Consider the following 115,343-nt stretch of genomic DNA (forward strand, 5'->3'; position numbering starts at 1 on the left):
ACATCGGCGCGAGAAGCAAAACATCGGCGCGAGAAGCAAAACATCGGCGCGAGAAGCAAAAACTGCCATCAACACACCTTAATATTGAAATCCTCCCCCATTTATCGCTATAATAAGTAAATATCCGATTTTTAAAGCAGGAGCGATTTGATGGATGCACAACAAACCCGAGTGTCGATTAAACTCCAGATGACCATTGAGGATAATGGGCAGATCGAACAGACAACAACGAACGCGACCGGATTTTTATATAACCGCAACAATATGAATGTATTAACATATGATGAACACCATGAAAATAGCGACCCAATCAAAAATTTAGTGACCATACAACCGGAAAAGGTGAGCATTAAACGGACGGGGCCGGTTCAGATGCATCAGCAATTTCACTTGAATCAAACCACTGAGAATGTTTTCCAACACCCGCATGGAAATTTACATATGGAAACTGAAACAGAGAAAATAGATTACCAGCCGATAACCGCTACCAAACAAGGGCACTTAGCGATAAGTTATACGGTAAGTCTAAATGGACAAGACGCGCGCAAGCATCAATTAACAATGGTTATGAAAGAGGAGGAATCCAAATGAACGTATTAGCACAAACCGAAGAAACGTTAAGACAGGAAATTGCAGAAGCAGTCATAAAGGCGGAACTAGCAGCTAAAGAAGAACTGCCACAAATAATTTTGGAGAAACCGAAAGACAAGGCACATGGCGATTTTGCCTCAAATATTGCGATGCAGCTTGCACGAATTGCGAAAAAGGCACCACGGCAAATAGCACAAGATATCGTGGAAAATTTAGATCAGACAAAAGCATCGATTGAAAAAGTTGAAATTGCTGGACCTGGATTCATCAACTTTTTTACGAAAAACGATTTTTTAAGTGAACTTATTCCTACCATATTGGAAGCTGAAAAAAATTACGGGAAAACGAATGCTGGGCAAGGTGAGAAAATCCAAGTTGAATTTGTATCGGTGAATCCAACGGGTGATTTACATCTGGGCCATGCGCGTGGAGCAGCATTTGGTGATGTGCTTTGCAATGTGTTGGATACAGCAGGCTACAGTGTTGAGCGGGAATACTACATGAATGATGCTGGTAAACAAATTGACAATCTAGCATTGTCTGTTGAAGCGCGTTATTTGCAAGCTTTGAATATGGATGCTGAGATGCCGGAGGATGGTTATCGAGGAAAAGATATAATTGAAATCGGTGAAAAGCTTGCTGAAGAATATGGCGACAAATGGGTAAACACAGATAAAGCAGAACGTCTGGCCTTTTTTAAGGAATATGGTTTGGAATATGAAATGGGCAAAATAAAAAGAGACTTAGCTGAGTTTCATGTTCATTTTGACAGCTGGTTTTCTGAACGATCTTTATATAAAGAAGACAAAATCACGGATGCCTTAAATACGTTAAAGCAAGGCAATTATATTTATGAAAAAGATGGGGCAACATGGTTCCGTTCAACAGACTTTGGTGATGATAAAGATCGTGTGTTGATTAAGCAGGATGGAAATTACACTTATCTGACTCCAGACATCGCTTACCATCAAAATAAGTTGGAACGTGGCTTTGATAAAATTGTGAATGTGTGGGGCGCCGACCATCACGGCTATATTCCGCGGATGCGTGCAGCAATTCAGGCACTTGGCTATGATAAAGATAAGTTGGATGTCAAGATTATTCAAATGGTTAACCTATTTGAAAACGGTGAAAAACTGCGCATGAGTAAACGAACAGGTAATGCTGTTGGACTGCGTGAGTTAATGGACGAGGTGGGTGTTGATGCCGTACGTTATTTCTTTGTCACCCGTTCGAACGATTCACAGCTTGACTTTGATTTAAATCTGGCGCGTTCACAGTCCAATGATAACCCTGTTTATTATGTTCAATATGCACACGCAAGAATCTGTACCATGCTGAAACAAGCTGAAGAAAAAGGTTTGGCTGCTGAGGGCTATGACGCGAGTTTGTTAACGGCTGAAAAGGAAATGGACCTGCTGAAAAAATTAGGTGGGTTTCCACAAACGATTGCTGATGCTGCAGCAAAGGCAACACCACATAAGGTGACACAATATATCTTTGACCTGGCATCATTATTGCATAGCTTTTACAATGCCGAAAAAGTGTTAGATCCGGAAAACCCAGAACGCACAAAGGCACGTATCGCACTGATGAAAGCCGTACGCATTACTATTGCCAACGGTCTACAAATAATTGGTGTATCCGCACCGGAAAAAATGTAAACATGTCTCCCTATCTTTTGTTAGGTAGGGGGGGCATTTCTTTTTGAATACGCACTTTAAAATAATGACAATTATAAAAAAATATGTTGACTGAATGATCATTCACATTTAAAGTAGTAGTATAATCTTTTTAAGGGAGATACAGTGAGTTTAATTTTCCGAAAAATGCAATCGCTGTCATTTTCGGTTATAATAAACAAAGGGGGAGCGGGAATGGATACGTTTTTGCTGATAAATGCAATTGTGTTCACAGTTGTCGTTATCTATGGATTATATTTATTCGGTAGAGTAATAGCAACGCGGACAGCATATATCAAACTGGGTAAAAAATCAGTATTTGATGGGGAAATTAAAGAGCGTTTGCGGAGAATTGGTAAAATTGTGTTTGGCCAATCAAAGCTGTTAAAGGATAAAAAGTCCGGAATCATGCATGTCATGATGTTCTACGGGTTTTTACTCGTTCAATTTGGTGCCATTGATATGTTTGTCAAAGGACTGGCGCCAGGTAAGCATTTACCGTTTGGACTGTTCTATCCTGGTTTTACATTTTTCCAAGAACTTGTTACGTTAATGATCTTGGTGGCTGTAGCAATTGGCTTTCACCGCCGTTATGTTGAAAAAATTGTCCGCCTTAAACGCGGGTTTAAAGCTGGCCTTGTTCTCATTTTTATTGGAACGTTAATGTTATCTGTTCTAGTTGGTAACGGGATGGCACAAATCTGGCATGGTCATGAAGCGACATGGTCAGAACCGGTTGCTAGTTTGATAGGTATGGGATTCGGCTGGATGTCACCGGCTGCAGCTGCTGTTGTATTCTATTTAGCTTGGTGGATTCATGCGATTACGATCCTAACGTTTTTAGTTTATGTACCGCAATCGAAACACGCACACTTAATTGCAGCACCGATCAATGTGTTCTTAAGTAAACGTGTTCCGGGAAAATTAAAGAAACTAGATTTTGATATTGATGAAGATGCTGAAGAAAATGAAGATGAAATTTCCTTTGGTGTCGGAAAAGTAGAAGATTTCGAGCAATACCAGATGATTGATTTTTATGCATGTGTGGAATGTGGCCGTTGTACAGATGTATGTCCAGCAGCGGGCACTGGAAAAATGCTTTCGCCGATGGATTTAATGGTCAAAATTCGTGACCATCTAACTGAAAAAGGTGCTGCAGTAACGGGTAAGTCGCCATGGGTACCATCCTATGCCTTTTCGAACACAAAAGGAAACCAAATTGCGAATTCAGAAGCGGCAGCAAGCATTCAAAACGTTAGCTTAATTGGTGATGTTATTACAGAAGAAGAACTTTCTGCTTGTACGACGTGCCGTAACTGTGAAGATGCTTGCCCAGTGATGAACGAGCATGTTGACAAAATTATTGACTTACGCCGTTATCTCGTAATGACGGAAGGAAAAATGGACCCGGATGCACAGCGCGCTGTGATGAATATTGAACGTCAAGGAAATCCATGGGGTCTATCGAAAAAAGACCGTATCAAATGGCGTGAATTAGATGAATCTGTTTACATTCCAACAATGAAAGAATTGAAAAAAGAAGATAAAGACTTTGAATACCTATTCTGGGTAAGTTCTATGGGTGCATATGACAACCGCAGTCAAAAAATCGCGCTTGCGTTTGCAAAACTAATGAACAAAGCAGGAATAAGCTTTGCAATATTAGGTAACAAAGAAGCAAACTCGGGCGATACTGCTCGTCGTATCGGAAATGAATTTTTATTCCAGGAAATTGCTGAGAAGAATATCAAGGAATTTGAAAAGCATGACGTGAAAAAGATTGTTACAATCGATCCGCATGCCTACAATATTTTCAAAAATGAGTACCCTGATTTTGGCTTTGAGGCTGAGGTTTACCATCATACACAAATGCTCTTTGATCTTGTAATGAATGGAAAACTTGCACCCAAAAAGGAAATTAGGGAAAGGCTCACATATCATGATTCCTGCTACTTAGGAAGGTATAATGGTGTTTATGATCCACCAAGAGAAATTCTGAAGTCTATCCCGGGCCTTGAGCTTGTTGAGATGGATCGTAGCCGCGAAAACGCGATGTGTTGTGGTGCTGGCGGTGGATTAATGTGGAGTGAGGAAACAACGGGTAACCGGATTAACGTTTCCCGAACAGAACAAGCAATGGCGGTTCAACCATCAATGATTTCGAGTGCGTGTCCATATTGCCTGACAATGTTGAGTGACGGTACGAAAGCGAAAGAGGTTGAAGAAGATATTAGCACAATGGATGTTGCAGAAATTCTTGCACTGTCCGTACTTGTTGAAGAAGAAGTGAAGACAGCTTAAGTAAATGCTTGCTGGGCCTTTTCGAAGTTCCACGATGAATCGCTAAAGTAAAAAGAATTGGAGGGGCGTCATAACAGGACCCCTCTCCTTTTCAGAATCTATAGTGAGCGAGCGTTCAATCAATAATAGTAAGCGTTATCAAAGTCTTTTAGAATAGAAGGACATTACATTTTGAAAGGAATGGTTTAATAATGAGAAAAACTGTTATCGTCTCAGGGGCACGAACGCCATTTGGTAAATTTGGTGGAGCATTGAAGTCATTTACTGCTTCTCAATTAGGTGGCAAGACAATTCGTGAGGCATTAGATCGCGCTGGTCTATCAGAATCAGAAATTGATGAAGTCATTATGGGCACTGTATTGCAAGGCGGTCAAGGGCAAATTCCTTCACGTCAGGCAGCTCGTGAAGCAGGCATCCCATGGGAGGTAAAAACAGAAACGATTAATAAAGTGTGTGCGTCAGGCCTTCGCAGTGTAACATTGGCAGATCAATTGATTCGTCTAGGTGATGAAGAAGTGATTGTTGCTGGTGGGATGGAAAGCATGAGCAATGCACCATACTACTTACCAGATGCACGCTGGGGAAATCGCATGGGTGATAAGAAAGTAATCGATATGATGGTACACGATGGATTAACATGTTCATTTGAAGGGATACACATGGGAAATTATGGAAACTCAACAGCTGAGGAATTTGATGTAACAAGAGAGCAGCAGGATGAGTGGTCGCTTCGCAGTCATCAACGGGCAGTTGAAGCAATCGAAACTGGTAAATTTGCCGAGGAAATAGTTGCATTAGAGGTTCCGCAACGTAAAGGGGATCCGGTTGTTGTTGATACAGATGAGGCGCCGCGTAAAGATACTAGTATAGACAAACTAGCAAAATTGCGTCCGGCATTTGACCCAGATGGTACGGTCACTGCTGGGAATGCACCTGGGGTTAATGATGGTGCATGTGCATTTGTTGTCATGTCTGACGAAAAAGCAAAAGCATTAGGCAAAGAAACAATGGCAACCGTCCTTGGTCATGCAGAAGTAGCGGTTGAAGCGAAAAACTTCCCGCAAACACCAGGACTTGTAATTAATAAATTACTAGAAAAAACAGGGTACACGAAAGATGATATCGATCTGTTTGAAATCAATGAGGCTTTCGCAGTCGTATCCTTGGCAAGTGGCCAAATAGCTGGTATTGATCCAGAGAAAGTGAACGTCAATGGAGGTGCAGTTGCCCTAGGTCATCCAATCGGGGCTAGTGGTGCGCGCATAATTTTAACCTTGATCCATGAACTAAAGCGCCGTGGTGGCGGATTGGGAATCGCAGCAATTTGCAGTGGCGGCGGTCAAGGCGACGCAATATTAATCGACGTACCGAAACAATAATCGGGACATGGGGACAGGTCCCTTGTCCCAGTGAAGGCGGGACAACTAACCTGTCCCCATGTCCCAAAATGGGAGGAAATGGATAATGGAAATTCAAAAGGTGATGGTCATTGGTGCTGGACAAATGGGTGCGGGGATTGCTCAGGTCTGTGCACAGTCTGGTTTTGATGTTTTTTTAAATGATATGAACGAGCAAGCCCTTGATAAAGGGATGAAAAATATTGAAAAATTATTAACACGTGCGGTGGAAAAAGAACGCTTGACAGAGTCACAAAAGGTAGATACGTTGAACCGACTTCACCCGTCGACAAAATTAGCCGATGCAGCAGATCGTGATGTCGTCATTGAGGCTGTTGTCGAAAATATGGATGTGAAGGCAAGCGTCTTTTCAGAACTCGACAAAATCACACCAAAACATGCCATTCTTGCATCGAATACATCTTCGTTACCAATCACAGAAATTGCCGCAACAACCAATCGGCCGCAGCAGGTAATTGGCATGCATTTTATGAATCCGGTTCCCGTGATGAAACTTGTCGAAGTTATTCGCGGACTGCAAACGAGTGATGAAACCTATCAAACAATCGAAGACATGTCTGAAAAATTATCGAAAACATCTGTTGAGGTAAGCGACCTACCCGGATTTGCTGCGAATCGCATTTTAATGCCGATGATTAATGAGGCTGTGTTTGCGCTACATGAAGGTGTTGCATCAGTAGAAGATATTGACACAGTGATGAAGCTTGGCATGAATCATCCAATGGGACCATTAACATTAGCTGATTTCATTGGCTTGGACACGTGCTTGTATATTATGGAAGTGCTTCATGAAGGATTTGGTGATAGCAAATACCGTCCATGTCCGTTACTTAGAAAATATGTAAACGCCGGTTGGCTTGGTAAAAAGTCTGGCCGCGGATTTTATCAATATAATTAATACTACTAGCATGACACACAGAAGAGGGGGCGAATGTATGAATTTACATTTTTCCGAAGAACAGGAAATGATGCGAAAAATGGTGCGTGATTTTGCCCAAAAAGAAGTCGCACAAGAAGTAGATCGGATGGAGCGAGAGGATCGCTTCCCACGGGAACTTATTAAGAAGATGGGCGAACTCGGGTTAATGGGTATCCCGATCCCTGAAGAATACGGTGGAAGCGGCATGGATTTCACGTCGTATATCATAGCCATTAATGAGCTGTCAAAGGTTAGTGCCACAATTGGTGTTATTTTATCTGTACATACATCTGTTGGGACAAATCCAATCCGTTATTTTGGCAATGAGGAACAAAAGAAACAATATTTACCAAAACTTGCATCCGGCGAATACCTTGGCGCATTTGCCTTAACCGAGCCTGGCGCTGGGTCTGATGCTGCTAGTCTAAAAACGAAGGCAAAAAAAGACGGTGACAATTATATTTTAAACGGCTCGAAAGTGTTTATTACAAATGGTGGTGAAGCGGATACGTACATTACATTCGCCCGCACAGAAGACGAACAAGGAAACAGCAGTGTCAGCGCATTTATCGTAGAAAAGGATACACCAGGTCTCGTGGTCGGTAAGAAAGAAAAGAAAATGGGATTACATGGTTCAAATACTGTACAGCTCAATTTTGATCAGTGTGTTGTACCGAAACAGCAGCTGCTTGGCAAAGAAGGAGAAGGCTTTAAAATTGCTATGTCGAACTTAAATGTCGGACGCATCGGTATCGCTGCCCAAAGCCTAGGTGTTGGCGAGGCAGCACTTGAATATGCTGTGAATTATGCAAAAGAGCGGGAGCAATTCGGTAAACCAATTGCTCATAATCAAGGAATTTCCTTTAAATTGGCTGATATGGCAACAGAAGTCGAGGCTGCAAAGCTATTAACCTACCATGCAGCATCACTCGTCCAGCAAAATATTCCATGCAGCAAGGAAGCATCGATGGCGAAAATGTATGCATCAAAAACGGCACGCCAAACAGCAATTGAAGCGGTTCAAGTTTACGGTGGTTATGGGTATACAGAGGATTATCCGATTGAACGCCTTTTCCGTGATGCAAAAATAACCGAAATCTATGAAGGAACAAACGAAATTCAACACATTGTTATTTCAAGACATCTTTTACTCGATTAAGGGGGACAAAAAATGAATTTTCAACTAACCGACGAACAAGAAATGCTACGTAAAATGGTCCGTGATTTTGCCAAAAAGGATGTTGAACCAACAGCGGCAGAACGGGACGAGGAAGAGCGCTTTGACCGCGAACTTTTTGATAAAATGGCGGAACTTGGCCTAACAGGAATTCCGTGGCCGGAAGAATATGGTGGAATTGGTGCAGATTTTGTCAGTTACGTTATTGCAGTAGAGGAATTGTCGCGTGTATGTGCATCAACTGGGGTAACACTTTCTGCCCACCTTTCCCTTTGTAGCTGGCCGATTTATAAATATGGAAATGAGGACCAGAAGAAAACATTTTTACATCGTTTAGCAACAGGTGAAGCATTAGGAGCTTATGCACTATCTGAGCCTGGTGCAGGCAGTGATGCGGCATCAATGAAAACGGTTGCGAAAAAAGATGGCGACCATTACGTACTAAATGGTAATAAAGTATGGATTACCAATGGTGGTGTTGCGGACATTTATATCGTCTTTGCAAAAACAGATCCAGATGCGAAACATAAAGGGGTTAGCGCATTTATTGTTGAAAAAGGTACAGAAGGATTTATGTTTGGTAAAAAAGAAAAGAAATTAGGCATTCGATCATCACCAACAACTGAATTGATTTTCGAAAACTGCCGTGTACCAAAGGAAAACATGCTCGGTGCAGAAGGAGAAGGCTTTAAAATTGCCATGACAACGCTTGATGGCGGACGGAATGGAATTGCTGCACAAGCATTAGGAATTGCTCAAGGCGCACTTGATGCAGCAGTTGATTATGCAAAAGAGCGTGAACAATTCGGTAAACCAATCGCCCGTAACCAGGGAATTTCATTCAAACTAGCTGACATGGCAACAGAAGTCGAAGCTGCTCGTCTATTAACCTATCAAGCGGCATGGCTAGAATCAGAAGGCTTGCCATACGGAAAAGCATCCGCAATGTCAAAATTGTATGCTGGTGATGCAGCAATGCGCACAACAGTCGAAGCAGTGCAAGTCTTCGGTGGCTACGGCTACACGAAAGATTATCCAGTTGAACGCTACATGCGCGATGCAAAAATCACCCAAATCTATGAAGGAACAAACGAAGTACAACGGCTCGTTATCGGTAGAATGCTAACCAAATAACATTTTGATCAAGAATACAGCACTACGGAAGGTTGTTTTTGACACAATAGATATAAAATGCGACGTAACCAGGAAGTTGCTCTCCCGCCGTTCCGGAAATACACTTCGCTTTCCGCGGGCGGCTGCTGAGCCTCCTCGAGCTGAGCACTAAGGGGTCTCACCTAGGCCTTCCCTCCCGCTGGAGTCTACGTGTATTTCCTCCACTGGTATATAATACGTTTGCAATTTCCAACATCTATTGCTGGATCAAATAACAATAATTATTATCCATTTTTTTAATATAGTTGATTGGAGTGAAGGGCAGTCGACTCCTGCGGGAACAGCACGAGTCTGAAGACCCCGCAGGAAGTGGTTTTCTTCCGAGGAGGCTGAAGCCGTGCCCGCGGAAAGCGACTGCCCGGAACGGAAATCAACGGAGCACTTACTTCGACTCAAATTTCGGAGTGCTAGGTGAAGCGCCAATTAATAAAACACTATGAAGCAGTTTCTCTCGACTACGAAATGGAAAAGCAACAAACAATTGCGAAAACAGCACTACGAAAAAAAGAAAGGATGAATCCCATGCATGCACTAGTTGAACGGATGAGACAACAGGATATGAGGGCGCTGGCAAAAGCAATCACGATGGTTGAAAATGATCATCCGGATAAGCTGACACTTTTAAGTGATGTTTTTTCTCAAAAGAAGCACGCCCGCTATGTTGGGATAACCGGCTCACCTGGTGCAGGGAAGAGTTCTTTAGTAAATCGGTTAATTACCCATATCCGTAGCGAAGGCAAAACCGTTGCGATCATTGCAGTCGACCCTACCAGCCCTTTTAGCGGAGGCGCATTACTCGGTGATCGGGTCCGCATGAACCAGCATTTCACGGATGATGGGGTCTATATTCGTAGTATGGCGACCCGCGGTAGTTTAGGTGGCTTAGCACGTGCCACGAAGGATGCAGTTCGAACTTGTGATGCATACGGATTTGATGTTGTCATCGTGGAAACGGTAGGGGTCGGTCAATCCGAACTGGACATTATGAAAATAGTTGATACGACAGCACTCGTGTTAACGCCAAATAGTGGGGATGTTCTGCAGATTTTCAAGGCAGGAATTATGGAAATAGCTGATCTATTCGTCATTAATAAAGCAGATCTCCCCGGTTACGGCAAGTTAAAAGCGCTATTAAAAGAGCTGATCATGATGACGAAAAATGATGAACATGAGAAAGCAATCGTCAAAACAATTACAACGGAAAATAAAGGCATTGATAAATTGTGGGAAAAAATCAATGCACATCACGATTTCCTATACCAAACAAAAGTGGGTACAAAACGTCGGATTATGCAACAAGAGCTTGAGGTGTACGAATTGATTCGCGAAGAAATATGGCGGGATGTCGAGAAATTTGTCAAAACCGATGATACATTGCAAGTTGATGAAACCAGTGATCCATACAAATTAGCACGTGATTGGTATCAAAAATGGAAAAAAGAAGGGAGAAGTGTGACATGACAAATAAACACGTTCTTTCTTCTGTTAAAGATCAAGTTTTAATTGAAAAACGTCGTAACCAAATGATTCAAGGTGCGATCACCCTTTTTAAAGAAAAAGGTTTTCACCGGACAACAACAAGGGAAATTGCGAAAGAATCCGGGTTTAGTATCGGTACATTGTATGAATATATCCGAACGAAGGAAGATATTTTATTTTTGGTTGTTGATTCCATTCACCATCAGGTTCGGGAACGGTTAGAAGCAAAAATCGACTTGAAATCCCCCTCTATGGAAAATTTTATTTCGATGATTCGATCATTTTTCTACCTTATGGATGAGATGCAGGAGGAAGTATTGATCCTTTATCAGGAAGTAAAGTCATTGAAAAAGGAGTCAAGGGATTACGTTCTCCAGAAAGAGCGGGATATGGTTGGTATGCTTGAGCGTGCTCTTGTAGCCTGCTTGCCTGGCCAATTATCCAAGCAGGATGCGGAACTTTTGTCCAACAACATTTTTGTTCAGGGGCAAATGTGGGGGTTCAGAAGATGGATACTCCAAAAGCAATTTACACTTGATGAATACATCGACGGTCAAATCGATTATTTATTAAAAAGTTTAACGATTGATCAAGAACAATTAGGGGAGAAAAACGCTTAAAAGGAGGCACTTGATAATGGAACAAGTAGAGGTCTATTATCCGAAAAATCCTGTCCGTATTGTAACCGCTTCAAGTTTATTTGACGGACACGATGCATCAATTAATATTATGCGCAGAATTATGCAGGCTAGTGGTGCTGAGGTTATTCATTTAGGACATAATCGTTCAGTTGAAGAGGTTGTTCATGCTGCTGTTCAAGAGGATGTTCAAGGGATTGCAATCTCCTCTTATCAGGGTGGTCATGTGGAGTATTTTAAATACATGGTCGATCTCTTGAAAGAACTTGGCGCAGATCATATTAAAGTCGTTGGCGGTGGTGGAGGAACTATTCTGCCCCGTGAGATTAAAGAACTTCATGACTATGGCGTAACATGGATCTTTTCACCAGAAGACGGGCGAAAATATGGTCTGCAAGGAATGATTAATCGTGTGCTGGAGAAGTGTGATTTTATTCCGCCAGTTGACGTAAAGAAAGATCAACAAAAGCTGACCAAAGGGGATCGCGGAACAATAGCCCGATTTATTACTTATATGGAAAATGAAGCAGTGGATAATGAGGAAAAGCAAACTATACTTGAAGACATCCGGAAACAATCAAATACAAATACACCTGTCCTTGGTATTACCGGAACTGGTGGTGCTGGAAAAAGTTCATTGACCGATGAATTAATCCGCCGCTTCATTCATGAAATTCCGGATAAAAAAATCGCCATTATTTCGATCGATCCAACCAAACGGAAAACAGGCGGAGCACTACTTGGCGACCGGATTCGCATGAACGCTATTTTTACCGACCGTGTCTATATGCGCTCATTGGCAACACGTGATTCCAGGGATGAGCTTTCCAAGGCAATCCAAGATGTGATTGATGTTGTCAGAGCATCAGGTTATGACTTTATCATTGTGGAAACAAGTGGTATTGGGCAAGGGAACGCTGCGATCACGGATATTACTGATCTGTCCATGTATGTTATGACAGCGGAATTTGGTGCGCCATCACAACTGGAGAAAATCGACATGATCGACTTTGCTGATTTTATCGTTATCAATAAATTTGAACAAAAAGGGTCAGAAGATGCATTAAATCAAGTAAGGAAGCAATATGAACGAAGCCATATGCTATTTCATCAGGACCAAGAAAAGTTCCCTGTCTTTGGCACGATTGCCAGTCAGTTTAATGATGAAGGTACAAATGCATTATTCGCATCGATTATTGATACGTTAAATGAAAAATATGATTGGAACAGTGAAACAGACTTCAATCGTAATACCATTGCGGAAAAGCAAAACATGATTATTACCAATGAACGCCGTCATTACTTACGTGAAATTGCCACACACGTACGTAATTATCATAGCAATACAGAAAAGCAAAGTGACATTGCGCGCAAGCTTTTCCAATTGGAAGGTGTTAAAGAAACGATCGATGATGACAATGTGGTCAAAACAATCGATCAAACTATCGAAGCTTATGAGGAAAAACTAGACCCGAGAGCGAAAAAATTGCTCGATTCCTGGGATGAAACGAAAGAAAGATACAGCCAGGAAAAAATGACGTTTTCTGTACGTGATAAAGAGATTGACATGGATATCGTCACAGAATCATTGTCCGGATTAAAGATTCCGAAAGTCGCATTTCCAAAGTATACCGATTGGGGAGAGCGTTTAACCTGGCTACTGAAAGAAAACGTTCCAGGAGCATTTCCATTTACTGCAGGGGTTTTCCCATTTAAGCGCAAGGGGGAAGATCCAACACGCCAGTTCGCTGGAGAAGGTACACCAGAACGCACGAACCGCCGCTTCCATTACCTCTCCAAGAATGATGATGCAAAACGGCTCTCTACAGCATTTGATTCTGTGACATTGTATGGGGAAGACCCGGCGCCACGTCCAGATATTTATGGTAAAGTTGGCGAAAGTGGCGTTAATATTTGTACGCTTGATGATATGAAAAAACTTTATGATGGTTTTGATTTAACAAACCCATTAACATCCGTTTCGATGACCATCAATGGACCTGCACCAATTATTTTGGCGATGTTTTTCAATACGGCAATTGATCAGCAAATTACCAAATTCAAGGAAGAGAATGGTCGCGAGCCTAACAAGCAAGAGTATGAAAAGCTAAAAGATGATACCTTAGCAGTTGTTCGTGGAACGGTGCAAGCGGATATTTTGAAGGAAGATCAGGGGCAAAACACGTGCATTTTCTCAACAGAATTTGCCTTACGGATGATGGGCGACATCCAGCAGTATTTCATTGATAAAAAGGTACGAAACTATTATTCTGTTTCAATTTCTGGCTATCATATCGCAGAAGCAGGAGCGAACCCAATTACTCAGCTTGCCTTCACATTAGCGAATGGGTTCACCTATGTCGAATACTACTTGAGCAGAGGCATGGATGTTAATAAATTTGCAAAAAATCTATCATTCTTCTTCTCAAATGGACTTGACCCGGAATATACAGTGATTGGTCGTGTGGCGCGTCGGATTTGGGCGGTAACAATGCGTGATAAATATGGTGCCAACGAGCGAAGCCAGAAATTGAAATACCATGTACAAACGTCTGGAAGGTCGCTGCATGCTCAGGAAATTCAGTTTAATGATATTCGCACAACACTACAAGCACTATTAGCAATTCAAGATAACTGTAATTCCTTGCATACAAACTCTTATGATGAAGCAATTACAACACCAACCGAAGAATCGGTACGACGTGCAATGGCAATTCAAATGATTATCAATAAAGAGTTTGGTTTAACGAAAAACGAAAACTCGTTGCAGGGTTCGTTTATTGTAGAAGAATTAACAGATCTTGTCGAAGAAGCAGTATTGCAGGAATTTGAAAAGATGAATGACCGTGGTGGTGTTTTAGGAGCAATGGAACGCCAATACCAACGTGGTAAAATTCAGGCGGAATCACTTTATTACGAAGGTAAAAAACATTCCGGTGATCTACCGATTGTTGGGGTGAACACGTACTTAAGTCCAAATCCACCTTCAGAGGAAGACATTGACTCCATGGAACTTGCTCGTGCATCGACTGAAGAGAAAGAACATCAAATTAGTGAATTGCACAAGTTCCAGAATGCAAATAAAGAGCATGTTGATGCCGCATTAAAACAACTAAAACAAGTTGCAGCATCAGGCGGAAATATTTTTGCAGAATTAATGGAAACAGTTAAAGTAGCAAGCCTTGGCCAAATTACCAATGCACTGTATGAAGTAGGCGGACAGTATAGAAGAAATATGTAATATGAGGCTGACAAGAGGCAATGATAAAAGTTGAGAAAAGCAATCTTGCTTTTCTCAACTTTTTTAGGTCTATCACTAGCATAATCAGCTTTGATTTGTTTATAATGTATGGTATGGATTATAATCAAAAGCGGGAGCACAGGTAGATACGAACGCTTTGTTAACTGGTAAGTGGAAATTCAGTAATCATGTAGATTATTAATAAATAGTATTATTACAAAAAAATGGGCATTGCAAAGCCTTCATTACACAAGAAAAGGGAGTGCGGTAGCGTGAGCTTGAAAAACTATGGCCACGAAGAATTAGCAAATATGTCAATGGTTGATTTGGCAGATTTAATTTTAACAGATGAAAAAAAGGCACTTGATTTTAGAGATATTTTCAAAAAGGTAGCTGAATTAAAAGGATTCTCAGAGGATGAACAGCGGGAATTTATTGCTCAGTTTTATACTGATTTAAACATTAATGGGCATTTTATGACGCTTGGTTCAAACATGTGGGGATTGAAACGTTGGTATCCCGTTGAACAAATTGATGAAGAAATAACAGCAGAACCGAAGAAAAAGAAGAAAGCAAAAAAGCCGAAGAAGAAAAAAGTAGAAGAAGAAGAGGAAACGTTTGAATCTGTCGAAAAGGAGCTTAATATCGTTGACGAAGATATTGAGAAACTGACTGGCAAAGTGACGGATGATGACGATGACGAAAGCTTCGATAATGATTTCGACGATGAAGATGACTATGATGAGTTTGATGAAGATGATGAAGAACTAGATGTTGAAGAAGATGAAGAGGAAGAAGAGGATGATAAAAAGTAATTAGTAGCTTGACTTTTTCTAAGCATATGAGTACAATGCTTATTGGGCTCTTTAAATCAGAATTCAAAGCGTTCCCCCTAATTGGGGGAACGCTTTTCGTGTTTTACTGGGATGTTCAAAAATGCTAAATAATAAGTATGCATGCTTATTTCTTTGCCAGTTTTTGAACACGCACATTTAAGAGAACCCAAACATTTTACACGTTTAAATAATGTACCTTTACACACATTAATGGTAATTATATTTTTTAGAACGAAGGAATAACGCGTACATGATAACAGAAGGCTCATTTCGTAATGTTTGTTGCTTAGTTGATATAAAATGCGAAGTGTATTTTCGTAGCGGTAATTACTGCGCATTTTATAACTATTGTGTCAAAAACAACAAATGATTTCGATGGGGCGAGTAATCGCAGTCCTAATTTTTTAGAAAACAGCCTAACAGAAAGAGGGAAAAGTAGTGACAAAGTATATTTTTGTAACTGGCGGTGTTGTTTCATCGCTTGGAAAGGGAATTACAGCAGCATCATTAGGAAGATTGTTAAAAAATAGAGGGCTAAAAGTAACGATTCAAAAATTCGATCCGTACATTAATGTGGATCCTGGAACAATGAGTCCATATCAGCATGGTGAAGTTTTTGTTACGGAAGATGGCGCAGAAACAGACTTGGATCTAGGACACTATGAACGTTTTACCGATATCAATTTAAATAAATACTCTAACATTACAACGGGGAAAGTTTATTCAAGTGTTATTAAGAAAGAACGTCGTGGTGATTATTTAGGCGGTACAGTTCAGGTTATTCCGCATATCACGAACGAAATTAAAGAGCAAGTATTCCGCGCTGGACAGGCAACAAAGGCGGATGTCGTGATCACGGAAATCGGCGGTACAGTAGGTGATATTGAATCATTACCGTTCCTAGAAGCTATCCGTCAGATTAAAAGTGATATTGGCCGTGATCATGTGATGTATATTCATTGTACACTTGTTCCATATATTAAGGCAGCTGGAGAAATGAAAACAAAACCAACCCAGCACAGTGTAAAGGAATTGCGCTCATTGGGCATTCAGCCAGATGCGATTGTTTTACGAACGGAATTGCCGATCAGTAAAGATATGAAGGAAAAAATCGCCTTGTTTTGTGATATAAACGAACAAGCAGTTATTGAAATGCGTGATGCCGATACACTCTATCAAGTACCAATCGCCCTTCAAGAACAGCATTTAGACCAATTAACATGTGACCATTTTGGACTAGATTGTCAGCCAGCCGAAATGGACGAATGGAAAGCACTTGTGAAAAAGGTTCGAAATCTGTCAAAAACGGTAAACATCGGGCTTGTCGGGAAGTATGTTGAATTGCCAGACGCCTATATTTCGGTTGTGGAATCGCTAAAACATGCAGGATTTCTTTATGATACAGATATTAACATTCATTGGATTAATGCAGAAAAATTGGATAAAGAGTCGATCAAACATGAATTGGATCAGGTTGACGGAATTTTAGTACCTGGTGGATTTGGTGATCGAGGTATCGAAGGAAAAATTGAAGCAATTCGGTATGCACGGGAAAATAATATTCCGTTTTTCGGCATTTGCCTTGGAATGCAATTAGCAACAGTTGAATATGCTCGTAATGTACTAGGATTAAACGGTGCGCATTCAGCAGAAATTGATCCGGAAACACCATATCCAATCATTGATTTACTTCCGGAACAGAAAAACATTTCCGATTTAGGTGGTACATTAAGATTAGGAATTTATCCATGTAAACTACAGGATGGAACGAAAACAAAAGCTGCATATGATGGAGAGGATCTCGTTTATGAACGCCATCGTCATCGGTATGAATTCAATAATGACTACCGTGAACAGATGGAGGAAAGCGGATTTATTTTCTCAGGGACAAGTCCTGATGGAAGGTTAGTGGAAACAATTGAGTTAAACAACCATCCTTGGTTTGTTGCTTGTCAATTTCATCCGGAGTTTAAATCACGTCCAACAAGACCACAAAGTTTATTTGCTGGATTTATCGGAGCTGCAGTAAACTTTCAACAATAATATTTCTCAAACACTAAACCCGCTATTGTGGCGGGTTTTTGTGTGGAATTGAATAGGTGCCCATCTCATAAATATGACTTGTTTTTGAGATTTGTTCGCTAAAAAAAAGGAGATAGGCTGTTTTATAGCGAAATAACTATAGCAGAGAGATATTGTTACGAATAAGGATGGGTTGAATTCTATGAGAAGAGAAATATTAATTGTTGATGATCAACCTGGTATACGATTGTTGCTTCAGGAAGTTTTTACAAATGAAGGCTACCAAGTTGAGACAGCAAATACAGGGAAAGAAGCATTGGAAAAATTACATAGTAACACATTTGATTTAATTATGCTGGACTATAAACTACCAATTGTTGATGGGGCAGAGGTTTTACAACGCTTGGATAAACAAGGGGTAACAACACCTGCCATTTTGATGAGTGGTTTGGCAGAGGAAGTAGTTAAGGAATCGCAAAATTTTAGCATGGTGCGAGAGGTTATTGCGAAACCATTTAATATTCAAGATATATGTTCAACGGTTAAAATTTTATTGGACGGGAAAGTACAAGCACAAGGGGAGGGTAAATAAATAATACGTTTTTTAGATTTCTGAAGCGACACGGCAGCGTTTGCTTCTTATTTCTTCTTCATTTTCTTGCTACATTGGTAACGAATTGGTATTCTTAAATGGTAGCTAAAATTAATTTAAGTAGATGAACGGGTGTCTATGAAGGAGGATATATAGTATGCCATTAGTATCAATGAAGGAAATGCTTGAAAAAGGGAAAGCAAATGGTTATGCTGTTGGACAATTTAATTTAAATAATTTGGAATATGCCCAAGCAATACTGGAAGCAGCTGAAGCGGAAAAATCACCCGTTATTTTAGGTGTGTCTGAAGGTGCTGGAAAATATATGGGTGGCTTTAAAGTTGTTGTGGCAATGGTTAAAGCGTTAATGGAAGCAAAAAGCATAACAGTTCCAGTTGCTATTCATTTAGATCATGGCTCAAGCTTTAAGAAAGCCGCTGAAGCAATTCAAGCAGGATTTACTTCTGTTATGATTGATGCTTCACACGACCCATTAGAAGAAAATATTGCGGTGACGAAAAAAGTGGTTGAACTAGCACATATCCATGGTGTTTCCGTTGAAGCAGAACTTGGTACAGTTGGCGGACAAGAAGACGACGTTGTTGCTGATGGTGTCATTTATGCTGATCCTAAGGAATGTTTAGAGCTAGTTAATAAGACAGGCATTGATTGTTTAGCGCCGGCACTTGGCTCTGTTCATGGACCATACAAGGGCGAACCTAATCTAGGGTTTAAGGAAATGGAGGAAATCTCCAAAACAATCGAGCTTCCTTTAGTATTACATGGTGGTACTGGTATCCCAACAAAAGATATTCAACATTCTATTTCATTAGGCACGGCAAAAATTAATGTCAACACAGAAAATCAAATTGCTCAAGCAAAAAAGGTTCGTGAAGTATTAAATGATAAACCTGATTTATACGATCCTCGTAAATACTTGGGACCTGGACGTGACGCAATTAAAGAAACAGTAATTGGTAAAATGCGCGAATTTGGTTCATCAAACCAAGCGTAAGCCACTGAATAAACGAACAAAATGAAGGATGACAAAGAAAGTTGGAAGGATTATCCGCCAGTTTCCTTTGTCAACTTTTGTTTAAAATAAAATGTAAAGATATGGAGGAGCTTTTTAATATGAAATTTTTTATTGATACGGCAAATATTGATGAAATTCGTGAAGCAAATGCCCTTGGAATCTTGGCAGGTGTAACAACGAATCCAAGTCTCGTTGCAAAAGAGGGTGTATCCTTTCATGACCGTCTTCGTGAAATAACTAAAGAAGTTTCAGGGTCTGTAAGTGCTGAAGTTATCTCTGAAGATGCAGAAGGTATGATTAAAGAGGGGAAAGAACTAGCAGCTATTGCACCGAATATCACGGTTAAAGTTCCGATGACTCTTGAAGGATTAAAGGCGGTAAAAGCATTTAGCGATGCCAACATTAAAACAAATGTAACATTAATCTTTAATGCAAACCAAGCATTACTTGCGGCACGAGCCGGAGCGACGTACGTCTCACCATTTTTAGGACGTTTAGATGATATTGGTCAAGAAGGAATGAATTTGGTTGCTACCATTGCTGAAATTTTTGACTGTCACGGAATTGAAACAGAAATAATTGCGGCATCCATACGCCATCCATTGCATGTCACAGACGCAGCATTAAATGGCGCACACATTGCCACTATTCCATATAAAGTGTTAGGACAACTTGTAAAGCATCCATTAACAGATCAAGGAATTGAAAAGTTTCTTGCTGACTGGAATAATCAAAAATAACGCGCATGAAACTGGAAAAAATGTGCAAGCTAAAACAAAAGCGGAAGCGTCCGTTTAATCGTCATATAGTGCAAGAATAAATTATTTCGTGTGTGTTCAAATGTATTTTTGAACTACCTCAAAAGGCGGGGTTTTCCAATTGCAAAAAATGTTAGTAGAAGGTGGCCATGTATTGAATGGCAAAGTGCGAATTAGTGGCGCCAAAAATAGTGCAGTTGCACTTTTACCAGCCGCAATATTGGCCGATTCTGATGTAACAATTGAAGGACTACCAGAAATATCAGATGTTTACACACTAGGAGGTCTACTTGAGGAAATTGGCGGCAAAGTTGCATGGGATGGTCAAACAGTTCATATTGATCCAGCACAGATGATTTCCATGCCATTGCCCAACGGAAAAGTGAAGAAGCTTAGGGCATCCTATTATTTTATGGGTGCTATGCTTGGGAAATTTAAACAAGCGGTCATTGGACTTCCAGGTGGTTGCCATTTAGGGCCGCGACCAATTGATCAGCATATCAAAGGCTTTGAAGCTTTAGGTGCCAAAGTTACCAATGAACAAGGTGCTATTTATATTCGAGCTGAGGAACTTACAGGGGCACGAATTTATTTGGATGTTGTTAGTGTAGGAGCGACCATTAATATTATGCTCGCAGCCGTTAAAGCTAAAGGGAAAACGATTATTGAAAATGCGGCAAAAGAGCCAGAAATTATTGATGTTGCTACACTACTTACCAATATGGGAGCAAAAATTAAAGGGGTTGGAACGGATGTCATTCGTATTGAAGGTGTTCCACATCTACATGGCTGCAGACATACCATTATCCCCGATAGGATTGAGGCAGGCACATATGCGATTGCTTCCGCAGCTGCCGGGAATGAAGTTGTCATCGACAATGTTATTTCACAGCATTTAGAATCATTGCTTGCCAAATTGCGTGAAATGGGTGTAACCGTTGAAGAAGGTGAGGAACAGCTATTGATCGCTTCCAAGCAACCATTGAAAAGTGTGGATATAAAAACACTCGTATACCCTGGCTTCCCAACTGATCTTCAGCAACCATTTACAACATTATTAACAAAAGCGGTTAATACCGGTGTTGTGACAGATACAATTTATGCGGCTCGTTTAAAACATATTGACGAATTAAGGCGAATGAATGCTATAATAAAGGTGGAAGGTGGATCAGCAATTGTTTCTGGTCCAGTCCAACTTGAAGGAGCAAGAGTGAAGGCAACTGATTTACGTGCTGGTGCCGCGCTTGTTATAGCCGGCTTGATGGCAAATGGAGTTACTGAAATAACCGGACTTGAGCATATTGACCGAGGATACCAAAATATAACAGAAAAACTAACCAGCCTCGGGGCGAATGTCTGGCGCGAAGAAATGGATGAACAAGAAATCGAGCAATTTCAGAACTCTTAAAACAAAAGCGTAAGCGCCCGATTAGCGACGTATGGACTGCGCCCGTGCAACACGGGTGGTTCGATGTTGCCGCGCATAGCGGCGTTCTTAATCGAACATTCCTACCGCAGGAGATAAAGGAAACATGCCCCTGCAACAGGGGTATGCCGACGTTGGACGCAAAGTCCGGTTTTAGTCGGCCCTCCTTCAATACCTGAACCGATGTTGACTTATCGTACGGAGGCGGGTGTTGGCCACTAGTCGCTGGGCGCTGGAGCTGGACGTGGCTCACCTTGTTGCGAACAATACAGAGCCTAAACTTAAAAAACATAAATAGATAATAGCGGGTGACAAAACCCGCTTCGCTTTTCAATATCCATGGGATGAGAAATTCTACATTAAGGGGAGAAAAACCATGGAAAGAAGTTTAACAATGGAAATCGTACGTGTAACAGAGGCAGCAGCGTTAAAATCAGCTCGTTGGATGGGACGAGGTAAGAAAGATGAAGCAGATGACGCAGCAACGTCAGCTATGCGTGATGTTTTTGACACGATCCCAATGCAAGGTACTGTTGTTATTGGAGAAGGCGAAATGGATGAGGCGCCAATGCTTTATATCGGGGAAAAGCTTGGTACTGGTTCCGGTCCAAAGGTTGATGTAGCTGTTGACCCATTAGAGGGAACAAACATTGTTGCTCAAGGTACATGGAACGCCTTAGCTGTAATTGCGATAGCAGACCACGAGAAATTACTGCACGCACCAGATATGTACATGCAAAAGCTTGCAGTAGGTCCTGAAGCTGTTGGTAAAGTAGATATAAATGCATCGACACGTGAAAATTTACAAGCTGTAGCAGAGGCAAAAGGCAAAAATATTGAAGATATAGTAGCTATTGTGCTGGATCGACCTCGACATGCTAAATTGATCGAGGAAATCCGTGAAGCAGGGGCAAGAATTAAATTAATCCCTGACGGTGATGTAGCTGGTGCAATGAATACAGCATTTGATGATACAGGTGTTGACATTCTATTTGGAGTAGGTGGTGCTCCAGAAGGCGTATTATCTGCTGTAGCATTGAAATGTCTTGGTGGTGAGATTCAAGGGAAGCTTATTCCATCAAACGATGAAGAACGTTCTCGCTGTGAAAAAATGGGGATCACAGATTTCGATAAAGTATTAACAATGGAAGATTTCTGTGGTGGAGATGATGCGATTTTTGCCGCAACCGGTGTAACGGATGGGGAACTATTAAAAGGCGTTCAGTTCAAAGGCGCTAAAGCAACAACACAAACGGTTGTAATGCGTGCTAAAAGTGGAACTGTTCGTTTTATCGATGGCGATCATAGCTTAATGAAAAAACCGAACCTCGTAATAAAACCTTAACCCATATTACAAACAAGAACAAAAGTGCAAGCGCCCGTTTAGCGACGTATTGACTGGACCGGGTCGTGACTGATTCTGCTATTACGTCACATGCCTAATTTAAGTTATATTTCTTTATTTTCAAGTAAAAAAAGGAAGCCATTTTACTTTGGCTTCCTTCTCTATTAAATTCTTAATGTATTTTATAAAAATAGAGTTGAATATTACGATCGAAAAAGGTAATATTGTAGATGTTTAATAATAGTAAAGAATGGCTAATATAATTGATATACAACAAACTTCTATTCTAGCTTCCGACAATTCTTCATTTCAAAGGCATAACTTCAAAAAAAGAAGAAGAAATCTCAAGGAAAACAATAATCAAGTCAGTCGGTCAATAGTGTTAATCACTGTTTATAAATTAAGAAATAAAAGTAAAGAAATCGTTGTAAACGTTTGAGTGAAAGCTACATTTTACTTATCTATTGTTTTAGTGAAATTATTTCAGATTTATTGTTAACAAATTGCAAGATGAAAAATGAATAGGCGTGGTGATGGAATGGCTACATTAACAATTTCTCATTTAGAGACACTTACATTAAAAGAAATTTATGCACTAGCAAAGGAATATAAAGTATCCTACTATGCAAAACTAACAAAACGTGAACTTATTTTTGCCATCTTAAAGGCTCAAGCAGAAAAAGACGGATATTTGTTTATGGACGGTATTTTAGAAATTATTCCATCTGAAGGTTTTGGCTTCTTAAGACCAATTAATTATTCTCCTAGTGCAGAGGATATCTACATTTCGGCTTCACAAATTCGGCGTTTTGACTTACGTAATGGGGATAAGGTTTCTGGAAAGGTCCGTCCTCCAAAAGAAAACGAGCGCTACTACGGATTATTACATGTAGATGCTGTCAATGGGGAAGACCCTGATTCTGCAAAGGAACGTGTTCATTTCCCGGCGTTAACGGCATTGTATCCAGATCGGTTAATGAATTTAGAAACAGGTGCAAGAAAGTTATCTACTAGAATTATTGATTTAATGACCCCAGTCGGTTTTGGTCAACGTGGATTAATTGTTGCACCGCCAAAAGCGGGGAAAACGATGCTGTTAAAGGAAATTGCCAACAGTATTTCGGAAAACCACCCCGAAGCAAAATTAATTATTTTATTAGTGGACGAGCGACCAGAAGAAGTAACGGATATTGAACGATCCGTACATGCAGATGTTGATGTTGTCAGTTCGACATTTGATGAGGTTCCAGAAAGTCATATTAAGGTTTCGGAACTCGTATTGGAACGTGCAATGCGTCTTGTTGAGCATAAACGTGATGTGATCGTCTTAATGGATAGTATTACAAGGCTGGCGCGTGCGTATAATCTGGTTATTCCTCCAAGTGGTAGAACACTTTCCGGCGGGATTGACCCAGCAGCATTTCACAGACCGAAACGTTTCTTCGGTGCAGCACGAAATATTGAAGAAGGCGGTAGTTTCACCGTTTTAGCAACTGCCTTAGTTGATACAGGATCACGTATGGATGATGTTATTTATGAAGAATTTAAGGGTACAGGTAATATGGAACTGCACCTGGATCGTAATTTGGCAGAAAGAAGAATTTTCCCAGCGATCGATATTTTGCGATCTGGTACACGAAAAGAGGAGTTACTTGTTCCGAAAACCCATCTTGATAAAATATGGGCGATTCGTAAAACGATGCAAGATTCCAATGACTTTCTTGATCGCTTCTTGAAACGCTTGAAAGCATCGAAAACCAATGATGAGTTTTTTCAACAATTAGAAGAGGATATGAAGCGGCGAGGAACGAAACGATAAGTAAATATAACCAGTGAGTGCTTATCCTATTGCAATCAAAAGCACACACTGGTATAATCTTTTTATGTGAGTTTAGATAAGGTTTTTATACCTATGACGGCTCTTACAATAACTCTGTTTCTAATGGACTCAGGGCAAAAAGGAGTGGAAAGACATGAAAAAGGATATCCATCCAGAGTACAGAAAAGTTGTATTTCTTGATACAAGCTCAGACTTTAAATTCTTGAGCGGCTCAACACAAAGCTCAGAAGAAACAATCGAATGGGAAGATGGTAACACATACCCATTAATCAAAGTTGAGATCAGCTCAGATTCACACCCATTCTACACAGGTAAACAAAAAGCTGACAAAGTCGGTGGCCGCGTAGACCGATTCAAGAAAAAATATAATATGAAATAAAAAGTGGAGTGGGCTTGCTTAGCGGTGAAAAGCATAAGCAGGAGACCGGAGAGCGCATGGTTTTAGCGCTCGGAGTGTCTACTGCTTATGCCTCGAACCGCTAGCCCACGGAACTGGATTGAGTAAAAAGTGGAGCCGACCGGTTAGGGGCGGACTCATAAGCAAGGGGCTGGAAAACGCCTGATCTTTGGCGTTTGGAATGCCCATTGCTTATGACGGCAGCCCCTGGGAGGCGGAACTGGATTGAATAAAAGGCTGAGGCGACTGTTTAGAGGCGGACGCATAAGCAAGGGACCGGAAAACGCCTGATCTTTGGCGTTTGGAATGCCCATTGACTATGACTCGAGCCGCTAGCCCTTGAAGCTGGATTGATTAAAAAAAGAACGTTCGACTAACAGCGCCATCTCATATGGCAACATCGAACAAACCTACATCCGTAGGCATAAAAACAGGCAAATTGTCTAAACGTTGCCTGTTTTTTTACTTTTATAATACAAAAGATAAGTGATATATTCTGCTAAATTAGTGGTAAAACTACTACATATGTAACCACTAAGAAGGGAGAGACCCGCTCGTGTATGTAATGAAACAAAGTGGTTGGGTAGAAGTAATTTGTGGCAGTATGTTTTCTGGTAAATCAGAGGAATTAATTCGTCGGGTCCGTAGAGCAACATATGGCAATCTATCTGTACGCGTATTTAAACCGGCAATTGATAACCGTTATGATGATGAATCCGTTGTTTCCCATAATGGTACATCAACAATAGCCCGTCCTATTAAAAACTCTGCTGAAATCTTGGAACACATTAATGGAAATATTGATGTCATCGGAATTGATGAAGTTCAATTTTTTGATGAGGAAATTGTCGCGGTAGCTGAGGAGCTAGCGAACAAAGGAATTCGTGTCATCATTGCTGGATTAGACACTGACTTTCGCGGAGAGCCATTTGGACCAATGCCGAAATTAATGGCATTAAGTGAATCTGTTTCAAAATTAAATGCTATTTGCCCAATTTGCGGCTCTCCTGCAAGCCGAACACAGCGTTTAATTAACGGAAAGCCAGCATCCTATGATGATCCAATTATTTTAGTTGGGGCATCCGAATCCTATGAACCAAGATGCCGTCATCATCATGAAGTTCCGAATAAACCCAGTAACAAAATACTAAAAAGCTTAGCTAAATTATCGAAGTGAAAAGAACGCCTATGAAGCGTTCTTTTTTTGTGAGAGTAGAATTTGAATGCCTCCGTGATCTTATGGTTGTCAAGATTGGAACAATTCCCCCCCTCAAGCATTATCCTTCACTATTTACCTATTTTCAAAATCTATAGTCACAAAGTCATAGAAAAGTTGCTGAGGAAATAATAGGCATTATTAATCATATTTTCGTTAAGACGATTTATTCTCAACATTTCATAGGTATTATTTACTAATTATCAAAAAAGTCAATAAAGTCAATGTTGACAGGGTAAAATTTGATCATTAGGATTAAATAAGAAGAGGGTTAAAAACAGTTTAAACAGTACGTTTTTACCTCAGCGTGTAATCATTTTTATAAGGGAGATGAAGCATATGGCAGGACAAATTCGTATGACGCCAGAGGAACTACAGGCGAAAGCGAAACGTTATGGTCAAAGTTCACAACAAATCGAACAAATCCTTCGAGACCTATCTGGCTTACAAGAAGAATTAAGAGGGGAATGGGAAGGACGTGCTTTTGAACGATTCGATGACCAGTTCAGAGAATTGAAACCAAGGGTACAGGACTTCTCACAGTTAATGCAGGATATTGAAATGCAATTAACTAAAACAGCTGAAGCAGTGGCTCAACAAGATGAAGCTTTATCACAAAATTTTGGTCTTAGATAAAAGGCTTATATTTGGGTTGAATAAGTGAATTCGTGTCATTTGTCATTCTTCACTACATGAGCTACACGACAATTGTTGTGTAGCTCATGTTTATTAAGTATCTCTCTCCTTATGTTTTTACTCAATATTTAGTATGGACTTATTCATTATTATATAAAGGATTAGCAGGAGTTGTGGTAAATGAAAAAAGGGTATAAAGGAATAATACTGTTTCTGATTTTAATGATCGCACTTGCTTCGGGATTATCTTATTTATCATTAAATCATGTTACAAAGACAAAGAATAGTAAAGATGTTCAGACGATGTCGATTGCCTTGGTGAATGAAGACGAAGGGGCAACATTTAATAGAAATGATTTATCGTTTGGTAAGGCATTTGTCAAGAGTTTAGATAAGAATAATGAACATGACTGGTATGTTGTCAGTCGTGGCGTTGCAGAGAATGGTCTTGAACAAAATACATACGATATGATGATCATTATTCCGAATGACTTCTCGGAAAAGGCGTTGTCGATAAGTTCAGAATCTCCGGAGCATGTTGTGCTAAATTATAAAATAAACGCATCTGGCAATGAGGATTTTCAGGCAGAAGCAGAGAAGACGGCCAGTTCGGTACTAAATGACTTTAACCGTCGAATTATTGATGTATATTTTGCAAGTGTCATTGGCAATTTACAGGAAGCTCAAGATAACATTAGTGAGGTTGTGGAGGAAGAAGCATTATACACCAATACATATAACAACTCCATACACAGCCCGCTTGCAAATTATACGGATCGGTTTCGTAATGTAAAAAATAGTACCGAGGTATCAAAAGATAGTTTCAGCGGTTTTGAAGAAACATTGGATACGTTTGATGACCAGTTAAATCAAGATGCAGAAATGAGTCAAGACTATTTATCTAGCATGGATGAAACGTCAAATTTGCTAGAATCGAATAGTGTTTTGTCGATGAATTTTCTTGATCAATTGAATCAGTTAGAAGGCGGATTAACTAGTGACGATGTTGATAAACAGCTTGAACAGCTATTGTTTGCTAACAACATGATTAATCAACAATTTCAGCGAAGTGAGGATGATGCAGCTACGATTGTGTCGAATACTGTAGCTTTAAAAACGTACTTGGAATCCTCACTTGAAGATGTTGAAAAAGCACATGAAAATGTGAATAAAAAATTAAACTCGGATTTACGGTCAAAAGTTGAGGATCGGTTAACGACGGTGTTTGACGATGCGTTTAATGGCAAGTTGATCAACTTGGATGCACTGTTTGAGGAATCAGATGAAAATTCCAGACTACGTATTAATGAACAAATTGATAACCTGCCAACATTGAGCGAGGAAGATATTGTTGATTTAGGTTTATCCTATGAGACAACGACAGAGCTGAAAAATGTGCTTGCGGTAACAGATAAGTATACGAAAGAGTTTGGTTACATACCAGATCAAACTGGTGAAGCAACCCAATTAACACACGAGATTAATCAACTAAGGGAGCATTTGACTAGAAAAGGTGTAACAGCAACCGATTCCGTGATGCTGCCAAAAACAAACAATGAAGGAAATGGGCAGCTTTTCAAATTGAATATCCCTGCTGAATACGAGTTGCAATACGTATCGCTGAAATTGCCAAATGAGGAAGAGGCAAAAAATTATACAAATTTAATAGATAATAATAATCAGGTAGTGTTACCGGCATTTGGGGAAGGAAAATTCACTGTTAAAGTTACACTTAAACTCAAGAGCGATAAAAGTCTCATTAACATACTACAACCTGTAACGTGGAGTTGGGACTTGGAACCCACGGATAGCGAAGAAGTTGATAACTCGGGGTATGCCGCTGTGGAGTTACCAAACACACCGTTAACTGCCAGTATGAGTACGGATAAATCGGTTGATACAAATGATGACAGTAAACGTGAAACGGACACGGAAGAGCAAACAGAAGAACAGACAAAAGAACAAACAAAAGACCAAGTAGAAGATAGAAAAACAGAAGAACAAACAAATAAAGGATCAGATGAAGCCAATTCTAAGAAACAGAAAAATACGGACCAAAAGAATGAAACAGAGAAGCCTGAAAATACCCAAGATGTTAAACAAGATGATAAACCAGAACAAGTCGAAATAGTCGACCATCATATTCATCATGAAGTAATGTCCCCAGAAATAGATGAAGGAACAGAGAACTTAGTCAATGCAGTGTTCAACACCATAAGTCCGTATCAAAAATTGTTGTCATTGTATGAGATGTATTTTGGGTTTGATTTAAAATGTAGTAGAGATAACTGCTCGAATATACACGAAACACTAAGTGATGACACATCATTAAAAGAAATGGCAACTGATTCGTCACTTTACACATTATTTAATGAAAACAATATCGGCAAATTATTGGCAAAACAAGTGGCAGACGATGTCACAGATGAAATCCGCCAACCATTAGAACGCCTGCAACAACAAATTGGTACATTCCAGCAGCATGCTAATCGGGCAAATCAAGATGCTGATCAGCTTGTAGAACAGGTTGTTGAGACGAAAGAACAAGCGGCTGTCTTAAATGAAAGCTTGGCTAGAACGCTTGCGAATGTTGCCAAGTGGCGCGAGAAGAGTTTGAATCTAGTCGACCAACAAACTGAAATTCAAGCGAATAATGCGGAAGAACAAACTGCTATTATGACATTGGGAAATGCATTTCAGCCGCTATTAATGTCGAGTCAATCACTTGCAGACCAAGCACAATCGAATCTTAACGCTGCTGAACATGTTTATAAAACGTTTGATCGAATTGACGATCAGGCAGGTGCAATTCAGGATAGTGGAACAACTTTGGTTAGTAAAGCAGAAGAACTATCAACCAACATGACGAATAATTTGCTGGAAGATCAGGAGTTTGCGAAAAATTTTGCTGAAGTTCTAGCAAATAGCCGAATTGGCGATCGACAGAATGAGGATCTATATGATTTCTTATCCAATCCGGTACAAACCAAAAACAATGGAACAATTGTTGCTGGAGATAAATTCACACCATACTTTGTAGTGTTAGTTTGCTTTATTATTGCTTTATTTACAGCTTATGTGATTTCGATGAGCAATCAAAGACAACTAGCTGGTGATCAATTTGAAACAGAAAAATCCTTAATGGGTAAAAACACCCTGATAACGTCAATTATAGGTGGGATAGGTGTTGCTGAAGGAATTATAATTGGTTTGCTTTCGGGTTATTTCCTTGAAGTTAGTGGAGGAGAACTCGGTAAGTGGATCGGGCTAATTACCTTGGTTATGACTGTCATGCTTTTAGTGGCAACTTATTTATTGCGACAATTGAAAATGATTGGCATGTTTATCCTGCTTGCTGTATTGAGTTTATATTTGTTTTTAACAAGGGCACTTGGATCCGGCTTTGTTGGGTTAGAAACAATACGCATGTATTCCCCGTTGCAATATGTCGAAACATTGGTGTCCAAAACAGTTCAAGGTCAGGAAGGCTATGGAACAGCTATGTTTATTCTTGCCGGTCTCACATTAATTGGTGTTATTGCTAATTTACTTGTCCTAAATCGTAGCGCACGAAAAGGGGAAGAGGATGATGAAAGTATTGCTGAAGCGAACTAATTTAGTACCGATTTGTCTTCTCTGTTTACTGCTGATGCTGCCATATCAGGCATCAGCAGAAGACAGTTCTGACAATAAGGGTGAACTGGAATGGAAAATAGACCGAATTATTCAAGATGAAACTGGAGATGACCGGAAGAATACGGAAACGGAATTAGAGAAGACATTTCCTGATTTGTTTAAGGAAGAGACAACATCGGTCATCCAAGCGGAGCAGGTTGAAAACGAAGAAACAATGGATCAATTGGAAACCGCCCTATTTACGATGGACTCAAACGGGAATTCAACCATTAATAATTTGGAACAATCTTTATTTACATCAGAATATACTGCCCCAAAAACATCATCTGAAGTTCAGGAGGAAAAGCAAGACGGTTCATGGTTTACAAATGCTTTTGTGATTGGTTTGATCGGATTAGTCTGTGCTGTGTTTGGCGGTATTTATATCATGATGAGAAAATTGTCAGATTAGGAGAGTGGAGGATGCCATACAAAACACATATTGATGTGACAATAGATTTTACTAGCCGTGGAGACGCTGGTTTATATGATTTGCGAATTCCAGTACAGCTATCGGTTAAACAATTGTTGTTAAATGTAATCGAAACATTGAAGCTTGACCTAACTGATAACTCACCATATGCAATTAAAATCATCACGAAAAATTTACTTCTAGCAGATGATGATATGTTGATTGACTATCCGGTCACAGACGGTGATATTTTAACAGTTTTGTAGAGAAAAGAATGTTTTGGCGTACGGGGGCAGATGTTTTGTCTTTGGCGCCGATGTTTCTGTTCTCGGGCGGATGTTCTCGCTCACGCGCCGATGATTTCGATAATGGGCGGATGTTTGGTCCCACGCGCCGATAATTCTGATGACGGGCGGAAGTTTATTCTCACGCGCCGATGATTCCGAAAACGGGCGGATGTTTTAGCCCACGCGCCGATGATTTCGATAATGGGCGGAAGTTTGGTCCCACGCGCCGATGATTCCGAAAACGGGCGGATGTTTTAGCCCACGCGCCGATAATTCTGATGACGGGCGGAAGTTTATTCTCACGCGCCGATGATTCCGAAAACGGGCGGAAGTTTGGTCACACGCGCCGATGATTCAGATGACGGGCGGAAGTTTATTCTCACGCGCCGATGATTCCGAAAACGGGCGGATGTTTTAGCCCACGCGCCGATGATTTCGATAATGGGCGGAAGTTTGGTCACACGCGCCGATGATTCAGATGACGGGCGGAAGTTTATTCTCACGCGCCGATAATTCCGAAAACGGGCGGATGTTTGGTCCCGCGCGCCGATAATTTCGAAAACGGGCAGATGCCCCTGCCCCCGCGCCGATAAAATAACATGAAAAGTCCCTATAGAACAGTAAATGCATGTTTCTAAGCCAAATGCCATGTTTACATGGTTGTTTATTATACAAAGGAGTCAAAGGATATGAAGGAAAAGACGATTGAGTTTGGTGCACATACATATCAATTTGCGATTGAAGAAGATATTTGGCAATTAAAACTACCCAAATCGCAGACACGAATAAAAGATATCCAGCAGATGGGTATTATGACAGAGACCTCTGATTTATTTGTGCCGGTGGAAGTTAGTGAAGAAGAGGATTTGTTTACCTTTTCCTTTTTTGTTAATCAGAAAAGAAAGCTCTGGGAAGATGTGCGAAAACTAAACCGAAATGAAAAATTACGGTTATTATGCAATGTAACAAGGTTTGAGACTTGTTTGTCGACAAGGGTATCGTTCTTTCTTCATCCGGATAACTTGGTGTTTGATGATAACTTAATGCCAGCTTGTGTATATCGCGGGATCCGTGACTTGGTTCCGCCGTTTGAAGTGAATGAAAGTGACCTTCTAAAGCAACTAAAATGCCTGACCATCGCTCTTTTTTCAACCAAATTCAGTTTTGATGAACTTTATTATGGCTCATTGCAAAATGCGAAAGATACAGAGTTTGAGCAGCAGGTAAGCGAGATGAATGATCTGACACATTTGATCGCATTTTTAGAGGAAAGTTATCAAGTCGAGCAAAAGAAAACAGAGAAAAGCATGAAAATCGTTCCAATTAAACGTTTTCGTCTGTTTAAGCAATTGGCGATTATCATGATCGCAGTTGCCATTTTGCTCGCTGCGCCACTTGTTTACTATGGATTTGTCAAAGTTCCGTACCAGGATAAACTATTGGCTGCACATGATGCGTATCTAGCAGATGACTATGGGGAAGTCATTCATACACTCGAGGAAGAAGATCCGGAAAAGCTGCCGAATGCGACCAAATATATCCTTGCTTATTCATACATAAGTGTCGAGGAATTATCTGATAACGAAAAAGAAGTCATTATGAAAAATGTTAGTTTAAAAAGTGATAAAAATTATTTGTTGTATTGGATTTATAATGGCCTTGGTGATTTCGATGCGGCCGTTGAAAAGGCTAAATTTATCGATGATCCCCAACTTATTATGTACGGTTTGATTAAACAGATCGAGCAGGCCAAAAACAATCCAGACCTAACCGGCACAGAGCGAGATGAAAAAGTTAATGATTTACAAGCTGAGCTTAAAAAATACAGAGAAGAATATAACCTAATTCCTGAAGAAGAGGAAGAAGCTACAACCGGTGATACAGCAAATGAAATGGAAAATACTGTAAAAGATATGCCGGAAGAGAACAAGGAAACAGAAGATGCAGAGAAGAAAACTACGGAAAAAGAAAAGCAACAGGAGAACGAAAAAGATAAGGAAAAAGCGAAGAAGGAGTAGCAATCAATTAAAATCGATTGTAAAAAACAACGAGCAGCTTGAAACTCAAGATGGATTGGTTTAGAGAGGAAGAGAAAGATGGCACAAAAAACACTAATGATAAGTTATGGTGATCAATTGCATAAATGCCATTTACCGGATGATGAGCAAAAAGAAATAACAATAGGAAATGATTGGTCTAATACCGTGACATTTGCTGCACTTGATCAATCATTTTCTGTAAAGTGGGATGGAAAGGTATGTCATGTTAAGGGTAAAGCATTACATTTGAATGAACAATTGACATTGGGGGAAGTACTTTTTCACCTTATCGACCTAAGCGAACGAAATATATACGATGTAGCCGGTAAACAAGGTATTACATTCGGAATCAATGAATATGATGATGTTCAGCTCAAGGATATTACGGTTGATTTCGCACTCACTCGGGAGCAGTCACACCAATTATTCAATCTTGAACTGCATAAAGGGGTTATGTACCACAACTATTCCCGGATAACTGGAAATGTACTGCTCCATCCTGGTGATGAGCTCTTTTTTGATGGAGTTACCGTTCTAATAAATGAGAGAAGTATTCAGATTATCACATCCGATAAGCGTTTAGCATCCAAATTAACTCCGCTGATAGAGGCGGATATTCAGTATGATGCGGAATATCCCGATTATCATCGGTCGCCACGCATTATCTATCGAGAGCCGGAAGATAAGCGAACGATTGCCAAACCATCTAATAAACCATCCAAGCCAAGCGAACAGTTGGCACGGACGATTGTGCCACCACTTGTTATGATTGCAGCACTTGTCCTTATCACCCTCGTTCAGCCTAGAGGGATATATATCATCGTCATGCTCGCTATGACTGTTACGACAATCATCTTTTCGATCACTTCTTATGTAAAAAGTGTGAAAAAGTACAAAGCGGATATGAAAGATCGGGATAAAACGTATAAAGAATACTTACAGCGCAAGACGAAAGAATTGTACTTGGCCAGCGAGGAACAGCGTCATGCACTAGAATACCATTATCCTAATGTAATAGAGATTAGGGAAATGGCCATAAATGTGGATGCACGCACATACGAGAAAACAATGTTTCATCATGATTTTCTGCATTTTCGTACGGGGTTGGGGAAAATTGATTCCAGTTTCGACATTGAATTCAACGAGGAAGAATTTACACAGGAGAAGGATGAACTTGTTGATATGGCACGTGTCTTGCTTTCGCAGTATCAAGGGATCACTAATGTACCTGTTGTAACGTCACTCATGAATGGTCCTGTAGGCTTCATTGGGCAGCGGGAACTTGTTTTAGAGCAATTGCAATTATTCGTTATGCAGACGGCACTATTTCACAGCTATCACGATGTGCAATTCATTACTATTTTCCCAGAAGAAGAGAAGGCAGACTGGGACTGGATGCGCTGGTTACCACATGCTAGTTTGCAAGATTTGAATGTTAGAGGATTCGTCTATCACGAACGATCAAGAGACCAAGTTTTACATTCCCTATACCAAGTACTGAAGGAACGTAGACTTGTTTTGGATGAAAAGGAGAACAAGAATGAAAAAACCTACTTTTCACCGCATTTTGTCATACTCATTACCGATGAAAAGCTAATTTTGGATCATACCATAATGGAATTTTTCAGCGAGGATCCTAGTGAACTTGGAGTATCACTCGTATTTGTGCAAGATGTGTTGCAGTCGTTACCAGAGCATGTCAAAACGGTTATCGATATTAGGGATGCAAAGACCGGGAATATCCTGCTTGAAGAAGGCGAACTTGTAAACCGAGGCTTTGTACCGGATCATTTCCCAGCCGGATTTAATAAAGAGGATGTATCACGCGCACTCGCTCCTTTAAATCATTTACAAAGCCTGAAAAACTCCATACCAGAGAGTGTTACTTTTCTTGAAATGTATGGTGTGGAGAAAGTAGAACAACTAGGTATTTCCCAACGGTGGGAGCGTAATGAGACATATAAAAGTTTGGCCGTTCCACTGGGATTGCGCGGGAAAGATGATATTGTTCAATTGAATTTACACGAAAAAGCACATGGTCCACACGGTTTAGTAGCTGGTACAACTGGTTCCGGTAAATCAGAAATCATTCAATCCTATATTATTTCGCTCGCAGTAAATTTTCACCCCTATGAAGTTGCCTTTTTACTAATCGACTATAAAGGTGGCGGGATGGCGAATTTATTTAAGAACATGCCACATTTACTTGGGACGATTACAAACTTGGACCGTGCTCAATCAATGCGTGCGCTTGCTTCCATTAAAGCGGAACTGCAAAAACGGCAGCGTCTATTTGGAGAACACGATGTAAACCATATTAATCAATATCAAAAACTCTATAAACAAGGCGAAGCAAGTGAAGCCATGCCACATCTATTCCTAATTTCCGATGAGTTTGCGGAGTTGAAATCCGAGCAGCCAGATTTCATGAAAGAACTCGTTTCAACAGCAAGAATTGGTCGTTCATTAGGTATTCACTTGATCCTGGCGACACAAAAGCCAAGTGGTGTTGTCGATGATCAGATCTGGTCGAACTCAAAATTTAAGTTGGCGCTTAAGGTGCAAAATGCAAGTGATTCCAATGAAGTGTTAAAAACACCTGATGCTGCCGAAATCACCTTGCCAGGCCGTTCTTATTTACAGGTCGGCAATAATGAGATTTATGAATTGTTCCAAAGTGCCTGGAGCGGAGCGGATTATGTACCGGATAAAGATGGTCATGAGCGAATTGACACAACGATTTATGCGATCAATGATTTGGGACAGTATGCTATTTTGACCGAGGATTTAAGCGGATTAGGTAAGAAAGATGAAATCGAAAAAGTACCAACCGAATTGGATGCGGTCATTGATTATATTCATGATTATACGGAAGAACAACAGATTGAGCCGTTACCGCGACCATGGCTGCCGCCGTTACCGGAGCGGATAATTGCAGAAGATCTACATCCAGTGGCATTTGAAGAAGCATGGCAAGAACCAAAAAAGCCATTGCACGCAACAATTGGCCTGCTGGATCAGCCAGAATTGCAAGCACAAAAGCCATTGACGCTAGATTTAACCAAAGATGGGCATATTGCAGTATTCTCAAGCCCTGGTTACGGGAAGTCAACATTCCTGCAAACATTAGTGATGGATTTGTTAAAACAGCATAACCCGGAACACTTACATGCTTATTTACTGGACTTTGGAACAAACGGATTATTGCCATTGAAAAACTTACCACATGTTGCGGACACTATTTTACTTGATGAAGTAGAAAAGATGGAAAAATTAATTCGTTTGCTATCCACTAATTTAAAAGAACGTAAACGTAAATTAAGTCAATATGGTGTTGCCAACATAGAAATGTATGAAAAAGCAAGCGGGGAAACGGTTCCGAATATCTTTGTTGTCATTGATAACTATGATTCCGTTCGCGATGCAGACTTTGGAGATGAATTTGACCGGTTAATCACGCAAGTTGCTCGTGAAGGTGCAAGCATCGGGATTCATTTAGCCATTAGCGCTGGACGACAAAGCGCAATGCGAATGCCATTGTTATCCAATCTGAAACTGCAAATTGCCCTTTACTTAATTGATCCGACAGAGGCACGGGCAATTGTTGGAAGGACAGATTTAGAGATTGAGGAAATTGCAGGCCGCGGTCTTGTTAAACTGGAAGATCCCGCGTTGTTCCAAGCAATGCTTCCGACAGAAGGAGAAGAAGCACTGGATATTATTGATGCTATTCAAGAAACGGCGAGAAGGATGGATGCCTCATGGGAAGGCGAACGCCCAGATGCGATTCCGATGATGCCTGAAGGGGCTATTGACTTTGAACAATTCAAGAAAAACAGGAAGACGAAAGAACGGATGAAGGATCAAATGCTTCCATTGGGACTTGAATTTGAAAATGTTTCACCATTAGCCTTTAACCCAGAAGAACATGATTATTTAACTGTTGTGAGCGACAGAAAAGATGGCCTAGAGAAATTGCAGCACGCCATGGCTAAAAATATTTCACTGCTTTCGGATTCTTATCAAACGATGGTAATTGATACAAACAACCAGAAACTAGCGGAGGTTGGAAATAGTGTCAATGCCTATATTTCTGAATCGGACGGAATCACGACCGTAAAAAATGATTTGATCGATGAAATTAACAATCACACAGAAAATCTTGCAAAAGGAAGTAAGTGGATCATTTTAATTGCTGATTTAAAAGACTTTACCGAACGCAGCAACTTGGATGAGCAGGAAGTAGCCGTGTTATTTGAAAATGGACCACAATCCGGAATCCATTTCGTGATATGTGGAGACTACAGCTATATCGGATTAAGTTTTGAACAGGTACCAAAATATGTTCGAAACAAATCTACTGCTGGTTTAATCAGCATGCGCCTTGGCGATCAAGATATATTCAAGCAACCATTTATTAGACAGGAAAAGTATCCAAATCCGTATGAATGCTATTATGCAATGGATCATCAGCATGTGAAAATTAAAATTCCAAAGTGAGGAGGATGGGTAGATGGGCAGTTCGGCACTAAGTAGTTTATATGCGCAACGATCGACTGTTTTGGCAGGGATTGCTAATTCAAGGAATCAAATTGCTATTCTAGAGGAGAAAATCAGGCGATTACAGGAAGCATCAGGTAAACTATCCACAAGTATTTCAGAACTGGAGACAACCAAAAGCTCCATCGATGGTTTAACGATTGATGAAAGCAGATGGAAAGGGGAAAAGGAAGATAAGTTCGAGGATTATTACGACGCGTACAAAAGCAGTGTAAAAAGTTTTATTTCCAAGACAGAAGATGCGAAGCAAACAATGGAAGAGGATATTGCCAGATATGAAAGCAAAAAAGCTGCTTACGAAACAGGACTGGCAAATCTGCAAAATACACTTGCATCTATTGATAGTCAAATAAGTGCTGCGCAAAAGGAGTGAATGTAAATGGGAGAAGAAGTAGGTATTAATATAGGGGTTTTTCGTTCGAATGTTAAAAATCTAAGGTCGTCACTTTCAGATTTAGAAAGTGGCATTAAAACAAGCCGAACGTTTGATAAGACAAATATTACACCATTTATGGACGACTTGGAAAATACGATTAAAGCAATTGAGCTACTAAAAAAGTATAAGACGCTGCTGGATACGGATATCACGACGTTGGGAGAAGTGGGAGAGAGGATGCGGGAGAATGATGAAAGACTAGCCAGTTATGCAAGTAATAACATTCCTGTATCTGGGCCACAGCCAATACGTTAATTAAAGGAGGGATAAGATGGGAAATAAAGTGGATATATCTGAGGTTAATGAACTGTCGGATGACCTAAAGTCGACTTCTGAAAAAATTAAATCGGACTTAGATCATATTAAAGCAGATATTGATCAAATTATTGCAATGGAGACATTTTCAGGAAAAACAGCAAAACAGGCAAAAGGTTATTTTGGCGATCTGCATAAGACAATTCTTGACGCTTTTAATGGGTTGTTTACAGACCTGAATGATAATTTGAAACAACACTTGGATTTGTTTGAGTCTGATGTAGATTCAAGTAAAACAGCGATTATAGAGAGTGACTATTTGACTGATACTGAAATGGATGTAGATGAGGATTACGAGCAATTAGATAGTGAACACCAATCAGTGAACGAAACCATTAATAGTGTTGCGGATATTAGTAGTGCAACTGCACCGTCTTTTTCGACCGTAACTAGTGACGAAAATGAAGTAATTGAAACTATAACAGATTTAAATGAGAAGTTATCCTTATTTACTAGTGAAGGTAAGCAACATGATTCCCAAATAAAAAGTTTATTACAACAAATTGAAGTTGCTATGGAAGGAGCAGTAACGAAGAGGGGCGAGGCAAGATTTACCGATTATAAGGGAGGAATGATACTCGGTGGATTACCAGCTTTAAAAGGTTATGTTCAAACATATCGTCGCAAAGAAGCCTTTGCCGAACTAGGATTACCTTATATGAATAATGTGATTAGTCCATCGGGAGCGGCAGGTAGTGGATTGAATTTTTATGGTAACTATTTTGATACCCAAATGAATGGATTACAGCCAATGAATAATATAGAAGGCAACAAAGATGAAGCCATAAGCATTCAGACAATTCTTCACGAGCAGAAAAGTATTGAATGGAATGGTGAAAAGGGAGGATACGAAACACAGGAAATTTGGAAGATAAACTCGGAAATTAACGAGTATAAAAGTATTCAAAAATTTGCTGATAGCAGAGGGGATATAGAAGCCAAAGAAGAAGCCGAGCAGCAAGAAAATAGATTAAGGGAAGAGTACGCAGATTTGTCTGAATACTTAATTGGTAAAGATGCACCTCCACATGATGTACCAAATGAGCCATTAAAGTTGAAAAATGGTGAAACTTTTAATTATAGGGTAGATAGTGAAGGTTATTTACATTATGAAGTGGAGTCAGGATACGAATATTATGAAGAGACCCATAAGCAAACAACCGGTGAAAAAGTTCAAGGGGTGATAGCTAAAACTGCCTTTACAACATTAGTAGGATGGGGCACTACAAGTCTGACCGCCAGCGCATCAATAAGAGCGCAGCTCACTTTGTCCGGGGCTGGCGCGGCTGGCGGCGCTAGTTCAGAACTTTTAGGTGCATCTAAATATAATGTTTTGTATGTTCCCAGTACAGATGAAGTAAAAACTATGATTTATAGAACAAACAAAGATACTGGTAAAACGGATCATTTTGTAATTGATTCGAAAGGACAAAAAATATTGAAAAACACCGGTTGGAAAGAGTACAAATAACTTCTTAATTCTACCTTCTTGTGTGTCAGTTATTTCACTAATTAATAAATGGTTAAAGCCCAAGTTATATAACTTTAGAAAGTTCTACTTCTATAGCGGTTTTGCTAAATGTAACAAATAAATTTTTTGTAATGTTAAAGGAAACCTTTCCAAAAGCAAACAAAATATCTTTAGTCTATAGAAGGGACATTGCAAATTGCTAAGAAATCGAATATTCCGTGTCTCTGAATTCATGATGAATTACAAGGGTTTGTCTCTTAATTCGTGAACATACACCTTTTAAAAGGATTGGTATTAATCCTACAGCTTTCAAATATGTGCAAATACAACGAACTTGGTTAGACTTGAACTGCTGTATATATAACCTTAACTACGAATGGTATGGGGAGGACGGAGGCGCGATTATATTTTAATTGTTAGAATGGTTTGCTACTCATTAAAACTTTTCATGAAAAGTTTTAATGAGTACATTATTCAAGAAGACAGGAGAACATTCCGTTCACAACTATTCAAAGGTCGGATTAGTTTCAGTAAAGCTGTTATATCGAGTCACATGTATGTTATCAGAATAAAATGTTAAATCTTTAGATAAAAAGGATGATTTTCAGTGAAAGAAAAAATACCGTTGGTTGGGACAATAATAGGTTTGATTGTTTTTATATTAGTTATGATTGGAATTAATAGCGGAGTCACTATACTTTTTTATGTTGTCTTGGTACCTGCTGTTTTTATACTTATCATCCGCCTCTCTTCTAAATTTTTGCCGGATTTATGGGCTTCTATTGTATTGGTAGGTTTGACTGTAATTTGTATTCATTATTTTTTTCGATTATGGAGTGTCACCATTATACTGTTGTGTTACTCGGGGTTTTTAATTTTCGCAGAGAATATGATCAAAAACAAAAAGTGGTCGAAAGTAGCAATGATTGTTGCAACAATAGTATTTTTCGCGATCTTATTTTTTCTAGTGATAAAGAAAAATATTTCATAGTGTTAGAATTGAAATAAGTGATACATCGGCAAAATTCAGTAAAGCTAATTGCAGAGACAGTTACATAATTTTATAAGCCCTTTTGAGGGGATAGATAAATATTAAAGATATAAAAAGCTAGTGTTACGGTTGAAAACAACGAAATCTGTAAAAGGTATCCTGAACTCAGTTTCAAAAGAGGTAACGGACGGAGTTGCCTCAGCTTTGGTTGATTGGGCGCACAAAAACATAGGTCAATTTTATATAGACCCCGGATCCCGGTCAACACTGGTAAGTGGGGGAAATATGACTATTCCTGCTGATGCAGATGCGTGGAATAAAATAATATGAACGGGTGCAAGAAATAGTGTGCCAAAGATGTTGGAAAATGAGAGTCACTATCTGGGCCACAGCCAATACGTTAATTAAAGGAGGGATAAGATGGGAAATAAAGTGGATATATCTGAGGTTAATGAACTGTCGGATGACCTAAAGACGACTTCTGAAAAAATTAAATTGGACTTGGATCATATTAAAGCAGATATTGATCAAATTATTGCAATGGAGACTTTCTCAGGTAAAACGGCAAAACAGGCAAAAGGTTATTTTGGCGATCTGCATAAGACAATTCTTGACGCTTTTAATGGGTTGTTCACAGACCTGAATGATAATTTGAAACAACACTTGGATTTGTTTGAATCTGATGTAGATTCAAGTAAAACAGCGATTATAGAAAGTGACTACTTGACTGATACTGAAATGGATGTAGATGAGAAGTATGAGGAGTTAAACTTTGAACATCAGGTTATAAACAGAACAATTAGTAGTGTAGCAGATATTACTAGTGCGACTACACCCAATTTCTCCCCGGTAACGAACGATGAAAATGAAGTGATTGAAGAGATAACAGATTTGGAAGATAAGTTTACTTCGTTTACTAATGAAGGGAAAGAGCATGATTCTGAGACAAAGGAATTGTTGCATCATATTGAGGTTGCGATGAATCGAGCAGGTAGGAGCATGGGTGAGGCTCGGTTTGCTGATTATAAAAGCAAATCTACGGAAGTCGGTTTAGGTGCGTTAAAGGATTATAATGAAGGGAAACGGAAAGAGGAGATCCAAAAGGCCCGGAAAGCTAAGAATGATGTGATAAAAGATCTTAATGAACCTTCGCAGGCAATATTAAATAATGCCTACACAGATTTGAAGAACGGTGAAATCGATAGTGATAGGTACTACCAGATTATATCTGTTCTTAATAAAACAAAAGGAGATCTAAGTGAAGAAGAACTAAACGAGGAAGTACCCGAGGGTTTTGTTGAATATCTGAATGAGAATCGTGCGCAGATTGCTCGGGATTTAAGTGTTCCAATTGGTGCCAGTATACTGGAATACAAAGGGACAGTAAAATTAGGTGCTTTGATTCAAAGGTTTAAAGCAATACCAGGACCGGCTGGACCTAATTCCTTTAGTATAGTTAATGCAAAATCAGCTAGTGCAGCCAGACCCTTTTTTAAAGCCGATAGTTATGTCCGTACAGCGGGAAGGGCGATAGGCAAAGGGTTTATAGGATTAGGTTTTGGTGTTGGAATGTATAATGATATAGCAAATAATGATAAGACATGGGGAGAAGCTACCACACATAATGTGGTCGCCACGGGAATAGGTATCGGAGCTACCGTGGTGGCAAAGGGTATCATAACCGCGGGGGCAGTCGCGCTTGGTGCTACTCCTGTAGGATGGGCAGCGGTAGGTATTGCTGCAGGTGCCACAGCTGTAGGTGTTGTTGCGACTTCAGTTTTCAATTTTGCTTATGAGCATAACTTTTTAGGACTCCAAGACGGATTAGATTGGGCCGGCCAACAAATAGAGGATGGCTGGAACACTGTTACAGAAACCGCAACAAATTTAGTGGAAGACGCTGGTGAAGCAATTCAAAGCGGACTTGATGCCATTAATCCATTCAGCTAATGGATTATGGTGTTAAAGCGCATAAAAAACCATAAAGAACCTTCGATGCAGGCAATTAAACAAGAGAAAAGGGTGAAAGTTAATGAACTGTAAGGTGCATGGCGTATATAAAAATCTAAGATATCGAATATTGGTTATCGAAGGTCAAACCTATATCTTGGACTTAGGGAAATCCATTTGGAAAGTTCTCTTTCCATTTTTGTTTTGGATGTCTCCTAACACTGTTTTTAAGGTGGAAAATAACGAAGTCGTGGAAAAATTAAAGGCACCGAGAGTGAAACAAGTGAATACAGGAGGACATGGGTGGATTGGTGGTGGTATTGCCGTATTGATAGCGAATCTTTTAAGCCCATTGATGGATTACTTTGATATTCAAAGTTCCCCATCCGTTAATTCAATTATTGTTATGATCACAGTCATACTCTTAGTATCCCTGCGTCTGTATATTAGATATATAAATAAAAGGAATCTCTATCAAGTTGTCAATCTTGGACAGCTATCGACAGAGCGATTATGGATCAGGCCAAAACCAATCAAACACTTTTCCCTAGTCTTGGGTACGTACTTATTTTTTCTGGCACTTGCTGTGTTAGGTTTTGGCACATTTATTAATTTCCCGAATGTGATGATATTATTCTTTACAATGATATTGATGCTCTTTGTATTGTTTGCCAGCTGTATTACGGTAGTAGTAGGAAGTACTACAGTGAAATTTAAAGATGACAAGGAAACAGCAGTCTAACAGTTATAACGTTTTAATAGTGAATTCAGATAAAGTGTTAGAAAATTAGGAGGAGAGAATCATTTTGTTACCCATTGGATCAATTGTGTATTTAAAAGAAGGAACTAGTAAGCTTATGATTTTGAACAGAGGACCAATTCTGCCGTCAGAGGAAGGAGAGGAAAGAAGCATATGGTATGATTATTCAGGATGTTTTTACCCGCAAGGATTGGATCCCAATAATGTTTTCTATTTTAATGAAGAAAATATAGATGAAGTGGTATTTGAGGGTTTTAAGGATTCCGATGAAGAACGTTTTCAGAAGATCTTTTATGACTGGAAGGAAGAGAATAAGGCGGATGTAAAAAAGGGAACTGTTACTGGGCCGTTAAAATAAAATTGGATTGAAGCATATGTAATATATGCTTCTTTTGTTCGTGGACGGAAGTATCATTATTAAAAGAGAACAAGTAAACATGAATAGAATTTTACATCTGCAAACAGATGGGGAGATCTAATGAATTGTGTTATACAACGTGTGGTAAGAAATTCAAGATATAGAATCCTGACAATCAACGGAGAAAAATTCATCCTTGATATTTGGGGATCCTTTTGGAAAATTGTATTTCCTTTTTTCTTCTGGATGCTGCCAAATTCCGTTTATAAAGTTGATGATCCGGATTTAGTTGAAAAATTAACCACATTGGAAGTGAAACAGAATAAGATAGGGATGGCGCTTGCGGTGTTAGTTGGAGGTGTTTCTGTTTTTTTGGGGAACCTTTTAACACCTTTAATGGATTACTTTAATTTTCAAAGTACGAAATTGGTCAGACTAATGATTATAACAATTACTATCATTATTGTCTTGTCACTATTTTTTTATATGGCTAAGAGATGTAAAATACGCCTATATAGTATGGTTAATCTTGATCGGCTGCCAACGGAACGATTATGGATTAGGCCAATGTCCTTCAAGCATTTTTTTCAAGTTTTATTTAGTTATGTCATTTTTCTCTTATTCGCTCTATTTGCATTTGTGGCATTCCTTAATATGCCAAATGTAATAGCATTACTTGTTGCGGTGGCCTTCTCATTTCTTTTATTGATTGTCAACGCTATGACTGTAATGGGAGAAAGTATAACAGTGAAATTTAGGGAATAAAGACATGGCAGCTTAGATGTCCATCGGAGTGAAACATAAAATCAAGGAATTGCGACACGTTAGGTGCGGGTAATGAGGACATTATAATAATGTTTTTAAAAGCCTCTAGTTTTTGTATTGTTTACCATTGTCTTAGTGATAATAGTAGGCCACATTTGTCAATTTTTAGGTGTAGAAAAAACAGCGGTCTTCACTGAATACAATAAACTGAAAAAGCATCAAAAAACCGAGAGAGGAGAATTTACATGTTACCAATTGGATCGATTGTATATCTGAAAGAGGGCACAAGTAAACTAATGATCTTGAACAGAGGACCGCTTCTTCAGGCAGGTGAAAATGAAGGTGAAAGAGTAATGTATGATTATTCCGGCTGTTTTTACCCACAGGGACTAGATCCCAATAACGTCTTCTATTTTAATGAAGAAAATATAGATGAAGTGGTATTTGAAGGATTTAAAGATTCCGAAGAAGAACGTTTTCAGAAGATTTACTATGACTGGAAGGAAGAAAATAAAGAAAGTGTTAAAAAGGGAGCTGTTACCGGGCCATTAGAATAAAATTGGATTGAAGCATATGTAATATATGTTTCTTTTTGTGCGTGATCAGAAATAACAACTCGGAACAATTAAACAAATGAACTAGAATAGAAGAATATATTTTTTACTCTATTACTAATGATGGGAGTGCAGTATTGGAACAAGAGAAAGAGGTGAAAATTCAATGAACTGCAAGGTGCATGGTGTATATAAAAATCTAAGATATCGAATATTGGTTATCGAAGGTCAAACCTATATCTTGGACTTAGGGAAATCCATTTGGAAAGTTCTCTTTCCATTTTTGTTTTGGATGTCTCCTAACACTGTTTTTAGAGTGGAAAATAACGAGATCGTGGAAAAGTTAAAGGTGCCGAGTGTGAAACAAGTAAATACAGGAGGACATGGGTGGATTGGTGGTGGTATTGCCGTATTGATAGCGAATCTTTTAAGCCCATTGATGGATTACTTTGATATTCAAAGTTCCCCATCCGTTAATTCGATTATTGTTATGATCACAGTCATACTCTTAATATCCCTGCGTTTGTATATTAGACATATAAATAAAAGGAATCTCTTTCAAGTTGTCAATCTTGAAAAACTATCGACAGAGCGATTGTGGATCAGGCCAAAGCCAGTCAAACATTTTTCCCTGGTCTTGGGTATGTACTTATTTTTTTTGGCATTTGTTGTATTGCTTTTTGTAGCTTTTATTGAATACCCAAATGTCCTAATATTACTCATTACGATGATGTTATTGCTATTTGTATTGTTTGCCAGCTGTATTACGGTAGCAGTAGGAAGTACTACAGTAAAATTTAGGGATGATAAGAGGAGAGCAATCTAACGTTAAGATGATGTAAACCTGACTGATAAAGGAGGGATAGAAATCGCCTAAACGATCCGGATAAAGAGATTGCGATGAATAGGGCATGCAGGGTCAGCTGATTTGGATTGGGTTTATCAAAATGGCGGAGAAGTAATTGAAGGATTGCAACATATTGGAGAAAACGCAGTCGAAACTGTAAAAGGATTAGGTCCCATATTGGTTTGGAGGACAAATGTGAGCAAAACAATAGTTCCAATTTTAATAAAGATAAAGGTAGACCTGGATATACCATATTACTAGATATACAAATAAGAAGGGCATATAAAGCCTATTATAAGGAAATAAGCCAAACAGTGTATTGGATCGGTTTTATAGCCGCCTTAATTTTAATGAGAAGTCTAACGGGTGTCACCATAGATAGCCCTTTTTATATGATAATATTTATTTTAGATGGAGTAACCTTAATGTATGGTATTGGTCTTTTTGATGTTTGTTATCCTTTTTATGTTAATCCCTTTATATGATATGACGGATTTAGAAGAAGATACTACTGTGAAGTTTAAAGGTGATGATGCAACGGTTAACACTGGCGGGAGAGAAGGTTCAGTGTACGGTACCGTCAATTTAATGAAGTGGGGAATTGTCAAAAATGAACTGCAAAGTACAAGGTGTGTTTAAAAACCTTAGATATAGAATTCTGACCATTGATGGGGAACAGTATATTATGGATATGGGAAGCTCTATATGGAAAATTATATTCCCGTTTTTCTTCTGGATGCTCCCGAATCGCGTTTACAGAGTGGATGATCCGAATATCGTGATAGGATTGAAATCACCGGAAGTAAACCAAATAAAAACAGGGCATTCCAGTGTACTAGGAGCAGGTATAGGCCTTATTTTGACTACCCTTTTAGAGCCTTTGTCGGAGTACCTTGCTATCCCAGGCACCCGATTAATCAATTCTATAATACTACTGATTATTGTGGTATTCGTGTTTGCGCTGTGTGTATCTGTAAACAATAAGCTTAAAAAGAAACTGTGTAATGTTGTCAACCTTGAGGAGTTATCTATGGATAAATTATGGATCAGACCCAGGTCTATTAAACATTTTTCCCAAGCTTTAGTTACCTATCTTTTTTTTCTGGCACTTACCCTAGTATTTTTTTGGTTTGCTATTACCGATCCGGATGTCATAACGCTAATCTCCACAGCGGTTGGTTTGCTTTTTGTATTGTTTACCCATGTTTTGATGGCAACAGCTGGTTATACTACCGTGAAATTTAAATGTAGAAAAAAACAGCGGTTTAACGACGAATACGATAGAAACGAGTCATGAATTGCAAAGAGGAAAATTTCCAAAGGTGAGGGTAGAGAATATTTTTGCTGCAAATGGGGTCGATGGTATATCTATTTTTTATTTTTAGCCAATTTGAACTTCTGGTTATCGGTTGTTTAGGCAGCGTAGCTATATTTGTCTTTCTTTTAATGAAGCCATACACATGAATTAAAATATTGCGCAGGTTTCAAAAAAGAGAAATAAAGCTATAAATAATGACGGAAGACCTGTTTTTTTAATGGGGTCAATTCGTAAGTTGGGAAGGAAGATTATTTCATGAATTGCGAGGTACAACATTTAGCCAAAAACATACTGATTATTGACGCTGAACATACATCCTAGATATGGTGCGCTGCTAGTCATTTTATCGAGTTTATTGTTTGTTTTTTGTTAACCAGTCGTATTGCGGTAGAAGAAGGACGTACTACCGTGAGATTTAGAGGTTATAAAAAGGCAGTTTAACTCCGTGTATGTAAGTAGCGAAATTGGAATTGGAATGGATGAGGCGAATTATTACCTTACGTTTGACCAAACCTACTTTCCAATTTTCATATCGTGTAAACTTAAAGGCGCAGTTTGCATTGCCCCAATTAACACTTTGTTTTAAATGCATTTCTGACGTGAGCATCTGATTTATTCCGTAAAGCAACGGCAAATGATAAAAGGCCAGCTGTTGGAGTAGTCGCTAGAATTGGAGGAAATTCACTATTAAATTTAAAGCTTGGTAAAAGTAGAAAATCAGTAATGGATCGAGCAAAAGTCGCGTTTCACAAATTGACGGCTTGGTTTAGTTAGTCAAGGGGGCTAAAGTAATGCAAAGTAAATTACCCGAAGAAAAGTTTTCTGCTTTAAGAGGACCATTTGAATCAGGAAGACAGAAGCCAAGATCTTTAGCAATTACGTTAATTTTATTCGTTTTTATCCAACTTTTAATGTTTTTTTTGACATATGTTGTAGCCGCCGATGGAACCGTTTATCCCAACAAAGATATGATTATGAATGTTCATCTATGGATTACTATAGTACTGATATTGTTTTCTATAACTTTTTCGATCCCAATCATGTACAAGAAAGATCAAAAAATCCAGTATCTATTAATCATCTTGACATCGCAAAATACAGGAGCCACTTTCCTATTTATAAGTTCATTATTTATGCTGGGTTCAAATCGTCTTGGAATAGATGCTACGAAAGGTTCTCTTTTGAACTTTACGTACGTAACATTATTTATTGGACTGTTAGTTTTTGTTATCACATGGGTTCGGTTTTATTTATTATTACAAAGAGGGCATTACAGGGAAGGCTCCCAAAAGGATAAACTTAGGAAAAAATTCGAAGCAAAATCATATTTGCCAATGGCGATTATTATTGGTACCGGATTGGTTTATGTTATCCAATATATAGCAAGGAATAGTTATGTGCTTGATATTAACGTTGTGATCGTGGTTATAATAGGGCCTTCACTCTTTTTTGCTATGTTATTTGTCCTACCCGAACAACTAGTGATCCTCTATTGTAAATATCGATTTGAAAGCTTTAATTTTAATAAAGATGGTAACTTAAAACCAATGGATAGAAACGATACTTAGATCGATAGGAGAAAAGAATTAGCGAGGGTCCGGCGCAGTCAATTTAATGAAATGGAAATGGGGATTATCCAATGAGGTGCATGGTATATGGTGTATTTAAAAATCTAAGGTATCGAATCCTAATCATCGATGAAAGGCAATATATCATTGATATGGGACGATCCTTCTGGAAATTTTTATTCCCTTTTGTATTCTGGATGTTTCCAAATCCTGTTTATAGAGTAGACGATCCGAATATCGTGGAGAAATTGAAGTCACCGGAAGTGAACCAAACAGAAACAGGAAGATTCAGTGGATTGGGAGCGGGTATTGGCATTTTTATAACGACGCTTTTAAAGCCTGTTGCAGATTATTTTGCGCTCCCAGACAATCCGTTAATCAATGCTGTGATACTTAGTGTTCTCGTAATATTTGTCATAGTAATGGTCGCATCTATAAATAATAAGTTTAAAAAGAGACTACAAAATGCTGTGAATCTTGAGGAGTTATCGACGGACAAGTTATGGATAAGGCCAAGGTCTGTCAAACACTTTGTACAAGGTGTATTTACTTATCTTTTTATTCTAGTATTAACCCTGGTGTTCTTCTATTTATCTATTGTAGAGTCAGATGTTATAACGCTAATTTTCACGGTAGGTGTTTTGCTATTTTATGTGTTTACCAATGTGTTGTGGGTAACGGTGGGTACTACTACCGTGAAATTCAAAGGTGGTAAAAAAATAGCAGAATAACGTCGAAATGAAAATAACGAGTCCCGCAAACATTACGTGGTTAAAGGAAAACAAGAATGGGCCAAAAGCGGAAATATATAAAGTAACCGATTTTTTTGATGACTTGAAAGGTACTGCTAAAGTGGGGAAATGTCAAATGAATTGTAAAGTACAAGGTGCGTCTAAAAACCTCAGATATAGAGTTCTAACTATTAATGAAGAAACGTATATCCTGGATTTGTGGGGGTCTTTTTGGAAAATTATATTCCCATTTTTCTTTTGGATGCTCCCGAATCGTGTTTATAGAGTGGACGATCCGAATATTGTGGAGAAATTGCAAACTTCGGAAGTGAATCAAACAGCAACAGGACATAACAGTATATTAGGGGCAGGCATTGGACTTTCCTTGACTACTCTTTTAAAGCCTTTGTCGGATTATCTAGCTATTTCCGGTAATCCATTTGTTAACACCGTAATTCTACTTATCATTGTGATATTCGTGTTTGCCTTAGGCATGTCTATAAACAATAGGTTTAAAAAGAAACTGCATAATATTGTGAGTCTTGAGGAGTTATCGACGAAAAAATTATGGATCAGGCCTAAGTCCATCAAGCATTTTTTTAAAGTTGTAGTTATTTATCTTTTCTTTCTGGTATTAACCCTAGTCTTTTTCTATTTATCTATTGCAGATCCAGATATCATAACACTAATTTTTACAATGATTGCATTGATTTTTTTATTAATTACCAGTGCTGGTCCTGTAACAATGGGTACTACTACCGTGAAATTCAGGGGTAGTAAAAAAGCAGCAATCTAAATTCGAATATCGTGTCATGAATTTCAAAGAGGAAAATTAAGAAATCAGGAGAAGCGATATTCATGTTGTTACCAATTTGAGCGATTGTGTACCTGAAGGAAGGTCTTGACGCGATCACCCGTTTTCCTGTTGGGATTAATTCGGTAAGTTGGGAAGGAAGATTATTTCATGAATTGCGAGGTACAACATTTAGCCAAAAACATACGATATCGAATTCTGATTATCAACGGTGAACCATACATCCTGGATATGGAGAGATCCTTTTGGAAAATTGTATTTCCGTTTTTCTTTTGGATGTTTCCAAGTCCCGTATTCAAAACTGAGGATAAAGCTATTGTGGAACAGTTGAAGGTGCCAGAAGTAGAAAAGATGGGGAGTTCATTTCTGACGTTTTTAGCGGGGTTTGCTTATCTGATTGGTATTCTTTTAGTGCCCTTAATGGATTATTTTGAAATTCCGACCTCTCTGCTAGTCAATATTATATTGCTTTTTCTCGCCTTAATACTCGTGGCTCTGCTGTATTTTTCATTATCCATAGGCGCAAAAAGAAATTGTATGATGTTGTTAAACTTGAGATAGTACCAAAGAATGTAATATGGATTCGGCCAAGGTCAATCAAGCATTTTCTCAAGGTGTCAGTAGCCTATATATGGCTTTTTGGATTTAATATATGTGTTTTTTTATTATACGTTCAGACGAGGAATTTCATGGTGTTGATCATTACATCGGGTTTATTGTTCCTTTTTTTGTTAACCAGTCGTATTGCGGTAGAAGAAGGTCAAACTACCGTGAGATTTAAAGGTTATAGAAAAGCGGTTTAACCTGTTTAACCTCGAATAAGGTAATAGAATAGATGGGGCGATCAAATGAATTGTAAAGTACAAGGTGCGTTTAAAAATCTTAGATATAGAATTCTGACCATTGACGGAGAGCAATATATCATGGATATGGGACATTCTTTTTGGAAAATTATATTCCCGTTTTTCTTCTGGATGTTCCCAAATCGTGTTTATAGAGTGGACGATCCGAATATCGTAGAAAAATTGAAGTCACCGGAAGTAAACCATACGGAAAAAGGAGGATTCGGTGGATTGGAAGCAGGTATTGGTGTTCTTTTAGCGACACTTTTAAAACCTTTGGCAGATTACTTTGCGCTCCCAGACGCTCCGTTAATTAATGCTGTCATTCTTGGTTTTCTTGTAATATTCGCGTTAGTAATGGTCGCATCTATAAACAATAGGTTGAAAAAGAAACTGTACAGTGTTGTGAATCTTAAGGAGCTATCTACAAATAAATTATGGATCAGACCACAGTCCATCAAACACTTTTTACAAGTTGTAGTTACTTATCTCTTTTCTTTGACATTGACCTTAGTACTTTTTTACTTTTCTATTGTAGATTCGGATATCATAACACTATTATTTGCAGTGGGTTCTCTGGTTTTTTTATTAATTACGCATGCCTTGACGGAAACAGTGGGTCATACCACTGTGAAATTTAGGGGTGGTAAAAAAGAAGCTGTCTAACATCGAATACGATAGAAAGATGAAGGTAAGTACTGCATGGGAGGGGGGGTAATCCAATGAAATGTAACATCCAACGCGTTGCAAAAAACCCAAGATATAGAATCCTAATCATTGATGGAGAACAATTTATCTTGGATATATGGGGATCCTTTTGGAAGATCGTATTTCCTTTTTTCTTCTGGATGCTGCCGAATTCCGTTTTTAAAATTGATGATCCGGATATCGCAGAAAAGTTAACGAAATCAGAGGTAAAGCAATCAAATATAGGGATGGGCGTTGCATTGTTTGTCGGGGGTATTTGGGGGAAATCTTTTAACACCCTATATGGATAACTTTAACTTCCAAGGCACAAAGCTAGTTAGGCTTATACTTATAGCGATTGCGATTATTATTGAGTTTTCTCTGCTTTTTTATATAACCCAAAGGTGTAAACAGCGATTATACAGAATAATTAACCTGGAACAATTGCCAATAAAACGAATATGGATTAGGCCAAGATCCTCCAAACATTTTTTTCAGGTTTTATTTTTCTACCTTTTCTTTCTTTCATTAACCCTGTTGTTTTTTGCGGGTTTTTATGAATTGCCAAATGTAATTGGATTGCTCGTGGCAGCGTCTTGTTTTTTTATCTTATTGCTTACAATTGTTGTAGTGATAAAAGGAGACAGAACTACAGTGGAGTTTAAGAGTGATAAAGATACAGCGATTTAACCCTTATATAACGATAATAAAGAAAAGATCACGCAAACTTTTCAAAATGTAAGTGATAGTGTGGTAGATACAGTTGCAGATACTACTGAAAAAATAGGAGATGCTGTTTCAGTTTCTTTGGTGGTTTAGGGTCTATATTTGACTAAGCAAATGTAATTAAAAAGTTAGGAGTGGAATGGTGAGGAACAAATTAATACCACTTTATAGAGAAAAGGAAATATATACATTATTTTATGATGAAGAACATAATAAGCTCTATAAGTTTCCCCATAGGAAAAAATCATCAACAGTTTATGTTTTTCTTTTCATTTTAGTTCTTTATGGCTCAAGATTTGCTAATGGAATCTATCAATCTTATAAAGGGACTTTACTCAATATTATTTTATTTCTTGTACTAAACGTAATTTGTTATGTTATAGCAAAATACTTTTATAACAGATATTACATTGAAGAAACAAATAGATCGATTTTTTTGGATGAGGAAAGTATGGAAAATTATGCCATTAAGGGAATGGAACAACTTCGTATTGAGTTATCCGTTGGCGGTGGATTAAGTATTCTGTTAGCTCTATTGGGTTTTGTTTTATTTTTCATGTTTAGCCAATTTGAACTCTTAATCATTGGTTGTTTAGGTAGCGCACCCATATTTGTCTTTCTTTTAATGAAGCCGTACACTCGAATTAAAATACTACGAATGTTTCAAAACAAGGAAATAAAGCTATAAAAAACTATAGAGATTTTAACATAAAATACTCACACAATTTAAGGCGAATATTTTAATGTAATTTTTTTATAAACAAGAGGTGGCAGAAAAAATGAGGATTTGACCAATAAAAAGGAAAATATCCACTAATTTAGGAGGACAAATGTGAGCAAAACAAGAATTCCGATTTATGCGAATAAGGATAAAGGCAGGTTAGGATATACGGTATTTCTTGATATACAAACAATGAAGGTATATAAAGCCTATCATAAGGAAATAAGCCAATCGGTATATTGGATCGGTTTTATAGCCGCCTTAATTTTAATGAGAAGTCTTACTGGCGTCACCATAGATAGCCCTTTTTATATGATAATATTAATTTTAGGTGGAGTAACCTTGAGTGTCCTTATGGGTATATATATTCATAAAAATTCAGCTGGTAGTTTGAAAGAAATATATCTATCAAATGAGATGATAAACGATTACTTAGATGAGGGTAAAAAAAGATTTAAGGTTGAGTTAATATTTACACTTATTGTTTTGTTAAGTTCTATTGTATGTATCATCTTATTTTTGTTGTATCATCTGTTAATTTGGTTGCTGGTTTCTTTTATATTATTTTTGCTGATTGGTGCTTTAGTATGCAACTTTTCAAAAGCACGATTTCAAATATATAAAAATGGTATTTAATCTTAGTATGGTTGAAGATGATTGTTTATAAAGTAAATGGGGAGCACTTTTAAAGCAAGCGGGGAGGTGAGGCTATAATGTTACAAAAATTATCAGAAGAGGATTTTGTTGCTCTAAGAGGCCCATTTGAATCAGGAAGGCAAAGCCCGAATTCTTTAAGCCTTACATTAATATTATTTATTTTTTTTCAACCCTTAATGTTTTTTTGACCTATGTTGTTGCTGGAGATAGCACCATTTTTCCATATAAAGATGAATTGTTCCACATCCATTTCGTTATAACAAGTGTCTTCGTTATATTTTCCATTATTTATGCCATTCCAGCTATATACTGGAAGAGTCAAAAAGTGCAATACTTGTTAGTAATCTTGGCGACTCAAAACGCAGGAGGTTTATATTTTTATATTAGTGCACTATTCTTAATTGGAGAAGATGGGAGAGTTTCAGCTAATTCTCTTTTAACGTTTACCTATGTAACATTATTATTTGGACTATTAATCTTTATAGTAACGTGTATTAGATTTTATTATCTCTTACATAAGGGACAATATCGAAGGGGATCCAAAAAGGACAAATTAAGATCAATAGCTGAAAGTAATATAAAGTCTTATTTACCTATAATTACTACCGGAAGTATTGGATTGCTTTTTACTTTACAGTTTTTAGTAAAAGCGTTAGGTAATTTCGAAATAGAAACTATAGGTATGATAACATTATTCGTCCTATTATTTTTTGTTATGTTATTCGTTCTCCCGGAGCAACTTGTTATACTTTATTGCAAATGTAGATTTGCCAGTTTTAATTTTAGTAAGAACGGTAACCTAAAACCAATGGATCGAAAGGATGCTTAATTGGGACTTAATCACTTGTTTTTAATAATCCTTTAAGCTATGAAACAAGGCAATTAAGGATGGATTGGCAAGAGGGCTTTTTTTGATATAAAAGGATAATTTCAATTCAATGAAGGAAAAAATACCGTTGTTTGGGACAATAGTATAGGTTTTATTGTTTTTGTGTTAGTCATGATTGGAATTAGTTGATACAGTTCAAGATGTTACCAATGATGTTGGCGATGCCGTCTTAGGATTCTTTGGAGATTTAGGCTCTGTTTTCGGATAGAATGTTAAAGATAGGGGTGGAAGAGTGCAAAACAAATTACTACCAATATATAGGGAAAAGGAACTTTATACCCTATTTTACGATCAAGAAAATAATCACCTATATAAAATTCAGCATCGAAAAAAATCATTTGGTGTGTTTTTTATTCTTATGTTAGCAGTATTTTATGGATCAAAGATTATTGATGGAATCTACCAGGAGTATCAAGACCCTCTATTAAACACAATATTATTTTTTGCTGCACTGGCATTGGGCTATTTTGTTGCCCAATCAATATATGGGAACTATTATATCGAGGAAACGAAGCGTGAGATTTTTTTAGATTCAAGCGCTATGGAACAAAACGCAATTGCAGGAATGAAGCAACTGCGTATTGAGATATATGCAAGCATAGTAGCTCTCATATTAGCGCTTTTAGCTTTTGTTCTCTTTTTTATTTATAGTGAAATTTTGCTTTTAGTTATTGGTACATTTGGAGTAGCAACTATCATGATTCTTCTTTTCATGAAACCGTTTGCTCGTATTAAAGTATTGAAAAAGTTCAAACGAAGAGAAATAGAGTTATAAAATAAGGTACATATTTAGGTGAAATTTAACAGCTTAATGACAAGAGGGTTAGGTGCAATGGGGATTTTGCCGATAGGAAGTGTTGTTCGTCTGAAAAATGGGGTGTAACACTAATGGTCTTAAATAAGGGCCTCTATATACAAAAGGGGGTAATTTTTCATTTTGATTTGCTAGATTGGTAAATTGGTCAGACGACTGGACTTTGCATTTGCCTTTGAGTAAAAAAAGGTGGTGAACAGATGAAATTTACACCAATAATCTTTTATCTCACAGTCGGGGGGCTAATTGTCTTTGTTCTAATCATGTTTATCATCGGTGCAGGAATAAAAATGTTTCTATACATTGTTTTAGGGTTTGTTGCTATTGTGGCCATTCTTGGTACGATTACTAGTTTTTTAGAAAAAATATTATCCCCTGTATGGCTTGGTGTTCTGGGATCAGGAGCTGCTGTTGTCGTTGTACAATTATTTATCCAGTCTTGGCTTTGTACCTTATTAATGGCCTGTTTATTTGGGGTTCTTATCTTTGCCCATTTTGGGATTACAAATAAAAAGTGGTCAAATGTGGTGTCGTTTCTGGTGTATGGAGCGATGATTATAGTTGTTCTATATTTCGGTGTGTAACGGAGGCTCATGATAGGTTTCTAAATCAAATTGAATGATGGTTAATGGGGAAACCATTTGTTTTTGATAATCTAATAACTATAAAAAATTCAACATCGAAGGGATCATTTATTTTGGGATTATTTTAAAATTGATGAGGTGAAGGGGATTGAAGTTTTATTCTAACCGGATGGGGCTATTCCATTTATGTTGGATTTGTCGGATAAACAAGCCGAGTTGTTAAAAAGTATGAATACAGAAGAGATGGTTTTAGAAATTAATGATTTTGAATATGAAAAGGCGGAATAAAACGATTGTTTAGAATGGGAAAGATAACTCCTAATTATTTACGTGATTCAGTAATTATTAATAACAAGGTTTTAATTTGCATAAGAATGATTTTGATTGGGTTGAATCGCGATATGTGTTACAGAAGTCTGAAGATAAGCCTATGAAACTGTGAATATATTTTAAAAGTTAGCCCAGGGCGTGTGTGACTTTAGCCATGGGTATTCAGAAGGAGCGAGAAAATGGGTAACAAAAATGCGAGGACGGCAAAGCTTTTAGCCAAAATTGGCGGCTTTATTTGTATGGGTGCGTCCGGATTCTTTTTGGTATTAAGCATGTTTACCCCAGTGGAAATCACCATTAATGATTCCTATACAAGCGGTACATTGTGGGAGCTTACCACCTATCCTGGTCCCTTAATGTTATGGTTGGGCTTGCTTGTTGGGCTCTTCGTATTGGGAATGATCGGTTTGATGATTAGTAAAAAAGTACAGACAAAGGCAACCACGGCGCGAGGATTCATTCTTATTATTATCGGGTTTCCGACTTTAGTCGTTGTAGGTGCTGGGATCCTTTTCATTATTGCCGGCGTTCAAACTTTTTTGGCGAAGAAAGTGCAGGAATTGGCTGCTTGATAATTGGACTGTTACTATTATTTCATAAATACAAAGGGTTCCTCATGCAGTACAGAATTATTCGTATATTTAGTCATAAGGTCTCATTTCCAATATTTATGAGATACATTTCATCCTTTTATGTTAATATAAGTACTTGGGAAGATTGTGTGAAAACTGCGAAAAAATGAATGATACATTAATGTAGGATGATGCAACGGGGATATCTATTCTATTAAAAAGAAAGGGAACCTCTTTCTTGCGTTATCCGTATACATATATGTAAAACAAATTTAAGGAAGGTGGATACAACTTGAAAAAGTGGATGTTGCTAATCGTGGCTGGGTTGATGGCGCTTGTTCTTGCTGCATGTAATGAGACTGCTGAGCCAGCGGAGGGCACGAGTGAGGAAAATGAAAGTGAACTGACGGCGAAGGAAGTATATACGAAGGCATTGGAAGCATCGGAGGAAATGGAAAGTGCGGAAGTTTCCATGAATATGAACCAACAGATTAAGTCTGAGGCAGATTCAATTTCAATGAATAACGAAAGTAAGTTTGACACGAAAATGACGATGGACCCAATGGCAATGTATCTTAATGGGACTACCAAAATGACAATGGATGGTTCAGAAGAGCAAATTCCAGAAATGGGTATGGAAATATATATGGTTGACGACGGAATGTATATGACCAGTGATCAATTTAATGGCGAGTGGCTAAAGATGGAAGGCACATCAATGGACGCTTTACAGGAAATGGCAGGTCAGCAACCAGATCCATCCGAGCAATTAAAAATGCTACAGGATTATGCAGATGAACTTTCTTTTGAACAGACGGATAATGAGTTTACTTTAAAATTATCTGCGGATGGCGAGAAATTCAATGATTTGATGCAAAAAATGATGAAGGACTCCATGCCACCAGAATTGATGCAGCAAATGGGCGAAGAGGGTCAGCAAGCTCTAGAGAATACAAAGATTAATAGCTTGGCATATGAACTTACAATTGATAAAGAAACATATGATATGAAAGCTCTTAATATGGATATGGATATAACAATGAAGCAAGATGGATCCGAACTAAATATTGTTCAAAATGTTGAGTCCGAGTATTCGAATATCAATAAGGTCGATGCAATTGAAGTTCCAGCTGATGTGAAAGAAAATGCAATAGATGCAGCTGATGTAGGAAATCAACTACAATAAGGATTTGCTTTGAAAATGCGCCGCTTGATAGGCGCATTTTTTTATTGGCAGACAGGGCTGTTGGTAAAAGTATTTTAAAAATATCCTCCAATGACAACGTTTTTGTAGTATGATAAGAGGTATAATTTAAGAAAGGATGTGGCTAAGTAAGTGATTATCCCTCTAGATGAATCTGATTACATTCCCCAACTAAAAGCCTTGGATATAAGGACTGCAACACACCACCCCGAAAAGCAGGTAATACAAAATCATGTAAAAAAGGAACTGGCTGGCGCTAAAGGTCAATCCGCCTTAACCTTTCCTTTGAGATTCTTACATGATGAAGATTATTATATTTTGCGCAACCCCCGGATTGATGATGACAATGAACATTTTGAAATTGACAATCTTATTTTATCTCGCAACTACATTCTCCTGATGGAAGTGAAAAACTGGTATGGCACGCTATATTTTGACGGCGAAAAGCAAGTCGTCCGCATTGGCGATGATGGTAAGGAGGAGGGACTCCCAAATCCAATTCCCCAGGTAAAACTACAACGGCACCGGCTACAAAAATGGTTACGCCAATTCGACCTCCCGCAAATTCCATTTCTCTATTTCGTTGTTATCAGTTTCCCCAGTACAATTATCAAACCAATGTATACCGACCAATCCGTTCCAGATGAAGTATTCCACAGCAATTTACTACCATTAAAAATAGAAAAATTAAATCAACAGTACAGTAAAAAGGTCATGTCTGGGAATATGCTGAAATCGGTCGCGACTCACCTTTGCAACGCGCATAAGGTGAAAAAAGTTCATGTTTTGGATAAATTTCATGTTTCTGAAAATGAAATTATTAAAGGAGTGGTTTGTCAAAAGTGTTTTGCAAATCCGATGAATTGGATATATGGCAGTTGGCATTGTCCGGCCTGCAATCATACATCAAAAACCGCACACATACCAGCACTTAATGATTATGCTCTTCTCATTAATAATGAGATTACAAATCGTGAAGCAAGAGCTTTTTTACGTATTGACTCACCGGACGTTACGAAAAGATTATTATCACGTAACTATCTGCCAATTGGAAAAACCAGTTACCGACGTTATAAATTGAGATAAAAAATAGGAAGTCGCCGGACAAACGGGTAAAGTCGCCGGACAAACGCGGGAAGTCGCCGGACAAACGCGAAAAGTCGCCGGACAAAGCGGGAAGTCGCCGGACGAAGCGGAAAAGTCGCCGGACGAAAGCGAGAAGTCGCCGGACGAAGCGGAAAAGTCGCCGGACGAAAGCGAGAAGTCGCCGGACGAAGCGGAAAAGTCGCCGGACAAAAGCGAGAAGTCGCCGGACAAAGCGGGAAGTCGCCGGACAAAGCGGGAAGTCGCCGAACAAAGCGAGAAAGTCGCCGGACAAAGCGAAAAGTCGCCGGACAAACGCGGAAAGTCGCCGGACAAAGCGAGAAAGTCGCCGGACAAACGCGGAAAGTCGCCGGAATAAAGCGGAAAAGTCGCCGGAAAGAAGCGAAAAGTCGCCGGACAAACGCGAGAAAGTCGCCGGATAAGAGCGAGAAGTCGCCGGAAAAAGGGGGGAATTCGCCGGACAAACGCGGAAAGTCGCCGGACGAAAGCGAAAAGTCGCCGGACAAAGCGAGAAAGTCGCCGGACAAACGCGGAAAGTCGCCGGACAAAGCGAGAAAGTCGCCGGACAAACCGGGAAGTCGCCGAACAAAAAGCGGGAAGTCGCCGGACAAAGTGAGAAAGTCGCCGGACAAGCCACAGCCGTTCATCCAGTGAACCATACATGGCGGCCCACCCCTAACATGCACCAACCACCACGCCAAAAAGAATTTTGACCTCTTCCAGCGAGTATACTATAATTAGACTGTTAATTAGAAAGAGGTGGCCGTGATGTTAGATCGTTTACAATCATTGGAAGACCGTTATAACAAATTGAATGAATTACTTAGCGACCCTGAGGTTATTAGTGATACGAAGAAACTACGTGAATATTCGAAGGAACAATCGGACTTGGAGGATGTTGTTCAAGCATACCGTGAATATACCGATGTAACAACACAATTAAAAGATGCAAAGGCAATGCTGGAAGATGACTTGGATGCTGAAATGGCAGAAATGGCTAAGGCAGAAATTACGGAGCTTACAGAGTCCAAGGAAGAGCTTGAGGAACGCATGAAAATACTTCTATTGCCTAAAGACCCGAATGATGATAAGAATGTTATTATGGAAATTCGCGGTGCTGCTGGTGGTGACGAGGCTGCGTTGTTTGCGGGTGATTTGTACCGGATGTATTCTCGCTATGCTGAGGGGCAGGGATGGAAAATTGACGTGATGGAAACCCACACAACTGGTGTTGGTGGCTACAAGGAAATCATTTTTATGATCAATGGAACTGGAGCATATTCCAAGCTAAAATATGAAAATGGTGCACATCGGGTTCAACGCGTACCGGAGACCGAATCTGGTGGGAGAATCCATACATCAACAGCAACAGTCGCCGTTTTACCGGAAACAGAGGATGTTGAAGTTGATGTTCATGAAAAGGATATTCGTGTTGATACGTTTGCTTCGAGCGGTCCGGGGGGGCAAAGTGTTAATACAACAATGTCTGCTGTTCGATTAACACATGAACCAACGGGAATTGTTGTTTCGATCCAGGATGAAAAGTCGCAAATTAAAAATAAGGAAAAGGCGATGAAGGTTTTGCGTGCTCGGATTTATGATAAATTCCAACAAGAGGCACAAGCGGAATATGATGAATCAAGAAAATCAGCGGTTGGTACTGGTGACCGGTCGGAGCGGATCCGTACGTATAATTTCCCACAAAATCGGGTGACAGACCATCGGATTAACTTAACGATTCAGAAACTTGATCAAATCCTAACTGGTAAATTAGACGAATTTATCGATGCATTGCTTATCGAAGAACAAACAGAAAAATTGGAACAGATTGGTGAATAACATGAATGAGCCGATGAAACAGTATGAAGTCCTCCAGCGGGCTTCTCTTTTTTTAGAACAGCATAATCGGGAAACGAATATAGCGGCGTTACTTTTACAGTATTATTTACAAGTATCAAGGTCAGCGTTTTTCATGAAAATGCGTGATCCGGTCCCTGATGCGGTAGTACAGCAATTCCAAAACGCTGTCAAAGCTCATGCGGAAACGGGAGTGCCGATACAGCACCTGATAGGACATGAAGTTTTTTATGGACGTACATTCCATGTAAATGAACATGTTTTAATTCCCAGACCGGAGACAGAGGAGCTTGTCCATCATGTTATGAAACGGATCAAGCATGATGATCAGCCGCTAACCATTGCGGATATTGGAACTGGTAGCGGGATCATTGCTTGCACACTCGCACTTGAACTGAAAAATTGTACGGTATATGCAACGGATATCTCAGAAAAGGCGTTAACAGTTGCCGAAAACAATGCAAATCAGCTCGGTGCAAATGTGACGTTTTTACAAGGGGATTTTCTACAGCCACTTATCGACAAGCAAATAAAGGCAGACATTATCATTTCCAATCCACCATATATTGCACGTTCAGATGAAAGCTCGTTGTCTGATACGGTGAAGTTATATGATCCGGAGCTGGCCCTTTTTGCCGAAGAAAATGGTTTAGCCGCGTACAGGGAGATTATTACCAAACTTCCTCACGTTATCTCTGATCATGCATATGTAGCATTTGAAATAGGATACCAGCAAGGCGCATCAGTTACGGCATTTTTAGAAAATCAATTCCCGGAAAGCACTGTAAACGTTATTCAGGATATCAATGGAAAAGACCGCATTGTTGCAGCAGAGATAGCTTACAATAGCTAGCGTTGTTGCCTAGGTCTCAACAGTAAGTTAAATAGATTCCAAAAAAATACTAGAATACTAGTTTAAAAAAATCGTAACCAGCCCATACTGTTTGTAAATTAAAGAAGAGAGGGTTCTGAGACGATGAAGAAACTAGTATTTTTTGTTTTTATCCTTATTATTATTTTTATCGTGGCACCAAATAAAGGCATGTTTCAGCAAGCTAGTTCAGAGCAAGGATACCAAGTTATTCCGGATGAGGCAATTCGGTTACGGATTTTAGCTAATAGTGATAGCGATGAAGATCAGCGCGTGAAACGGTTGGTTCGTGATGAAGTCAATCAATCGATCGCAAAATGGGTGGAAGACATTGCAGATATTAATGAAGCGCGCAGAGTAATTAAAGGAAAAATACCAGAGATTGAAAAAATCGTTGCAGGTGTATTGGAAGAAGAAAAAGGTTCACAAGCGTTTAAAGTTGAGTACGGGGAAAATGTAACATTTCCTACTAAATTGTACGGTGACTTTTTGTATCCGGCAGGGGAGTATGAAGCAGTACTAATTACACTAGGTGAAGGAGAAGGTGCGAATTGGTGGTGTGTATTGTTCCCACCGCTATGCTTTCTAGATTTTGCTAATGGAACAACGGTCGCCGAGGCTGCTAGTGCTGATGAAGAGACTGAGATCGTGGAAGAGGAAGATGAAGTGGAAGTAAAGTTTTTTCTGTTTGAGTGGCTTGGTTGGTCATAGATAAAGTTATCACCGCATAAAATCGTAGAAATAGGAAAAGAATCTATTAAGTAGAGGTGAATAATATGAATCTAATCGCCACAAAGCATGCAGCCACCGAAAAGGTCGAACAATTTTTGGAAAAAAATCAAGATGTGAAACAGGATGCGCTTTTTCAAAATGGTTATGTAGTAGAAATGGATCAACAAATTGAAGGGTGCTTTATTTTAGAACAGGTGGATAATGGTGTTTATTGGTTAAAACAGCTTCATGTCACCAAACAAGCAGCACCATCACTGCCGATTTTATTGGAGTCTGTATTAGCACTGGCGAAGGAGAGAAATGCGAGAAGCATATATGTGCACAGCCACCAACCAATGGTAGATGTATTACTAGAGGCACTGCAGTTTCATCCACAAGAAGAAAACCAATTTGTGGATAATCACCCAGTAGAAAAAGGGAATTGGTGGACATATAACGTGTCTTAACCCGATATCCACAAAATCATGTGGATAGATGGTGATAATTCTGTTGATAATGTGAATAAGTAGTTATTTTGTTTTGAGTGTTGTGGATAAAGTGTATAAATTAGACTTAACCCCCTATCGCCTGTGGATAATTTCCGCGGGCTTATTTTGTGTAAGGACAGTAAAAAATGTCACATCTTTAGCCTAACGGCGTCGTCACCATTCTTTTTGCGAAAAAGAGTTCTATCAATTAAAATAGAGGAAGAGAAAAGGGGTACTACAATGGTTCAAACAAAACGATGGAATTTAACAGAAACTAGTTATCAACAAGCAATAGATGAAGCTGCGGCGCTTTTAAAAAGTGGCTCTGCAGTCGCCTTTCCAACAGAAACAGTGTACGGATTAGGTGCAGATGCGACAAGTGAAGCTGCGGTGGCGAAGATTTTCCAGGCGAAAGGACGCCCTGCGGATAACCCGCTCATTGCCCATGTAGCAACAAAAGAACAGCTGGCAAAATTGGTTACCTACATTCCGCCGTTTGTGGATAAGTTGATGGATGCTTTTTCACCTGGTCCTTTGACATATGTTTTACCAACAAATGACCTGTGTGCAACGAATGTTACGGCGGGGTTATCCACAATTGGTGTGAGGATGCCGGTTCATCCTGTTGCACAATCATTACTGAAACAGTGTGATATTCCAATTGCCGCACCAAGCGCAAATACTTCTGGCAAACCAAGCCCGACTACTGCGGATCATGTGTGGCAGGATTTGCACGGGAAAATTGCTGGCTTGCTTGATGGTGGTCCAACTGGTGTGGGTGTGGAGTCGACGGTAATTGACTGCACCGGAGAAATTCCAATTGTGTTACGGCCGGGTGGTGTTTCCAAAGAACAATTGGAACAAGTCGTTGGCGATGTGATGGTCGATCCTGCGTTAGTAGGCGCAGAGGGACGTCCAAAAGCACCAGGAATGAAATACAAACATTATGCTCCAGAAGTTCCGCTGTGGTTGGTTGAAGGTTCAGCCGATACATTGAAGGAAGTGATGGATAAGGAAAGAGGAAATTATCGCCGCATTGGTGTGATGGCGAGTAATGAAACAGCAGCAAATGTAGAGGCTGATCAAGTTATCCCGCTCGGTTCCAGGCAATCCCTTAATGAAATTGCTGCACATTTATATGATGCATTACGGACGTTTAAAGAGGGGGATATTGATTTAATTTTATGTGAAGTATTTCCGGAAACAGGAATCGGCGAGGCGATTATGAATCGGTTGCGAAAAGCAGCAAGTGAATATGTAACAAAGTAAGAGGTTTATCAACCAGTGAGGGCGCATTCCGCTTTTCTTTTTATGTTCATAATCAATCTCGGACATGCATATAATTTACTAGCATGTCCGAGGAGGTTGATGGATGTCGGAGTTAGGCGAGATTGTTTCATTAGTTTTCATGGCTTTTGCGCTAGGAATGGATGCATTTTCTGTTAGTCTGGGCATGGGAATGCAGATGTTAAGACTTAAACGGATTGCATTTATTGGGTTTGTAATTGGACTATTTCATATTATTATGCCATTCATCGGAATTATTTTGGGAAAAGTGATATCCGGCCAAATCGGTCAGCTAACAACACTGATTGCTGGAATGTTATTGATTGCGATTGGTGCACAGATGATTTTTTCCGCCTTTAATCATGAAGTGAAGAAAATCGTGAAACCAGCTGGGATTGGGCTGCTACTATTTGCGATTAGTGTCAGCATCGACAGTTTTTCGGTTGGTTTAAGCCTAGGTATGTCGGGGGTCAAAACAGCCATCGCACTATTATTGTTCGGTGCGGTAAGTATGATACTAACCTGGTTTGGGATGCTATTAGGCAAAAAAGTACACGGTCTATTAGGTGCTTACAGCGAGATTTTAGGTGGTAGTATATTGTGTGGATTTGGGTTAAATATGCTGTTTGGATAATAGATGTGAAGCGGGTGCTGTTCATAGAATGGCAGCCCGTTTTCGTTTGAGAAAGTTTCTTAAGTAGGCTAAGGAAGGCTCGTGATCGCTCCGCAACCCACATTTTCGATCAATAACCCCCGCACATTCGATCAACACCCCCACACATTCGTCGACAACTCCTACACTATCACTCCATAATCAAACCACGTCATTTTCCCCCGCTCCCCAACTTAAATGTTTTATATTTTTTCTGACATTCCCTATCCTTCTATGGTATAGTTTGGGTAGAAGATTTAAAAACGGGGGTTTCTTGTCATGAGAATCTTATTTATTTGTACGGGTAATACGTGTCGAAGTCCGATGGCTGAGGCGTTGATCAAGCACAAATATCCACAGGCGGAGGTTCAGTCTGCGGGAATTTTTGCTGGGAAAAATCAACGGGCAAATCATACGGCAATTGAGGCTCTTCAACTTGAGGGAATCCCGATCGACCACCGTTCACAACCAGTTACAGACAAACTACTTAACTGGTCAGATCTTGTGTTGACGATGACTACAAAGCACAAACAGTCGTTGATCTTACAATATCCCAAATTCCAAGACAAATATTTCACCTTAAAGGAATATGTTTCAGAAGCGGATAAAAAGGTATGGCAGGAACTCAAACAAGCTTATGCAGATTACGAGGAAAAGCGCTCCGTTTACATACAAGAAAATCAGCATAAACTCGATAATCAGAAGCTTGAACGGGAACTGGATGAATTTTTACGTAATGATTTAGATGCAATACAAAAAATGGAAGCAAGTTTAATCAATTATGACATTTCCGATCCGTTTGGTGGCGATTTAGCAGTATATCAAAAGACATTACGAGAGTTGGACAAACAGGTCGAATTGTTAATAAAGAAAATAGAAGATTAGTAGAACAACTTACGGGGGATAAAGAAGGATGGAGAAAAAGTATCGATTTAGCTTACGGTTGAAACTTGTACTACTAACCACAATTTTAGCAATTATCACGTATTCGTTCACAGCAATATTTATTTATTTTATTTCCGATTATGTTCGATCATTCTGGGACATATCTAATCAATCGTTTATGATCCTAACATTAATAATGGGGATTTTTTGGTCGGGTGTTTTGGCTTATTTTGCTGCCCAATTTGTGACAAAACCGCTTGTGAAATTGGAGCGGATGGCATCGAATGCGGCAAATGGCGATTTAAACCAGTCGATTGAAATTCCTAAATCTGATGATGAAATCCGTGCACTTTCGATTGCGTTCAACACAATGCTTAAAAATTTGACCCATATGGTGCATAATATAGATAAGCATTTTGAAAGTACCAATCAATCTGTGATTCAGATGAAAAATGCATCAAATGAAGCGGCACAGCATTCAAAGCTGATTGGTGCGTCAATTGATGACATTTCACAAGGTGCGGAAAATTCCTCAGAGGCTATCCAGCAAACCGTACAGTCGATTGAAGTGGCTACGAACCTGGCTGAGGAGGTTCAGAATAAAGCGGAAAAATCACGAGAAAAATCCGCTATTATGCTTGAAACACTAAATAATAGTAAAAAAGTGGTAAATCAATTGGTGACAGGTATTCGAAATATCGCCAATGAGCAAGAGCTTTCTTTACAAGATGTTGAGAACTTGCGGCAAAATGCATTGCACGTTGAGTCGATTATTACGATGGTCGGAGACATTGCCGAACAGACCAATCTGCTTGCATTAAATGCCTCAATTGAAGCGGCCCGTGCTGGTGAACATGGCCGAGGGTTTGCTGTGGTTGCTGAGGAGATACGTAAATTAGCTGATCAGAGTGCTGACGCGGTAAAACGTATTTCTGACTTAATAACGGCGATCCAGGGTGACGTGAATCAAGTTGTCGATAAAATAAATAATAATGTATTGTATGCGAAAGACGAATCGGAAAAAGGGGAACAAACAAACCTGGCTATTGAACAAATGGCTAGCTCTATTAACGAAGTGGCCACGGAAATTGAGACGATTTCAACGCTTGTGAATCAACAATTAGAATCAATCAAAAGAACAAGTGAACAGTCACAAGAAGTAGCGGCAATTGCACAAGAAACATCAGCAGGAGCAGAAGAGGTTAGCGCCTCCATTCAGGAACAGGCAGGTATAATTGAAAAAGTGGACGAAATGGCATACGACTTAGAAGACCAATCCCAAACATTAAATGAGCAAATAAAGCGGTTTAATGTTTCCTAATAACAACTATGAGAGGGAGCGATACTGATGAAAGTTATTTTAACTGCTGATCACGCAGGAATGACCATCCGTAATGAAATTAAAGACTTATTAGCTGAAATGGGAATTGAATACGAAGATACCGGCTGTGATTGTCAAGGGTCGGTGGACTACCCAGATTATGCCCTTCCAGCTGCAGAACGTGTTGCCAAGGGAGAGTTTGACCGTGGTATTTTCATCTGTGGAACTGGTATTGGTATGTCCATTTCAGCAAATAAGGTGAAGGGAATTCGCTGTGCATTAGTGCATGATGTTTATAGTGCTAAATTAACGAGACAGCATAATGATTCCAATGTGTTAGCAATGGGTGAACGTGTGATTGGACCAGGACTTGCACGCGAAATTGCGAAAACATGGCTAGAAGCTGAATTTGATGGTGGACGCCATGCAAATCGAATTGGCAAAATCACTACGTACGAAGAAAAATAGGAATATCAGGTTGCTTGCTTTACCAAAGTATCCCATATAGGCAGGTGAATGCTGATGGAAAAGTTGTATCAACAAGTGGAAAGCGATATCAATGCTATTGTTGATGAGTGGAGTAACAGTGGGTTTTTAAACGAAGGGGACTTATTTGTCATCGGTTGCTCGACAAGTGAAGTGATCGGTGAGCACATTGGCACAGCTGGTAGTGAAGAAGTAGCAGCGATTATTTATGAAAAACTGGCAATGCTGAAAAGCCAAACAAATATTAGACTCGCTTTTCAATGCTGTGAACATCTCAACCGGGCACTTGTCGTGGAAAAAGAGACGATGAACAGACACCAGCTTGAAGAAGTAGCTGTAATTCCAGCGCCAACAGCTGGTGGATCAATGGCTTCCTATGCCTACAAGCAGATGAAAAGCCCTGTCGTAGTGGAAAAGATCAAGGCAAATGCGGGCATAGACATCGGCGAAACAATGATTGGTATGCATCTAAAACGGGTAGCTGTACCGTTACGCTTTACCCAGCGACAGATTGGCAATGCCCGTGTAACCGCAGCACGTACAAGGCCAAAGTTGATCGGTGGGGAGCGGGCAATTTATTAGTAGCGAATGGCAGTTGTAACGAAGGATTTGGCATTAATGGATAACGCTCTTATTTTCCAGGGGGTTCTTCAAGTGCCTAGTCCAACTAAAATACATTGGAGGGTTCTACATATGAAAACAGCAACAATGGATAAAAGTTTACAGCAGGCAGATCAGGAACTATACGAGGCAATGCAAAATGAGAAGAAGCGGCAGCAGCAAAAAATCGAGCTAATCGCGTCTGAAAATTTTGTATCAGAAGCGGTTATGGAAGCGATGGGCTCCGTATTAACGAATAAATATGCAGAAGGCTATCCAGGCAAACGTTATTATGGTGGCTGTGAGTTTGTTGACGTAGCGGAAAATTTGGCTCGTGACCGCGCGAAAGAATTGTTTGGTGCTGATCACGTCAATGTACAACCACATTCAGGGGCCCAAGCAAACATGGCCGTTTATTTTACTGCTTTAGAAATAGGTGACACCGTTTTAGGTATGAATTTAAACCATGGTGGCCACTTAACACATGGTAGCCCAGTGAATTTTAGTGGGAAACTTTACAATTTTGTTGATTATGGCGTTGACAAAGAAACAGAACAGCTTGATTATGATGCAGTTTTGGAAAAAGCTAAAGAAGTGAAGCCGAAATTAATTGTCGCAGGAGCAAGTGCTTACTCCCGTACACTTGATTTTACCAAATTCCGAGAAATTGCTGATGCTGTCGGTGCTTATTTATTGGTTGACATGGCGCATATTGCAGGCCTAGTTGCAGCAGGGTTACATCCAAGCCCAGTACCATATGCTGATTTTGTGACAACAACAACACATAAAACGTTGCGTGGACCACGTGGCGGTATGATTTTATGTAAAGAAGAATACGCGAAAAAAATTGATAAGTCTGTTTTCCCTGGTATGCAGGGTGGTCCGTTAATGCATATTATTGCTGCCAAAGCAACATCATTCCAAGAGGCTTTATCAGATGATTTTAAAGCATATGCCAAACAAATTATTGAAAATGCTAAAGTTTTAGGTGAAGCGTTGACTGAGGAAGGAATTCGCATCGTTTCTGGTGGCACGGACAATCATTTATTACTTTTAGATGTAACACCACTTAACCTGACAGGAAAAGTAGCGGAGAAAGTTTTGGATGATATTGGGATTACGGCTAATAAAAATACCATTCCATTTGATACGGAAAGTCCATTTGTAACGAGTGGGGTACGAATTGGAACAGCAGCTGTCACTACTCGTGGCTTTGCAGAGGCAGAAATGAAAGAAATTGCTTCGATTATTTCCCTTACTTTAAAAAATTATGAAGATGAAGCGAAATTAAAAGAAGCAGCAGATCGGGTAAAAGCATTAACAGATAAATTCCCGCTTTATGCGTAAATTATAGAAGGATGTTCCTTTAGGGGGACGTCCTTTTTAACGTGTGAAAAAGGGTGGGGAATTGTGTTGTAAAAGATGCGAAAATTGCCCGCCGGTATTCTGTGAGAAGAATATAAACGGATCGAGCTGACAATAAAAGTCATCTCAAAAATTATCAGATTGCATTTGCGAACGAAGGAACGCCACCTACGAACCGGATGAAGCAGGAATAGACGTTTCAACATAAATGTAAGTCAACTTAACAATGCTTGAAACGTTCGACTTTTTTCAGTACAATTTGTAGGATGCAACTTATTAAAAGGAGTGATCAACAAAATGGGAAATGTACACGTACTAGATCATCCGTTAATTCAACATAAATTAACGTACATAAGAGATAAAGAGACAGGAACAAAGGAATTTCGCGAGCTTGTTGATGAAGTGGCCATGTTGATGGCATTTGAAATTACCCGGGACCTTCCATTACAGGAAATTGACACAGATACACCCGTTATGACAGCTAAAACAAAGGTGTTGGCAGGAAAGAAAATCGGCTTAATCCCAATTCTTCGCGCAGGCTTGGGTATGGTTGATGGTATGTTAAAGCTAATCCCAGCCGCTCGTGTTGGTCATGTCGGATTATATCGTGACCCTGAATCATTTCAACCCGTAGAATATTATATAAAATTGCCTTCTGATATTTCGGAACGTGAGCTAATTGTAATTGATCCAATGCTTGCTACAGGTGGCTCAGCAAACGATGCGATCCATTCATTGAAAAAGCGTGGAGCTAAGCAAATCCGCTTAATGTGTTTGGTTGCTGCACCTGAAGGCGTTAAAAAAATCCAGGAAGAACACCCTGATGTCGATATTTACCTAGCTGCTTTGGATGAAAAACTAGATGACCATGGTTACATTGTTCCAGGACTAGGCGATGCCGGTGACCGTCTTTTCGGCACAAAATAAAAGCGATTTTTCGACGAAGATAAGATGGAAAATTTATGTGGAGTGACGAGAAATGAGTAAACCGATTAAGGTAATGACAATTTTTGGGACACGACCAGAAGCAATTAAAATGGCACCACTCGTTTTGGAATTACAGAAGCGTAATGACCAATTTGAATCGATTGTGACCGTCACAGCACAACATCGGGAAATGCTTGATCAAGTGCTGGGAATTTTCGAAATTACACCTGATTATGATTTAAATATCATGAAACAAAAACAAACACTGGCGCAAATTACAACTCGGGCCTTAGAGGGCTTGGATGAAGTGATGAAGGAAACAAAGCCAGATATTGTGTTGGTACATGGTGATACAAGCACAACTTTTGCCGCTTCTCTAGCCGCATACTATAATCAAATTGCTGTTGGACATGTGGAAGCTGGACTCCGGACATGGGACAAATACTCCCCATATCCAGAAGAGATGAACCGTCAGCTTACAGGAGTAATGGCCGACTTGCATTTTGCCCCAACAGAGAAGTCGAAGCAAAATCTATTGGACGAAAACAAACCGGCTGAGCGGATTTTTGTAACCGGAAATACAGCAATTGATGCTCTTAAGACAACAGTAAATGGGGCGTACACGAGTCCAATCCTTGATGAACTGGGCGATAAGCGACTTGTCTTGATGACCGCACACCGCCGTGAAAATCTTGGTAATAATATGCAACAAATGTTTCGTGCGATAAAAAGGTTGGTGGAAACTCATGATGATGTAGAAGTCATTTACCCGGTCCACTTAAATCCAGTCGTTCAACAAACAGCTAATGAAATCTTGGGAAATGACGACCGAATTAAGCTAATCGAACCATTAAGTGTCGTTGATTTTCATAACTTTGCAGCACGTTCCCATTTAATTTTGACTGACTCAGGCGGCGTGCAGGAAGAAGCACCGTCACTCGGCGTCCCAGTGTTAGTGCTGCGTAATACGACAGAGCGACCTGAAGGGATCGAAGCAGGCACATTGAAGCTTGCCGGAACTGATGAGGAAAACATTTTTGGTCTAGCAAACGAGTTACTATTGGATAAAGATGCACATGACCGCATGGCGAGGGCCTCCAATCCATATGGTGATGGGGATGCATCAAGTAGAATAGCCGACGCGATTGTGAATTATTTTAACTAGAAAAAAAGGATCTGGTGCAGCGCATCGGATCCTTTTTTTGTATGAGGTTCGGTGGCTAAGGTGCAGCGATATCGGCGCGAGTTGCAAGGGTATCGTCCCGAGAGCGAAAACATCGGCGCGAGAGCGAAAACATCGTCCCGAGAGCGAAAACATCGGCGCGAGAGCGAGAACATCGGCGCGAGAGCGAAAACATCGGCGCGAGAGCGAAAACATCGTCCCGAGAGCGAGAACATCGGCGCGAGAGCGAGAACATCGGCGCGAGAGCAGAAACATCGGCGGGAGAGCGAGAACATCGTCCCGAGAGCGAGAACATCGTCCCGAGAGCGAAAACATCGGCGCGAGAGCGAAAACATCGGCGCGAGAGTGAAAACATCGTCCCGAGAGCGAGAACATCGTCCCGAGAGCGAGAACATCGTCCCGAGAGCGAGAACATCGGCGCGAGAGCGAAAACATCGTCCCGAGAGCGAGAACATCGGCGCGAGAGCGAGAACATCGGCGCGAGAGCGAAAACATCGGCGCGAGAGCGAGAACATCGGCGCGAGAACGAGAACATCGTCCCGAGAGCGAAAACATCGGCGCGAGAGCGAAAACATCGTCCCCAGCGCGTACCCCTTCCACAATTTTTCCGCCAATTCCATGCATGTTTATCAACTTTTTCCAAAAACTAAGCGAAAAAAAGGGGACTTCTCATGCGACGATTCACTTTAATCACTTTAGTAGCAGCAGCTTTTATTTTGGCAGTAACTCAGGCGACCATTTCAGCGGAGATAGATAATAAAGATGATAGTACAATATCTGTCATTATTGAAGTCGAGGGGGATCCTGTTAAGCATAAAAAGTACATCGAAGTTTATTATCCGTATGTGGATGTAGTTGCTACATATGACAAGCTATTCAAGGGATTAGCATTGCAGGGGGATACAAAGAATCTTTCTAAAATGGAGTCACTAGACTTTATTAAGGCGGTCCATCCGGTGAAAACGTATCACGCTATTTCCCAATCTTTACCCGCAAACAGTGAGGAATCGAATGCTGTTATTCCTGCTGCAATCAACAACACGCCTTATACGGGAGAAGGTGTTAAAGTGGGGATTATTGATACGGGGATTGATTACGATCACCCGGATTTGACGAAAAATTATCAAGCGGGTTATGACCTTGTTGACCTTGATGATGATCCGATGGAAACAGTCGCTTCACAGGGAATGCCAACCCTCCATGGTACACATGTTGCCGGCATTATTGCAGCAAATGGGGAGCTTCAAGGAGTTGCACCAGATGCTGAAATTTATGCGTATCGTGCATTAGGGCCTGGTGGGCAAGGAAGTTCTGTGCAAGTTATTGCAGCTTTGGAACAAGCGGTAGAGGATGGGGTGGATATCATTAATCTGTCCCTGGGTAACGCAGTGAATGGTCCAGATTACCCGACAAGCATTGCAGTGAACCGCGCTGTCGAACTCGGTGTTGCTGTGGTGATTGCTAATGGGAATAGCGGCCCGGATAATTGGACGGTTGGTTCACCTGCAACAGCGTCAAAGGCATTATCAGTTGGTGCACTTGCTTTGCCGCAACGTGTACCATTTCTTTATGATCCAATAAAGGATAAACAGATTGCGTTAATTCCAATGGTCGGCTCGCCAACCTGGAATCTTGAACGTGATTACAAAGTCATAGAGAAGACAACAGATTTAAACAATGCCCGTGGAAAAATTGTACTTCTTGAGCGCGGAAAAATTCCTTTCTATGAAAAGGCGAAGAAAGCGGAGGAAGCTGGTGCCGTTGCTGTTCTTATTTATAATAACGAACAGGGTGCTTTTCGAGGTTCGGTTGAAAATGAAGAAAATGCATTACAAATACCAGTCGCAGCCATAACGAAGAAGGAAGGTGAATGGCTCAAACAACGCATTGAGCAGAATTCGGTATACCTTGAAACAACGTACAAACAGACAACGAAAGGCATTGCCGACTTTAGTTCACGTGGTCCGGTAACAGTAAATTGGGATATCAAACCAGATGTCATTGCACCTGGGGCGAATATTTTGAGTACGGTTCCGGGGGGCTATCGTGAATTACAGGGAACAAGTATGGCCGCGCCACATGTTGCGGGGGGACTCGCCTTATTAAAACAAGCACATCCTGACTGGACAGTTGCACAACTAGAAGATGCATTGAAGACGACTGCCCTTCCCCTTAAAGATCAAGAACCAATCGTTCAAGGTATGGGGCAAATTCAACCAGGACAAGCAATCAAAACAAGTACAATTATTCACGATCCTTTACTATCATTTGGGAAAATAAACGATTATAAAGAGCGCAAAACAATCCAACTAACGATAGAGAATACAACGGATCAAAAACAACGCTATTCCTTTGATATCCCGAAAGTAACGAAGGGAATAAGCTGGCATTTGCCACAAACATTTACGGTTGAAGCGAATAGTAAAAAGACAGTACCAGTTGAATTGAGTGTTGTAACACCTCAACTGGATGAAGGGATTTATCAGGGGAGGTTAACACTAAACCAGGAAGGCGAAACATATAAATTGCCATATTTGTTTGTGAATGAAACCGCCGATTATCCAAAAGCGATGGGATTTGACTTTGGATTAGAGCCATTTTCCGATGATCGTTACGTCTATCAGTTATACTTGACCGACCCAACGCAAAAGGTGGAGGTTAATTTGTATAATTCGGCTACTTTGCTATATGAACGGTCATTACTCACTATTGAAGATCCACAAGTAGGAATGAATGAAGGGAAAATAGCGAAAAGCGATCTTGGTGAACCAGGCACATATAAAGCATTAGTCACGGTACAATTAGAAAATGGTGCCTATGAAAGTTATGAAACAGAAGTTCAAATTAATCCATGAATGGCTTCAAGGGGCGGTATCCAGTTGCATTCGCGACAGGACCCGTCCCATAAAAGTCGTTTTCACTTTTTCGTTCACAAAAATGTCATTAAATAGGCAGGCAGTATCCTTTATAATAGAAAGGAGATTAAATACGACCATTTTTTCTATCCCCTCTGCCCTGTGAAAATCGACAAAAATTTTACTTGCTCAGGGGATTAATTACCAATTTGTATTTTCTCTCACAAACTAATTGACAACCGGGTATGGCTATTGTAAACTTGCTTAGTGTGGAATGATAGGGTTTACAATATACTGAGATAATTATGTTTTCATAGAGGTTTCCAATACATAAGTATATGGAAATATTTCTACAAAATCAGTGATTTTTCTCACTATTGTGTCAATAACCTGAAGAAAAAAGCACAGTTCGATATATGAATGTTTGCTTGCTAAAAAAGTATATGCGCATTTTGGCTGGATTCTATTATTTGATGACAGCACATGTATCGGAGGTACGAAACGTTATGGGAGAAGAACAAATCATGTCGCATTATCAGAGTATGATAGCACGAGAACGCAAGTGGATGTTCTACCTTCTCGCAATTTTTGTGCTTGGAGCTGGTTTTACACCATATCCACGTATTTTTCTTGGGCTTCTTTTGGGAAGCATTGTCAGCTTTTATAATTTATGGCTTTTACAAAGAAAAATTAATGACTTTGCTGAGTCTGTAGAAAAAAATCATTCCACAAAAGGGCTTGGCACAATTTCGCGGTTTGCTGCTGTAGCATTCGCGGTGATTATTGCACTTCGATTCGAAGAGCATTTTCACATCATAGCAGTTTTAATTGGAATAATGACATCCTATCTCGTCATTATGATAGATTTTGCTATCTTCAAATCTAAGGATTAGTGTTTGGAAGAGGGGTGAATAAGATGGATCATGGAGCACCAATAGTAGAAGATGTCTTTGGTATACCTTGGCTTGATTTTAATTTATCAAACGTTGTAATGATTGCAATTGCCTCATTAATTGTGTTTATCATTTGTGTTGCTTGTTCGAGAAAGCTACAAATGAAACCAACCGGAGCACAGAACTTTATGGAGTGGGCACTTGACTTCGTGAAAGGTATCGTAAACGGGGCAATGGATTGGAAAACGGGGAAAATCTTTCTACCGTTAGCACTGACACTAATCACCTATATTTTTGTCAGTAACCTATTAGGCGTTATGACGATGGCAACATTTGGTCACGATTTATGGTGGAAGTCACCAACTTCAGACCCTGGTATCACATTAACGTTATCCACAATGGTTATCGTACTGACACACTACTATGGAATTAAACTTCGCGGTGCAAAGGAATATGGGAAAGAGTTCTTAAAACCATTCCCAATGTTTTTACCGATTAAGATCGTTGAAGAATTTGCCAACACGATGACGCTAGGTCTTCGTCTGTTCGGTAACATTTTCGCTGGTGAGGTACTTCTAGGTCTACTAGCAGGCTTAACATCATCCGGTTTCTTGGGATTCTTAGGTGGAGCAATTCCGATGCTAGCATGGCAAGGATTTAGTATTTTCATTGGCGGAATCCAAGCATTTATTTTCACAACACTGGCGATGGTTTACATGTCGCATAAAGTAAGCAGTGATCACTAAGTTTCATCCAAATTGTTAATTAACCAGTTTTGACAGTTTATCTGTTGAAGCGGGAAATTATTAAAAAAACTTATAACAACTATTTTGAGGAGGATTTATATTATGGGAGCTTTAGCAGCTGCAATTGCAGTAGGTTTGGCAGCATTAGGTGCTGGTTTAGGTAACGGTTTAATCGTAAGTCGTACAGTTGAGGGGATTGCTCGTCAACCAGAATTGAAAGGTCAACTACAAACTACTATGTACATTGGTATTGGTCTTGTTGAGGCAATGCCGATCATCGCGGTAGTTATCGCACTTATGGTAATGTAGTTACAATAAAAATCACACAAAAATGGCGAAGTATGTCTTCCAATAGAATCTTCGCCGTTGTTTATACAGAGCACAAAAGCGTTAGTCCTCGAGTAAGCGGCGTACGCGTTGGAGCTAGACGTGGCTATTCTTAACAAAGGATCTTATGGCTACAAATTTTATGCTCTCTTTACTATGAGCAAAAGAAATTATCAATCAATGAAATTCCTACCTAATTAAAGGGGAAAGGAGTGAATTCTGTGCAAGCATTCACTGGATTTTCTACTATCTATGCATCAGTTGGTAGTCTCCAAGTCGGGGATATGTTAGCCCAACTATTCTTCTTCATTGTTTTACTCGTATTATTACGTAAATTTGCATGGGGACCATTAATGGGCATGATGCAAAAACGTGAAGAATATGTTGCATCGGAAATCGAGGCAGCGGAAAAAAGCCGTGCCGATGCTGAACGTGCATCAGAAGAAGCAACAGCACAATTGAAACAAACAAAACAAGAAGCACAAAAAATTATTGAAGATGCAAAAAGCGTTGGGGCAAGGCAAGAACAAGAAATTGTTGATTCCGCACGAAAAGAAGCGGAACGAATCAAGCTTGCTGCACAAGAAGAAATTCAAAATGAAAAAGAGCAAGCATTACAAGCACTTCAAGATAAAGTTGCTTCATTGTCTGTTCTTATTGCAAGCAAGGTAATTGAAAAAGAAATTAGTGAAACAGATCAGGAAAAACTGATTAATGACTATATTAAAGAGGTAGGAGAAGAGCGATGAGTGAAGCGGTAGTTGCAAAACGTTATGCAGATGCTCTTTTTCAGCTCGGAAATGAAAAGCAGATACAAGATCAATTAGTTGACGAATTTCGTATTGTCAAAGAAGTTTTTCAAGCAAACAAGCAACTTTTTACATTCTTAAAGCATCCTCGTGTTAATAATGAGAAAAAGAAACAATTCTTGCAAGAAGCGTTTCAAGGTATGTCAGACGATGTCGTTAACACATTAAAATTACTTGTAGAACGCCATCGTATTGAAATCATTCCATCCATTATTGATCATTTAATTCAATTGGCTAATGATGCTAAAGGGATTGCAGAGGCAACAGTATATTCTGTTCGTGAATTATCTGATGCTGAAATAGAAGAGCTTGCAGCAAAATTTGCCAAACGTTTTCATAAACAGGCAATTAAATTGGAAAATAAAGTTGATCCTTCAATTGTCGGTGGTGTGAAACTCCGGATGGGGAACACAATTTATGATGGTTCACTAAGCGGGAAGTTGAAACGCATCGAACGAGATATTGTAACTGCAAACAAATGATGATAGGGGTGAAATGGTATGAGCATCAAAGCTGAAGAAATCAGTACGCTGATTAAACAGCAAATCGAGAATTTTGACTCGGAAATTGAAGTAAGTGATGTCGGAACGGTTATCGAAGTCGGTGACGGTATCGCACGTGCACACGGTCTTGACAATGTCATGGCTGGTGAGCTTATTGAATTTTCAAATGGTGTAATGGGTATGGCACAGAACTTGGAAGAGTCCAATGTCGGTATCGTTATCCTTGGACCATATACAGAAATTAAAGAAGGCGATGAAGTTCGTCGTACAGGCAGAATCATGCAAGTACCAGTTGGAGAGGAATTATTAGGACGTGTTGTGAACCCACTTGGCCAGCCAATTGATGGAAAAGGCCCAATGGAAACAACGAAAACACGTCCAATCGAATCCGCGGCACCTGGTGTTATGGATCGTAAATCAGTTGATGAGCCATTACAAACTGGTATTAAAGCAATTGATGCGCTTGTACCAATTGGCCGTGGCCAACGTGAATTAATCATCGGTGACCGCCAAACTGGTAAAACTACTGTTGCAGTAGATACAATTTTAAATCAAAAAGACCAAGACATGATTTGTATCTATGTTGCAATTGGTCAAAAAGAATCAACTGTAAGAGGAACGGTTGAAACATTCCGTCGTTACGGTGCACTTGATAATACAATCGTAGTATCTGCTGGGGCATCTGATCCAGCACCATTATTATACCTAGCTCCATATACTGGTGTATCGATGGGTGAAGAATTCATGTACAACGGAAAACACGTATTGGTTGTTTATGATGACTTATCGAAACAAGCGGCTGCTTATCGTGAACTGTCTTTACTATTACGTCGTCCACCGGGCCGTGAAGCATTCCCTGGGGATGTATTCTACTTGCATTCACGCTTGTTGGAACGTGCAGCTAAACTAAGTGATGCATTAGGCGGCGGTTCGCTAACTGCATTGCCATTTGTTGAAACACAAGCAGGTGACATTGGTGCATATATCCCAACGAACGTTATTTCAATTACGGATGGACAAATTTTCCTACAGTCGGACTTATTTTTCTCTGGTGTACGTCCAGCGATTAACCCAGGTCTTTCTGTATCACGTGTTGGTGGATCAGCGCAAATTAAAGCAATGAAAAAGGTTGCCGGTACATTGCGTCTTGACCTTGCTTCCTTCCGTGAACTAGAAGCGTTCGCACAGTTCGGTTCCGATTTGGATAAAGCGACAAAAGCGAAATTGGATCGTGGGGAACGGACAGTTGAAGTTCTTAAACAAGGGTTGCATAAACCATTAGCTGTTGAAAAACAAGTTATGATCATCTATGCATTAACAAAAGGATTCTTGGATGATATTCCGGTTGTGGATGTTACACGTTTTGAAGAAGAGTTCAACATGTGGTTGGATGAAAATCGCAAAGAATTGATTTCATCTATTCGAGAAACTGGTAAGCTTCCAGAAGCAGATGATATGAATGATGCAGTTGTGACATTTAAAAAGACGTTTTTGCCAACAGAAAATAAATAGACGACTTTCGTTTCGTTATGAATAGCAAAAGTGTTTAGAATTGGGGTTTTGGAATTTGGCATCACTTTTCATGTCATCTGAACTCTAATTCTAATCGCTGACCTCTGTAAGGAAGGGTGGTGAAACGCTTGGCATCACTAAAAGAGATTAAAGGTAGAATCGATTCAACAAAGAAGATGAAACAGATTACCAAAGCAATGGAGATGGTTTCTGCATCCAAGTTGAATCGCGCAGAAGAAAATGCGAAATCATTTGTTCCATATAGTGAGAAGATGCAAGAAGTTGTCGGTAGTATCGCACGTAACAATACAGACGCTGAACATCCTATGCTTGAACAACGTGACGTGAAAAAGACTGGATATCTAGTTATCACTTCGGACCGTGGTCTAGCTGGGGCTTATAACAGTAGTGTATTGCGTAATGTGTATCAAACAATTATGGATAGGCACAGTTCAAGTGATGAGTATGCAGTGATTGTAATTGGACGTGTCGGGTATGAGTTTTTCAAACACCGGGATATACCAATTACAAAAAGCATTCTCGGACTTGCCGATCAACCAAATTTTGCCGATATTAAGGAACTGGCTTCTGAAACAGTGCAATTGTATTTAGATGAAGAAGTTGATGAGTTAAATATGTATTACAATCATTACGTAAGTGCTATTTCTCAACAGGTAACATCGAACAAACTATTACCATTGACGGATTTAGAAGCTGGCACTGCTTCAACAAGTCAGTACGAATACGAACCAAATCAAGAAGACATTCTAGAAGTGTTATTGCCACAATATGCTGAGAGCTTGATTTATGGAGCATTGCTTGACGGAAAAGCGAGTGAACATGCAGCACGGATGACTGCAATGCGCAGTGCATCAGATAATGCTAATGATATTATTGATGATCTATCATTATCATATAACCGTGCACGCCAAGCTGCTATCACACAAGAAATCACAGAAATAATTAGTGGGGTAGCTGCACTGGAATAGCTCCTTGACCTAGTTAGAAGTAAGTTAGGAGGGAAATTGATGTCGAAAGGTTACATTACACAAGTCATGGGTCCAGTTGTCGATGTGAAATTTGACGAAGGACAGCTCCCTGACATTTATAATGCATTAGTTATCCAATATGATGCAAAAGAAGAGACACATGTAAGCATTGACCTTACATTAGAAGTCGCACTTCATCTTGGTGACAATACGGTACGAACCATTGCAATGTCATCAACAGATGGTGTTATGCGCGGCATGGAAGTAGAAGATTTAGGCAGAGCAATCTCCGTCCCGGTCGGTGAAGATACATTAGGACGTGTATTTAACGTGCTTGGGGAAAATATTGACCTTGATGAACCATTGGATAAAGGTGTACGTCGCGATCCAATTCACCGTGAAGCACCTAAATTTGAAAACCTTGCAACAGAAACACAGATTTTAGAAACAGGTATTAAAGTTGTTGACTTACTAGCACCTTACATTAAAGGTGGTAAAATCGGTTTGTTTGGTGGTGCCGGTGTAGGGAAGACAGTTCTTATTCAAGAATTGATCAACAACATCGCTCAAGAACATGGTGGTATTTCTGTATTCGCCGGTGTTGGTGAGCGTACACGTGAAGGTAACGACCTTTACTACGAAATGAAAGACTCCGGTGTTATTGTGAAAACGGCCATGGTATTTGGTCAAATGAACGAGCCACCAGGTGCACGGATGCGTGTAGCGTTAACTGGCTTGACAATGGCAGAATATTTCCGTGATGAAGAAGGACAAGATGTGTTGTTATTCATCGACAATATTTTCCGTTTTACTCAAGCAGGTTCAGAGGTTTCCGCACTACTTGGTCGGATGCCATCAGCTGTTGGTTATCAGCCAACACTTTCAACTGAAATGGGACAATTACAAGAGCGTATCACATCAACAAATAAAGGATCTGTAACATCGATTCAGGCTGTATATGTACCTGCCGATGACTATACAGACCCAGCACCTGCTACAACATTTGCTCACCTTGATGCGACAACTAACCTTGATCGTAAGCTATCTGAGCAAGGTATCTATCCTGCGGTGGATCCACTAGCATCCACATCTCGCGCGTTAGACCCAGAAATTGTTGGACAGGAGCATTATGAAGTTGCACGTGAAGTTCAAAGTACCATTCAGCATTATAAGGAATTACAAGATATTATCGCAATCCTAGGTATGGATGAGCTTTCCGAGGAAGATAAATTAACGGTTGCACGCGCACGCCGGATTCAATTCTTCTTATCACAAAACTTCCACGTTGCTGAACAGTTCACTGGTCAAAAAGGTTCTTATGTTCCAGTTAGTGAAGCTGTAAAAGGCTTCAGAGAAATTTTGGACGGTAAGTATGACGATCTACCAGAGGATGCATTCCGTTTGGTAGGACGTATTGAAGAAGTAGTTGAAAAAGCAAAAGAAATGGAATAATAACGAAGGCTTGGATAAGCAGTAATTGTGGGAAATGACACGTAACCATTTCCCATCCTGCTTATTACCAGTCCGAGGAGGGGTTACATTGAAAACACTAACTGTGAGTGTTGTTACTCCTGATGGTCCAGTTTTGGAAGATAGTTTTGAAATGGTTAGCTGTAAAGCAGAAAATGGGGAACTTGGTATTTTACCAGGACACATTCCATTGGTCGCTCCATTGACGATTAGTGCCGTCCGTCTAAAACGTGGCGATGAAATGGAACGACTAGCTGTTAGTGGCGGATTTCTGGAGGTACGACCGGAAAAGGTAACAATCCTTGCCCAATCTGCGGAGAAACCTTCAGACATCAGTGTTGACCGCGCGCAGGAAGCAAAAACACGCGCAGAGCAACGCCTCCAGTCCAAACAAGACGATATCGACTTCCAAAGGGCAGAATTAGCACTCAAACGGGCAATAAACCGATTGGATATTACTCAGTAGATAAGAAAAGCGCAAGCGCCCGTTTAGCAACGTACAAACTGCGCCCTGTCATACAGGGTGGTTCGGTGTTGCTGCGCAAAGCAGCGGCCTTAACCGAACTTCCTTCCGTACGAGATAAAGGAAACACGACGACCGTAGGGAGTTGATGTTGACTTATCGTAGGAAGAATTCTGAAGTTTGGGATTGCGCTAAATGCTCGTCCCACCAAAAAGATCTGCTAGTTGCTGGGCGCTGGAGCTGGACATCTTAAAAGAGTCTCTCATGACATTTTGTTGTGTGAGGCTTTTTTGTTGGATTAGGAATCGCGAAGAACCGTAAAAAGCATGATGACAAAATCCAGCCAGCATCAACAAAAATCATCCTATTCAAAAAATAAACTCGATATTTCCCGGGAAATGAGATGGACATTCCCTAATTGGTGAACCAATCTAACAAGAATCGAGTTTTTACGATATGCTTGGTGTTAACCAATTCGTTGACATTCACCTATTAACATGGCAAAGTTATCAATAGAAAAACTCATTTTTATCAAACAAGGTGTGAATTTATGTTTTCAATTAGTCAACTCGCAATAACAAGTATGATATCTCATTTGATTTTTATCTTTATTACCTGGAAAGTGGTTCAATGCATTAATTTCGACCCGTTAATTCGAAAAGGCAAGGTAACAGAGGCACGCATTTTGCTGCTCTTTATTACGATTGTAATTGGCTCCGGCGTCAGCAGATTTTTCCTTGAGTTCCTTCAATGGTCCCAAGATCTGCGGCTTCTTTTTTAAGGGTTGTTTACAAAAGGGCTGTTTTTTAGTAGAATGTGGTTTTTGACACATGGTCTATAAACTTTGACATAATGATTTATTGTTTGGCGCTTCACCTACCACTCCGGAAATTGAATGCGAGGTAAGTGCTCCGTTGATTTCTGTTCTGAGCAGTTGCTTTCCGGGGCACGGCTTCAGCCTCCTCGGAAGAAAAACACTTCCTGCGGGCTTAACAGCCGGCCCCGGAAACACCAACCATCGTCCCAAATAACGTTGCGGTTTCTATCATTGTGAGTTCTAAAAGCAACAGCCTATAACAAAAGAGCTTTTTTAAAAGGAAAGTATGGAAAGCTTCTATGACAAACATCTCATACAGGAGCTTTCCTTTTTTATATAGATGCGTTACCTGAGTTCCAACGCCCTCAACTCAATCCTCTTGCTTATAATTCCCCAACTATTTGAACTCAAACTAGTAATCTACAACACTACCAACTTATCGATATTTATACGGTATGTTTTAGTTCCCTCTTGTTCATACTGGTTATATAGATTGAACAAGGGGGATCTTTTTATGAAGAAAATAGTTCTTATGGTCGTTTTATTACTTATTCTTTTTACCAAAACTGTGGTAGGTTATACCGCATCAGTAACGGATGAGATGATAGATTTAGCTTCAGCTGTAATAGAAAGTGAAATAGGAATTGATAACTGGCAGGTCACCATCAAGGAACAAATCAGTCACGAAAAAGCAAATAATGTAGCTAATAAGTTGAAAAATGGTTATTTAGTCTCTACCGCAGAGGATGAGAACATTATAAAATATTCATTTAGTGACGTTCATAAATCAGATGATCTGGACGAATCTTTTAAAGTGGTTATTCCTAAAAATACCAACTATCAAGCAGAAGTGATTACAGTGATTCGTGGGGACTTCTGGAACGAGTCAGTAGAACAAGCATATATTTCGACAAAAAATGCATTGCCCGATTATTTATTCTCGAAAGATGCGGAAAGATTTGCTTGTCTGACGACTGATAGTAGTGGTACAATTGATAGTGATTATTTTTTAAATGAATTTAGTGAAAAATTAAATGTCCAACAAAAATTAACACAAACCGACAAAATAAAAAATACTTCGGTTGGGAAAATTTTGTATGGATATACACCATTATGGGATCAAAAAATCACGATAATGGACAAATCGATGAATGTACAAATAGCGATTAATGAAAGCAAAGATGAAGGAACGAAATTCACGATAGGAACACCTATCTTGATAACTGAATATTAATATAGTGAAATTGCAACTGAAGGAGATTGAAACATGGAAAAGATCATTGTTCGCGGCGGGAGACAACTTAATGGCGCCGTCAAAGTGGAAGGTGCTAAGAATGCAGTGCTGCCTGTTATCGCTGCAAGTATTATCGCAAGTGAAGGAAAAAGTGTTTTACATGATGTTCCAGTACTAGCTGATGTATATACAATTAATCAAGTTATTCGTAATATGAACGCGGATGTTCACTTTGAAAATAATACAATTACCGTTGATGCGTCAAAGGAATTAAAAACAGAAGCTCCTTTCGAGTACGTTCGTAAAATGCGTGCGTCCGTCTTAGTATTGGGGCCTCTTTTGGCGCGTTATGGTCACGCTAAGGTTGCGATGCCTGGCGGATGTGCAATTGGTTCCAGACCAATTAATTTACATTTAAAGGGATTTGAAGCAATGGGTGCAGATGTACACGTTGGCAATGGTTTCGTGGAAGCTAAAGTAGATGGCCGGTTGCAAGGTGCTAAAATATATTTAGATGTACCAAGTGTTGGCGCTACCGAAAATATTATGATGGCTGCTGCATTGGCTGAAGGAAAAACAATTATTGAAAACTGTGCAAAAGAACCGGAGATTGTTGATTTAGCCAATTTCTTAAATAAAATGGGTGGCCGTGTTGTCGGTGCAGGGACGGAAACCATTCGCATTGAAGGTGTAGAAAGTTTACACGGAACAGAACATGCGATTATTCCTGATCGTGTCGAAGCAGGAACATTTATGGTGGCAGCTGCAATTACGGGAGGAAATATTTTAATTGAAAATGCTGTGAGTGAACACCTTCGTTCCGTTATTTCCAAGCTTGAAGAAATGAATGTCACGATTAAAGAAGAAAACGACGGACTACGTGTGATCGGACCGAATAATTTAAAGGCGACAGATATCAAGACATTGCCACATCCAGGATTCCCAACTGATATGCAATCACAAATGATGGCACTAATGTTGTATGCACACGGAACTAGTGTTATTACGGAGACGGTATTTGAAAACCGGTTTATGCATGTTGAAGAGTTCAGACGGATGAACGCCAAAATGAAAATCGAAGGGCGTAGTGTGATTGTTGAAGGCGATTCTGACTTACAAGGTGCAGAAGTTGCAGCTACCGATTTGCGCGCCGCTGCAGCATTAATTTTAGCTGGGTTACGAGCAGATGGCTTTACACGTGTGACCGAACTGAAACATTTGGATCGCGGCTATGTTGACTTTGCCGGAAAATTAGCCTCTTTAGGTGCAGATATCGAACGTGTCGCTGATAATGAAGACATCGTAAAACCAAATGCAAAAGTAGATTATCAGAATAATAATATTGTAGCCAAGTTATCTTAAGTTTATACGTATTTTTTTAAGCAGGTGATACCGATTGCGGTGTCACCTGCTTTTTTGGTGTGCAGGGAGCGGTGCATCGGCCCGAGAGCGAGAACATCAGCCCGAGAACGAAAACATCAGCCCGAGAGCGAGAACATCGGCTCGAGAGCGAAAACATCGGCCCGAGAGCGAGAACATCGGCTCGAGAGCGAGAACATCGGCTCGAGAACGAAAACATCAGCCCGTGAGCGAGAACATCGGCGCGAGCGGAGAAACATCAGCCCGAGAGCGAAAACATCGGCTCGAGAGCGAGAACATCAGCCCGAGAACGAAAACATCGGCGCGAGCGGAGAAACATCGTCCCGAGAGCGAGAATATCGTCCCGAGAGCGAGAACATCGGCGCGAGAACGAAAACATCGGCGCGAGAGCGAAAACATCGGCGCGAGAGCGAAAACATCGGCTCGAGAACAGAAACATCAGCCCGAGGGCGAGAACATCGGCGCGAGAACGAAAACATCAGCCCGAGAGCGAGAACATCGGCGCGAGAACGAAAACATCAGCCCGAGCGGAGAAACATCAGCCCGAGAGCGAAAACATCGGCTCGAGAGCGAGAACATCGGCTCGAGAGCGAGAACATCGTCCCGAGAACAGAAACATCGGCGCGAGAGCGAGAACATCGGCGCGAGAGCAAGAACATCGTCCCGAGAGCGAGAACATCGGCTCGAGAGCAAAAACACCATCCCGAGCGGAGAAACATCATCCCCAGATCCCAAACCAAGTCCTTCCACACCCTAATCTAAATTAATCTTTTCAATTCCGTAACAATATGATAAAATAGTATGAAAATTATTAATAATCTACAAAGGAGGGCGGCCAAAGGTGTATCAAGCAATGCGAAAATGTGTACAACCTTTTTATAGGAGTGGGGCGACATGTTACGGTACATTTTAAAACGGTTTCTCATGATGGTCATCACTATTTGGATCATTGTGACATTGACATTTGTTTTAATGGTAACGATTCCTGGCTCGCCGTTCAACGAGGAGCGGGGGACTAATGAAACGGTTCAAGCTAACTTAGAGGCGCATTATAATCTTGATGAACCTTATTACATACAATATTTGCTTTATTTGAAATCGATCGTAACGTTTGATTTTGGTCCATCGATTAAACAACCAACTGAAACAGTAAACGATTTACTTGGTCGGGGATTCCCAATTTCCTTTGAGCTCGGAATTGTAACGATTATTGTTGCAGTCATATCAGGTATTATTCTTGGAATTATGGCGGCGCTTAGGCATAACAAAATGATTGATTATGCAGCCATGAGCTTTGCTGTATTAGGAATATCGATCCCAAATTTTGTCTTGGCAACTCTGCTCATTCAAAAGCTGGCGGTGGATTGGCAGCTGTTCCCACCCGCGACATGGTCTAGTCCGGCCCATATGGTTCTCCCAGTCATTGCGCTGGCGACAGGTCCGATGGCGATTATCGCAAGGCTGACAAGGTCAACGATGCTGGAAGTACTCACACAGGATTATATCAAAATGGCACGGGCAAAGGGACTTACACCGTGGAAGATTGTCGTGAAACACGCCTTAAAAAATGCCCTAATGCCTGTTGTGACAATACTAGGTACACTGCTTGCGGGGATTTTGACCGGTACATTTGTAATTGAAAAGATATTTGCAATACCTGGGATGGGAAAATATTTTGTTGAAAGTATTAATCAACGGGACTACCCAGTTATTATGGGGACAACGGTTTTCTATAGTGCTTTTCTTATTTTTATGTTGTTTTTAGTAGATATTGCTTACGGTTTACTAGATCCACGAATCAAGCTGCATAAAAAAGGAGGAGAATAAATTGAAGCTAAGAAATGAATATACAGCCGAAAATTCTCCTGCTAATGTTCCAGATGATTGGTTCACGTGGAAGGAAAAAGATTTACAAGCGGCTGAATCTGTTGCCAGGCCTTCATTATCTTATTGGCAAGATGCATGGAAACGGCTTGTAAAAAATAAACTGGCAATGTCAGGACTAGTTTTTCTTATTCTATTAACTATCATGGCAATAATCGGCCCGACACTTACACCATACTCAGTTAAGGATGTGAATTTGCCCAATCAATTCCAAGGGCCTTCCGCTACACATTGGTTTGGTACAGATTCATTAGGTCGTGATGTATTTACCCGCACATGGTATGGTGCAAGAATCTCGCTGTTTGTTGGACTAATGGCGGCGCTGATAGATTTCTTTGTTGGTGTTGTTTATGGGGGGATTTCCGGCTACAAGGGTGAGCGTACAGACAATATCATGATGCGGATTATTGAGATCTTATATGGCCTGCCTTATTTACTCGTTGTCATTTTATTGCTAGTTGTGATGGGTCCGAGCTTGACGACGATTATCGTTGCGTTAACAGTGACTGGCTGGGTCGGCATGGCGCGGATCGTCAGGGGGCAAGTTTTGCAAATTAAAAACTATGAATTTGTGCTTGCCTCAAAATCGTTCGGGACCAAGACAAAACGGATTATCCGCAAAAATTTACTGCCGAATACAATGGGGCCAATCATTGTCCAGATGACTTTAACCGTTCCAAATGCGATTTTTGCTGAAGCGTTTTTGAGCTTTTTAGGATTAGGGATCCAGTCGCCATATGCCAGCTGGGGGATGATGGCCAATGATGCTTTAGGCGCGATTTTATCCGGAAACTGGTGGACATTATTTTTCCCAGCATTTTTCATCTCGTTCACGATGTTCGCCTTTAACGTTTTAGGCGACGGGCTTCAAGATGCGCTTGATCCGAAACTGAGAAAGTAGGTGAAACAATTGGAAAAGATTCTCGATGTACGTGATCTCCATGTAACGTTTACAACATATGGCGGCACCGTTAAAGCAGTTCGTGGTGTTAATTTTCATTTAAATAAAGGGGAAACACTGGCAATTGTTGGCGAGTCAGGATGTGGGAAGAGTGTGACATCCAATGCGATCATGCGGCTTATTCCCGATCCACCAGGGAAAATTGCTCGAGGTACGATCTCGTTTCATGGAAAAGATTTGACAAAGCTCTCCGAGAAAGAGATGCGTCAAATTCGTGGCGTTGATATTTCAATGATTTTCCAGGATCCCATGACAGCATTAAATCCAACGTTAACGATTGGTTCTCAACTAATGGAAGGACTGCGTCAGCATCATAAAATATCCAGCGAGCAGGCGAAAAGAAAGGCACTAGAAATGATGGATTTAGTTGGCATCCCAAATCCAGACGAACGAATGAAGCAGTATCCACACCAATTCAGTGGTGGGATGCGGCAGCGGATTGTGATTGCGATGGCATTAATCTGTGAACCGGAATTATTAATCGCTGATGAACCAACAACAGCACTTGATGTAACGATTCAAGCGCAAATCCTGGAGTTATTTGAAAAAATCCAAGCTAAAACTGGTGTATCGATTATTTTGATTACCCATGATTTAGGTGTGGTTGCGAAAATTGCCGATCGAATTGCTGTTATGTATGCAGGTAAAATTATTGAAGTAGGCACAAAACGAGAAATATTTTACCGAGCAGAACACCCCTATACACAAGGCTTGCTGAAATCTGTCCCTAGGCTAGATTTACAAGGGGAAAAATTAATCCCGATTGACGGAACACCACCTGATTTATTCTCACCTCCAAAAGGATGTCCCTTTACAGCGCGATGTCCGCTTGCCATGGAGGTGTGTGATAAAGTTCACCCTTTTCATTCTAAGCTTTCTAATACGCATCATGTGGAATGTTGGCTGCAGGATGAGAGGGCGAAACAACTTTTGGCTGCTTCAGCCGTTAGGTAATGGTGGCTTATCGCCAAATGGTATCGGCATAAGTCACTGCTTTTCTGAACTTCTACGTTTGGATAAGCGAAATCACAAATAAATTTTAGGAGGGGGAAATTTTCATGAAGAAATGGCTCTTGTTGCTTGTTACAGCATTAACGGTCATTGTTTTGGCGGCATGTACTGCAAATGACAGCGCTGGTGAGAAAAAGAATGATGACAGTGGATCTGATGCGGAGGCGGCAAGTGAAGAAAAAGTGTTGCTCATGAATAATGGAGAGGAGCCAACATCATTAAATCCACCAATAGGCTTTGACTCTGTTTCATGGAATGTGTTAAACAACTTAATGGAAGGGCTTACACGATTGGGGCAAGACGATACACCAGAAGCGGCAATTGCTGAAGACTGGGATGTTTCCGATGATGGCAAGACATATACCTTTCATCTCCGGGAAAACGCCAATTGGTCAAACGGGGACCCAGTAACAGCAGCTGATTTTGAATATGCCTGGAAGCAATTGCTTGACCCGGAAACAGGATCTCCAGCAGCATTTTTGGGCTATTTTATTGAAGGCGGCGAGGCGTTTAACAATGGGGAAGGTTCCGCGGACGATGTCATGGTGACGGCAAAAGATGAGAAGACATTTGAAGTTACGTTGACAGCACCAACAGGATTTTTCCTACATGTCATTTCCAATCCTGCCTTTTTCCCAGTCAATGAAAAAGTGGCAACGGAAAATCCGGAATGGTTTGCTGATGCTGACTCCTATGTTTCTAATGGGCCATTCAAAATGGAAACATGGGAGCATGACAGCAAAATTGTAATGGTGAAAAACGATCAATATTGGGATAAAGATACTGTGAAGCTAGATAAAGTAGACTGGGCAATGGTTCCAGAAACAAACACAGAATATCAAATGTTTCAAAGTGATGAACTGGATATGACGGAAATTCCGTCTGATATGGCTGAACAGTTAATTGATGGTGATGACGTGGTAATTGAAGATCAAGCAGGGCTTTATTTTTACCGCTTCAATGTCAATGAAGAGCCATTTCAAAATAAGAAAATCAGGAAAGCATTCGCACTGGCAATTAATCAGCAAGACATTGTTGATTTCGTAACAAAAAATAAAGAAGAAGCAGCGACTGGTTTTGTATCGCCAGGATTTACCGATCCATCAGGTGCAGATTTCCGCGAAGCAAATGGCGCACAAGTGGAGTTTAACCCTGAAGAAGCGAAAAAGCTGTTAGAAGAAGGTATGAAGGAAGAAGGTTATGATGAATTACCAGCCGTGACATTATCTTACAATACAGATGAATCACATAAGGCAATCGCTGAGACGATGCAAAATATGTTTAGTGAAAACCTTGGCATTGATGTTACATTGGAAAACACCGAATGGAACGTATTTTTAGAGGATCAAAAGGGACTAAAACATCAATTGTCACGTAGTTCATTCTTATTTGATTATGGTGATCCAGTTAACTTCCTAGAAAGCTTCATCACCGGCTCAACGATGAACCGCACAGGCTGGTCAAATGAAGAATATGATCAATTAATCGAAAAGGCTAAAACAGAAACAGATGAAGCAAAACGCTGGAAATATATGTATCAGGCTGAGGAGCTGCTAGCTGAAGAAATGCCGATTTTCCCAATTCATTACTACAACCAAGTTTATATTTACAAGGATAACATTTCCGGTGTTGTCCGCCATCCAGTTGGGTATTTGGAATTGAAATGGGCGGATAAGCAGTAGGTAAGTGGGAAGTCGCGCAACCCGGGCGAAAAGTCGCGCAACTCGGTCGGGAAGTCGAGCAACCCGGGCGAAAAGTCGCGCAACCCGGGCGGAAAGTCGAGCAACTCGGTCGGAAAGTCGAGCAACCCGGGCGAAAAGTCGAGCAACTCGGTCGGGAAGTCGCGCAACCCGGGCGAAAAGTCGAGCAACCCGGGCGAAAAGTCGCGCAACTCGGTCGGGAAGTCGAGCAACTCGGGCGAAAAGTCGCGCACCCCGGTCGAAAAGTCGCGCAACTCGGTCGGGAAGTCGAGCAACCCGGTCGAAAAGTCGCGCAACTCGGTCGGGAAGTCGAGCAACTCGGGCGGAAAGTCGCGCAACTCGGGCGAAAAGTCGCGCACCCCGGCCAGGAAGTCGCGTACCAAACATAATGGAGTAAGCAGGTAAGGGAGGGCTCATTTTCTTATGGGCCACCCTTTTTCTACATAGAATGATGAAGAGAGAAGGGTTCACATGATACTTCCGGAACGTTTACATAAAGGTGATACGATTGGCATTATTGCACCGGCAAGTCCGGTAAATTTTAATGAGCTAAAGCAGGGTATTTCATTTTTTAAGAGTATGGGTCTTTATGTCAAACTTGGCAAGCATATCGATCGGGTACATGGCTATTTGGCTGGGACGGATCAGGAACGTCTTGCTGATTTTCACGACATGTTTGCTGATCCGCATGTGAAGGCAATTATATGTGCCCGTGGTGGCTATGGGACTGGAAGAATTGCCGCAGCTATCAACTATGATTTAATCAAACAAAACCCAAAAATTTTCTGGGGCTATAGTGATATTACTTATTTACATACGGCGATACGGCAAAAAACTGGGCTTGTTACGTTCCATGGGCCAATGGTCGCTTCGGATATCGCCAAGGATAATTTTGATGTGGTATCAGCACGTCTCTTTGAACAATTATTCCAGCCGATGAAATTATGTTATACAGAAGAAATGTCGCCGTTACATACGCTTGTTCCGGGTGAAGCAACCGGAGAGCTAGTTGGGGGGAATTTATCACTTTTAGTTAGCATGATGGGTACCGTAAATGAAATCGATACAAAAGGAAAGTTGCTGTTCATTGAGGACATTGGCGAGGAGCCGTATCGGGTTGATGGTATGCTTAATCAATTAAAACTTGCTGGCAAACTTCATGATGCAGCTGGGATTATTATTGGGGATTTTTCCTGGGCTAATCCGAGAAAAGGAAAGCCGTCCTTGAGTCTGAATCAGGTTTTTCAAGATTATGTTGCTGATTTGTCGTGCCCTGTGATGTCAGGATTTAAAATAGGCCACTGTATGCCACACTTCTCAATCCCATTGGGGGTTAATGCAAGTCTATCAACTCCACACAAGACTCTGATCGTTGATGCGGGGGTCAGATAAATTTTGGGATGGACGATGAGTAGGCTTTACTGTGAATTTTACAACGTCAATGAGGATTCGATATTAGAGAGGAGCATAGTAAAATGGTTGAACAAACGTTTGAACAATTTTCCGATGAGCTGTGGGTAACAGCGGTTCAGGTCGCGACGGTCTGGACAAATCCACAATCAACAAGAGAAATTGATCTACCAGGAATAAACAACCCAACCAATATTGATGATTGGATAGAACGGCAAAATGTTGCATCGCTTTCAGCCTTATGTGATGAAAATCGTGTGCAATCACAATTATTGTATGGGGAGCGGGTCATCATAACGGAAGTAGCAGGTGACTGGGCACACGTTATCATCCCTTCACAGCCATCACATAAGAATGAGCGAGGTTATCCTGGGTGGGTTCCTAATAAGCAATTGAAAAAAGTAGCAAAATCCGATTGGCAGCGTTCGAGGATTGTTGCCGTAACTGGTAACTTTGCTTGGCTTGAAACGAACGATGGTGAACGCTTCATAAAACTAAGTTACCAAACACACTTGCCATTAAAGGAAGAACACCCCGATCGAGTTGAAGTGATCACACCACATGGCCATTTATTTTTAAACAAAAATGCAGTTACAGTATTTCCGACAACAGTAGGGCTTAATAAGCAAGATGGAAATGCAATCATTCAATCAGGTGAGCGATTCCTTGGACTTGATTATTTCTGGGGTGGAATGAGTGCATTTGGATACGATTGCTCTGGGTTTAGCTATGCTATGCATAAGGCAAATGGTTATCAAATACCGCGTGATGCCGGGGACCAAGCGGCAAATGGTAAAGAAATTTCGGATGAGCAACTGTTGCCAGGCGATTTAATTTTCTTCGCATATCAAGAAGGAAAAGGCGCTCTACATCATGTTGGCATCTACTATGGAAATGGTAAAATGCTCCACTCACCCAAAACGGGAAAACAAATTGAGATTATTGACCTTGAAGGTAGCGTTTATGAAAAAGAGCGGTGTATGGCTAGGAGATATTGGCAAGGGGCGGAGGAAAAGTGATGTATGATAATAAATTGTTACAAGTCAGTGAATTAAAAAAGTATTTTCAGGTAAGCAAAGGCCAGATACTACAAGCAGTTGATGGTGTTAGTTTTTACGTTAACAAAGGAGAAACGTTTGGCCTTGTCGGAGAGTCTGGCTGTGGAAAATCCACCATTGGACGTACAATAATGGGGCTTTACGATAAAACAGATGGTGATGTGGTGTTTGCGGGACAAAACGTGCATGAACTTGATGGGCAGAAAAAGTTTGATTTCTACCGCAGCATGCAAATGATTTTTCAGGACCCATATGCATCGTTAAATCCGCGCTCAACCGTACGTGAAGTGATCGCCGAGCCAATGGAAGTTCATGGATTATTTTCCTCGAAGAAAAAGCAGCTTGATCGTGTGTATGAGCTGTTGGAAGAGGTTGGATTAAATCGAGATCACGCCAATCGCTACCCACACGAATTCAGTGGGGGTCAGCGGCAACGAATTGGAATTGCTCGCGCCTTGGCATTGGATCCGGACTTTATCATTGCCGATGAGCCAATTTCGGCACTTGACGTATCGGTTCAGGCACAAGTTGTTAATTTATTGAAAGAACTACAAACCAACAAGGGTCTAACATTTTTGTTCATTGCGCATGATTTATCCATGGTAAAACAAATATCCGATCGAATTGGTGTCATGTATTTAGGAAATTTGGTCGAATTAACGGCGAGCGATGCACTGTATGAAACCCCACTGCATCCATATACACAGGCATTGTTATCGGCAATTCCTATACCAGATCCAGATATTGAGGAAATTCGCGAGCGCATCATCCTAGAAGGTGAACTGCCAAGCCCCATCAACCCACCAAGCGGCTGCGTCTTCCGCACACGCTGTCCAATGGCCATGGAAATCTGCTCGACAAAAAAACCCGTATGGCAGGAAGTCGAGCAAAGCCATTATGTCGCTTGTCACCTATATGATAAAACAATTGGAGATAAAACCCCGATTAAAAAGGAACGTACTGTTTAGCAGATAAACTCTTTCGCATGATCTTGCGGAAGAGTTTTCGTGTTTTGAGCGTGGGATAACGGCGGGCAGGGTGAGAACATCGTCCCGAGAGTGAGAACATCGGCGCGAGAGCAGAAACATCGGCGCGAGAGCGAAAACATCGGCCCGAGAACGAAAACATCGGCGCGAGAACGAGAACATCAGCCCGAGAACGAAAACATCGGCGCGAGAGCAGAAACATCGGCCCGAGAGCGAGAACATCGGCGCGAGAGCAGAAACATCAGCCCGAGAGCGAAAACATCGTCCCGGGAGCGAAAACATCATCCCGAGAGCAGAAACATCGTCCCGAGAGCGAAAACATCGTCCCGAGAGCAAAAACATCGGCCCGAGAGCAGAAACATCAGCCCGAGAGCAAAAACATCGGCCCGAGAACGAAAACATCGTCCCGAGAGTGAGAACATTGGCGCGAGAGCAGAAACATCAGCCCGAGAGCAGAAACATCGGCGCGAGAGCAGAAACATCAGCCCGAAAGCGAAAACATCGGCGGGAGAACGAAAACATCGGCGCGAGAGCAGAAACATCAGCCCGAGAACGAAAACATCGGCGCGAGAGCGAAAACATCGGCGCGAGAGCAGAAACATCGGCGCGAGAGCAGAAACATCGTCCCGAGAGCAGAAACATCAGCCCGAGAGCAAAAACATCGGCGCGAGAGCAGAAACATCGGCCCGAGAGTGAGAACATCGGCGCGAGAGCAGAAACATCAGCCCGAAAGCGAAAACATCGGCGCGAGAGCGAAAACATCGGCGCGCGAGAGCAGAAACATCGTCCCGAGAGCAAAAACATCGTCCCGAGAGCGAAAACATCATCCCGAGAGCAGAAACATCGTCCCGAGAGCGAAAACATCGTCCCGAGAGCAGAAACATCGGCCCGAGAACGAAAACATCGGCGCGAGAGCAGAAACATCAGCCCATCAATATTAGTAAACTATCACAACTAGTCCAAGGCCACTCCGCACAGGCCATGCTCCGTACGATAAGTCATCATCTGTTCGCTACCGCTTTTGTTCTAACAATCTCACATTTCTAGTTCTATTGTTTTCTGAATTTGTATACGTTTAATAGTAGGGATGCTAGAAACATTCCTGCTTTTGACGTCAGATAACCATCAGTATTGTTACGGCCAAAATTGCAGTAGTACACAATTTATTACAAGGAGGCGGCAGATGAATAATCGCAAATACAACTATAAACCCCCTAAAGCATGGAAAAAGAAGAAGTCCACCATGAAACGAAACAAGGCTTTATTACAACCGATGTTAAAGAGAGACATGTCGTCAAAGCGAAAAGAGCAAATGATGAAATTTTCAACAGGGAAATCGGCGATGTGGAAATTACCAAGTATGCTGATTGTTGCAAGTTTAATGGTGATTATTTTAGTCATTCCTACCCTGATCGTTTTACCAGACAGTAGTCATGGTGATCAGCAAATAACAATACAGACAAATGATGAGCCAGATCCAGATAATACGGTTGAGCTAAGTGCAGGGGACTCTCCATTTTCCGTGGAAGTGATGCGAGCAAGTTCCGATAAGGTGGAAAATGTCCCATTAGAAACATATGTAACCAGGGTAGTGGCCTCAGAAATGCCGGTCGATGAGTTTGAATTAGAAGCCTTGAAAGCACAGGCGTTAGCGGCGAGGACATATATTGTTGACCTACTGCTTCATAAAGATGAAACAGATAAACCGGATGTGACAGACACAACTGCCAATCAAGTATATAGTAATGAAGCGGAACTTCGGAAAAGGTGGGGAAAGGAATTTAATCAAAATATAAGCAAAGTAAAAGAAGCAGTTGCAGCAACAAAAGGGGAGATTCTGACGTATGATAATGCACCAATATTCCCAGCATTCTTTTCCACAAGTAATGGGTATACAGAGAACTCAGAGGACTATTGGGAAAATAAGTTGCCATATTTGCGCAGTGTAAAAAGCCCGTGGGATAAAAAGTCCCCGAAATTCCTCGATCAAAAGGTAATCGCCATTTCTGATGTTGAGAAAATACTTGGCGTTGATTTAGGGAATAAAATAACAGCAGAAATAATCAGAACAGATAGTAATCGGGTTGATAAATTAACAATCGGGGGCAAGGAGTTCACCGGTAGGGATATTCGTGAAAAATTGGAATTACGCTCAACTGACTTTACCATTGAACAGAAAAGTGATCATTTAGTTTTTAAGACAAAGGGTTTCGGTCATGGGATAGGTTTGAGCCAATACGGGGCAAACGGCATGGCCAAGGATGGGAAAACATATAAGGATATCGTAACGCATTATTATCAAGGGGTTAAAATTAGTGAGGTTACGGAAACGGCCCCGACACTTGTGGCTAAATAATTATGGAGCACAACGGATCGAGTACAAAAGACTCGAATTCGTTGTGCTTCAGTTAATTATTTATCCGATGAGGAGCAAACCTATGACGGAATATCGTCAACTACCAGCAACTCTCGTAAATCACAATCTTTTTATCATGTCCCAAACATTCAATTCCTTTACTTTCCCCCATCTTGCTAAAAAAATGCACAAAGTCAAGAATTTTTTTTGATAAAATGTATAGTTTTTCTTTTTTCTGATCAGAATGGTTGTTGAGGTGATGATCAATGAAAGAAGAAAACAATGGAGCTTCAAAAAATAAGTGGAGCCGCATTTTTCGCAAGAAGTGGTTTTTCCCGGCAGTATACTTGACAATTGCTGCAGTTCTCTTGACAGTAGTTTTGTGGTATCAAAACCTGGATAACCAAGTTCAAGAGGCGGAGGATGAGCAAGGGATAACAGAAGATTATGCCGATAGTCCGTATGATCAGGAAGCGGAAACAGTTGTCGAGCAGCAAGAAGTCGTTAAGATGCCTGTCGAGAAAGAGAATCTAGCAGAAATCGTAACTAAATTTTTTGATTACAACGCAGACCAGGAGGACCAGGAAAGTGCACTAGTCCTTTACAATAACCGATACTATCAAAGCACAGGTATCGATATTGCATCTTCAGAAGTTGAGAAATTTAATGTTACAGCTGCACTAAGTGGGTCCGTAACCGAAGTAAAAGAGGATCCGTTATTGGGTAATCTTGTTGAAATCTCGCATAAGAACGAGGTAACGACGTATTATGCTAGTCTTGGAAAAGTCGATGTCAAAGCCGGTGATGAGGTAAAACAAGGTGATGTTATCGGTACAAGCGGCGAAAACTTATTCGGAAAAGACAAAGGTGTACATGTCCACTTTGAATTACGCAAAGATGGAAAGGCAGTCAATCCGGAAGCTTATTTTAACCAGCCTGTCAGCAAGCTAGATGAAGCAACAGGTGTGGAGAAGTCTCAAGCTGATGAGGAATCAGATGCAAATGAGGAATCCGAAGCGACTGAAGAATCCGAAGCTACGGAAGAATCTAGTACGAAGGATGAATCTGAAGCAACAGAAGAGTCCGATGCAACAGAAGATGCTGACAAAACGGATGATGCCGATTCAGCAGATAATCCTGATGCAAAAGATGATAGTGACGCGACAGATTCGGATAAAGAAAAGTCAACAAACAATGAGGACGAAACCGATAATCAAGATTCGGAAACAGATGCAATGGATGAAAATTCTACTGGATTAAACTCCGATTCATCCCATGCTTCAGCAAATGCCTAATTGTATAGGCAGTTACCCTAGTATTTTTGCTAGGGTTATTTTTTTGTTTAAAATGAGTTTAATGGTAAAAAATAGTGAGTTAGTTGTAAAATTGCAAAAATTGTCGAACGATTTGGCTTTTTATCTGCAAAATCTATGTTATCATAGTATTAAATCGTTTTTAATGTTTTGTTTTGTCACATTATTGACATCTTTGGCAAAGCTAGCATTTCTTTGTGGGATTGGCCATGTTCGTATACTAGCTTGAGTATTATGATTTTCAGAAAGGAGAGGCCACAATGGAATTTCCCAAGGCTGATCTTGCAGCCAATTCCTTAATTTCCGTTTCTTATGATGGAAAATTATCATTGGAACAGGTCATTCTGATGCTACAGCAAGAGCACGACGATGAAACCGTATTACAGTTAACGCGTAAATTTTGCCTGCAAACTACCTCAGATGAAATCAGTAAAAAAGGTATGGAATTTCTGTATATTAACGGATATCTCGGTGATTTACAGCAACTAATTAATAAGAATAGGGAATCCGAATATAAATCGAATCGAGAATGGGCAGAAGTTTATCAGCTTGTTATTAATCGGAGAAGGCAACGTATTCAGACATCACGTGAATTACTTAGGCAGTTAAGTTTTTATAAAACAGGTGATCCAGAGTTAAATTGTGTAACCGAATTTCTCAAAATAGCCATTCATTTTGATTTAAAAGAATTTGGCAAAATAGGGAACTCCCTTGATAAGCTAAGCTCATTATTTGATAATGTTCAGGATTCGCTGTTACTATCCTACTTCCATCAAAGACTCTATCAAAATTTGTTCGTCTATTATTGGACAAGAAACGAACTGATTATGGCGAGAAAGTATGCATTTCGTGTCCTAAATAAATCAACAAGTAATAAAACAAAAGTAAACATGCATATCAATCTTGGCCTAACGTACACATTTGATACGTACTTCCAGGGCATGTACCATCTTTCCGAAGCGTTAAAGCTATCAAAGAGGTACCATTTTAATGATAGCGTACATGTAATTGAGCAGCAGAATATTCCGTTTCTGTCGGCACATTTTAACAAGTATGAAGGCATAAAAACGGATGACAAAAGTGAACAAGCCCATCTTGAAATTGCAAAGGGAAATTATACGAAGGCGATAACCATTTTAAATCAAATCCCAATGGATAGTCCCTTTAAACTATATTACTTAGGTGTCGCAAAACAGGATAAAGATATACTCCTGCAATCGTATAATTACTTTATCGGAAAACGAAGTGATTATTTTTTCAGCAAGCTGCCACTAAATGAAATAGTGAAATTGGATAACACACCCAAGAAATTCAGCTAATTAATTAGGGTTGTTCTATTCAGACAGCCCTACCTTACATAAAAATTCACATCATCATGATAAGGTACAATTTTATTTTTGAGGTCGAGGTTCATGCAATGGACTTTCCCTATCTACTCGACCGCGTGTTGGTCATTCCGAACAGACCTATGTTAAGTTAACCTCAACTGTCTTTTGATAATAGGGGTTTTGTTATAAAACAGTGAAGGGAGGAATTGAAATGAAAAAAGTACGTCTCATGACACTAACCATGATTTTGGCGTTGGGAATTACAATTAGCTTTGGTACTTTAACGCCAACCAGTCAAGTCCTTGCCCAAGATCCGGGATATGGCGATATTGACTAATTAACTCTGTAACGCTTTTACAATCTGTGTGTGGTGGATTACAGTTAGAAGTAAAGGGCCTTGCTTTCTAATCTAGAGCCATTTTCTATTATAGACAGGGCGATCAATTGAGAAGAAATCATTATTTTACTACTCTGTAATTCACCACAAATTCATTCTACGAGAGGTTCAACTCATTTAATCTGATTGCGATCGATTTTGCTGTCCTCCAGATCGTATTTTTCCTAATTTATAAAAATACTTCTTGTCCTTCCATTGAATCGTGTAAATTTAATCATATTCCACTAAAATTGGTAATAAAATGTTACAAACCAAGCAATCAATTAGTGTCTGAGGTGAGAGCTTGTGTAGCATGTCAAGCCATTTGACTCCCCCCAATACATACAATTTTCATCATCGAGCATATTGCACATATAAGTAATTCATTTGCATAGACGTTTGAGGGACAATCAAGTTCCTCTATTTCTGAAAATTAAAAATTATACAAGGCATAGCTGCACAATGATCGTTCTAGTTATAAAGTCGCAACCATCTTGACCACCTTGTCTCAGGTCCACACCTCGGAAACAGACAACATAGGGAGGCGAACGGTGTGCACGATTACATCAAGGAAAGGACTATCAGGATAGGGAAAGCAGTCGTGGAGACGAGGAAAACTGTCCGTATGATAGCAAAAGAATTTGGTGTTTCAAAAAGCACTGTCCACAAAGATTTAACCGAACGATTACCAGAAATAAATCCCGAACTTGCAAACGAAGTAAAAAATATTCTCGAATACCACAAATCAATCCGCCATCTCCGCGGAGGTGAAGCAACCCGAAAAAAATATAGTGTCGAACTGGAACCAGGAAAAGAATCGACAATTGAACCAGTCGGATGAAACAAAAGGGATGTTCATTAGGGAGGTGATGGCCAGGGGAAAACGATAGAATGAGCAAAGATTACTTATCTACTATCTTTATCTAAAAACCCAGCCTTATATGGTTGGGTTTTTAGTCGTTTGTTAGGTGCCCCTCGGGGATGCAGTCGGAATCGAGCTTCATCCGAGAGCCAGGAAAACATCATCCGGTCAGCGGCCCGAGAGGCGATCATTGTCTCTATAGAGAGCGAGAACATCGGCGGGAGAGAGAAAACATCGTCCCGAAAGCAGAAACATCGGCGGGAGAGCAGAAACATCGTCCCGAGAGCAGAAACATCGGCGGGAGAAAGAAAACATCGTCCCGAGAGCAGAAACATCGGCGGGAGAGAGAAAACATCGTCCCGAGAGAGAAAACATCGGCGCGAGAGAGAAAACATCGTCCCGAGAACAGAAACATCGGCGGGAGAGAGAAAACATCGTCCCGAGAGAGAAAACATCGTCCCGAAAGCAGAAACATCGGCGCGAGAACAGAAACATCGTCCCGAGAGCGAGAAACATCGGCGCGAAAGCAGAAACATCGTCCCGAGAGCGAGAACATCGGCGCGAGAGAGAAAACATCGTCCCGAAAGCAGAAACATCGGCGGGAGAACAGAAACATCGTCCCGAGAGCGAGAACATCGGCGCGAGAGAGAAAACATCGTCCCGAGAACAGAAACCATTGACGCGAGAAGGAATACCATCCACGGACCAGGAAATCATCGAGTATCTGAACCAGTCTTCATAATAATTAAAATGAAATTTAACTTAATCAAAAATAGATTTGAATTTACCTGGGAAATCGGAGTTCTGTGGGAAGTCATTTACATGCGGTGCGAGGTATTTTCTTGCACTGTTTTTCCCGTTGTATTTTAAATTCATTGATTTAAGAATTACATAGGTGCTTTTAGGTGATTCTATTTGCAGTAAATCTCGGCATTGTTTATTTGTGATTGTGTCGTTATAAAGTAAGAAATAATCTAATATAATACGTTCGTGTGCGGTGTATTCAATAGATGAACATTTTGGGCAAGACCATTTTTTGTAAAGACGAACCATGGGGTAGTATGCACATGAAGGACATGAAACACCTTTAACTAGATGATGATCCTGGATATTATATCTCCTAATTAAGTCAGGATGATGTGGGGTGTTATTAGTTATTATTGAATCACTTATCTTTTTTATTTGGCTTTTGTTCAATATGTCTTTTGTGTACTTTTCATTTATCTCGTCCAAATGCAAATGTAAACTTTCCGTACGAATTATTTTCTTATAAATGTCTGGATCATTTTGTTTAATTCTAATAATAGTTGATGGATTACTAATCACTACTAAAGTTTCGATTGGGATTGCTATATCAAGCTTCTGTAGCCAAGCTTTTAGATGCATCTTTTGTGTCTCAGCTTGTAATACCGGATCCTTGATTGCAGTTATTTTATCGCCGTTTTTCTGTATTAATTGATTTAACTCTGCGTCATATTCCAGTTCACCAGCAAGATTTTTAATTTCCAGTATGCATATAAAATTCTTGGAAAGGATTAGCGTGTCAATTTGAAAGGCATTGATGTGACTTTTCAGGCGGATGTTATGAAAAATGAAGAAGTCTTTATGAGGATAAATTGATAAGTTATAATCAACCTCTTTCTCACCGTAATATCCAGCATTAAACCGATTATAATCTTCAATGAGTTTTCGATTTGTTCTGTACCTCTCTTTCAAATTTCGGAACAATGCCTCGTAGCATAAAATAACAGATGGCTTTTTTCTGTGCAGCATTATGACCAAAGAAATTTCCCCTTTCATTTTATTGTACATAAGGTATTTCGACAAAAAATAAGAAAATCCTTTAATTAAATAAAAAATTTTTGTGAACAATTCCAAATGACAAGTTATATTAGCTAGAGAACGAAACTAGACAACTGACAATTGCTGAAAACATCGTCCCGAGAGCGAGAACATCGGCGCGAAAAGGAAAACATCGTCCCGAGAGCGAGAACATCGGCGCGAGAACAGAAACATCGTCCCGAGAGCAGAAACATCGGCGGGAGAAAGAAAACATCATCCCGAGAGCGAGAACATCGGCGCGAAAAGGAAAACATCGTCCCGAGAGCGAGAACATCGGCGGGAGAGAGAAAACATCGTCCAAAGAGAGAAAACATCGGCGCGAAAAGGAAAACATCGTCCCGAGAGCGAGAACATCGGCGCGAAAAGGAAAACATCGTCCCGAGAGCGAGAACATCGGCGCGAAAAGGAAAACATCGTCCCGAGAACAGAAACATCGTCCCGAGAGCGAGAACATCGGCGCGAAAAGGAAAACATCGTCCCGAGAACAGAAACATCGGCGCGAAAAGGAAAACATCGTCCCGAGAGCAGAAACATCGTCCCGAGAGCGAGAACATCGGCGCGAAAAGGAAAACATCGTCCCGAGAGCGAGAACATCGGCGCGAAAAGGAAAACATCGTCCCGAGAGCGAGAACATCGGCGGGAGAGAGAAAACATCGTCCCGAGAGAGAAAACATCGGCGCGAAAAGGAAAACATCGTCCCGAGAGCGAGAACATCGGCGCGAAAAGGAAAACATCGTCCCGAGAGCGAGAACATCGGCGCGAAAAGGAAAACATCGTCCCGAGAGCGAGAACATCGGCGCGAGAACAGAAACATCGTCCCGAGAGCGAGAACATCGGCGGGAGAGAGAAAACATCATCCCGAGAGTGAAAACATCGGCGCGAAAAGGAAAACATCGTCCCGAGAGCGAGAACATCGGCGCGAGAACAGAAACATCGTCCCGAAAGCAGAAACATCGTCCCGAGAGCAGAAACATCGGCGCGAGAACAGAAACATCGTCCCGAGAGCGAGAACATCGGCGCGAGAACAGAAACATCGTCCCGAAAGCAGAAACATCGGCGCGAAAAGGAAAACATCGTCCCGAGAGCAGAAACATCGGCGGGAGAACAGAAACATCGTCCCGAGAGCACGCACAACAACCGCCAACCCCTCCCACACACTAGTCTAGTTCACAATACCTACTCCCCCTACAAAATTCACCGAACTTTTTTCCATTATATGCAGTTAATTGTTGAATTTTGTGGTAAAATATAATATTAGTAGCATTATGTCCTCTGACAGGTGCGAGATGAGTATATGTAGCGGGGAGGATCTAGATTCATGTTTTCTAGGGATATTGGAATTGACCTTGGAACTGCCAATGTTTTGATTCACTTAAAAGGAAAAGGAATAGTTTTGAATGAGCCATCAGTCGTTGCGATGGATCGTACCACAGGCAGGGTGCTTGAGGTTGGCGAGGAAGCGCGGCGAATGGTTGGTCGTACACCAGGAAATATTGAAGCCATCCGTCCATTAAAGGATGGAGTAATTGCGGACTTTGATGTAACAGAAGCTATGTTAAAACATTTTATAAATAAAATTAATGTAAAGGGATTTTTGTCGAAACCGAGAATGCTGATTTGCTGCCCAACGAACATTACGAAGGTGGAGCAGAAGGCGATTAAGGAAGCGGCTGAAAAATCAGGTGGTAAAAAGGTTTATTTGGAAGAAGAGCCAAAAGTAGCGGCAATTGGAGCTGGGATGGAAATTTTCCAACCGAGTGGTAATATGGTCGTTGATATTGGCGGTGGCACAACAGATGTGGCTGTCCTTTCAATGGGTGATATTGTTACAGCACAATCGATTAAGATGGCTGGTGACAAATTTGACGGAGAAATTCTTCAATACATAAAGAAAAAGTATAAATTGCTAATTGGAGAACGTACTGCGGAAGATATTAAGATTAATGTTGCAACTGTTTTTGAAAATTCACGTAAAGAAGAAATGGATATTCGCGGTCGTGATATGGTTTCTGGATTACCACGGACGATTACCGTTTATTCAGATGAAATTGAAGGAGCACTAAGAGAATCAGCAGCATTGATTACCCAGGCTGCCAAATCAGTTTTAGAACACACACCACCAGAATTATCCGCAGATATCATTGATCGCGGCGTTATTTTAACAGGTGGGGGCGCATTGATTCACGGTATCGATCAATTGCTAGCAGAAGAATTAAAAGTTCCTGTTTTTATGTCAGAAGAACCAATGAATTGTGTTGCTAAAGGGACAGGCATCATGTTAGAAAACATTGATAAAATTGAACGCAAAAAAATCGTTTGATCCATGCCTATAGAAAAGGAACCTAATTTGTCTATCTATTTACCCGTTATTTTAATGTTTTAAACCAAATTTTTAAAAGGGGGCCTTGAGACATTGCTTAGAGGATTTTATACAGCAGCGAGTGGAATGATTGCCCAACAACGGCGTCAGGAAGCATTGTCGAATAATATTTCAAATGCAAATACACCTGGTTATAAAGCGGATCAGCCAACATTGCGTGCATTTCCTGAGCTACTGATGCAGCAAATGGGATCACGTCAAGTTCCGACAACGAAAGGGTTAAATTTGCCGGTGCAGCAGGACATTGGCTCGTTGAACACAGGGGTTTATGTCCAAGAAAATGTGCCAAATTTTGCCCAAGGTGATATAAGAGAAACAGGTATTTCTACTGATATGGCACTCATTAACGGGGAATTGCCTGATGAAACGGGTTCGCTTTTCTTTTCGGTACAAAATGAAGCAGGTGAACAGCAGTATACACGAAATGGTAATTTTACTGTAGATGGACAAGGTTTTCTCACGACAAATCAAGGATATTATGTTTTAGATCAGACTGGAAATCAGATCCAAACAGGTGGATTGGAATTTACGGTTACAGAAAATGGAGCTATCCAAGTTGGTGGGCAAACGATCCCATTAGGCATTGCTTATACAGCTGATGCGAACGCCTTAGAAAAGGTAGGTAATGGCTTATTCGCTGGTGAGGCTGATGCAGTACCGGCTGGAGCGACATTTACTGTAAAGCAAGGATTTTTAGAACGTTCCAATGTTGATGCATTGCAGTCAATGACGGAAATGATGGAATCGTATCGTACTTTTGAAACAAACCAGCGTGTCCTGAAGGCATACGATGAAAGCATGGGAAAAGCTGTCAGTGAAATTGCACGGTTAAGTTAGGAGGATATTTATGTCAAGAACAATGATCCAAGCGGCGGTAACAATGAATCAATTACAGAATAAGCTTGATTTAATTGGCCATAATTTATCAAATAGCCAAACAACCGGATATAAAAATCGCCAGGCAGACTTTTCCTCGCTGTTGTTTCAGCAAATGGATAATATGACAGACCCCGCTAATGCAGAGGGGCGTCTAACTTCTGATGGCGTGCGGATCGGCTCGGGGGCGAAGCTAGGCCATACGAACATTGACTTATCACTTGGCTCCTTGAAAGAAACAGGCCGCTCATTGGATACGGCATTGCTAAATGAAAACCAACTATTCCAGATTCAAGTTACCGATAACGGGGTTACAGAAACACGCTATACCCGGGATGGGTCTTTCTATTTAAGCCCGATAAATAATAATCAAGCGGTAATGTTGACAACAAAAGACGGCCATCCTGTTATCGGTGAAAATGGCCCGATAACATTTGCCGATGGATTTGATGGCATCGACATTCAGCCAAATGGACAAATCCTTGTGAAACGCGGTGATCAAACAGAGGCCGTTGGGAAACTCTCAGTAGTTGAGGCTGTTCGCCCACGACTGTTAGAAGCTGCTGGTCAAAATGAATTCCGCTTACCTGATTTGGATGCGTTAGGTTTTAACTTTGCTGAAATTATTCAAAATACAGACCCGAATGCAGACATTTTAAAAAGCAAGACACTGGAGCAATCGAATGTTGATATTTCTAAACAAATGACAGATATGATCATGACGCAACGATCCTACCAATTTAATGCACGGACCATTTCGATGAGCGATCAAATGATGGGACTCGTTAATCAGCTTAGGTAGTGATATTGACGAATCACGAAAAAATCACTATAGTAGTTTTATAGAAATGATATCCTAAGATCGGAAATTCACTTTTTCAGATTTTGCTAGCGTCATTGAAAAGGCTATCCAAGAATTGTAGAGATTCTATGAATGGTTACATCATGAACCCTGCAAGGAAATAAGGAGAACCGTGCCATGTCCACTAACCAATCGAAGAAAAAGACTGTTAATGAAGAACAGCCCAAAAACCGGTTTCTGAACGAATTGCGTAAAAAGGGAAAACGCGTACGCTGGCGGCTGACTGCATTGTTAAAAATACTAAAAAAGAAATTGAAACAGCTGCTGGACAACCTACAGAAGTTGTGGAAAAAGCTAAAAGAAATAATAAAAGAGAAGCTTGCGAAACGTCGAGAAAAGAAACAAGCAAAGCGGGAAAAGAAAGCAAAAGAGGCTTCGGAAAAAGATACCCTTGATCCAGTAGAAGAAGAAACAGTTAAAAAAAGCAAACCCGAACCGACAACAGAAGAAACGTCGGAAAAGAAAACCCGTAAACAGCAAAAGCAACAGCAAAAAGCAGAAAAGAAGAAAAACAAGAAGCCAAGACGACGTATCTTTCCAATTTGGCTGCGGATCATTGTTGTACTGCTTTTTCTTGCGGGGGCATTAATAATCGGGGCAATGGTTGGTTATGGGGTTATCGGCAACGGCAAACCATCAGATGCACTGGAAAAGGAAACATGGCAGCATATTATTGATATTGTTCTAAAAGAAAAATGATGATCACAAAGCATGGATACAAACGCGTAACCATGCTTTTTTGAATAATAAAAAGGCATAAAATTTGGCTCTGTGTTCACAGGCATGATGAGCTACGTCCAGCCCCAGCCTTAAACTGTAGCGAGACTAAGAATCATGCTTCCCTTTAACGAATCGATAAATCAACACTATCAAAGCAACAACGAGTAGAATATGCACGAGTCCACCGGCAATTTTAAATAATAAGCCAAGTGCCCATAAAATAAGTAAAATGATAATAATAGTCCAAAGCACCGCAATGCCCTCCTTCCAACGTTAACTTGTCCTATTTCTGTTTTTTATATGCATGACAGAAGTGCACTAGTACATATTCGTTTCCCTGTTTGTTGATGAATTTAATCTATTAGGGGATCCTTTTATCAAAACAAAAGCCGATACCCCGAACCATTTCATCCATATCCAAATTTTCTGGTATAATAGGAAAAAGCATACATATAAGGAGCGATTTTCATGGATATTCAACAAATAAAAGAGATCATCCCACATCGCTATCCATTTTTATTAGTGGATAAGGTAACGGAAATGGAAGAGGGAAAGCGTGTTGTCGGGGTGAAAAATGTAACGATTAATGAGCCGTTTTTCCAAGGACATTTTCCCGATTACCCAGTGATGCCAGGTGTTTTAATCATTGAAGCATTGGCTCAAGTTGGGGCAATCACGATGTTAAATAAGGAAGAAAATAAAGGTAAAATTGGTTTCTTAGCTGGTGTTGATAAATGCCGCTTTAAACGTCAAGTAAAGCCTGGCGACCAGCTGAATTTGGAAGTGGAAATTACCCGCCTAAAAGGACCAATTGGCAAAGGAAAAGGGACTGCCACAGTTGATGGAGAAATTGCCTGTGAAGCAGAAATAACCTTTGCGATTAAATAGGGTTTTTGAACAGAGAAAATTCACCTGTTATGGGCCGCTTTAAGGATGGTAGCGGGTCTCATTTTTTCCATCAGGCTGTTTTCTAAAAGATTGTTGAAGAAATATCAAAGCATATATTTCCTCATAAGCAGCCCGTATACACGTAGACTCCTGGGGGATGAGAGGCATAGGTGAGACCCCGCAGTGCGTTAGCACGAGGAGGCTCTCCAGCCGCCCCCGGAAAGCGAAGTGTATACGGGCTGCGGGGCAGATAGCAACAATTTATGCGAAAACAGCCTTCCATTACAATAGCCGTATATCAAGTTTTTCCGATATTAATTTCCGGTATTTATCGAACTGATGAATTCCTTTAAAATTTGCCAGCATTCCTTGCATGACAATTTTTTTAGAATCGGTTTTTTTAACCTCGGAAATAAGGAAGTCAATGACACCTTGCAATTCATTCACTGTTTCCTTTTTTAAGTCTATTTCATTTAGAATTTTTTGCATGTCTAGCAAGTAGTTCATGACCTCTTTTTTTGCCAATTCTTCTGGTGCCTTTATGTCGGAGAAAAGCGGCATGACCTTTTCTTTGGTTAGCAATGGTTCTTCCTTGTTGGTGATTAACGGAAGGACGATATCATCCAGACGTTTTATAAGAAACAGTGCCAGTTTTGGGATTTTGATCGAAACTGTATCTTGAATTAACACCTGCAAATAACTGTTTCTAATCCCCTCAAAAATCGTTTCAATATCAATTATATAAGGTTTTACCTCTTCACCGTAGATGGCGGTAAGGTTTTTTTCATACCATTTGTGCACTTCCAATTGCATAAACCGGATAAAATCATACAATTGTTTGTTAAATGTTATTGCTTGTTCTTTCAATTGGGTAAAAATAAAGTTTTTGTGGTTTAATACTTCGTAAAACTGTACTTCCATTTGGTTGATAAAATTTTCCTTTGGATTGAGCTGTTCGTCAATTACATTTTTAATTCGTTCGTTCATTAACTCGTAATAATACCGAAATATTTCAACTAACAGCTCATCTTTTGATTGGAAGTGTAAATAGAACGCACCCTTGGAAACATTACTTTTATCGGTGATCTCCTGAATCGATGTTGAATAAAATCCTTTGTCAGCAAAAAGATCAATGGAAGTAATGATTATTTTTTTCTTCTTTTCATTCATGAACCCACGTCCTTTACCTATTCATCCCACCTCAAGCGGGCAGTAAAAACGCTCATTAAGAAACGTTTATGATTTTTTTGACCGGTTAGTCATTTCTATTGTGACTTTAGTTTATCGTATCAAAAGTATTATGGGAAACACAACTTTTTAAACCAAAAAGTCTGGGTGAACGGAAATTATTAGTTGCATGTCAGTCGTATATCAGTTATATTGGATATTGTGTATTATGACCAGTCAGTCATAAAATAAAAACGAACGGAGTGTACTTTTTGAAGAAAATTATCAATTTCTCCCTTAACAACAAGTTTGCCATATGGATTTTAACCATTATGGTTGTTGTTGCGGGTTTATATTCAGGCCTTCATATGAAACAGGAAACGATGCCGAATATTACAATGCCAAACGTTTCCATCGTAACTACCTATCCAGGGGCAGCACCTGATGAGGTTACGGATAAAGTTACGGTACCAATTGAACAACGGGTGGAAAATTTAAATGGCGTTGAGCTTGTGAACTCAACATCATTAGCAAATGCATCGTCTGTTCAAATTCAATATGACTTTGACAAAGATATGGACGAAGCAACAACTGAAGTGGAGGAAGCTTTAGCAGATCTCTCTCTGCCGGACGGCGTTGAGGATCCGGAAGTTTCTCGTTTAAGTTTAAATGCTTTTCCAGTTATGGCGCTAAGTATTAGTGATAAGGATCATTCCCTAGAGCAATTGACGAAGCGGGTTGAAAATGATGTGCAACCTACTTTAGAGGGATTGGATGGCGTTTCTGATGTCCAAATTACGGGGCAGCAAGTACAAAAAGTAACGATTGATTTTGATGATGCTAAACTAAACAAATATGGCTTAACAGAAGACAAAATCAAACAGCTTATTCAAGGTTCTGATGTTTCGTTTCCATTGGGTCTAACCAATTTTGATGGCGAAGTGAAAAATCTGGTCATTGATGGAAATGTTGCAACGGTTGATGACTTGCGAGCAATAGAAATTCCTGCTGTACCACAGTCAGCATCTCAAGGCGACATGTCTCAGCAAGGAGCAGAGCAACAAGGTGGTGCGGCCCAGGGGACACAACAACAAAACAAAGCGGCCCAATCAAATGGTGCCAATCAACAAACACAGGCCCCAGCAGAAATTCCAACTGTCCAATTGGATGAACTAGCTGATATAGAAGTGGTTGGAGAAGCAGAATCCATTTCCCGAACAAATGGTGAAGATTCTATTGGGATTCAAATTGTCAAGGCCCCCGACGCGAATACCGTTGAAGTTGTTAACAATGTAAAAGACGCTATTGGTGACTTTGAAGATGATTACGGTCTTACGGTAACGACTACGTTTGACCAAGGTGAACCAATTGAAGAATCGGTTAATACGATGCTAAGCAAGGCATTATTTGGTGCCCTATTTGCGATCGTGATTATTTTGCTTTTCTTAAGAAGTATAAAAACGACCTTAATTTCCATTGTTTCGATTCCATTATCCTTATTAATGGCAGTGTTCCTGCTGGATCAAATGGACATCACCTTAAACATTATGACATTAGGTGCATTAACCGTGGCAATTGGTCGGGTAATTGACGACTCGATTGTTGTTATTGAAAATATTTATCGACGAATGGCCTTATCAGGTGAAAAACTACGGGGACGCAATTTAATCCGGGAAGCAACCCGCGAGATGTTTATTCCGATTTGTTCCTCTACGATCGTTACCATTGCGGTATTCTTGCCGTTAGGTTTAGTAAGTGGACAGGTTGGCGAGATGTTCATGCCATTTGCTTTGGCGGTTGTCTTTGCACTCGCATCTTCCTTGATTGTTGCCGTGACAATTGTTCCAATGCTTGCACATTCACTGTTTAAAAAGGATTTAAACAAAATGGCAACAAATGAAACAGTTCAACACGAGAAAAAGCCGAATAAATTAACAAGAGGATATAAACGCATTCTCGATTGGGCATTAAATCACAAGTTGATAACCTTTGGCGGATCCGTCATTGTATTAGTGCTCAGCTTCTTATTGGTACCAGTTATCGGTGTAAGCTTTTTACCAGATGAAGAACAAAAAATGATCATGGCTACGTACAGCCCTGAACCAGGAGAAACAAGGGAAGAAGCTGAAGAAGTAGCGACTGATGCGGAAAAATACATTAGCAACCATGACGGTGTTACAACCTATCAATTCTCACTAGGCGGCGGTAGCCCAATGGGTGGAATGATGGGAATGGGTGGAGATAATTCCGCGCTATTCTTTATTGAGTATGATTCTGATTTTGAAAACTTTAGTGACGAGACGACAAAAGTGATTGATACCCTTAATAAAAATACAGATAAAGGCGAATGGGGTAGTATTGATTTTGCAAGTATGGGTTCAGGATTAGAAATGTATGTATACGGCGATAATATGGAAGATATCCAAGGTGCCGTTGATCAAATTCTGCCTGTCATGAAGGAAAACGATGATTTGGAAAAAGCGGAATCAAGCATATCAGAAGCCTATGATCAATATACACTAGTCGCAAATCAGAAGAAGTTAAGCCAATCTGGATTGACAGCAGCACAAATTGGTATGAATTTAAGTGATTCAGGTGAAGCTCCAATCCTTACGACGGTAAAACATGATGGCGAAGATGTGAATGTATATATCGAAGTCGATGAGAAACAGTATGACAGTATTGATGATTTGAAGAACTCGGAAATTCAAACACCATTAGGAACGACTGTAAAAGTAGAAGATGTGATGGATGTTGAGGAAGGAAAATCACCAGATACAATTGAACGCAGGGATGGAAAAATGTATGCATCGCTGACGGCTGACATGAAAGGTAATGATGCAGCAGCTATCTCCAAAGATCTGGAAAATGAAATTAGCGATCTGGATTTGCCTGATGGAGTAAACGTTGAATTTGGCGGAGTAACCGAACAAATCAATGATTCATTTACACAATTAGGTCTTGCAATGTTAGCTGCAGTAGCAATTGTTTACTTTGTCCTTGTCGTCACATTTGGCGGGGCATTAGCACCATTTGCAATCCTGTTCTCCCTACCATTTACGATCATTGGTGGTCTGGTAGCACTTTGGATTGCCAACGAACCATTAAGTGTATCAGCGATGATTGGTGCATTAATGTTAATTGGAATTGTGGTAACGAACGCAATTGTGCTGATCGATCGTGTTATTCATAAAGAAAAAGAAGGACTTTCAACAAGAGAAGCACTTCTTGAGGCAGGTTCAACAAGGTTGCGACCAATCTTGATGACTGCACTTGCAACAATCGGTGCCCTCATACCACTGGCAATTGGTATGGAAGGTGGCGGTCTTATCTCGAAAGGACTTGGTGTGACGGTAATTGGCGGTCTCACAAGTTCAACGATATTGACGCTCGTGATTGTGCCGATTGTTTATGAAGCACTCGCAAAGTTTCGCAAAAAGAAAAGTGACGAATAAGTAACAACACTGCTAATATCCCGGCATCTGATTTGAGCTGGGATATTAGCTTTTTTAAGGTAGGCTTGTTTCGTGAAGTTTGTTGCTTATTACGTTCGTAGTTAATATAAAATGTGACATAGTATATATCCAACCAATTCACACGGATATAACTAAATAATACTTTTGAATAAGTATGAGTGAATTATTGATGTTCTTACTTCTAAGTTTTACCAGGTATGGGTAAATGCTTCGTTAAAATTTATTCTAATGTATAATTAAACTAAATATATTATTAAAATGAGGTGGTTGTGAAATGACTGCTGATGAGATAATGAAAGCAATCGATGAAATGGACAACGGAGTTTTCTTTGCATCCTGATCCGTACACTACCTTTTTAGAACACTTCTGCTCTTATGTATTACATCAAAAAAGATGGTTAACCTAATGGCGAAAGTGAATATCTAAAGGAGGAATAGGAATGAAAAGAAAATTGTTATTAAAGTTTGGTGCACCAATTTTAGCATTATCACTTGTCGCCGCTTGTGGAAATGATGATAACGATGATCCCGTTGAAGACGAGGCTCCGCTAAATCAAGAGGACGATAACGGTGATCAAAACAATTTGGAAGACAATAATGATCAGAATGACATGAATGATGACAACGGAGACCTCAATGATAATGATAACGGGGATATGAATGATAACGACAACCCAACGGATAATAATGGCGATTTGAATAACAATGATAACAATGACATGGATCAGAACGGTGACATGAACAACAATGATGATAATGCCGATATTGGTAATGGTAGCGATAATAATGACAAAGATAACGATGGCATTACCGATGATAATGATGAGGTAGATGATAATAAGAATAAATAAAAACAAAAACCCTCAATGAGTGAGGGTTTTTTCATTATATTTTGATTCTAATTTGTTCTTAGGTAGGACGAGCCGCGTCCAGCTCCAGCGCCCAGCGACTAGCGAGACTTCCCTCACCTCCGTACGATAAGTCAACATCGGTTTACATCTAAAGGAAGGCCGACTAAAAACGGGCTTTGCGCCCAACGTCGGCATACCCCTTTTGCAGGGGCATGTTTCCTTTATCTCCTACGGCTCAGTCCAGTCCGTACGTCGCTAACCGGGCGCTTGCGCTTTTGTTCTTATATTTTTACATCAATTGCATTTCCAAGTGTTGGGTGGGTTACTGGTACTGCTGATTTCTGCAACATTTCCATCATTTGTTGCCCTTGCTGTTCCATTACCCCCATTGATTTGTCCATAATAGCGAGGCTAGCGTCGGAACGCAATTGACTATTTGCCATAACGACTGACATTGCTGCTACATCCATGTAATATCACTCCTTACCCAAAAAGTGTACCATAATCCGACAATTCCTGCTAATTTGTGAAATATTTTCAAAAAATGAACTATTAATTAGATAATTATTCTTTTGCATAGTACAATAGTCTCATATAAATACAGGAGGACTTTTAAAATGGGGGTTGCTGATTTATATATTTATGAAATAACGCAACAAACAAAAGCGATCATGGGAAAAGATTCTGCCTATTATCGAGCG

The 115,343-nt window shown here is 40.2% G+C and carries 112 protein-coding genes (1 of these 112 running past the window's edge); 106 read left to right on the forward strand and 6 right to left on the reverse strand.

Annotated features, from left to right (window positions below; all coding sequences use genetic code 11):
- The first annotated feature begins 150 nt into the window (after nt 1-150).
- The 54 genes from ACW2QC_RS00005 to ACW2QC_RS00270 all read left to right on the forward strand — a co-directional run bounded on the left by ACW2QC_RS00005 (nt 151) and on the right by ACW2QC_RS00270 (nt 59,686).
- Nucleotides 151-591: a DUF1934 domain-containing protein gene (locus tag ACW2QC_RS00005; RefSeq protein WP_457541927.1), complete on the forward strand. Its 441-nt coding sequence runs from the start codon at nt 151-153 to the stop codon at nt 589-591.
- Complete coding sequence (argS, locus tag ACW2QC_RS00010; RefSeq protein WP_457541928.1) at nt 588-2,255, forward strand: arginine--tRNA ligase; 1,668 nt, start codon at nt 588-590, stop codon at nt 2,253-2,255. Before ACW2QC_RS00005 ends, argS begins: the two co-directional genes overlap by 4 nt.
- 213 nt (nt 2,256-2,468) lie before the next feature.
- A complete protein-coding gene (locus tag ACW2QC_RS00015; protein ID WP_457541929.1) occupies nt 2,469-4,574 on the forward strand; it encodes a heterodisulfide reductase-related iron-sulfur binding cluster in 2,106 nt (701 codons plus the stop codon).
- Nucleotides 4,575-4,765: 191 nt separating this feature from the next.
- Complete coding sequence (locus tag ACW2QC_RS00020; protein ID WP_457541930.1) at nt 4,766-5,953, forward strand: acetyl-CoA C-acetyltransferase; 1,188 nt, start codon at nt 4,766-4,768, stop codon at nt 5,951-5,953.
- An 85-nt stretch (nt 5,954-6,038) separates the two neighbouring features.
- A complete protein-coding gene (locus tag ACW2QC_RS00025) occupies nt 6,039-6,890 on the forward strand; it encodes a 3-hydroxybutyryl-CoA dehydrogenase (RefSeq protein WP_457541931.1) in 852 nt (283 codons plus the stop codon).
- Between the two features lie 37 nt (nt 6,891-6,927).
- Entirely contained in the window at nt 6,928-8,070 is a 1,143-nt protein-coding gene (locus ACW2QC_RS00030; RefSeq protein ID WP_457541932.1) for an acyl-CoA dehydrogenase, read from the forward strand.
- A gap of 12 nt (nt 8,071-8,082) precedes the next feature.
- On the forward strand, nt 8,083-9,222 hold the full coding sequence (locus ACW2QC_RS00035; RefSeq protein WP_457541933.1) for an acyl-CoA dehydrogenase: 1,140 nt from the start codon (nt 8,083-8,085) through the stop codon (nt 9,220-9,222).
- Nucleotides 9,223-9,783: 561 nt separating this feature from the next.
- Nucleotides 9,784-10,722 (forward strand): methylmalonyl Co-A mutase-associated GTPase MeaB, encoded by a 939-nt coding sequence (meaB, locus tag ACW2QC_RS00040; RefSeq protein WP_457542262.1) that lies wholly within the window; start codon nt 9,784-9,786, stop codon nt 10,720-10,722.
- Nucleotides 10,719-11,360, forward strand: a complete 642-nt coding sequence (locus ACW2QC_RS00045) for a TetR/AcrR family transcriptional regulator (protein ID WP_457541934.1) — start codon at nt 10,719-10,721, stop codon at nt 11,358-11,360. The genes meaB and ACW2QC_RS00045 overlap by 4 nt, the downstream gene beginning before the upstream one ends.
- 16 nt (nt 11,361-11,376) lie before the next feature.
- On the forward strand, nt 11,377-14,619 hold the full coding sequence (gene icmF / locus ACW2QC_RS00050) for a fused isobutyryl-CoA mutase/GTPase IcmF (RefSeq protein ID WP_457541935.1): 3,243 nt from the start codon (nt 11,377-11,379) through the stop codon (nt 14,617-14,619).
- A 272-nt stretch (nt 14,620-14,891) separates the two neighbouring features.
- Nucleotides 14,892-15,434: a DNA-directed RNA polymerase subunit delta gene (gene rpoE / locus ACW2QC_RS00055; RefSeq protein WP_457541936.1), complete on the forward strand. Its 543-nt coding sequence runs from the start codon at nt 14,892-14,894 to the stop codon at nt 15,432-15,434.
- Between the two features lie 459 nt (nt 15,435-15,893).
- On the forward strand, nt 15,894-17,498 hold the full coding sequence (locus tag ACW2QC_RS00060) for a CTP synthase (protein ID WP_457541937.1): 1,605 nt from the start codon (nt 15,894-15,896) through the stop codon (nt 17,496-17,498).
- Nucleotides 17,499-17,679: 181 nt separating this feature from the next.
- Nucleotides 17,680-18,069, forward strand: coding sequence for a response regulator (locus tag ACW2QC_RS00065; protein WP_457541938.1), 390 nt, complete (start codon nt 17,680-17,682; stop codon nt 18,067-18,069).
- Between the two features lie 157 nt (nt 18,070-18,226).
- Nucleotides 18,227-19,084, forward strand: a complete 858-nt coding sequence (locus ACW2QC_RS00070; RefSeq protein ID WP_457541939.1) for a class II fructose-bisphosphate aldolase — start codon at nt 18,227-18,229, stop codon at nt 19,082-19,084.
- A 119-nt stretch (nt 19,085-19,203) separates the two neighbouring features.
- Complete coding sequence (fsa, locus tag ACW2QC_RS00075; protein ID WP_457541940.1) at nt 19,204-19,845, forward strand: fructose-6-phosphate aldolase; 642 nt, start codon at nt 19,204-19,206, stop codon at nt 19,843-19,845.
- Nucleotides 19,846-19,984: 139 nt separating this feature from the next.
- Nucleotides 19,985-21,271: a UDP-N-acetylglucosamine 1-carboxyvinyltransferase gene (locus tag ACW2QC_RS00080; RefSeq protein WP_457541941.1), complete on the forward strand. Its 1,287-nt coding sequence runs from the start codon at nt 19,985-19,987 to the stop codon at nt 21,269-21,271.
- Between the two features lie 394 nt (nt 21,272-21,665).
- Nucleotides 21,666-22,634, forward strand: coding sequence for a class II fructose-bisphosphatase (gene glpX / locus ACW2QC_RS00085; protein WP_457541942.1), 969 nt, complete (start codon nt 21,666-21,668; stop codon nt 22,632-22,634).
- A gap of 538 nt (nt 22,635-23,172) precedes the next feature.
- On the forward strand, nt 23,173-24,453 hold the full coding sequence (gene rho / locus ACW2QC_RS00090; RefSeq protein ID WP_457542263.1) for a transcription termination factor Rho: 1,281 nt from the start codon (nt 23,173-23,175) through the stop codon (nt 24,451-24,453).
- A gap of 154 nt (nt 24,454-24,607) precedes the next feature.
- Entirely contained in the window at nt 24,608-24,853 is a 246-nt protein-coding gene (locus ACW2QC_RS00095; protein WP_457541943.1) for a type B 50S ribosomal protein L31, read from the forward strand.
- A 574-nt stretch (nt 24,854-25,427) separates the two neighbouring features.
- A complete protein-coding gene (locus ACW2QC_RS00100) occupies nt 25,428-26,048 on the forward strand; it encodes a thymidine kinase (protein ID WP_457541944.1) in 621 nt (206 codons plus the stop codon).
- A 378-nt stretch (nt 26,049-26,426) separates the two neighbouring features.
- The gene (locus tag ACW2QC_RS00105; RefSeq protein WP_106496016.1) at nt 26,427-26,723 is read left to right on the forward strand and encodes a WXG100 family type VII secretion target; all 297 of its coding nucleotides are present in this window, start codon (nt 26,427-26,429) and stop codon (nt 26,721-26,723) included.
- Between the two features lie 180 nt (nt 26,724-26,903).
- A complete protein-coding gene (gene esaA, locus ACW2QC_RS00110; protein WP_457541945.1) occupies nt 26,904-30,338 on the forward strand; it encodes a type VII secretion protein EsaA in 3,435 nt (1,144 codons plus the stop codon).
- Nucleotides 30,310-30,810, forward strand: a complete 501-nt coding sequence (gene essA / locus ACW2QC_RS00115; RefSeq protein ID WP_457541946.1) for a type VII secretion protein EssA — start codon at nt 30,310-30,312, stop codon at nt 30,808-30,810. The genes esaA and essA overlap by 29 nt, the downstream gene beginning before the upstream one ends.
- Nucleotides 30,811-30,821: 11 nt before the next feature.
- Nucleotides 30,822-31,076, forward strand: a complete 255-nt coding sequence (locus ACW2QC_RS00120; protein WP_457541947.1) for an EsaB/YukD family protein — start codon at nt 30,822-30,824, stop codon at nt 31,074-31,076.
- 710 nt (nt 31,077-31,786) lie between these two features.
- Nucleotides 31,787-33,115: a type VII secretion protein EssB gene (essB, locus tag ACW2QC_RS00125; RefSeq protein WP_457541948.1), complete on the forward strand. Its 1,329-nt coding sequence runs from the start codon at nt 31,787-31,789 to the stop codon at nt 33,113-33,115.
- 78 nt (nt 33,116-33,193) lie between these two features.
- The gene (gene essC / locus ACW2QC_RS00130; protein ID WP_457541949.1) at nt 33,194-37,636 is read left to right on the forward strand and encodes a type VII secretion protein EssC; all 4,443 of its coding nucleotides are present in this window, start codon (nt 33,194-33,196) and stop codon (nt 37,634-37,636) included.
- Between the two features lie 13 nt (nt 37,637-37,649).
- On the forward strand, nt 37,650-38,069 hold the full coding sequence (locus ACW2QC_RS00135; protein ID WP_457541950.1) for a YwqH-like family protein: 420 nt from the start codon (nt 37,650-37,652) through the stop codon (nt 38,067-38,069).
- Nucleotides 38,070-38,075: 6 nt separating this feature from the next.
- Nucleotides 38,076-38,387, forward strand: a complete 312-nt coding sequence (locus ACW2QC_RS00140) for a TIGR04197 family type VII secretion effector (RefSeq protein ID WP_457541951.1) — start codon at nt 38,076-38,078, stop codon at nt 38,385-38,387.
- Between the two features lie 16 nt (nt 38,388-38,403).
- On the forward strand, nt 38,404-39,918 hold the full coding sequence (locus ACW2QC_RS00145; RefSeq protein WP_457541952.1) for a T7SS effector LXG polymorphic toxin: 1,515 nt from the start codon (nt 38,404-38,406) through the stop codon (nt 39,916-39,918).
- A gap of 607 nt (nt 39,919-40,525) precedes the next feature.
- Complete coding sequence (locus tag ACW2QC_RS00150) at nt 40,526-40,909, forward strand: hypothetical protein (RefSeq protein WP_457541953.1); 384 nt, start codon at nt 40,526-40,528, stop codon at nt 40,907-40,909.
- Between the two features lie 420 nt (nt 40,910-41,329).
- The gene (locus tag ACW2QC_RS00155; RefSeq protein WP_457541954.1) at nt 41,330-42,859 is read left to right on the forward strand and encodes a T7SS effector LXG polymorphic toxin; all 1,530 of its coding nucleotides are present in this window, start codon (nt 41,330-41,332) and stop codon (nt 42,857-42,859) included.
- Nucleotides 42,860-42,941: 82 nt separating this feature from the next.
- Nucleotides 42,942-43,601, forward strand: coding sequence for a DUF443 family protein (locus ACW2QC_RS00160; protein ID WP_457541955.1), 660 nt, complete (start codon nt 42,942-42,944; stop codon nt 43,599-43,601).
- A gap of 64 nt (nt 43,602-43,665) precedes the next feature.
- Complete coding sequence (locus ACW2QC_RS00165; protein WP_457541956.1) at nt 43,666-43,977, forward strand: DUF4176 domain-containing protein; 312 nt, start codon at nt 43,666-43,668, stop codon at nt 43,975-43,977.
- A gap of 120 nt (nt 43,978-44,097) precedes the next feature.
- On the forward strand, nt 44,098-44,742 hold the full coding sequence (locus ACW2QC_RS00170) for a DUF443 family protein (RefSeq protein WP_457541957.1): 645 nt from the start codon (nt 44,098-44,100) through the stop codon (nt 44,740-44,742).
- A 245-nt stretch (nt 44,743-44,987) separates the two neighbouring features.
- The gene (locus ACW2QC_RS00175) at nt 44,988-45,299 is read left to right on the forward strand and encodes a DUF4176 domain-containing protein (protein WP_457541958.1); all 312 of its coding nucleotides are present in this window, start codon (nt 44,988-44,990) and stop codon (nt 45,297-45,299) included.
- A 163-nt stretch (nt 45,300-45,462) separates the two neighbouring features.
- Nucleotides 45,463-46,122 (forward strand): DUF443 family protein, encoded by a 660-nt coding sequence (locus ACW2QC_RS00180; protein WP_457541959.1) that lies wholly within the window; start codon nt 45,463-45,465, stop codon nt 46,120-46,122.
- A 102-nt stretch (nt 46,123-46,224) separates the two neighbouring features.
- Nucleotides 46,225-46,404 (forward strand): hypothetical protein, encoded by a 180-nt coding sequence (locus tag ACW2QC_RS00185; protein ID WP_457541960.1) that lies wholly within the window; start codon nt 46,225-46,227, stop codon nt 46,402-46,404.
- Nucleotides 46,405-46,572: 168 nt separating this feature from the next.
- Nucleotides 46,573-46,782, forward strand: a complete 210-nt coding sequence (locus tag ACW2QC_RS00190; protein WP_457541961.1) for a hypothetical protein — start codon at nt 46,573-46,575, stop codon at nt 46,780-46,782.
- Nucleotides 46,754-47,440, forward strand: coding sequence for a DUF443 family protein (locus tag ACW2QC_RS00195; RefSeq protein ID WP_457541962.1), 687 nt, complete (start codon nt 46,754-46,756; stop codon nt 47,438-47,440). Before ACW2QC_RS00190 ends, ACW2QC_RS00195 begins: the two co-directional genes overlap by 29 nt.
- Before the next feature lie 812 nt (nt 47,441-48,252).
- Complete coding sequence (locus ACW2QC_RS00200) at nt 48,253-49,029, forward strand: hypothetical protein (RefSeq protein WP_457541963.1); 777 nt, start codon at nt 48,253-48,255, stop codon at nt 49,027-49,029.
- A gap of 71 nt (nt 49,030-49,100) precedes the next feature.
- A complete protein-coding gene (locus tag ACW2QC_RS00205) occupies nt 49,101-49,760 on the forward strand; it encodes a DUF443 family protein (protein ID WP_457541964.1) in 660 nt (219 codons plus the stop codon).
- Nucleotides 49,761-49,767: 7 nt separating this feature from the next.
- A complete protein-coding gene (locus ACW2QC_RS00210; RefSeq protein ID WP_457541965.1) occupies nt 49,768-50,556 on the forward strand; it encodes a DUF443 family protein in 789 nt (262 codons plus the stop codon).
- Nucleotides 50,557-50,724: 168 nt separating this feature from the next.
- Nucleotides 50,725-51,135: a DUF443 family protein gene (locus ACW2QC_RS00215; RefSeq protein WP_457541966.1), complete on the forward strand. Its 411-nt coding sequence runs from the start codon at nt 50,725-50,727 to the stop codon at nt 51,133-51,135.
- On the forward strand, nt 51,087-51,377 hold the full coding sequence (locus tag ACW2QC_RS00220) for a DUF443 family protein (protein ID WP_457542264.1): 291 nt from the start codon (nt 51,087-51,089) through the stop codon (nt 51,375-51,377). The genes ACW2QC_RS00215 and ACW2QC_RS00220 overlap by 49 nt, the downstream gene beginning before the upstream one ends.
- A 45-nt stretch (nt 51,378-51,422) precedes the next feature.
- Complete coding sequence (locus tag ACW2QC_RS00225; RefSeq protein ID WP_457541967.1) at nt 51,423-52,082, forward strand: DUF443 family protein; 660 nt, start codon at nt 51,423-51,425, stop codon at nt 52,080-52,082.
- A 56-nt stretch (nt 52,083-52,138) separates the two neighbouring features.
- On the forward strand, nt 52,139-52,414 hold the full coding sequence (locus ACW2QC_RS00230) for a DUF443 family protein (protein ID WP_457541968.1): 276 nt from the start codon (nt 52,139-52,141) through the stop codon (nt 52,412-52,414).
- Nucleotides 52,407-52,793, forward strand: a complete 387-nt coding sequence (locus ACW2QC_RS00235; protein WP_457542265.1) for a DUF443 family protein — start codon at nt 52,407-52,409, stop codon at nt 52,791-52,793. The genes ACW2QC_RS00230 and ACW2QC_RS00235 overlap by 8 nt, the downstream gene beginning before the upstream one ends.
- 487 nt (nt 52,794-53,280) lie before the next feature.
- Nucleotides 53,281-53,517: a hypothetical protein gene (locus ACW2QC_RS00240; RefSeq protein WP_457541969.1), complete on the forward strand. Its 237-nt coding sequence runs from the start codon at nt 53,281-53,283 to the stop codon at nt 53,515-53,517.
- A 144-nt stretch (nt 53,518-53,661) separates the two neighbouring features.
- Nucleotides 53,662-54,186: a hypothetical protein gene (locus ACW2QC_RS00245; protein WP_457541970.1), complete on the forward strand. Its 525-nt coding sequence runs from the start codon at nt 53,662-53,664 to the stop codon at nt 54,184-54,186.
- A gap of 1,142 nt (nt 54,187-55,328) precedes the next feature.
- A complete protein-coding gene (locus ACW2QC_RS00250) occupies nt 55,329-55,871 on the forward strand; it encodes a hypothetical protein (RefSeq protein ID WP_457541971.1) in 543 nt (180 codons plus the stop codon).
- Between the two features lie 239 nt (nt 55,872-56,110).
- On the forward strand, nt 56,111-56,494 hold the full coding sequence (locus ACW2QC_RS00255) for a hypothetical protein (RefSeq protein WP_457541972.1): 384 nt from the start codon (nt 56,111-56,113) through the stop codon (nt 56,492-56,494).
- A gap of 509 nt (nt 56,495-57,003) precedes the next feature.
- On the forward strand, nt 57,004-57,396 hold the full coding sequence (locus ACW2QC_RS00260) for a hypothetical protein (RefSeq protein ID WP_457541973.1): 393 nt from the start codon (nt 57,004-57,006) through the stop codon (nt 57,394-57,396).
- A gap of 292 nt (nt 57,397-57,688) precedes the next feature.
- Entirely contained in the window at nt 57,689-58,582 is an 894-nt protein-coding gene (locus ACW2QC_RS00265; protein WP_457541974.1) for a DUF6612 family protein, read from the forward strand.
- A gap of 150 nt (nt 58,583-58,732) precedes the next feature.
- Nucleotides 58,733-59,686 carry a nuclease-related domain-containing protein gene (locus tag ACW2QC_RS00270; protein WP_457541975.1) on the forward strand — a complete coding sequence of 318 codons (954 nt, stop codon included), beginning with the start codon at nt 58,733-58,735 and terminating at the stop codon, nt 59,684-59,686.
- Here ACW2QC_RS00270 and ACW2QC_RS00275 read toward each other — a convergent pair.
- Nucleotides 59,671-60,363: a hypothetical protein gene (locus ACW2QC_RS00275; protein WP_457541976.1), complete on the reverse strand. Its 693-nt coding sequence runs from the start codon at nt 60,361-60,363 to the stop codon at nt 59,671-59,673. The genes ACW2QC_RS00270 and ACW2QC_RS00275 overlap by 16 nt on opposite strands.
- Nucleotides 60,364-60,472: 109 nt before the next feature.
- On the opposite strand from ACW2QC_RS00275, the gene prfA reads away from it, so the two are divergent.
- From prfA to ACW2QC_RS00435, 32 genes are all read left to right on the forward strand, one after another.
- Nucleotides 60,473-61,543: a peptide chain release factor 1 gene (gene prfA / locus ACW2QC_RS00280; RefSeq protein WP_457541977.1), complete on the forward strand. Its 1,071-nt coding sequence runs from the start codon at nt 60,473-60,475 to the stop codon at nt 61,541-61,543.
- Nucleotide 61,544: 1 nt separating this feature from the next.
- On the forward strand, nt 61,545-62,414 hold the full coding sequence (gene prmC, locus ACW2QC_RS00285; RefSeq protein WP_457541978.1) for a peptide chain release factor N(5)-glutamine methyltransferase: 870 nt from the start codon (nt 61,545-61,547) through the stop codon (nt 62,412-62,414).
- A gap of 123 nt (nt 62,415-62,537) precedes the next feature.
- Nucleotides 62,538-63,143: a stage II sporulation protein R gene (gene spoIIR, locus ACW2QC_RS00290; protein ID WP_457541979.1), complete on the forward strand. Its 606-nt coding sequence runs from the start codon at nt 62,538-62,540 to the stop codon at nt 63,141-63,143.
- Between the two features lie 65 nt (nt 63,144-63,208).
- Nucleotides 63,209-63,610 carry a hypothetical protein gene (locus ACW2QC_RS00295; RefSeq protein ID WP_457541980.1) on the forward strand — a complete coding sequence of 134 codons (402 nt, stop codon included), beginning with the start codon at nt 63,209-63,211 and terminating at the stop codon, nt 63,608-63,610.
- 261 nt (nt 63,611-63,871) lie between these two features.
- Nucleotides 63,872-64,900: an L-threonylcarbamoyladenylate synthase gene (locus ACW2QC_RS00300; protein ID WP_457541981.1), complete on the forward strand. Its 1,029-nt coding sequence runs from the start codon at nt 63,872-63,874 to the stop codon at nt 64,898-64,900.
- A 103-nt stretch (nt 64,901-65,003) separates the two neighbouring features.
- On the forward strand, nt 65,004-65,552 hold the full coding sequence (locus ACW2QC_RS00305; protein ID WP_457541982.1) for a manganese efflux pump MntP: 549 nt from the start codon (nt 65,004-65,006) through the stop codon (nt 65,550-65,552).
- A gap of 297 nt (nt 65,553-65,849) precedes the next feature.
- The gene (locus ACW2QC_RS00310) at nt 65,850-66,455 is read left to right on the forward strand and encodes an arsenate reductase/protein-tyrosine-phosphatase family protein (RefSeq protein ID WP_457541983.1); all 606 of its coding nucleotides are present in this window, start codon (nt 65,850-65,852) and stop codon (nt 66,453-66,455) included.
- 28 nt (nt 66,456-66,483) lie between these two features.
- Nucleotides 66,484-67,776: a methyl-accepting chemotaxis protein gene (locus ACW2QC_RS00315; RefSeq protein WP_457541984.1), complete on the forward strand. Its 1,293-nt coding sequence runs from the start codon at nt 66,484-66,486 to the stop codon at nt 67,774-67,776.
- Between the two features lie 27 nt (nt 67,777-67,803).
- Nucleotides 67,804-68,244 (forward strand): ribose 5-phosphate isomerase B, encoded by a 441-nt coding sequence (rpiB, locus tag ACW2QC_RS00320; protein WP_457541985.1) that lies wholly within the window; start codon nt 67,804-67,806, stop codon nt 68,242-68,244.
- 54 nt (nt 68,245-68,298) lie between these two features.
- Nucleotides 68,299-68,844, forward strand: coding sequence for a TIGR01440 family protein (locus ACW2QC_RS00325; RefSeq protein ID WP_457541986.1), 546 nt, complete (start codon nt 68,299-68,301; stop codon nt 68,842-68,844).
- Between the two features lie 111 nt (nt 68,845-68,955).
- Nucleotides 68,956-70,209: a serine hydroxymethyltransferase gene (locus tag ACW2QC_RS00330; protein ID WP_457541987.1), complete on the forward strand. Its 1,254-nt coding sequence runs from the start codon at nt 68,956-68,958 to the stop codon at nt 70,207-70,209.
- 315 nt (nt 70,210-70,524) lie between these two features.
- Nucleotides 70,525-71,154 carry a uracil phosphoribosyltransferase gene (upp, locus tag ACW2QC_RS00335; RefSeq protein ID WP_457541988.1) on the forward strand — a complete coding sequence of 210 codons (630 nt, stop codon included), beginning with the start codon at nt 70,525-70,527 and terminating at the stop codon, nt 71,152-71,154.
- 52 nt (nt 71,155-71,206) lie between these two features.
- Nucleotides 71,207-72,319, forward strand: a complete 1,113-nt coding sequence (gene wecB, locus ACW2QC_RS00340) for a non-hydrolyzing UDP-N-acetylglucosamine 2-epimerase (RefSeq protein WP_457541989.1) — start codon at nt 71,207-71,209, stop codon at nt 72,317-72,319.
- Between the two features lie 51 nt (nt 72,320-72,370).
- On the forward strand, nt 72,371-73,027 hold the full coding sequence (locus ACW2QC_RS00345) for a hypothetical protein (RefSeq protein WP_457541990.1): 657 nt from the start codon (nt 72,371-72,373) through the stop codon (nt 73,025-73,027).
- Entirely contained in the window at nt 73,009-75,192 is a 2,184-nt protein-coding gene (locus tag ACW2QC_RS00350; protein ID WP_457541991.1) for a S8 family serine peptidase, read from the forward strand. The genes ACW2QC_RS00345 and ACW2QC_RS00350 overlap by 19 nt, the downstream gene beginning before the upstream one ends.
- A gap of 524 nt (nt 75,193-75,716) precedes the next feature.
- Nucleotides 75,717-76,085, forward strand: a complete 369-nt coding sequence (locus ACW2QC_RS00355; RefSeq protein ID WP_457542266.1) for an ATP synthase subunit I — start codon at nt 75,717-75,719, stop codon at nt 76,083-76,085.
- Between the two features lie 23 nt (nt 76,086-76,108).
- Nucleotides 76,109-76,831 (forward strand): F0F1 ATP synthase subunit A, encoded by a 723-nt coding sequence (atpB, locus tag ACW2QC_RS00360; RefSeq protein ID WP_106496054.1) that lies wholly within the window; start codon nt 76,109-76,111, stop codon nt 76,829-76,831.
- Nucleotides 76,832-76,933: 102 nt separating this feature from the next.
- Nucleotides 76,934-77,140, forward strand: coding sequence for a F0F1 ATP synthase subunit C (gene atpE / locus ACW2QC_RS00365; protein ID WP_106496055.1), 207 nt, complete (start codon nt 76,934-76,936; stop codon nt 77,138-77,140).
- Between the two features lie 239 nt (nt 77,141-77,379).
- Nucleotides 77,380-77,907, forward strand: coding sequence for a F0F1 ATP synthase subunit B (gene atpF / locus ACW2QC_RS00370; protein ID WP_457542267.1), 528 nt, complete (start codon nt 77,380-77,382; stop codon nt 77,905-77,907).
- Nucleotides 77,904-78,449: a F0F1 ATP synthase subunit delta gene (locus ACW2QC_RS00375; protein ID WP_457541992.1), complete on the forward strand. Its 546-nt coding sequence runs from the start codon at nt 77,904-77,906 to the stop codon at nt 78,447-78,449. Before atpF ends, ACW2QC_RS00375 begins: the two co-directional genes overlap by 4 nt.
- Before the next feature lie 18 nt (nt 78,450-78,467).
- Complete coding sequence (gene atpA, locus ACW2QC_RS00380; RefSeq protein ID WP_457541993.1) at nt 78,468-79,982, forward strand: F0F1 ATP synthase subunit alpha; 1,515 nt, start codon at nt 78,468-78,470, stop codon at nt 79,980-79,982.
- Nucleotides 79,983-80,110: 128 nt separating this feature from the next.
- Nucleotides 80,111-80,971, forward strand: coding sequence for an ATP synthase F1 subunit gamma (gene atpG, locus ACW2QC_RS00385; protein ID WP_457541994.1), 861 nt, complete (start codon nt 80,111-80,113; stop codon nt 80,969-80,971).
- Nucleotides 80,972-81,010: 39 nt separating this feature from the next.
- The gene (gene atpD / locus ACW2QC_RS00390; RefSeq protein WP_457541995.1) at nt 81,011-82,423 is read left to right on the forward strand and encodes a F0F1 ATP synthase subunit beta; all 1,413 of its coding nucleotides are present in this window, start codon (nt 81,011-81,013) and stop codon (nt 82,421-82,423) included.
- An 88-nt stretch (nt 82,424-82,511) separates the two neighbouring features.
- Complete coding sequence (locus tag ACW2QC_RS00395; protein WP_457541996.1) at nt 82,512-82,907, forward strand: F0F1 ATP synthase subunit epsilon; 396 nt, start codon at nt 82,512-82,514, stop codon at nt 82,905-82,907.
- Nucleotides 82,908-83,454: 547 nt separating this feature from the next.
- On the forward strand, nt 83,455-83,685 hold the full coding sequence (locus ACW2QC_RS00400) for a DUF1146 family protein (protein WP_457541997.1): 231 nt from the start codon (nt 83,455-83,457) through the stop codon (nt 83,683-83,685).
- Nucleotides 83,686-84,235: 550 nt separating this feature from the next.
- Entirely contained in the window at nt 84,236-84,955 is a 720-nt protein-coding gene (locus ACW2QC_RS00405; RefSeq protein ID WP_457541998.1) for a YwmB family TATA-box binding protein, read from the forward strand.
- Between the two features lie 33 nt (nt 84,956-84,988).
- Entirely contained in the window at nt 84,989-86,317 is a 1,329-nt protein-coding gene (gene murA, locus ACW2QC_RS00410) for a UDP-N-acetylglucosamine 1-carboxyvinyltransferase (protein ID WP_457541999.1), read from the forward strand.
- A gap of 34 nt (nt 86,318-86,351) precedes the next feature.
- A complete protein-coding gene (locus ACW2QC_RS00415) occupies nt 86,352-87,092 on the forward strand; it encodes a hypothetical protein (protein WP_457542000.1) in 741 nt (246 codons plus the stop codon).
- Between the two features lie 137 nt (nt 87,093-87,229).
- Complete coding sequence (locus ACW2QC_RS00420) at nt 87,230-88,162, forward strand: ABC transporter permease (protein ID WP_457542001.1); 933 nt, start codon at nt 87,230-87,232, stop codon at nt 88,160-88,162.
- A 1-nt stretch (nt 88,163) separates the two neighbouring features.
- On the forward strand, nt 88,164-89,120 hold the full coding sequence (locus ACW2QC_RS00425; RefSeq protein ID WP_457542002.1) for an ABC transporter permease: 957 nt from the start codon (nt 88,164-88,166) through the stop codon (nt 89,118-89,120).
- A 9-nt stretch (nt 89,121-89,129) separates the two neighbouring features.
- Nucleotides 89,130-90,134, forward strand: coding sequence for an ABC transporter ATP-binding protein (locus tag ACW2QC_RS00430; protein ID WP_457542003.1), 1,005 nt, complete (start codon nt 89,130-89,132; stop codon nt 90,132-90,134).
- Nucleotides 90,135-90,238: 104 nt separating this feature from the next.
- Nucleotides 90,239-91,873, forward strand: a complete 1,635-nt coding sequence (locus ACW2QC_RS00435; RefSeq protein ID WP_457542004.1) for a peptide ABC transporter substrate-binding protein — start codon at nt 90,239-90,241, stop codon at nt 91,871-91,873.
- On the opposite strand, the gene ACW2QC_RS00440 is transcribed toward ACW2QC_RS00435, so the two are convergent.
- On the reverse strand, nt 91,798-92,274 hold the full coding sequence (locus tag ACW2QC_RS00440) for a hypothetical protein (protein ID WP_457542005.1): 477 nt from the start codon (nt 92,272-92,274) through the stop codon (nt 91,798-91,800). The two genes, ACW2QC_RS00435 and ACW2QC_RS00440, sit on opposite strands and share 76 nt — an antisense overlap.
- 88 nt (nt 92,275-92,362) lie before the next feature.
- On the opposite strand from ACW2QC_RS00440, the gene ACW2QC_RS00445 reads away from it, so the two are divergent.
- The 11 genes from ACW2QC_RS00445 (at nt 92,363) to ACW2QC_RS00495 (ending at nt 102,260) form a co-directional block, all read left to right on the forward strand.
- Nucleotides 92,363-93,283 carry a S66 peptidase family protein gene (locus ACW2QC_RS00445; protein WP_457542006.1) on the forward strand — a complete coding sequence of 307 codons (921 nt, stop codon included), beginning with the start codon at nt 92,363-92,365 and terminating at the stop codon, nt 93,281-93,283.
- An 83-nt stretch (nt 93,284-93,366) separates the two neighbouring features.
- Nucleotides 93,367-94,320 carry a C40 family peptidase gene (locus tag ACW2QC_RS00450; RefSeq protein WP_457542007.1) on the forward strand — a complete coding sequence of 318 codons (954 nt, stop codon included), beginning with the start codon at nt 93,367-93,369 and terminating at the stop codon, nt 94,318-94,320.
- Nucleotides 94,320-95,327: an ABC transporter ATP-binding protein gene (locus ACW2QC_RS00455; RefSeq protein ID WP_457542008.1), complete on the forward strand. Its 1,008-nt coding sequence runs from the start codon at nt 94,320-94,322 to the stop codon at nt 95,325-95,327. The genes ACW2QC_RS00450 and ACW2QC_RS00455 overlap by 1 nt, the downstream gene beginning before the upstream one ends.
- A gap of 90 nt (nt 95,328-95,417) precedes the next feature.
- Complete coding sequence (locus tag ACW2QC_RS00460) at nt 95,418-96,041, forward strand: hypothetical protein (protein WP_457542009.1); 624 nt, start codon at nt 95,418-95,420, stop codon at nt 96,039-96,041.
- Nucleotides 96,038-96,286 carry a hypothetical protein gene (locus ACW2QC_RS00465; protein ID WP_457542010.1) on the forward strand — a complete coding sequence of 83 codons (249 nt, stop codon included), beginning with the start codon at nt 96,038-96,040 and terminating at the stop codon, nt 96,284-96,286. Before ACW2QC_RS00460 ends, ACW2QC_RS00465 begins: the two co-directional genes overlap by 4 nt.
- Before the next feature lie 242 nt (nt 96,287-96,528).
- A complete protein-coding gene (gene spoIID, locus ACW2QC_RS00470) occupies nt 96,529-97,701 on the forward strand; it encodes a stage II sporulation protein D (protein ID WP_457542011.1) in 1,173 nt (390 codons plus the stop codon).
- Between the two features lie 266 nt (nt 97,702-97,967).
- Nucleotides 97,968-98,996, forward strand: a complete 1,029-nt coding sequence (locus ACW2QC_RS00475; RefSeq protein WP_457542012.1) for a peptidoglycan DD-metalloendopeptidase family protein — start codon at nt 97,968-97,970, stop codon at nt 98,994-98,996.
- Nucleotides 98,997-99,274: 278 nt separating this feature from the next.
- The gene (locus ACW2QC_RS00480) at nt 99,275-100,333 is read left to right on the forward strand and encodes an AimR family lysis-lysogeny pheromone receptor (protein ID WP_457542013.1); all 1,059 of its coding nucleotides are present in this window, start codon (nt 99,275-99,277) and stop codon (nt 100,331-100,333) included.
- Between the two features lie 220 nt (nt 100,334-100,553).
- Nucleotides 100,554-100,679: a hypothetical protein gene (locus ACW2QC_RS00485; protein ID WP_457542014.1), complete on the forward strand. Its 126-nt coding sequence runs from the start codon at nt 100,554-100,556 to the stop codon at nt 100,677-100,679.
- A gap of 592 nt (nt 100,680-101,271) precedes the next feature.
- Nucleotides 101,272-101,559: a sporulation transcriptional regulator SpoIIID gene (gene spoIIID / locus ACW2QC_RS00490; protein ID WP_457542015.1), complete on the forward strand. Its 288-nt coding sequence runs from the start codon at nt 101,272-101,274 to the stop codon at nt 101,557-101,559.
- A 140-nt stretch (nt 101,560-101,699) separates the two neighbouring features.
- Entirely contained in the window at nt 101,700-102,260 is a 561-nt protein-coding gene (locus ACW2QC_RS00495; RefSeq protein ID WP_457542016.1) for a hypothetical protein, read from the forward strand.
- Nucleotides 102,261-102,342: 82 nt separating this feature from the next.
- On the opposite strand, the gene ACW2QC_RS00500 is transcribed toward ACW2QC_RS00495, so the two are convergent.
- Nucleotides 102,343-103,353 (reverse strand): nuclease-related domain-containing protein, encoded by a 1,011-nt coding sequence (locus ACW2QC_RS00500; RefSeq protein ID WP_457542268.1) that lies wholly within the window; start codon nt 103,351-103,353, stop codon nt 102,343-102,345.
- 150 nt (nt 103,354-103,503) lie between these two features.
- Between ACW2QC_RS00500 and ACW2QC_RS00505 the strand changes: the two genes are divergently transcribed.
- The 5 genes from ACW2QC_RS00505 to ACW2QC_RS00525 all read left to right on the forward strand — a co-directional run bounded on the left by ACW2QC_RS00505 (nt 103,504) and on the right by ACW2QC_RS00525 (nt 108,239).
- Entirely contained in the window at nt 103,504-104,583 is a 1,080-nt protein-coding gene (locus tag ACW2QC_RS00505) for a hypothetical protein (protein ID WP_457542017.1), read from the forward strand.
- A gap of 157 nt (nt 104,584-104,740) precedes the next feature.
- Nucleotides 104,741-105,742, forward strand: a complete 1,002-nt coding sequence (gene mreB / locus ACW2QC_RS00510) for a rod shape-determining protein MreB (protein WP_457542018.1) — start codon at nt 104,741-104,743, stop codon at nt 105,740-105,742.
- A gap of 93 nt (nt 105,743-105,835) precedes the next feature.
- The gene (locus ACW2QC_RS00515; RefSeq protein WP_457542019.1) at nt 105,836-106,639 is read left to right on the forward strand and encodes a flagellar hook-basal body protein; all 804 of its coding nucleotides are present in this window, start codon (nt 105,836-105,838) and stop codon (nt 106,637-106,639) included.
- 10 nt (nt 106,640-106,649) lie between these two features.
- On the forward strand, nt 106,650-107,480 hold the full coding sequence (locus tag ACW2QC_RS00520) for a flagellar hook-basal body protein (RefSeq protein WP_457542020.1): 831 nt from the start codon (nt 106,650-106,652) through the stop codon (nt 107,478-107,480).
- Nucleotides 107,481-107,657: 177 nt separating this feature from the next.
- Entirely contained in the window at nt 107,658-108,239 is a 582-nt protein-coding gene (locus tag ACW2QC_RS00525) for a DNA-directed RNA polymerase subunit beta (protein ID WP_457542021.1), read from the forward strand.
- Between the two features lie 126 nt (nt 108,240-108,365).
- On the opposite strand, the gene ACW2QC_RS00530 is transcribed toward ACW2QC_RS00525, so the two are convergent.
- Complete coding sequence (locus ACW2QC_RS00530) at nt 108,366-108,512, reverse strand: lmo0937 family membrane protein (protein ID WP_457542022.1); 147 nt, start codon at nt 108,510-108,512, stop codon at nt 108,366-108,368.
- Nucleotides 108,513-108,728: 216 nt separating this feature from the next.
- Here ACW2QC_RS00530 and fabZ point away from each other — a divergent pair, with 216 nt between their 5' ends.
- A complete protein-coding gene (gene fabZ, locus ACW2QC_RS00535; protein ID WP_457542023.1) occupies nt 108,729-109,148 on the forward strand; it encodes a 3-hydroxyacyl-ACP dehydratase FabZ in 420 nt (139 codons plus the stop codon).
- A gap of 282 nt (nt 109,149-109,430) precedes the next feature.
- Here fabZ and ACW2QC_RS00540 read toward each other — a convergent pair whose 3' ends face one another.
- The gene (locus ACW2QC_RS00540; protein ID WP_457542024.1) at nt 109,431-110,318 is read right to left on the reverse strand and encodes a TetR/AcrR family transcriptional regulator; all 888 of its coding nucleotides are present in this window, start codon (nt 110,316-110,318) and stop codon (nt 109,431-109,433) included.
- 269 nt (nt 110,319-110,587) lie between these two features.
- Here ACW2QC_RS00540 and ACW2QC_RS00545 point away from each other — a divergent pair, with 269 nt between their 5' ends.
- Both ACW2QC_RS00545 and ACW2QC_RS00550 read left to right on the forward strand, forming a co-directional pair.
- Nucleotides 110,588-113,770 (forward strand): efflux RND transporter permease subunit, encoded by a 3,183-nt coding sequence (locus tag ACW2QC_RS00545; protein WP_457542025.1) that lies wholly within the window; start codon nt 110,588-110,590, stop codon nt 113,768-113,770.
- Nucleotides 113,771-114,231: 461 nt separating this feature from the next.
- Complete coding sequence (locus tag ACW2QC_RS00550) at nt 114,232-114,642, forward strand: hypothetical protein (RefSeq protein ID WP_457542026.1); 411 nt, start codon at nt 114,232-114,234, stop codon at nt 114,640-114,642.
- Nucleotides 114,643-114,923: 281 nt separating this feature from the next.
- On the opposite strand, the gene ACW2QC_RS00555 is transcribed toward ACW2QC_RS00550, so the two are convergent.
- Entirely contained in the window at nt 114,924-115,112 is a 189-nt protein-coding gene (locus ACW2QC_RS00555; RefSeq protein ID WP_457542027.1) for a YjfB family protein, read from the reverse strand.
- A 147-nt stretch (nt 115,113-115,259) separates the two neighbouring features.
- Here ACW2QC_RS00555 and ACW2QC_RS00560 point away from each other — a divergent pair, with 147 nt between their 5' ends.
- Nucleotides 115,260-115,343, forward strand: the beginning of a protein-coding gene (locus tag ACW2QC_RS00560; RefSeq protein ID WP_457542028.1) for a competence protein ComK. The gene runs 393 nt beyond the window's last position; 84 of the gene's 477 nt are visible here — the first part of the coding sequence; its start codon is at nt 115,260-115,262; its stop codon lies off the right edge, out of view.

Source organism: Virgibacillus sp. FSP13 (assembly GCF_054048505.1).

Coding starts and splice junctions, on each gene's coding strand:
- ACW2QC_RS00005 (WP_457541927.1), top strand. CDS start 151: ATGGATGCACAACAAACCCGAGTGTCGATTAAACTCCAGATGACCATT.
- argS (WP_457541928.1), top strand. CDS start 588: ATGAACGTATTAGCACAAACCGAAGAAACGTTAAGACAGGAAATTGCA.
- ACW2QC_RS00015 (WP_457541929.1), top strand. CDS start 2,469: ATGGATACGTTTTTGCTGATAAATGCAATTGTGTTCACAGTTGTCGTT.
- ACW2QC_RS00020 (WP_457541930.1), top strand. CDS start 4,766: ATGAGAAAAACTGTTATCGTCTCAGGGGCACGAACGCCATTTGGTAAA.
- ACW2QC_RS00025 (WP_457541931.1), top strand. CDS start 6,039: ATGGAAATTCAAAAGGTGATGGTCATTGGTGCTGGACAAATGGGTGCG.
- ACW2QC_RS00030 (WP_457541932.1), top strand. CDS start 6,928: ATGAATTTACATTTTTCCGAAGAACAGGAAATGATGCGAAAAATGGTG.
- ACW2QC_RS00035 (WP_457541933.1), top strand. CDS start 8,083: ATGAATTTTCAACTAACCGACGAACAAGAAATGCTACGTAAAATGGTC.
- meaB (WP_457542262.1), top strand. CDS start 9,784: ATGCATGCACTAGTTGAACGGATGAGACAACAGGATATGAGGGCGCTG.
- ACW2QC_RS00045 (WP_457541934.1), top strand. CDS start 10,719: ATGACAAATAAACACGTTCTTTCTTCTGTTAAAGATCAAGTTTTAATT.
- icmF (WP_457541935.1), top strand. CDS start 11,377: ATGGAACAAGTAGAGGTCTATTATCCGAAAAATCCTGTCCGTATTGTA.
- ACW2QC_RS00065 (WP_457541938.1), top strand. CDS start 17,680: ATGAGAAGAGAAATATTAATTGTTGATGATCAACCTGGTATACGATTG.
- ACW2QC_RS00070 (WP_457541939.1), top strand. CDS start 18,227: ATGCCATTAGTATCAATGAAGGAAATGCTTGAAAAAGGGAAAGCAAAT.
- fsa (WP_457541940.1), top strand. CDS start 19,204: ATGAAATTTTTTATTGATACGGCAAATATTGATGAAATTCGTGAAGCA.
- glpX (WP_457541942.1), top strand. CDS start 21,666: ATGGAAAGAAGTTTAACAATGGAAATCGTACGTGTAACAGAGGCAGCA.
- rho (WP_457542263.1), top strand. CDS start 23,173: ATGGCTACATTAACAATTTCTCATTTAGAGACACTTACATTAAAAGAA.
- ACW2QC_RS00095 (WP_457541943.1), top strand. CDS start 24,608: ATGAAAAAGGATATCCATCCAGAGTACAGAAAAGTTGTATTTCTTGAT.
- ACW2QC_RS00105 (WP_106496016.1), top strand. CDS start 26,427: ATGGCAGGACAAATTCGTATGACGCCAGAGGAACTACAGGCGAAAGCG.
- esaA (WP_457541945.1), top strand. CDS start 26,904: ATGAAAAAAGGGTATAAAGGAATAATACTGTTTCTGATTTTAATGATC.
- essA (WP_457541946.1), top strand. CDS start 30,310: ATGATGAAAGTATTGCTGAAGCGAACTAATTTAGTACCGATTTGTCTT.
- ACW2QC_RS00120 (WP_457541947.1), top strand. CDS start 30,822: ATGCCATACAAAACACATATTGATGTGACAATAGATTTTACTAGCCGT.
- essB (WP_457541948.1), top strand. CDS start 31,787: ATGAAGGAAAAGACGATTGAGTTTGGTGCACATACATATCAATTTGCG.
- essC (WP_457541949.1), top strand. CDS start 33,194: ATGGCACAAAAAACACTAATGATAAGTTATGGTGATCAATTGCATAAA.
- ACW2QC_RS00135 (WP_457541950.1), top strand. CDS start 37,650: ATGGGCAGTTCGGCACTAAGTAGTTTATATGCGCAACGATCGACTGTT.
- ACW2QC_RS00140 (WP_457541951.1), top strand. CDS start 38,076: ATGGGAGAAGAAGTAGGTATTAATATAGGGGTTTTTCGTTCGAATGTT.
- ACW2QC_RS00145 (WP_457541952.1), top strand. CDS start 38,404: ATGGGAAATAAAGTGGATATATCTGAGGTTAATGAACTGTCGGATGAC.
- ACW2QC_RS00155 (WP_457541954.1), top strand. CDS start 41,330: ATGGGAAATAAAGTGGATATATCTGAGGTTAATGAACTGTCGGATGAC.
- ACW2QC_RS00160 (WP_457541955.1), top strand. CDS start 42,942: ATGAACTGTAAGGTGCATGGCGTATATAAAAATCTAAGATATCGAATA.
- ACW2QC_RS00170 (WP_457541957.1), top strand. CDS start 44,098: ATGAATTGTGTTATACAACGTGTGGTAAGAAATTCAAGATATAGAATC.
- ACW2QC_RS00175 (WP_457541958.1), top strand. CDS start 44,988: ATGTTACCAATTGGATCGATTGTATATCTGAAAGAGGGCACAAGTAAA.
- ACW2QC_RS00180 (WP_457541959.1), top strand. CDS start 45,463: ATGAACTGCAAGGTGCATGGTGTATATAAAAATCTAAGATATCGAATA.
- ACW2QC_RS00190 (WP_457541961.1), top strand. CDS start 46,573: ATGGTATTGGTCTTTTTGATGTTTGTTATCCTTTTTATGTTAATCCCT.
- ACW2QC_RS00195 (WP_457541962.1), top strand. CDS start 46,754: ATGAACTGCAAAGTACAAGGTGTGTTTAAAAACCTTAGATATAGAATT.
- ACW2QC_RS00200 (WP_457541963.1), top strand. CDS start 48,253: ATGCAAAGTAAATTACCCGAAGAAAAGTTTTCTGCTTTAAGAGGACCA.
- ACW2QC_RS00205 (WP_457541964.1), top strand. CDS start 49,101: ATGAGGTGCATGGTATATGGTGTATTTAAAAATCTAAGGTATCGAATC.
- ACW2QC_RS00210 (WP_457541965.1), top strand. CDS start 49,768: ATGAAAATAACGAGTCCCGCAAACATTACGTGGTTAAAGGAAAACAAG.
- ACW2QC_RS00215 (WP_457541966.1), top strand. CDS start 50,725: ATGAATTGCGAGGTACAACATTTAGCCAAAAACATACGATATCGAATT.
- ACW2QC_RS00225 (WP_457541967.1), top strand. CDS start 51,423: ATGAATTGTAAAGTACAAGGTGCGTTTAAAAATCTTAGATATAGAATT.
- ACW2QC_RS00230 (WP_457541968.1), top strand. CDS start 52,139: ATGAAATGTAACATCCAACGCGTTGCAAAAAACCCAAGATATAGAATC.
- ACW2QC_RS00235 (WP_457542265.1), top strand. CDS start 52,407: ATGGATAACTTTAACTTCCAAGGCACAAAGCTAGTTAGGCTTATACTT.
- ACW2QC_RS00240 (WP_457541969.1), top strand. CDS start 53,281: ATGGAAAATTATGCCATTAAGGGAATGGAACAACTTCGTATTGAGTTA.
- ACW2QC_RS00255 (WP_457541972.1), top strand. CDS start 56,111: ATGAAATTTACACCAATAATCTTTTATCTCACAGTCGGGGGGCTAATT.
- ACW2QC_RS00260 (WP_457541973.1), top strand. CDS start 57,004: ATGGGTAACAAAAATGCGAGGACGGCAAAGCTTTTAGCCAAAATTGGC.
- ACW2QC_RS00275 (WP_457541976.1), bottom strand. CDS start 60,363: ATGGTTCACTGGATGAACGGCTGTGGCTTGTCCGGCGACTTTCTCACT.
- prfA (WP_457541977.1), top strand. CDS start 60,473: ATGTTAGATCGTTTACAATCATTGGAAGACCGTTATAACAAATTGAAT.
- prmC (WP_457541978.1), top strand. CDS start 61,545: ATGAATGAGCCGATGAAACAGTATGAAGTCCTCCAGCGGGCTTCTCTT.
- spoIIR (WP_457541979.1), top strand. CDS start 62,538: ATGAAGAAACTAGTATTTTTTGTTTTTATCCTTATTATTATTTTTATC.
- ACW2QC_RS00295 (WP_457541980.1), top strand. CDS start 63,209: ATGAATCTAATCGCCACAAAGCATGCAGCCACCGAAAAGGTCGAACAA.
- ACW2QC_RS00300 (WP_457541981.1), top strand. CDS start 63,872: ATGGTTCAAACAAAACGATGGAATTTAACAGAAACTAGTTATCAACAA.
- ACW2QC_RS00305 (WP_457541982.1), top strand. CDS start 65,004: ATGTCGGAGTTAGGCGAGATTGTTTCATTAGTTTTCATGGCTTTTGCG.
- ACW2QC_RS00310 (WP_457541983.1), top strand. CDS start 65,850: ATGAGAATCTTATTTATTTGTACGGGTAATACGTGTCGAAGTCCGATG.
- ACW2QC_RS00315 (WP_457541984.1), top strand. CDS start 66,484: ATGGAGAAAAAGTATCGATTTAGCTTACGGTTGAAACTTGTACTACTA.
- rpiB (WP_457541985.1), top strand. CDS start 67,804: ATGAAAGTTATTTTAACTGCTGATCACGCAGGAATGACCATCCGTAAT.
- ACW2QC_RS00325 (WP_457541986.1), top strand. CDS start 68,299: ATGGAAAAGTTGTATCAACAAGTGGAAAGCGATATCAATGCTATTGTT.
- ACW2QC_RS00330 (WP_457541987.1), top strand. CDS start 68,956: ATGAAAACAGCAACAATGGATAAAAGTTTACAGCAGGCAGATCAGGAA.
- upp (WP_457541988.1), top strand. CDS start 70,525: ATGGGAAATGTACACGTACTAGATCATCCGTTAATTCAACATAAATTA.
- wecB (WP_457541989.1), top strand. CDS start 71,207: ATGAGTAAACCGATTAAGGTAATGACAATTTTTGGGACACGACCAGAA.
- ACW2QC_RS00350 (WP_457541991.1), top strand. CDS start 73,009: ATGCGACGATTCACTTTAATCACTTTAGTAGCAGCAGCTTTTATTTTG.
- ACW2QC_RS00355 (WP_457542266.1), top strand. CDS start 75,717: ATGTCGCATTATCAGAGTATGATAGCACGAGAACGCAAGTGGATGTTC.
- atpB (WP_106496054.1), top strand. CDS start 76,109: ATGGATCATGGAGCACCAATAGTAGAAGATGTCTTTGGTATACCTTGG.
- atpE (WP_106496055.1), top strand. CDS start 76,934: ATGGGAGCTTTAGCAGCTGCAATTGCAGTAGGTTTGGCAGCATTAGGT.
- ACW2QC_RS00375 (WP_457541992.1), top strand. CDS start 77,904: ATGAGTGAAGCGGTAGTTGCAAAACGTTATGCAGATGCTCTTTTTCAG.
- atpA (WP_457541993.1), top strand. CDS start 78,468: ATGAGCATCAAAGCTGAAGAAATCAGTACGCTGATTAAACAGCAAATC.
- atpD (WP_457541995.1), top strand. CDS start 81,011: ATGTCGAAAGGTTACATTACACAAGTCATGGGTCCAGTTGTCGATGTG.
- ACW2QC_RS00400 (WP_457541997.1), top strand. CDS start 83,455: ATGTTTTCAATTAGTCAACTCGCAATAACAAGTATGATATCTCATTTG.
- ACW2QC_RS00405 (WP_457541998.1), top strand. CDS start 84,236: ATGAAGAAAATAGTTCTTATGGTCGTTTTATTACTTATTCTTTTTACC.
- murA (WP_457541999.1), top strand. CDS start 84,989: ATGGAAAAGATCATTGTTCGCGGCGGGAGACAACTTAATGGCGCCGTC.
- ACW2QC_RS00420 (WP_457542001.1), top strand. CDS start 87,230: ATGTTACGGTACATTTTAAAACGGTTTCTCATGATGGTCATCACTATT.
- ACW2QC_RS00435 (WP_457542004.1), top strand. CDS start 90,239: ATGAAGAAATGGCTCTTGTTGCTTGTTACAGCATTAACGGTCATTGTT.
- ACW2QC_RS00445 (WP_457542006.1), top strand. CDS start 92,363: ATGATACTTCCGGAACGTTTACATAAAGGTGATACGATTGGCATTATT.
- ACW2QC_RS00450 (WP_457542007.1), top strand. CDS start 93,367: ATGGTTGAACAAACGTTTGAACAATTTTCCGATGAGCTGTGGGTAACA.
- ACW2QC_RS00455 (WP_457542008.1), top strand. CDS start 94,320: ATGTATGATAATAAATTGTTACAAGTCAGTGAATTAAAAAAGTATTTT.
- spoIID (WP_457542011.1), top strand. CDS start 96,529: ATGAATAATCGCAAATACAACTATAAACCCCCTAAAGCATGGAAAAAG.
- ACW2QC_RS00475 (WP_457542012.1), top strand. CDS start 97,968: ATGAAAGAAGAAAACAATGGAGCTTCAAAAAATAAGTGGAGCCGCATT.
- ACW2QC_RS00480 (WP_457542013.1), top strand. CDS start 99,275: ATGGAATTTCCCAAGGCTGATCTTGCAGCCAATTCCTTAATTTCCGTT.
- ACW2QC_RS00485 (WP_457542014.1), top strand. CDS start 100,554: ATGAAAAAAGTACGTCTCATGACACTAACCATGATTTTGGCGTTGGGA.
- ACW2QC_RS00495 (WP_457542016.1), top strand. CDS start 101,700: ATGCAGTCGGAATCGAGCTTCATCCGAGAGCCAGGAAAACATCATCCG.
- ACW2QC_RS00500 (WP_457542268.1), bottom strand. CDS start 103,353: ATGCTGCACAGAAAAAAGCCATCTGTTATTTTATGCTACGAGGCATTG.
- mreB (WP_457542018.1), top strand. CDS start 104,741: ATGTTTTCTAGGGATATTGGAATTGACCTTGGAACTGCCAATGTTTTG.
- ACW2QC_RS00520 (WP_457542020.1), top strand. CDS start 106,650: ATGTCAAGAACAATGATCCAAGCGGCGGTAACAATGAATCAATTACAG.
- ACW2QC_RS00525 (WP_457542021.1), top strand. CDS start 107,658: ATGTCCACTAACCAATCGAAGAAAAAGACTGTTAATGAAGAACAGCCC.
- fabZ (WP_457542023.1), top strand. CDS start 108,729: ATGGATATTCAACAAATAAAAGAGATCATCCCACATCGCTATCCATTT.
- ACW2QC_RS00540 (WP_457542024.1), bottom strand. CDS start 110,318: ATGAATGAAAAGAAGAAAAAAATAATCATTACTTCCATTGATCTTTTT.
- ACW2QC_RS00550 (WP_457542026.1), top strand. CDS start 114,232: ATGAAAAGAAAATTGTTATTAAAGTTTGGTGCACCAATTTTAGCATTA.
- ACW2QC_RS00555 (WP_457542027.1), bottom strand. CDS start 115,112: ATGGATGTAGCAGCAATGTCAGTCGTTATGGCAAATAGTCAATTGCGT.